Raw genomic sequence first — 96,293 nt, 5'->3', positions numbered from 1 at the left:
GGTGAAAACACCATGGCGTTCTGGTACCACTTCGCAATCCTGTTCGAAGCGCTGTTCATTCTGACGGCCGTCGACGCCGGTACCCGTGCAGGACGCTTCATGCTGCAGGACTTGCTCGGCTCGTTCGTGCCAGCGCTCAAGCGCACCGAATCCTGGACCGCCAACCTGATCGCAACCGCCGGTTGCGTGGCGATGTGGGGTTATCTGCTGTACCAAGGCGTGATCGATCCGCTGGGTGGCATCAACACTTTGTGGCCGCTATTCGGTATCTCCAACCAGATGCTGGCTGGTATCGCGCTGATGCTGGCAACCGTCGTGCTGATCAAAATGAAACGCCAACGCTACGTCTGGGTGACCATGCTGCCAGCAGTGTGGCTGCTGATCTGCACCACCACCGCAGGCTTCATCAAGCTGTTCGACGCCAACCCGGCGATCGGCTTCCTGGCGCTGGCGAAGAAGTACAGCGATGCGTTGGCCAACGGGCAGGTTTTGGCGCCGGCCAAGAGCATCGAACAGATGCAGCATGTGATCTACAACGCCTACACCAATGCGACGCTGACTGTGCTGTTTTTGCTCGTGGTGTTCAGCATCCTGTTCTTTGCACTCAAGGTTGGCATTGCCGCCTGGGGCACCAAAGAACGTACGGATAAAGAAGCACCATTCCAGGCTCTGCCGGATGCTTGATGGAGGAGGGTGCCCATGTTCAATGACCTGAGTCGCCTTGGTAAATACCTCGGTCAGGCCGCACGCTTGATGGTGGGCATGCCCGACTACGACACTTACGTTGAGCATATGCAAACCAAACACCCGGACAAACCGGTGATGAGTTACGAGGTGTTCTTTCGCGAACGTCAGGAGGCTCGTTACGGCAGCAAGGCGGGACCGAAGTGCTGTTGATGCGAAACATTTAAGCGGCATTCTGCTTTAGGAGCCCGGCCTGCCGGCGATAGCGATCTTCGAGACGCTACCGTCGGCAAGCCGGGCTTTTTTTGTTGTTGTACTTTTTAGACTTGCCTCTAGGTATCGCATAGGACTTTAAGCTGACGGTTGCGCAGGGTAATTAATCCACTACAAGGATGTAAGGGGACTTTTCTTTAGCTGGCTCTGTCACATGTACATACATTCAAAACACATATGAGGTTTTACATGTCCAAGCTCGCAGAGTTCCGTCAACTCGAAAAACATCTGGCTAAACAGCTCCAGGCTCTCGAAGCACTGAAAGGTGATGCAGGCCTCCAAAAGGAAATTGATTTCGAAAAGAAGCTGCGTGATTTGCTAGCCAAATACGGCTATAGCCTGAAAGACGTGATCAATCTTCTTGAGCCACAAACTGGTCGTCGCGCATCAGCAACCGCGCCGAAATCCGGCACACGCAAGCCGCGTCAGGTGAAGATCTACAAAAACCCAAACACTGGCGAAGTCGTTGAGACCAAGGGCGGCAACCAGAAGACACTGAGGGAATGGAAAGCTAAATTCGGCTCCGCCACTGTCGAGTCCTGGCTGACCAAGTGAGTTGGGTTTGAGTACAAAAAAGGCCCGCGGAGGGCCTTTTTGTAGCTTATACAGGCTAGTACCTGTGAGGCTTGACCGTATTTTCACGGGCAAGCTCGATGCACTTCAATGCCAAAATAGTTGTCGGGTCGATCAACGCCACTGTATGTTCTTTATCTTGTAGGCTTCGCTATGTTCGAGCACCAGAGGCAGCTCTGTGCATCCCAAGATGAGCACATCAGCGCCCAGTTCACATAAATGCTATTGACGAGCTTCAGCGAGGTCAGTTGGTAAAAGCGGGTGGTGATGAATGGAGTACGCGACTGGAGATACGCTCCTACTGCTCCATCACCAATGAGAACCCTACGATGCGCAGTCTATGGAAAACCCTCGAAGGAGCTTCCCGCGATCTCCATGGCAAAACAGCCAGTTGATTGAAGCTCCAAGGCTCGAAAAGCATTCCTCAAGAACACTTAAAGCCAGCGGGGAGGGAGGGTCATCAACTTCGCCTCGCTGGCCGTCATGGATCACCCGAAGAGGACATTGCGCCGGTGCTATTCCTCGCCAGCAAGGATGCACACTTCCTGACGGGTTACAGCCTGACGCCCGACGGTGGCCAAATCATCGACAGCGCACGCTGATCGTCACGTCCAACCTGCGTGCGTATGCTCCCCCGAAACCACAAGATATGCCTTGGCGTGTCTTGTGGTTATCAAGCGATGTTCGCCGCGGCAAGAGGCTCCCGCGATGCTGCGCGTGCAGCCAGGAAGGCAAGAACGGCCGCCACGCCCAGCACAGCGGCGCTCAACTCGAAGGTCGCTCGATAGCCGCTCAAGTCAAAGACCAGGCCGCCAACGGTTGCGCCAGACGCAATGGCTAGCTGGATGATCGCCACCATTAAGCCGCCTCCCGCTTCAGCAGCGTCTGGCAACGTTCTTGCCAGCCATGTCCACCATCCCACGGGCGCAGCAGTCGCAACCAGTCCCCAGAGGCCAAGCAAGATAGTCGTGGTGGCCGCCGAACTACCGAATGAAACAAGCGCCAGTGCAATCACCGCCATCAAGATCGGGATGACGATGAGGGTTCGATGCAGGCCATTTTTCAAGAACGCTTCAATCAGGAAGGTTCCTGCGAGGCCCGCGATACCCAGGACGAGCAACATCAACGACAGTATGGAAACACTGACGTGCGTGACCGTTTCAAGGAACGGGCGCAAATAGGTAAACAGCATGAACTGGCCCATGAAAAACACGCTGACCGCGACCATGCCTAACGCGACCGGCGTGCTTTTCATTAACTTGAAGACGTTGCCAGTGCCTGAACCGCTTTTCGATTTCATCGGAGGAAGGCTTAACAGCAGCCATACACAAGCGACTATCGCGACTGGGATGACGCACAAGAATGCACCGCGCCAGCCAATCAGGGCGCCGAGAAAACTGCCCAATGGCGCTGCAATAACCGTCGCCAAAGCATTGCCGCCGTTGACGATGGCCATTGCGCGAGTGATCTGGTCATCAGGCACCAGGCGCATGGCGGTTGCTGCCGACAATGACCAGAAGCCACCTATCGCAACACCGATCAGCGCGCGGCCGATCATGAACACCCAGTAGTTCGGCGCGAACGCGACCACTGTTCCGGAAAGGATCATCAACAGCGTCAGTGAAAGGAGCAGCGGTTTGCGGTCGACCCGCGCAGCCACCGATGCGATCAGAAGACTGGTGAACAAGGCGAACAGTCCCGAGACGGAGATTCCCTGACCGGCTTGTCCCTCGGTGACGTGTAGATCTGCGGCAATCGGTGTCAGCAGGCTGACGGGCATGAACTCCGATGCCACCAGCACGAAGGCAGCGAGCGACATGGCGAATACGGCGCCCCATGATTTATGGGGCACTGGGAGGAGGTGATCAGTCATTGGTTGAACCCTGTATTGCGCGAAGCGTCGTAGCCCCGAGAACGAGGCTACGAGAGAAGTGATGCCCGGCCAGGGCACCGATCAGGCTACTTGAGGTTGCTTTTGAAGAACGTGGTCAACTTGGCGAATGGAATGAGGTTGACCCGGTCGTAAAGATCCACGTGTCCGGCATCTGGAATAATGAGCAACTCCTTAGGCTCGGCGGCCCGCTTGTAGGCGTCCTCACTGAACTCGCGTGAGTGCGCCTGGGCGCCGGCAATGAACAGCAGCGGGCGAGGGGAGATAGTCTCGATGTCATTGAACGGATAGAAGTTCATGAACTTCACGTTGCTGGTCAGCGTCGGCATGGTGGTTGTCTGCGCCGATGCGCCGGCCGGAGTGACTTCGCCTCGGTGGGTGCGATAGAAATCGTAGAACTCGTCACCCACGGCATTGCCGGTCAGTTTGAGCGGCGTGCCGCCGGTGTAGCGGATTTCGCCACCCTGGAATTCGGCATTGCGCTGCCCGGTGGCGTCGCGAATGATCTGCTGGCGTTGTTCCGCAGTCACTGCGTGTTTGAGACCGTTACGGTTGGCCGCACCCATGTCGTACATGCTGACGGTGGCGATGGCCTTCATGCGCGGATCAATCTTGGCCGCACTGATAGCGAAGCTGCCACTGCCGCAGATACCGAGGACGCCGATTCGCTCAGGATCGACAATTGGGTGAGTGCCGAGAAAGTCCACGGCGGCACTGAAGTCTTCTGTGTAAATATCGGGCGAGACGGCCTGGCGAGGCGTGCCCTCGCTCTCGCCCCAGAAGGACAAATCCAGGGACAGTGTGACAAATCCTTGTTCGGCCATTTTGGTAGCGTACAAGTTCGCACTCTGCTCTTTCACCGCCCCCATCGGATGCCCGACAATGATGGCGGCGTTCCTGGATTTGGGGGCGAGGTCTTTCGGGGTGAACAGGTTGCCCGCCACCTTCATGCCGTATTGATTTTTGAAGGCGACCTTTTCAACGGTCACTATCTCGCTTTTATAGAAGTTGTCCGCGCCGTTTGACATATCGGCTCCCATTGAAGAAAAAGAGGTAACGAGAAGCCCCAGGGCAAGAAAAATTCCTTTCACCGGATAGTCCTTTCGATTGAGTTGTAGTTTGCTGGAGTGTTTTGACCCAAGTGCTTAATCAGCCAACATGGCGTTGTCGATCACGAAGCGATACTTGACGTCATGGGAGATTCCTCAATGGGTGTGTCGGATGAACATTCTCCGGCTCTGCCCATACTCCCTGTAGTGCATTTCGCTGGATTACTTGCCTGATTCTATGAGTCTCTTTTTTTTTGCAGGACGGTCGTGAACTGGCGAGTTAGAGTTCAGCGAAGAGGTACAAGACGAACATGACGATCAAACACGACACCGCGCCTCAACAGACATCGCCGCAAGAAACGCTTGCGCAGATCATCGGTGCGCAGATCCCGAAACCAGGTGATTACGGAACGCCCATTACGGGCCTCGGCTTCTTCAGGCGCGAACATCCATCGCCGCCTGTCGTCTGCATGGTCGAGCCAAGCATCATCCTCGTCGCCCGGGGTGAGAAACAGCTCTGGGTAGGCGGCGAAGGCTACCCGTATGACACATCGCGATTTCTAATCACCTCATTGGACTTGCCTGCCAATTCAGAAGTGCTGGCGGCAAGCCCGGAACAGCCATGCCTGGGACTGACTTTGAAGCTCGATCTGCGCATGCTGGCTGAGCTGATAGCGCAAAGTGACCTGCCACCAACCCGTGATCGATCAGTTGCGAAGGGGGTAGGAATTGGTTCAGTGACCCCTGCAATGCTGGCGTCATTCGAGCGCTTATTGGCACTGCTCGATGAACCGGAATCCATTCCTGTTCTGGCCCCCTTGATTCAACGCGAGATTCACTACCGTCTCTTGCAGAGTGATCAGGCGAGCCGGCTACGACAAATAACTTCTGTCGATGGCCAAGGTTATCGGATCGCCAAAGCCATCGATTGGCTGAAGTTGAATTACACCTCGGCGCTTCGCATCGATGAACTTGCGGCCCGAGTGCAAATGAGCACTCCGACCTTTCACCACCACTTCCGCCAACTCACCACAATGAGCCCCTTGCAGTACCAGAAATGGCTGCGACTGAACGAGGCGAGGCGATTGATGCTCAATGAACATCAGGACGTATCCAGTGCGGCTTATAAGGTCGGATATGAAAGCCCGTCCCAGTTCAGCCGCGAATATAGCCGTCTGTTTGGCGTACCTCCCAAGCGGGATATTGCGGTATTACGAGGGCAGGGGTAGCTATAGAGTCAAGCCGACGTTGCGTTTGCTCACGCTTTTAAACGCTATCGAAATAAAACGACTAAACAACCATTTAGCATAGTTATAATCTATCGACAATATCCTAGTGATAGCTTCGGTATTTTAATGAGGGCAATCCACATGACCAATAGTGAGCTCGACATTCAAATTCCCGACGCTGAAGCAGTGATCGCCGCATTGGTTCTGGAGCCTCACATGGAAGGCGGTTTCTACCGAAGAACCTTTCAATCTGATCACCACGCTATGGTGGAGATCAATGGCGGTCAACGTCACTTGATGAGTTCAATTTATTACTTGCTGACCAAGGATTCACCGATCGGGCATTTCCACCTGAATCAATCGGACATCGTTCATTACTACCATTTGGGAAACCCGATTCAGTACAGCCTGATTTTTCCAGACGGCACGTTGAAAACTGTGGTGATGGGCAGCGACGTTATCGCCGGACAATCTTTGCAGCTGCATGTACCTGGTGGCGTCTGGAAAGCTTCGCAGCTTATGACGGGTTTAGCGGAATACGGATTGATCAGTGAAGCGGTTTCACCAGGGTTTGATTTTGCAGATATGGAGATGGGCAGTCGGCAGAAGCTCAGAGAGCAGTTTCCCGAGCATTCGGAGCTGATTGGGAAGCTGACGCAAGGATGAGGGGCTTGGGTGAATTGAGGGCTTCAAAATCTGCGTGCAACCGGGCTAATCTTGAAACATGATGTTACGTGTAATGTATATTATGTTAAATGATGTGTCTGGGTGGAACTCTACCAAAGGTTCTTTCAAGCTACCAATCCCCGATCCCTGTTCGAGCCAACTCAATACCCCAGCCCCAGCAAACGACACTCGAACCGTCTGATCATGTATGACCCATCCCGGGAAGCTTCGGCTCAGAGTTCGATGACAGGCACCCAGATCAAAGCATCAGCCGGCTACCGCTGCGGCTATAAATCATCCCTTCGATTCTGCTAACGATCTATATCTACGGCTATCTCCGCATCAAGGCCGGCGCAGCGAACTTCGCCTACGGGGCATCGAAGGACTCTATAGATCTCAGAAATCACCTGCATCGTTGCGTCCTCGATCGTTCCTTCGTTACGGCATAAAACCCAGCCGTGATCTGCAATCGCTCGCTCGAACGCCTTGGTACAAGCGACATGTTCTTCCAGCTTATGGATCACAGTACTGCTCAGCCCACGCCGTCGTGCCGCTGCCCTCGCCCATGAAATTTCAGGGGCGGTGACAACCCCGACATGCAGGTCTGGCACTTGCACGTTTCGATCAATGTTCAACTGTAGAATCTCTGCAAACGGGACTATCCGGCGAAACGCGGCATCAGACGGGTACCAGCGATCGATCAAGATGATGCTGCCTGGTGGCTGTTTAGCCAGCACGTGCCGGGAAATCCAGGTACGGCTATCAGCAAAGCGCTCACAAACCTGCAACTCCAAATCCCGAGTGGGATTTCTGACGAGTTTGTTCACGAGGGTCATTGTTTCACCCCTATAGGGATCGCTTTTTTTCTCGCAAAGTCGGATCACCTTTTTATTGTCTGCCCTTAGTACTTTCGTAACGGCCTCCAACAGTGTGGTTTTGCCGGATCCCTTGGGCCCATCTAGAGAAACAAACAGCGGACGATTCATTCTTCACATAACGATTGATATACGGTTTTTTTTGCCCGATTCGTTCGCTGGAACCGCTTGGCGCGACTACGCGAATCGAGTGGAGGGCCCTTATGAACAGACATTGATGAACACTCTAACCCGGTTTCTGGCTAACGGGCCTCAAAATCCAGGGTTACAGCTGCTTATGAACATCGTCGAAGCTCGACTCCTGTCCTGCAACATGTGCCCATTTACGTGTTTGCGTTAACCCGCGATCTTTATTGCAAGCTCAGCGACGTGTTTACCCTGGAAACGCGCAATATCCAGTTCATTTTGTGACGGTTGCCGTTTACCGTCGGCGCCTGCCAGGGTGGTCGCGCCATAGGGTGTGCCGCCGGTGATCTCGCTCATGTTGGTCAGCCCTGCGCAGGTGTAAGGCACACCCACGATGACCATCCCTTGATGCAGGAGTGTGCTGTGGAACGACGTAATAGTGGTTTCCTGGCCACCGTGCTGGGTGCCAGTCGACGCAAAGACACTGCCGATTTTCCCGACCAGCGCGCCGCTCATCCACAGTCCGCCGGTCTGGTCGAGAAACGTGCGCATCTGTCCTGCCATATTGCCAAAGCGCGTCGGTGTACCAAAGATAATGGCATCATAATTGGCCAGCTCGTCAGGTGTCGCCACCGGTGCCTTCTGGTCAAGTTTGACGCCGATGGCTGCTGCCTGTTCGGCCGGGATGGTTTCAGCGACACGCTTGAGCGTCACGTCGGTGCCGGGTACGGATCGTGCGCCTTCGGCCACTGCGCCAGCCATCGTTTCGAGGTGACCGTACATTGAGTAATAGAGAACCAGTACCTTCGCCATGATTTTTCTCCTGGATTAAGCGCCATTCGATGAATTAGGAAGATCTTGGATTAGCGGATTAACACTAGCAGCTCCGTATGCCGCCTGCTGGCAGACAGAGATGCTTTTATCGCCCCTCCCCCGTCCCAGCGCAGCCTGACAATCAGCTGCTAGTGTTAAAAGTGCGCGGTTTCAATACAAGACTTACTTGCGCACCCTCTCTCGCGTCCACAGGCGGCACACCATGAGATACAACCTGTTTGAGAATCAGAGAAACGAGATCATCCTGCTAGCCCGCATCCTTCTAATGATCCTTTTCATCATTTCCGGCTGGGGCAAGCTGACCCACTTTGGCGGTACCGTTGCTTACCTGAGCTCACTCGGCGCGCCCATGCCCATGGTCGCTGCGGGGGTTGCGGTCGTCATGGAGTTCTTTGTCGCCATAGCGATTGTCGTGGGTTTCTACACCCGCCCACTCGCATTTCTCTACGTCTTGTTCGTACTCGGCACAGCTCTGATCGGGCATCACTTTTGGACTATGGTTGACCCAGAGCGCGCGGCCAACATGACCCAATATTTCAAGAACCTCAGCATCATGGGCGGCTTGCTGCTGCTGGGCATTACAGGTCCTGGCAAGTATTCGGTTGATGGCCGATAGCAGCGCGCGCCTTGCGGCCGACTCGCCAGAACCTGTGGGTCTGCCAGCAGTCGGGCCAAAAGCCAGGCATCTTCCAACCCCTGCCCCGCGCCAGCGCCCTGGTGCGGCAACTTGGCGTGGGCCGCATCGCCGATCAGCCCTATGCGGCCGTGCACGTAGCCCGGCAGCTCTTCGAGTTCGTGCAGAGCTCAAAGGGCCGGATACGTTCAAGTGGCATGGTAGGAGTGGCGTTCACTGGCGCGGTCCTTAACGGGCCGCTAGCGTTCGACAATAGCTTTGGCATGTCGTCGGCCTTCTTGATATTTATTATTCAAATTTTGAACTACTGATAGCCAAACAAGATCAATCAACTATTTAATGTCAATTAGCCTTGATATAACTAATTGATGACACTTAGCCTTTGCGCAACTTTGCACTTTGTTCTTCATAAGCACGACTGAATTCGCGCCCGAACAAGTCCTCGAAATCATCTTCGGCCTCTCTGGAAATGCTCGCATAACGTTCCGTGAACAACTCCCAGCATTGCGCTTGACGTGTACCTGGTAGCAAAGCGCCAATACCCGAAGGCTTACTCAAGCGCGCTTCCAATACCTCCGGCTGAAAACGCTTGAGCAGATGTTTGATCGAGGCTTGTACGCCCGCCATAACGGCCAATTGATGCGCTTTGAGGTCGTCGAAGCTTTCCTTGATGGCCTGGTCGGCCGGCATGAAGGCTTGATTGCCGGCGCGCAGTAACAACAGCAGCGCCTCATCGACATTGGGGGCGAATTTGAGGGGATTGTTCTCCACCGGGCGGATCATGGTCTGGGCCATGCGGAACTCGCCCTTGAGACTGGCACGGGCGCGCAGCACCTCGATCAGCCCCTCCACCATATGGCGGTAGCTACGGCCAATGGCCTCCATCTGAGCGCAGGTTTCGTCTCTATCGATCCGCAACTGGTCGAGCCCGGCGCCCCTGAGAAAGGCTTCCAGCACCTCATTGCTGCTCTCATTTGCGGGCGCTGGGGTCGAAACCGCAGCCAACGGGTCGACTGGGGCTGGTGTGCTGCTGTCCATATTCTCCGCCGCCGCGGGCAATGGTTGCGGCTGTGCTTGCGGGGTGGGCGGCGCTACGGGTGTCGGGCCTATGCCCAGCTCGGCGAAGGGGTCCCAATCTCCCGGAATTTCTGGGGTTTCGCCGGTTCCGCTGGCCTGATGGACGCTGGGAGGCTGTGGCTCCGGCGGGCGGAAATCATGGCGCTCGGCCGGCACGTAGTCGGCCACGGCAGACGGCGGCACCGATGGGGGCGCGAGGAAATCAAACAAATCGGAGGGGATATCCGGGGGCGAACCGCTCGACTGGATCGGCTCTCTGCTGGGGGGCGCCGGGGCCGCGCCGGGAATCGCCTGAGGCGCCTGAGGCGCCTGAGGCGTCATCGGCGTATCGACGAGGCCGGCAAAGGGATCGCTCGTTGCAGGCGCCTCGTTGATGATCTGTGGGGCGTCGTTGATCTGCACCAGGATGTCGTACTCGCCCACGCGCAGTCGTTCGCCGTCCCGTAAGGGTTCGCTGTCGCCGCGGTGTATGTGCACGCCAGCATTCACCAACTGCACACCATTGGTGCTGTTGTCGGTCAGGTAGTAGGTGTCGTCACGCAACTGAATGACGCAATGCTGACCGGATACCAGGCGCTCCGGGTCTGGAAGTATCCAGTCGTTCTCGGGGTTGCGGCCGATTTTCAGCTCACCGCGATCAAGCTCGAACTCCGTGCGTTGGCCGGGCGTAAGTTTGTGATAGTTGGTGATTGTCAAACGCAACGGCATTAGCACTCCTTGTACGATATTGCTCCATAACGGCTCGGGTATGCCAACCTGTGCACCTGAGTATAGTCCCTCTGAAACGGTTCAATGTCGTCAAGGTTTTTGCGGTTGCATCCGCTTTTTTTGAATAAATCCTATAACCAAAGAAACTAAATAAATGACCACCGGTCACCTACCTTGAAACGTCTCGGTGTTCGCCCCATTGGTCGGAGAGTTTCTTGACAAGCATTAAACAGCGCTAAGACTTGAACCTGAATTGTTAGAGATGACGCCAAAGTGGCTCTGGACAGAAGGTTAATCCGCAGGAAACGGATTTAGTCGTACGTTCGCTCTGACTGAGTGCCGATTGTGAGGCCGATATGGAGATCATCTCTGTGGTGGATGTACTGCGATGGTTGGACACGATTTCCCCTGACACCCTCGAGAAGGCCGACTGACGCCCGTACACGAGCCAGAGGAAGCCGTTCATGGCAATCACGCAAAACAGCCGCTTGGTGCAGGTCGACAGTCCCCTCGGCGGCGATATCCTGTTGTTGCAGAACATGGAAGGCAGCGAAGAGCTGGGGCGGTTGTTCCACTACGAGCTGGATCTCACCTCCGAAGACCGGGCGATCAAGTTCGATCAGTTGCTGGGCAAGCCGATGGGCCTGACCCTGGAGCTGCACGACGGCGGCAAACGCTACTTCCACGGCATTGCCTGCAGCTGTCGACAACTGACCGGCCACGGCCAGTTCGCCGGCTACCGCGTCAGCCTGCGGCCCTGGCTCTGGCTGCTCACGCGCACCTCGGACTGCCGGATTTTCCAGAACAACACGGTGCCGGACATCATCAAACAGGTGTTCCGCGACCTCGGTTTCTCCGATGTTGAAGACAGCCTGAGCGGCAGCTACCGCCAGTGGGAATATTGCGTGCAATACCGCGAAACCAGCTTCGATTTCGTCAGCCGGTTGATGGAGCAGGAAGGCATCTATTACTACTTCCGCCATGAGCAGGCGCGTCATGTACTGGTGTTGGCCGACGCCTATGGCGCCCACTCCACGGTGGCAGACTACGACTCGGTGCCCTTCTACCCGCCCGACCAGCAAATGCGCGAGCGCGATCACTTCTACGATTGGCAACTGGCGCGGGAAGTCCAACCCGGTTCGCTGGAGCTGAACGACTACGACTTCCAGCGCCCCCGCACCAACCTTGAGGTGCGCTCCAGTGTGTCGCGCAGTCACAGCAACGGCGACCACCCGCTCTACGACTACCCCGGTGAATACGTACAGAGCAACGATGGCGAGCACTACGCGCGTACCCGCATCGAAGCCATTCACAGCCAGTTCGAGCGCGTGCAGCTGCGCGGCCGCGCCCGCGGCCTGGGCTCCGGCCATTTGTTCAAGCTGACCGGCTACGAGCGCGAGGACCAGAACCGCGAGTACCTGGTGGTCAGCGCGCACTACCACATCCACCAGGAGCCCTACGAAAGTGGCACCCAGGATCTCTCCGAGCAGTTCGTTGGCGAACTCGCTTGCATAGATGCCAGCCAGGCCTTCCGCCCCCTCCCCCTGACCCCGATGCCGATTGTCCGCGGGCCGCAGACCGCCGTGGTGGTCGGCCCCGGTGGCGAGGAGATCTGGACCGACCAATATGGCCGGGTCAAAGTGCATTTCTACTGGGATCGCCATGACCAATCCAACGAGAACAGCTCCTGCTGGATGCGCGTGTCCCAGGCCTGGGCCGGCAAGAACTGGGGCGCGGTGCAGATCCCGCGGATCGGTCAGGAAGTGATCGTCAGCTTCCTCGACGGCGACCCGGATCGGCCGATCATCACTGGCCGCGTCTACAACGCCGAACAGACCGTGCCCTACACACTGCCAGCCAATGCCACCCAGAGCGGAGTGAAAAGTCGCTCGAGCAAGGACGGCTCACCGGCCAACTTCAATGAGATCCGTATGGAGGACAAGACAGGTGCGGAGCAACTGTTTATCCACGCCGAGAAGAACCAGGACATCGAGGTCGAGAACGACGAAACCCACTGGGTCGGCCACGACCGCAGCAAGACCATCGACAACGATGAAACCGTGCACGTCAAACACGACCGCACCGAAAGCGTGGGCAACAACGAGACCATCACCATCGGCGTCAACCGTACCGAAAGCGTCGGCAGCAACGAGACCATCAGCATAGGCAGCAACCGTACGGAAAGCGTCGGCAGCAACGAGACCATCAGCATAGGCAGCAACCGCACGATCAGTGTCGGCGCCAGTGAAACCGCGACCGTGGCCCTGCAGCGCACCCATGCGGTAGGTATCAACGAGACGATCGCCATCGGTGCCGCGCAGGAAGTTGTCATCGGTGCCTTTCAAACGGTGAATGTCGGGGCCTACCAAAACGTCAACGTGGGCCTCTACCAGTCGACCAATGTGGGCGCCAACCGCTCGGTGGACGTCGGAGCCAATCTTTCAACGACGGTAAAAGCAAACGAATCGCGCAAGGTCGGCGCAGGACGCACAACCGATATCGACAAGGACGATGCGCTGACGGTGGGCAAGGATCTTGTCATCAATGCCGGTGACTCAGTGACCATCACGACCGGCAAAGCCAGCATCGTCATGAAGAAGGACGGCACCATCAGCATCCGCGGCAAGGACATCACCATAGACGGCTCCGGCGCGATCAACATCAAGGCCAGCAAGAACGTGGTGATCAAGGGACGCAAGATCCTGCAAAACTAGGAGTGACGCGTATGACGGTTCAATACCCACTACCCAGCCAGGCCCGCATCGATGGCGTGGTCATCGGCGTCCTGCTCGAACTGCCACAGGCCAGCGCGCCCTTGGTGACCTACCCCGGCTGCCCCGAGGAACAGAGCATCGCCGCCCGCAGCACCACCCTGCTCGCCCCTGCAGTGTTGTCGCTGACCGAGGAGTAAGTATGATCTTCTCTTCCGTCCGGTGCGTGATGGAGTTGGGCCGCCGACCCGACGCGGCCCCCGCAAGGGTTGTCGGAAAAACCCGCAGGGCGATCTTCGCCTCCTTCTCAAACGGATTGTGGAGCGTAACTGCCGTAGCGTATCGGCCCGGCACCAATGGCGTGCATGCGCAACACATGCCGGCCTTGCCCCCACAAGCGAAGGTGATAGCGTAACGATAGATTGTGCTTTCTCTCGTGGGAGGGACTTTGAATCACGCAATTGCTCTCAAGACTTTTCCGAAGAAATTTCATTGACACTCGTGACACCTCAGCTAACTTTCATTTACCTATGAGCAAAGGGCCCGCCGGACTTGGCTATCAATATAGTTGCACACCAATGCTTGCCCTCTTTAGTGACGAGAGCAGTTGATCGAGCGTGAGGGTCTCATAAAGCACTTTATTACACAGGGAGAAGTGTTCCATGAGTGACCTAAAAATTGATATCCCCCAACAGGCGCAGGAAGAAGTCCCGCTATCCCCACAAGGGGCATATTCCACTTCATGTCTTTCAACAGCGTCAAAGCAGCCAGCGCCTATCGATTTTCACAGCGCAGTGACAGGCCGTTTACTCGGCATGATCGATGACGGGCAAATACCACTGGTGTCGTGGTCCGAGCAGGAATCCTCCATCGCTCAACCGGCACGCAGCCTCGTCGATCTGCGCAACGATCACGTCGGTCGGGAAGTCTTGTTGATGTTCGAGCAGGCCGACCAACGTCGGCCCATCGTTATGGGGGTGCTACGGGCCAAAGAAAATCGACCACAGGCGTTAGTACCGCTGGAAGTCAGATATGACGGCGGGCGTGTGCTACTGGATGCCGATACGGAACTGGTCCTTCGCTGTGGAAAGTCTCATTTGACTCTACGTCAGGATGGACGGGTGGAGGTATACGGAGAAACCATTGTCACCCGTGCTGCTGGAGCCAACAAAGTACAGGGTGGCTCTGTCCAGTTGAATTGAGGTTCGCCATGAAGAATGGATTCGCTCCGGCCGAGATCTCGTCCTTGCTGAATATTCCTGTCGTAACCGAGCATGCTGACGAGGCTTCGTTTTTGTGGTCCACACGTGAGCAGGCGGCTTTAGCACCGCATTACCACCTCGACCAACTCGCACTGTTGGATGAGCGTGTATTGGCCCATCTTGAAGGCCTACGTGTCGCCGGGGAAACGGGCTTACAGTTGGCCACCCAAGCGTTGGGTGATCTTAATAGCGGCACCCTTTTTGTCGCGGGCTGGCTCGCCTTCGCTCTCCAGAATCGCGAGGCGATGAGCCATACGTTCTCGATCGCGCTCAGCGATCCGGAGCTGAGTGACGCGTTGATCTCAGCGTTATCCTGGCTCGATTGGGACGACCTCGAACCCCTTCTGCAACGACTGGCGGAATCACCACTATCGGCTCATCGCGCCGTCGACCTGGCAGTGCGGGTGGCTCAAGGCATACCGGCACGGCAAACAATCATCGCGGCATTGAATGACCCTGATCCTCAACTGCGTGCCCGAGCCCTGCGTGCGATTGGCGAGCGTGGCCTGACAGAGTGCGAGGGAGCATTGGATAGCGCCACTGCAGATTCGCATGCAGGGTGTCGATTCTGGTCTTACTGGTCGCGTGCGTTGCAAGGGGATTTCCGCGCGGCCGAACTGGCCTTCGAAGTCAGCGAAGCCGCACAGCAAACCGGTCCGGCATTGGAAATCGCCGCGCGTGCAGGATACCCGGACTGGGTGCGCAGCCTCATTCGAGGCTTGGCAGGCAACAGCACAACCTTACGCCAGGCCGTTATTGCCGCCGGTGCATTTGGCGATCCTGCCGTCGTGCCCTGGTTGTTGGAGCTTTGCGGGGATAATGCGTTCTCCTGCGTTGCGGCCGAGGCATTCGCTCTCATCACGGGACTCGATCTGGAGGATCCATCCTTACGTCGCGATCCACTCGACCTGGAGGATGAACACCCGGATGACGCATTCGCATATTGGGTCAGCACTGAAGCACTGCACGACTGGTGGCAAGCCGAACAGGGGCGGTTCACCCCGGGTTCTCGTTATCTAGCCGGGCGACCGATCAGTGAGGCTGCCGCCATCAGGCTCCTGCATGGCGGGACGCAACGCCAGCGACGGGGCGCAGCCATCGAGTTGGCTCGTTTGCGGAAAGGGGCGTCGGTTTTCCCCGTAACCGCCCGTGCCGACCGCCAGCAACGGTGGTTGGCAGCATGAGGTTCACCAAGGTCACCCCGTTCGAGGCCGCTTGGACGATGGGCTTTCAACGTGACGGCTGCGAACTGCTGGTGGTCATCGTCAAGGCCACCTATCGAATGCCAAGCAAACCGGGGCAGCCGGCTCAACTACATGTCGATCAACAGCCGTTGATAGAGGCCGACGAGTTCATTGGCGAGCCAGGAGTCAGCGCCCCATTACGGGAAAGCGATTTCGCGCATTTCAAACCGGCCTGCGATGTATTGGTGATCGGTCAGGCACACGTCCCGGATGGCGGCATCGCCACGCACCTGCACGTCGGCCTGCGAGTCGGCACCCTGATCAAGCATTTCAACGTGGTGGGGGACCGCCACTGGCGCAAAAGCTTGCTCGGCACCGTGAGTGCGAGTGAAGCCCTGCCGTTTACGACAATGCCCGTCGGATATGAACGCGCCTTCGGAGGCATAGACGCTACACGCCTGTCGCGTACCGGCAAGGTTGCAACCTTCCTTGCCAATCCGGCGGGACGGGGTTACTGGCGGCACACGGAGCAAATCGACGGCCAGCCACTGCCAAACACCGAGGACAGTGATCGCCCGGTCACCCGCCACAACGGTAAATATCGCCCCATGGCATTGACGCCAATCGGCCGCTCCTGGGGGCCGCGGCAACGCTATGCCGGAACCTACGATGAGCACTGGTTGAACGAGCAGGCGCCGTTCTGGCCAGACGACTTCGACGAGCGTTACTTCCAAGCTGCGCCAGAGGATCAAATCATCCCTTACCCCCAGGGCGGTGAGGATATGATCTTGAAACACCTGACACATGATGGACTCCGCACCTTCCATTTGCCGCGCCAGACCATGCCGGTCACCTTCATCCCCTACCGAGGCCGAGACATCAACCAGAAGGCGGTCCTCGACACCATCGTCCTGGAGCCGGACAGCGAGCGCTTCACGATGACATGGCGCACCGGGATTGCGCTAAACGGCAGTGTGTTCGAGATAAAGGAAACCATCGTCGGCGAAATGAGCGAAGCCTGGCACCGTACCCAGCGCTTTCCGTATAAGACCTACTACCGCAGCCTGTCTGAGGCGGTAGCGGCCAAGCGAAAGAGGATGGTGCGATGAGGATTCCGATGGCCGTTCGTGCGTCGGGGCTCGTTACCGCGCTTGGCTACAACGCACCCTCCACGTTGGCGGCCTTGCGTGCCGGTATCAGCGGCGTGATGACGAGGGCTTGGGCCGATCGAGAGGGAGGAGAACCCTATCGATGTGCCCGCATCGTCCTGCCACAGCGCTGGACCGGTGTCGAACTGTTGGCCGATCTGGTGGCGCCTGCAATTATCGAGTGCTTGCAGGTCTGCCGCGAGGAAACATTATCGGAAGTTCCGTTGTTGATAGGGACCGCGCATCCATCGCGCCCAGGCCGGCCGGAAATGATCGAGTCGCAACTGCTCGATGCCCTGGCGGAGCGCCTGGATGCTCCTCTGCATCCAGCCTCACGTATTTACCCCGCCGGGCAAGTCGGTTGCGCGCAAGCACTGATCGATGCCCAGACGCTGATAGCGGCAGAACATGCCCGGTATGTATTGATAGCCGGTGTCGATAGCTACATCGACCATGAAACATTGGATGCCTACGAAGTGCATCGACGAGTGCTTTGCACCGGTAACTTCAATGGATTTCTTCCGGGGGAAGCGGGCTCTGCCGTGTTGCTTTCTGCCCCTGTAGCGACCGGAAGCGCGCTGTACGTCATGGGGTATGGCCAAGCGGTTGAGACTGCGCCCATAGATGGTTCCAAACCGTTGCGGGGAGAGGCCATGACCCAGGCGGTGCGCAATGCCTTGGAAATGGCGGGAGTCACCATGTCCGATATTGCGCTTCGACTGAGCGACCTTTCGGGTGAGCACTACAAGTTCAAGGAAGCGATGTTCGTTGCCATGCGGCTGGATCGTAGCGAGCGGAGAAAACCGCTGGATATGTGGCATCCGATCGAATACCTGGGCGAGATCGGTGCAGCCATTCTGCCGTGTCTGCTGAGCTGGGCTGCGCATGCCATGCGCATGAAGTATGCCCCTGGACGTCATGTCCTATGCCATGTGGGCAGCGATACCGGAGAAAGAGCTGCCTTCGTGCTCCAAAGCGGCATTAAGGATAACGACATCGGAAGGGAGGTTACGTTATGAGTGCCAATGTATTCGTCAACGGGCGAGAGCTTTCGGCGGAGAAAGACGATACCCATGTCTTGGGAGCGATGCCGGATGTCTGCCTATCGCCCCCGGCGCCACCAGCCGGTCCTACCCCTATTCCCTACCCCGACTTCGCAAAGGCCAGTAACACTTCTCAGGGAGCGCGGACGGTCAAGGTCAAAGGCGGTCAAGTTGGCCTGAAGAACATTTCCAACTACGCCCGATGTACTGGTGACGAAGCGGCTACACGTTCATATGGGATGAACGTAACTGAGCATTGCCTACAGAGCAAGACGATCGCGCAGGCATGGTCCTTCGACGTCAAGATCGAAGGCAAGAATGCCGTCCGGCTACTGGACCTGACCACAAACAACAACCGCTGAGGCAGCACCATGTCGATATCCGGTGGTCCAAAAGGAGGGACCGTCGCGGACGGCAAAGAGCCGGACTGCAAGGACCTAGAAAAGAAGAACATCGATGCACGTGCTTTTTTCATAGCCAACGGTCCCAAACCAAAAGTAAAAAGAGAAGATCGCCCCAAAAAAAAGAATGGCAACCTAGCCAACAAGACACCTTGGGAATTAGCCGATGGATCTGGCATGACGTATTCAACGGGGTACTACCGTACGGAACCCGACGCCAGCGGAATAACCCAAACCTACTCCAGCAACAAGACGGCTGATAAATACATCAACGGAGCCGGCTTGGGCGGTACCGGCGCGCAGAGGGTCGGCCTCAACGAAACAATCCGCAACAGCCCACCGGACCAACATACCGATGCCAAAAGGAAGGCCGGTACCCTCTGCAACTTCCGCCGTGTCCACCTGGGCGGCGGCTACGGTGGCCATGCCGAATGCAAGATATTCAACGACCTCACCAACCACGTGAAGGGCGCGCTGCGCGACGGCTCGGTGCTGCTCAGCATTGACTGGCGTCCGGAGAACCGCCAGACCGGCGCGACGGAGTACCACGGCACACCTTGCTCCACCTGCTATGACATGCTCTGCGAGGCAGCCAACGAGTGCAATATTGAGATCTGGATCTGCGATCATCAAAACAAACCACAGCCAATGTCGAAGAGCGACTGCAAGAAGCCTGACGGCTACCCAAAACTGGTCAAACTGATCAACGGCCACGCAAAGGGAGGCCGCCTGAAGGCGCCCGGCACCTGAGCGGCAGGCTGAATCTAAAAGGTTGATGAATGAAAATTGCAAACTACCTGCTGACCGCCAAGGTCGACGAGCTACCGATCGACTACAAGTGGAGCGTCAGTATTGGAAACAAATTCCACGGCATGACCGACGACGATAACCCTAAGCTGGGCAAGGCACTCGGCCAAATCAACGAGAAGGCGTCCTACGGCCTAGTCATCGCATGCGTCGAATGGGTAGTCGCGCGCTTGTCCCGGCACCTGGACGTCTCCGACGCTCTGCTGCGCGTGGAGGCCTCTTGGGCGGCGATGATCGATCCTCGCTATGCGCAACTCTCCGCACCCGACGCACCCGATGTCGATGAACGATTCGTGCTGACCGGCCCGCTCTGGTCATCGCTTACGATGATGTGCGACTCTTTCGAAGAAAGCATTCAGACCTCCGACGGCACTGGCCTCTTCGATAGCAGCATCTCCCTAGTCCTGCTCGGGCAACATGTCGTCGGCCGCTCACCGCTATTCAAAACCTGGCTGCCCGACACACTGCAGCGCCTCCAGCAGATATCGCCCAACCGACACCAGCCCCTGCCCAACCAAGCCCCTGTGCTACGCGAAACCTTCGACCCTGCCGGATACGTAGCAGGCAGCGAGGATGCGCTGCGAGATGCTTTTCTTGCGATGTTGGATCCGGATCACAATCCTTACCTGCGACCGGTGGACGAGTTGAAGGCACTGGGTATGACCACCCCTTATCCCGGCAAGCCCTGATGCCCCTACAGCGACCGGGCTGGATCACGCTGGACGACGCAATGCGGCGCAATCTGCGCTTCATCTGGGATGATGCGCGCGTCGACGCTGACTTTCATGCTGACTCCACCGCAGTGCTCGATGCTGCCGAAGATATATCGATTCGCGCCCGCATGGCGCTGGCTATCGGTCTGTATGAATGGGTGGTGTGGCGCTTCGACGGACTGCATAACCACACCGAGCCCGAACAGGTACTTCAGGCCTCGTGGTGCAGCACGGTCGATCCACGCTACTTAAAATATTTCGAGTTTGAGCGCCGCCAGTGGACTGGTCCAATCGACGGTCCGTTGTGGTGCGCGATGACGCACCTAAGCTTTGGATTGAACAATGGATATGCCTATGAAGGTGATCTCTACAGTGCCCTGGGCTTCCTGTATCGGTTGGCTGCCCATGTATTGCCGGAACGCAGCGTGCTCGACCGCTGGATGCAACCTATCCTGATACGATTGGGGCAGCACTACCCAGTACAGACAATTGACCCGTTTGCCGATCTGTTTGACTACCGTATCGGCGAACAACTGGGCCCCCTGATAGGCCGCGATGTCCTGGATCCAGCGCTACCACCAAATATGGCACGTGATCGCCAATTCTTAAGTGAAACTCTGGCTAATGCCGTCGCCACCAAGAATCCATTTCTCGCGACCCCCGAAGACTTGAAAGACCTAGACTTTGAAGGAGAACCCTATCTGTTACCACACTTTTGAAGTATATGCGCCAACGCTACCTTGCCGTCTTGGGAGTGCAGCGAAACCATTCCAATTTCTAAGTGCCCCTTTTCATTGAGCTGACCATAAACCAAGTGAACTAATACTTCAGGTGGGATGGGGTGAAGCTTCCAACAACCACCCTCTCGCCTCGACCTTCACCGACATGAGCGCCGATGAGAAACTGGATAGCAGACAGCTCAGCACGAGGGGTTACCTGATCGGTCACACCAAAAAATCAGGATTGGTCGGATAACGTATTTCCTGCTGCATCGAGTCCAGGCGGTTTGAGAGGGTGTCCCCAGCTTCGCGCGAGGACATCCATGAACCTACCACGCCCTACCCGCTCAACCCTGCTTCTCAGCTTGTGCCTGGTCCTGATGGCGGGAGGACTGGTCTACCAGCACTTCCAGATTACCCAGCTTCGAGGCTCGATCGACGGTGCCGCCGAAAAGACCTCGATCGATGCCATTGTTGCCGCTGACCGAAAACTGACCCAGTAAAGGCTGTTCTGCCGACTGAAAACTGACCCAGGTGTTCAACTACTTCTGCTCACTTTCCGAGCAGGAGAACACAGGGTGATCAGCATGGAAATGTTGGGGAAAATTCGGAGGATGTACTTTCGCGACAAGCTGTCGCTGCACCAGATAATCCAGGCATACCTACGGTATCACCCAGGCAAAAAGCGCTGAACTGATTGCAGCGGTTACTGCGCGGCCTTGCGCGGTGCGAACAGTTCGGTCGTGGCTCAACGATCCTGAAAAGCCAAGCTCAACACCGTGTCCCGATTATGCCGTTGCGAATCTGGAGAAGGCCATTGAGTACATGCAGCGCGCCTTGGCGTTGCAGCGACTGCATGACCACTTCGTCTACCTGGGACGAACAGATCAAGGCGCTGGATAAAGAGCTGGCAAGCCAACTGGCCGACGATGATCTCGGCAGTCGTTTGCTGAGTCTGCCGTGCGTCGGGCCGATCACCGCCAGCCTGCTGGCGGTCGAAATGGGTGATGGTCGACAGTACAAATGCAGCCGCGATTTCGCCGCTTCTGTCGGCCTGGTGCCCAGACAGTACAGCACGGGTGGTCGAGCCAATTTGTTGGGCATCAGCAAGCGCGGCGACAAGAACCTTAGGCGACTGCTGGTCCAGTGCGCCCGGGTCTACATGCAGAGGCTAGAACACCAAAAAGGGGCTCTAGCTAACTGGGTGAGGTCGCTGTTGGTGCGACGACACTCGAACGTGGTGGCCTGTGCCCTGGCTAACAAGCTAGCGGCTCACCATACGCAGTATGAAGCCGGGCCAGACGCTCTGAACGCCTGACCCTGCGGTTGTTGCAGTACCACGAAGCACCTTTCAGGTTTTGCGATAGCTGAACAACAGATGACGTGAACGGCCCACCGGCCTGGCGAAGAACCTGACATAAAAATCGGCTTTAGAAGCCGAGGCATTTTTCAGGATCGTCAGGCGCGACTCTCATCGTGGCGCGGGGCATGCCCCAGATAGACGCCGGATAGATTTAAGCAAGCCGACCACTTCACCCATTGATCAGTATTGCAAAAACGGGGGTGACCATAGATTTTATGTCTCGGCATCGGCTCCGCGTGCCCTGGTCACATCAAAAGAGCCTGTTCCACAGGCGCTTGACCGCATTCGGCTGTTCCGCCTGCTCGTCGGTCGATTGAGGTGCCGAGGGCGGCGGGGAACGCGGCGCAGCGGACGGGCGCGGCGCTTGGCGACTGCGTGTGCGCTGCTCATGCTGGTCCCGGAGTGCGAGTAGTTCGGGGCTGTCCGGACGGGCTTCCAGGCCATGCTTGATATAGGCCCGCGCCAGGTCGTGATTGCCCTTGGCATACGCGCTTTCGCTCATCTCGGCGTAGAGCAGCGCCACCTGGTTCAACCCGGCCAGCGCCTGGGCGTGCCTCGGCGCCAGGCCGAGTATCTGCCGGTAATAGAACACCGCACTGTCATCCTCGGGCTCCAGCAGGTGTTCTTCGGCAATGCGCTGCTCGGCCAGTTGCCGGTAGCCGGCGATCCGCGCCGCGGCTACCCGTTGCAGTCCTTGCCGGGCCTCCGCGCTGGCTTCGTCGAGCTGCAAGGCCTGGTTGAAGAAATACTCGGCATTGTCCTGCGCCGGCTCGACCAGCTGGCCCGCCGCCAGGCGCTGTTCGCCACGTGTCAGCAGCTCGGCGATCTCGATCCGCTGCTGCAGGTACAGGCCGGTGCCGCTGGCAGCGCCGAGCAGCAGCAGGCTGCCGAGTGCCCACAGCGCCAGGCGCCTGTTCGGGCTGCGCCGGCGGGCGGGCTCGGCCTCGGCCTGGGGCGGCGCAGGATCGATCAGGGCCGGCGCGAAGCGGGTAGATTCCAGCTCCACCTCGCTGGGCTCGTCCGGTTCGTCCGGTTCGTCCGGTTGCTCTGGCTGGTCCAGCTCATCGAGTGCCTGCAGCAGCGCCCGGCAGTCGGCGAAGCGCTGGTTGGGGTCCTTCGCCAGCATCCGCTCGAGCACCGCCTTGTACGGGCTGATGTGCGCCGGCAAGCTCGGCGGCGGCATCTGCACGTGGTTCATCACGGTCTGGGTATAGCTGGCGCCGCGGAACGGATTGGTGCCGATGAGCATCTCCAGGAGGATGACGCCCAGACTGTAGATGTCGGTGCGGATATCCAGCGGCTGGCACTGCGCCTGTTCCGGGCTGCTGTAGGCCGGGCTGCCGACCGCGATGCCGAGCCCGGTGAGCTCGCTGTCCATCTCCAGCGCCTTGGCGATGCCGAAATCGGTGATCACCGGCGTGCCGTCGCTGCGGAAGAGGATGTTCGCCGGCTTGATATCGCGGTGGATCAGGCCCTGCTCATGCACCACGGCGAGGCCGGTGGCGATCTGCCGGACGATATCCAGGGCGCGCCTCGGCTCGAACACCTCGCCCTTGTGCCGGGTCAGATCGCCGCCGGCGACGAACTCCATGGCCAGGTAATAGTGGCCATCGGCCAGTCTGTTGATGTCGTGGATGGTGATGATGGTGGGGTGGTGCAACGAGGCGACGATATGTCCCTCGCGGATGAAGCGCTTGCTGAACGCCTCGTCATTGGCACTGAGCAGTACCTTCACCGCCACCTTGCGGTGCAGCGACTCCTGGGTTGCCAGGTAGACTTCGGCCATCCCACCCTTGCCAAGTCGGCTATGCACGCTATAGCCGGGTATCTCGGGTAATCGTTCGTCCATGGAAGAATCCGTGCGCAGCCGCTGATTGGGGGTATCGCCGATACTGTCGGGCCGAATGTCACCCGTCGGATCGGGTCTCTAATTAATAAGAGCGGGGAACTTTTCCGATAGTTCCCGGCTCGCCGTCTGCCGCCGTCCTGGCGTTTCGCGCTGCGCCTGCACGCGGCGCAGCAGCGCCAGGTAGAGGTCGAGCACCCGCGCCAGGGCGCGCTCGTCGAGGGCCAGCTTGCTGGTGCAGAGCAGCGCCAGGGCCACCAGGTTGACCCTACTCGCCGCACACCAGCCTGCCGGAGGGCAACGGCCGAACTGGACTGGCCTCCCGAATTTATCCCGATATGACTGTCGATGGGACTTGGGTGTGCAATCGGTTAATCGATGTCCAATTTCTTCAAACGAGCCAGGCCTTGTTTGATATGGCCAGCGTTTTCACCCATGGTCCACAGTGCACCACGTACATTTCCGCCCACTTCCTGTGTCCCTTGCTCCTCAACCAGCAGTGTCAACTCCATAACGGCCGCCTCAGCCTGCTGGTTTTCGTACAGCCTTTCCAGCACATCCGACAGTGAATAATCGCTTGGCATGGTGTCGATTCCTTTCGAGATACCCCAAGCATAGCAGTGACATTCTCGATCGTAATTTCACCAGCGCCAGGATGCAACGGCGGATGCAGGAAATCGAATTGAGCATCAGCCGACAACGCGAAGATCAGAGCCCGCATTTGAACAGTTTCCTCAAATGAGCGACGGAGTTGTGCTCTAGCCTCCCCAAGGCACTGACGACTGGATTGATTGGAGCAACTTCCTGATTTGGCGACGCAAATTTGAGGTGTATTCTGGAGTTGACTGCTCCAGTTTCTACGGAAAAAAAACGGCGAGTTTCAACCCCTCAATGCGGCAGCCATTTTAGACCAGTACATGGAGAACCCCACACCCATACAATTTGAAGTAGGTAAACGTTATTTCTTCGGGAACCTGGTTCCGTAACAAACAGGGAAGCGCTCCCTGACGGACATTCCTTTGAAAACAGACACCAGCTCAGAGACGTCATGGTCCCAATCTCACCAATGATCGACCAACACGCCGAAGAAGCCGGCTTCCTCGCCGTCCTGCGTGACTATGCCCAGCGCGCGCCGCATTACGATCTGGACGACCTCAGCACCCTCGACAACCGCATCGACGCCCACCTCGACGGCCTTCGAATCGCCGGCACCACCGGCCTGGAAACTCTGCTGACCCAACTCAGCCCACACGCCATCGGCGAGATGTTCGCCAGTGCGGTACTGGCCTTCGAGGCGGGTAACGCGCAGGTGTTGTCACGGCTCAGCGAGCACTTGCGCAGTACCGTGGAAACGGAGCGCGGTTATCTGATGGCCTTGGGTTGGCTCGACTGGGAGTGGGTATCGCCCTGGATCGACCGCATGCTCGCCTCCCCTGATCCCCTGTTCCACCGCCTCGGCCTCGCCGCCTGTGGCATGCACCGCCACGACCCTGCCCCTGCCCTGCTTACCGGACTTTCCCACGCCGACCCAAGCGTCCTGGCACGCGCGGCCCGTACTGCCGGCGAGTTGCGCCGTCGCGACCTGATGCCGGCAATTCGCGCCCACCGTCAACACACGGACACAGCCACGCGCTTCTGGGCCAACTGGGCTACCGCACAGATGGCCGATGAGGAAGCGCTGGAGTCGCTGCGCCAGTTCGCCGAGCAACCGGGCGAGTTCCAGTACCGCGCGCTCTGTGTATTGCTGGCTTGGCAAAAGCGTGAAAACAGCATCGCCTGGATACGCCAATTGATACAGAACCCCGAGCAGCAGCGCATTGGCATCCAGGCCGTTGGGCTGCTGGGCGATCCGGTCAGCGTGCCCTGGCTGATCCAGCAGATGAGCGACCTGCCTCATGCCCGCGTCGCTGGCGAAGCTTTCAGCCTGATCACTGGCGCTGACCTGGCGCTGCTCGATCTGGAATTGCAGGACCTGCCGGATTTCGATGCCGGCCCGAACGACGACCCTGAGGACGCTAATGTCGCCATGGACCCCGATGAGAATCTGCCCTGGCCCGACCCGCAGTTGATCGCAGCCTGGTGGCAGGCCCATGGAGGCGATTTCCAGGCGGGCGTCGGCTATGTGCTGGGGCTGCAGCAGCGCGAAAGCAGTTTTCAGCAAGCGCTTGTCCGGGGCCAGCAACGCCAGCGTATTGCCGCCGCCTACGGCATCGCCCGCTTCCGGCCGACCGAAGTGCTTTTCCCCAACCAGCGCACCGGCCTGGCGGCAAAAGCAGTTGTTGTTCGGGCGATGAGCAGGCGATTGTCTTTCGATCCGCTGTGGTCGCGCTTTGGCTTCCGCAATTTGCTTGATTCCAGCAAGGCTCTATAAGGGGCGGCGGGTGGGCACCCCATTTGGCTCAAGCCTGTTCACTGTCCCTCCCGCAAATGAGCAAGAAGAACCTGCAGAGGATGCAGTATCAAGCGTCCATCTTGTCGCTGGACCTGGCTTCTGCAGGAATAACCATCCGCCACCAAGCGCCCTTCTCCACCATGCCGCGCAACTAAAGGCTGCCAAGACTTGCGGTATATCGTGTTGGCCGTTTCAACCTTTCGGGTCTCATGGCCACAGGTGCCGGACATTCCACAACAGCCACTCGCCAGGACCTGAAGCGTTAACCCCATGCGTTCGAAAACCTGTTGCCACAGACTGATGCTGGTCGGCTCGCTGGTTCTTTCGCCAGCTCCAGCAAACGACACTCGAACCGTCTGATCAGGTAAGACCCACCCCGGGAACCTTCGGCTAGGGTTCGATGACGGGCACCCAGATCAAAGCATCAGCCGGCTACCGCTGCGGCGACAAATCACCCCTTCGATCCTGCTAACGATCTATATCTACGGCTATCTCAACCGCATCAAGGCCGGCGCAGCGAACTTCGCCTACGGGGCATCGAAGGACTCTATAGATCTCAGAAATCACCTGCATCGTTGCGTCTTCGATCGTTCCTTCATTACGGCATAAAACCCAGCCGTGATCTGCAATCGCTCGCTCGAACGCCTTGGTACAAGCGACATGTTCTTCCAGCTTATGGATCACAGTACTGCTCAGCCCACGCCGTCGTGCCGCTGCCCTCGCCCATGAAATATCAGGGGCGGTGACAACCCCGACATGCAGGTCTGGCACTCGCACGTTTCGATCAATGTTTAACTGTAGAATCTCTGCAAACGGGATTATCCGGCGAAACGCGGCATCAGACGGGTACCAGCGATCGATCAAGATGATGCTGCCTGGTGGCTGTTTAGCCAGCACGTGCTGGGAAATCCAGGTACGGCTATCAGCAAAGCGCTCACAAACCTCCAACTCCAAATCCCGGGTGGGACTTCTGACGAGTTTGTTCACGAGGGTCATTGTTTCACCCCTATAGGGATCGCTTTTTTTCTCGCAAAGTCGGATCACCTTTTTGTTGTCTGCCCTCAGTACTTTCGTAACGGCCTCCAACAGTGTGGTTTTGCCGGCTCCCTTGGGCCCATCTAGAGAAACAAACAGCGGACGATTCATTCTTCATATAACGATTGATATACGGTTTTTTTTGCCCGGTTCGTTCGCTGGAACCGCTTGGCGCGACTACGCGAATCGAGTGGAGGGACCTTATGAATAGACATTGATGAACACTCTAACCTGGTTTCTGGCTAACGGGTCTCAAACTTCCCAAGGGCGTTCATGACACGGGAATGAGGTCGCTCACCGGCGAGACTTTTGGCTAACGCAATCGAATACTCTAAGACGCGCATGCCAAGCCTTTGCCATGAAATAGACCGTCAGCCTTTAGCGTTGAACTCAATGTCGAACGTGCCGTCTAGCGCATAGGTGGGGCCAACACTCAGGCCCTGTACGCATCAAGGACATCGCCATGACTGCTACCACCGCACGCTTGAATTACATGCATGACACCCTACTAGGCCCAATCGTGAAAAGCGTTGAATGCAATGTCGTCATTACGCCCATCACGCCGGGCGCTTTTCAGGTGCAGGTGCTATCCCCAGTGCCAGATGACCTATACAAAGCGCATTCCTTGACCATTTCTCTTTCATCAAAAGAACACCTGACCGGCACAGTCGCTCACACGCGCAATTTGGACAACGGCGATCTGGAATTGCAGATCGATGTATGACAATCCCTCTCTAGGGAGTCTGCAATCAGCCCTCGAGTGTGCAATGGTCATTGCATTTGCGGCTGGCTGGCCTGCGACCTGCTGACATAGGCATCAGCAGGTCGAGCAGGTATATCATCGTTCTCCGCGTGTTCCCCCATGACTATGCTGCCCGCCGATTCGAGCTTTCTCCACCTTGTCGGTTGCCACATTGGCGTTTTGTTCGCTTTTACGCCCTGCCTCTTTAACTTTTTGAGGGTCGTCGGAAAAGCCGTGATGCGGTTCCTGTCGCTTGGTCATGTCCAATCTCCTTTAAGAAAAAACAGTCGCCTTCATTCGAACTGCGCCCTGCACCTTCGTCCCCCCTGGCACGACCAACGGACACCCCTAAGCAAACGTCAACAGAACGTTATTTTTTCAAAACACCTCAAAACACCTCGCAACCGCTAATCAGTTAGTCCAGTTTTTTGACACTTCCCCGATACGCGGTCACAACTTTTGCCCTCCGCTGGGTCATAACACGGTAGCTGTCGATGGAATATTGGCATCTACCGAGGTTTTCGCCTGATACGGAGATAAGCTCATGATTTTCAATGTACAAAATTTTGGCGCCAAAGGAGATGGCATCACTGACGACACGGCGGCGATACAAAGTGCAATCAATGCGGCGGCCGCCGCAGGCGGTGGGCAGGTGTATATGCCGACCGGAACTTATATCGTTTCGGGAGGTGAGGAACCCTCCGACGGTTGCCTGATGCTCAAGAGCAACGTCTACCTGTACGGCGACGGCATGGGCGCAACCACCGTCAAGGTGGCTGACGGCTCCGACACCAAGATCACGGGGGTCATCCGCTCCGCCTATGGCGAGGAAACCCACGACTTCGGCGTCAGCAACCTCACCATCGACGGCAACCGTGACAGCACCACGGGCAAGATCGACGGTTGGTTCAACGGCTACATTCCCGGCGAAGCAGGCTACGACTCCAACGTCACCCTCGACAGCGTCGAGATCAAGAATTGCTCCGGGTACGGTTTCGACCCCCACGAGCAGACCGTCAACATGGTCATCAAGAACAGCGTGTCCCACGGCAACGGCCTGGACGGCTTCGTTGCTGACTTCCTCAGCAACAGCACCTTCGAAAACAACATCGCCTACGACAACGACCGCCACGGTTTCAACATCGTCACCAGCACCCACGATTTCACCATGACCAATAACGTCGCCTACGACAACGGCGGCAATGGCATCGTGATCCAGCGCGGCAGCGAGGACATCCCCTCCCCCAGCAACATCACCATCATCGGTGGCGAGGTGTACGGCAACGGCGCCGAAGGGGTGCTGATCAAGCTGTCCAGCGAGGTGATCGTCAGCGACGTCAATATCCACGACAACACCAGCGCCGGGATACGCATCTACGGCAGTAACCATGTCGAGATCATCGACAACACGCTCAACAACAATTCCCTGGGTGGCGCCGTACCGGAGATCATCATCCAGTCCTACAACGACACCCTGGGCGTGTCCGGCATGTACTTCAACGGCAGCGATAACACGATCCAGGGCAACATCATCATCGGCAGCGACCTGTCGACCTACGGCGTCGCCGAACGCAACGAAGACGGCACTGATCGCAACGCCATTATCGGCAACACCATCAGCCATACCAGCAAGGGTGCCACGCTGGTCTATGGTGACGGCAGCTACGTCAGCGACACGGTGCCGATGATCACCGTGCAAGGTACGGCTGGCAACGACACCCTGCTGGGCAGCGCCGCCAGCGAGATTTTCTACGGCGGTGCCGGCAACGACACCATCAATGGCGGGGCCGGTGGCGACATTCTGGTGGGTGGTGCAGGCATCGACAAACTCACCGGCGGCACTGGCGCCGATACGTTCCGTTTCGCCGCTCAGTCCGACAGTTACCGCAACGCCACCGCAAGCTTCGATGACACCATCACCGACTTCGACGTCACCCAGGACAAGATCGACCTCGCCGGCCTCGGTTTCACCGGCCTGGGCAATGGCCATGGCGGCACCCTGCAGGTCAGCTACAGCGCCAGCAGCGACCGCACCTACATCAAGGACTACGATGCCGACGCCAGTGGCAATCGTTTCGAGCTGATCCTCTCGGGTAACCTGACCAGCACCCTGACGGCCAATAACTTCATCTTTAATCGGGTGATCACCGGCACCAGCGGCAACGACTCGCTGTTGGGCAGCGATTCGGCCGACACCCTCCTCGGCCTGGCGGGTAACGACAACCTCAGTGGCGGCGCGGGCGACGACAAGCTCGATGGCGGTGCCGGTATGGACACCCTCACCGGTGGCTTTGGTGCTGACATCTTTGTGTTCTCCAATCGCCTGGACAGTTACCGCAACTACAACACCGGCGGCGCCAACCTTGGCGACCTCATCACCGATTTCGATATCACCGCCGACAAGATCGACCTCTCGGCCATGGGTTTCACCGGCTTGGGGGATGGCAAGAACAACACCGTGTACGTGGTGCTCAACAGTGCCGGCACCAAGACTTACATCAAATCCCTGACCGCCGACGCCAATGGCAACCGCTTCGAGGTGGCACTGGACGGCAACTACCTCGACAAGCTGACCAGCGCCAACTTCGTCTTCGCCACATCGCCAACGGTCAACCATGCGCCGGTGGTGGCAACGGCGTTGCTGGATCAGAACGCGACCGAAAACACCCCGTTCAGCTACGCGGTGCCGGCCACTAGCTTCACCGATCCGGATAATGACAGCCTCAGCTATACCGTGACCCTCGCCGATGGCAGCGCCCTGCCCGCGTGGCTGAGCTTCAATGCCACCAACCTGACCTTCACCGGCACGCCGACCAGCACCGCGTCCGGCAATTACAACGTGCTGGTCAAGGCCATGGACCCGACCGGTGCATCGGTCAGCGACAGCTTCGCCCTGGCAGTGGCCGATGCGCCCGCCAACACCATCACCGGCACCAACAACGCCGAAACCCTCAACGGCACGGCGGGCGCAGACCTGATCCTCGGCCTCGGTGGCAACGACACGATCAAGGCCGGCACTGGCGCCGACACCGTCGACGGCGGCGCCGGACGCGACTCGCTGTACGGCGGCGACGGTGCCGACACCTTCCGCTACACCAACGCACTCGACAGCTACCGCGACTACGACACGGGTGGTATCACGGCCACCGACACGATTTATGACTTCACCGCGGGCGTCGACAAGATCGATGTTTCGGGCCTGGGCTTTCTCGGCTTGGGCGATGGCAGCAATGGCACGCTGTACATAACCCTCAACGCGGCTGGCGACAAGACCTACATCAAGTCCGCCGAAGCGGATGCCGATGGCAATCGTTTTGAAATCGCCCTCAACGGCAACTACCTCAATACCCTTACCGCCAGCGACTTCGTGTTCGGCGAAAGCACCCAGCAGGACATCCTCTACCTGCCCACCCTCGGCCAATCCAATGCGCGCCTGCTGCGCATGACGGAGGACGACAATCAGTCCGGCACCTCGATGCTGGTTAACGACCTGGACCGCTACACCCCCTATGACGTGCGCAGCCAATTCACCGATGCCGATGGCAACGGCATCGACATCGCGGTGGGCGGCAGCACGGTCACCGGCCTGTCGACTCTCAGCGCCGAGGAACTCAAGTTGTGCTGGTGGCTCACCGACACCAACCAACCCGGGGCTGCGCTGTTGCGCGCCGTGACGCTGCTGCGGGACCAGCTCACCGAACTGCAATCCATCGATAACGTCACCATGGGCATCGTTTGGGGCCAGGGCGAGGAAGCCGCCCAGGAGATCGGCCGCGCCACGGACAAAGCAGCGGCAGCAGCGGCCTACAAGGCCGCGACCCTGAAGGTGTTTGATTACCTTCATGCCCAGTTCGGCAACTTCAACGTGTACATGATGGAAACCGGTCACTACGAACAGGACGCGGCGCGTGCCCGTGGTTATTCGGAAGAAAAGATTGCCTCCATCGTCGAGGGGGTTGGCTATGTCCGCGCCGCCCAGGAAGCCATCGCCGCCGAGCGCGCCGACGTCAAGCTGGCGGTGGACTACAGCGACCTCCCCTTGCGCTACGAAGTCGATCCGCTGGCGTATCCGGACGACGTCTGGCACCTGCACGAGGAGTCGGCGGAGATCGTCGGCCAGCGCCTGGCCGACTACATTGCCAATGACCTTGGCTTCCAGGGCAACCCCAACGACAACAACAGCGTGCAGGATATTTTCGACAACGCTCAGAACATGATTTCCGGTACCGACCAGGCGGATACTCTGGTGGGCAGTTCGGGCAACGACACACTGGATGGCCACCTGGGCGCCGACACCATGACCGGTGGCAATGGCAACGACGTCTATGTGGTCGATAACGCGTTCGACCGCGTGGTGGAAACCAACACCTCGACCTCGCAGATTGATACGGTGCAGGCTTCGGTCAGCTGGACCCTGGGCGCCAACCTCGAGAACCTGGTGCTCACCGGCGTGTCGGACATCAACGGCACCGGCAATGAGCGGCACAACTTCATCACCGGCAATGCCGCCAATAACGTGCTCAATGGTGCCGCAGGGGACGACAGCATGAGCGGCGGCGATGGCAACGACACCTACTATGTCGACAACGCCGACGACGCAGTGATCGAGATCAACAGCAATGCGGTGTCTGGAGGGATCGACAGCGTGCATAGCAGCCTGGCGGCCTACACCCTCGGCAACAACGTCGAGCGTCTGTATATCGATAGCACTGGCGCCGCCAATGGCACGGGCAACGCGCTGGACAACACGCTGTTCGCCGGAGCCGGCAACAATGTGCTGGACGGGCGCGATGGCAATGACACGGTGTCTTTTGAACGCGCCCTGTCTGGCGTTACCGTAAACCTCTCGACGTCAGCGCAACAGAACACCGTGAGTTCCGGGCTCGACACCTTGAAATTCCTCGAAAACGTGACGGGAAGCGCCTACGCCGACAGTCTGTCAGGCAACAGCGCCGCGAACGTTCTGAACGGTGGTGCGGGCAACGATACGCTGGTGGGTGGTTCGGGCGATGACCGGTTGATCGGCGGTGCAGGCACCGACAACCTCACTGCTGGCACTGGCGCGGATACCTACGCGTTTGGTGCACTGTCGGACATGGGCGTCGGGGCTTTGCGCGATGTGATCAACGGCTTCAAGAGCACCGAGGGCGATCTTCTGGATTTCACCGGCCTGGACGCCAACCCGCTGACCACCGCTGTCGACGCCTTCACCTTCATCGGCAGCAACGCCTTCGACCCTGCCGACGCCACCGGCCAACTGCGCTTTGCCGATGGCATTCTCTACGGCAGTGTCGATGTCGACGCCACCCCCGAGTTCGAAATCCAACTGGTGGGCGTCCAGGAGCTGCACATCAGCGATTTCACAGTCTTGGGTTAGGCCACAGCAATGGGGACGGGTTTGCTCGCGAAGACTGCGGCACATCAAACATTGATGTTGCCTGATCCACCGCTTTCGCGAGCAAGCCCGCTCCCATTGATAGCTCAACTTATCTCGTTGATGCAGACCACTTTGGGTTGCGTCATGTCCTCGTAGGCAAATCGAACACCTTCTCGCCCCAGACTTCCGTACTTGAAACCACCAAAAGGCATGGCATCAAAACGATAATCGGAAGAATCATTGATCATCACTCCACCGGCTTCAATTTGCCGTGCCAATTTCAAGGCCTTGGAAAGATCACGGGTGAAGAGTCCCGCATGCAAGCTGTATTCTGGCGCGTTGGCCAGAGCAACGGCATCATCCAGATGGTCAAAAGGCTCCAGGATGACCACCGGTGCGAAGACCTCCTGCTGCCAGATCCGACTGTTATGGCTTACACGCTCCAGTACAGTTGGCGCATAGCTTCCCACTTGACGATGGTGTCCGCACAGAAGAAGAGCCCCCTCGGCCAGCGCCTCATTCACCAACTGTTCGGTGCGACGAGCCGCCTGCTCCGTAATCATTGGGCCAACATCCGTTGCTCGCTGATCAGGATCGCCAAGTACCAACGCACGCGTTTGCCTGACAAAACGTTCGCGGAAATCTTCGTAGATTGAACGGTGTACGAGGATGCGCTGCGTGCCGATGCAATTCTGTCCTGCTGCCCAGAAAGCACCTGAAACACAAGACTCTACGGTTGGTTCAAGATCACAATCTTCGAGCACGAGAACCGGTGCATTTCCCCCCAGATCCATGGCCAGCTTCTTCAAGCCTGCACTACGAGCAATGGACTCTCCAGTGGCAAAACCACCTGTGAAAGAGATCATCCGCACTTCGCGCAGCTCCACCAGTGCTTTACCCAGATCGACGCCTCCGGTCGCCGGGGTCACCACGGACGGAGGCAGCCCCGCCGCCACCAGACACTCAACCAGCTTGAGAGCCGACAACGGTGCGAGCTCTGAGGGTTTTAGAATCACAGCATTGCCACCGGCGATGGCCGGGCCCAGTTTATGGGCGACCAGGTTCAGCGGATCGTTGTAGGGGGTGATCGCGACGATAAGCCCCAACGGTTCGCGAGTGAACCAGCCTTGGCGCGATTCTGAGCCTTCATACGCCTCAAACGGGATCACTTCCCCGGCGTTACGACGAGCCTCTTGCGCCGATAGCTTCAGCGTGTTCACACAACGCTTCACTTCCTTCTCTGCTTGTCGCAGCGTCTTTCCGGCCTCAGCAACAATGAGTCTGGCAAACGCTTCAGCCTCAAGTTCCACCCGCCGAGCCGCTTCCTCAAGGACGCGGGCACGAAGGTGACGAGGCATTGCCGCACTCTCACGCACGCCAATTCGCGCACGCTCCAGCAAGCCAGGAACAGCGGTTGCATCGAGGCAAGGCACGCTTCCCACCAGGCGTCCATCGAATGGACTGAACACATCAATCTGTTTGGCATCAACAAGCTGGATACTGGCCATGCTGGATACATTCATGACGACTCTCCTGTTACTTGCCGTGGGTGGTATGGATGGCGATGATGTCTGACAGCAGCGCGAAGGCAGTCTCGATACGTCCTGCTCCAGGGCCGGATACCGTAACAGCACCCAGCAGTGCGGTGTTGAACGACACCGCGTTGGTGGCACCGGAAATACCTGCGAGAGGATGCGAATTCGGCAGCAGTCGAGCCTCCACACTCGCTCGAACCGAGCCGTCAACTTCGCGACTTGCAGAGCCGATCAGCTTCCAACTGGCACCGTTGGCGCTTGCCTGAGCGATGTCTTCTGGACTGATGCTGCTAATCCCCGAGCAAGCCACATCGCTGACGTTCAATCGAGCATTGAGCAGTTCGTTGGCGAGGATCACCACCTTGAGGCGGACGTCAAACCCCTCCACATCGGCAGTCGGGTCGGCCTCGGCATAGCCGAGCTGTTGAGCCTGAGCAACTGCGTCGTTAAACGTCAGGCCGTCCTTCATGCGGGTCAGCACGTAATTGGAAGTCCCGTTCAGGATGCCTTCAAAGCCTTGAACCTCTGCACCTGCCAGCGCCTGTCTTGCCAGACGAATCACCGGCGTACCGCTCATGACCGAACCTTCGTATTCGAAGGCAACAGCATGACGACGGGCCAAATCCTTAAGCTCAGCGCCGTGCAATGCAATGGGCCCCTTGTTGGTGGTCACAACATGGATGCCGCTTTCCAGAGCCCAGCGGCAGAAGGTAGTAGCGGGCTCACCATCGACAGGGTTGGTGAAGGTGGCTTCAGCAATCATGTCAGCACCGGAATGCTTGATGACCGCTTCGTTTAACGCCTCAGCGGTGCCTCCAGGCAGGTGAGCGAACGCCCCCTTCTCGATAGGCAGAGCGACCAACTGCTTTGCATCCAGCCCCTCTTTAGCAACGATGGAACCAAGAAAAATATCAGTCACACCGACGATTTTGATCCCAAAACCCAGCGATGCTTTCCACTCGGCGTTGCGATCTGCAATCAGTTGAGCCAGGCCGCGGTTGACGCCACCAAAGCCCACCAGGGCAATTTTGTATTCAGTCATGAAAGCAGTCCTCTTGAATGTTGTTCGACAGGAACATCGTAAGAGTCGGGCTTTGGCAGTTGAATATGGCAGAGTGCTGTATTTGTTGGTCATTCTGCCCGAACAGAAAACGGCTCAATGGACAGAAATCAAATGAAGAAAGGAGATGTGACCAGGGACAAAAATGCCCCTGGTTTTTTGGTACTCAAAACACTGCAGAAAGGACGAATGAGGTGACGGTGTTTTCCACCCCAGGCATCGCCGAGATTTCCTTCCAGACGAGGTGGACGCGTTCGGGTGAGGCTGCATTGACTCGAAGCATCAGATCAAACTCACCACTCAAGACTTCACACTGAACCACCTCGGGGAGCGAGTGCAGCGCGGCAAGTACCTCTTCCCCACGCATGCGGTCGTAGCGGTAGACAAAGATCACGGCACTGATCAGCGATGAAGGCCGTCGGGAATCACCGAGACGCACCGTATAACCCTGAATGGCGCCGTCTCGCTCAAGACGCTCAATGCGCTGTCGCACAGCATTGCGAGACAAGTTGACCTTGGCGCCCAACTCAACATGGGCGATTCGAGCATTCGCTGTGAGTTCGGCGAGGATGCGCTCATCCAGCGGATCCAGAATGCGCTTCATACGTGCCTCTGCTGCGCCAACAAGAGGGCTTGGCACAGACCCTCCAGATCGCCTTTAGCGAAGTATGGTGGCTGAGCAGAAATGTCGGGAGTCGTTGGCACCTCTCCCCGCCAGACACCTAATTCGGACAATAGGGCCGCAGACTTGGCCGGAGCAATTTGCCCAAAGGTCACCATCGGAGCTCCCAGGCTGCGTCGATGAATTCGGCCAGCCAGCACACCTACAGCGGTATGTGGATCGATTGCAGACCCGGTTTCACGGAACAACTTGACGACTTCGTCGCGAACCTGCGATTCGTCTACCGCATAGGAATCGAACAGCACTCGGGCCCGGAGCCACTGCTGGTTGCCAATGCTTAACTCGCCGCAGTCCTCAAAATGCTCCATCAGCGCCTTCACTGAGCCCCCATCGTGCCCATACAGCTCCCAGATGAACCGTTCCAGGTTGGAGAAAAGAGAGAAATCCATCGCGGGAGATAACGTACGGTTACTCACTCGGGTCGAATAGCGATTGCGATGTATGAACTGGTGAAGTGCATCATTACTGTTCGTAGAAATGATCACCTGATTGATGGGTAATCCCATTTTCTGGGCAAGGTAGCCGGCGTAGATCTCAGCAGAGCTGGCCGCTGGAACGCTGAAGCCTACAGGACGTGTCCCTCCGCCCAGCTGCAAGGCCGCGTGGAAATAAAAAACGATCTGTGCGAGGACACCGACCCAGTTGGTGGAGTTGAAACAGACCGGTATTACCCCCTCTAACGGCCAGTCACGCAGGAGCCGGGAGACCAACGTTTGGCAGTCGTCGAAATTACCGTCTACCGGGAAAAGCTGAACCCGCTCAGGGTCTGCTGCTTGCAGGGCAGAGAGTTGTTCAGCCGGTACCCCATGGCGCGGATACATAATCGCCATGCGAGTGCCCCGGCAGTTAGCGAATGCCTCAAGCGCAGCCAGCCCGGTATCACCATTGGTCGCACCGACAATCAGCGCCTCGCCACCGACCTCCAGGAAATGCTCCACCAGGCGCGATTGCAGTTGTGCAGCGAAATCTTTGGAAGAATGGGTCGGGCCATGAAACAGCTGGAGTATCCACTCGTTATGGCCAATCTGCTCAAGCGGCGTAATAGCGCGATGATTAAAGTTCCGATAGCTGTCGCTGAGCAAGGCACGCAAAGTGCTTTCGTCCATGCAAGAGCCAACGTAGGGTGAGACTACTCGCCAGACCAGCTCATCGAATGGCAGCCACGACCAACTGGTAATCTGCGCCTCAGTGAAGACAGGCAAACTTGCCGGGACATAGAGACCGCCATCTTCGGCAAGCCCCGACAGAACCACACTGCGAAAGTCCGCCCGCACTTCACCGCCGCGTGTGCTTACGTAATACATGGATGACTCCGAATTACAAAGGGCGGTGGGCTTGAGCCACCAGCCATGTAGAAAAAGTCGCGGCATCAGGCGAGAGCACCTCGGCCTGCTCGCGCACTAGATAAAAGGACTCGCTGGCTTCAATTCGGTGACTGAAGGGAGCAATCAGGTGCCCACTCTTGAGCAAGTCTTCCACGACGGAAGACCGCGCCAAGGCAACGCCCTGCCCCAGTTCCGCCATACGGATTGTGGAAATCAGTGTGTCGAATTGAAGACCACGGGAATAATCGACATCGTCTGCACCCACCCGCTTCAACCAGTAACCCCAACCTTCCTCGTATCCCAATACATGTAGCAAAGAATGGTTCATCAAATCGCGAGGCTCACGTATCGGTGAGCTGGCCATGAGCTGTGGCGAGCAAACGGGCAGGAGGATGTCCCACGTTAATCGTTGAGCGTGCAATCCCGACCACTCTCCGCATCCCCAGCGAATCTCCAGGTCATCCTCTCCATCCGGTTCCTTCACCCAAATGTTGCTGATATATCGGATATCGATTTGCGGATACTCTCGACAAAAATCTGCGAGCCGAGGGGCCAACCAATAGTGAAGGAAGGAAAGGCTGCCACGCACCTTCACATGCCTTCGATTGCGCTGGCCAAAAATCTCGTTTGTACCCACTGCAAGACGACTGATCGCGTCTTGAACTACCGGCAGGTACGACTGCCCTTCTTCCGTCAATCCAAGCCCTCGGGGCAGGCGCTTGAATAGCGCCACACCGAGATGACACTCCAACTGACGGATCTGCTGACTGACTGCACCTTGAGTCAGGTGCAGCTCCTCGGCTGCATGGGTGAAGTTCAAATACCGCGCCGATGCTTCGAATGCCCTCAGCCAATTCAGGGGCGGTAGTGATTTTTGACTCATCGGCGCAACCTCATCGGGAATTATCTCTGCTCAATCATTGCCTGAGCTATTCACGCTGCGCCAGCGGAATGATTGACAGCCGCTGTCAATGCCAACCGCTCTTCCCGCTTCTTGCGAGTGATCCAATAAACAAAGTAGCACCACGCGATAAACGGAAGACCGAAGTAAAGCGCCACTCTCTGCTCAGGATCAAAAGCAATACCGACACAGGCCAGCAAGCAACACAACAGCGCACCAATGGGAACCCAAGGGTAGCCGCGCACCCGGAAATGCAGATCTTCAACTCGTCCGCCATTGGCCACGAAATGGCGTCGGAAGGCGATTTGGCTCGCGGCGATGCTCATCCATACGACCACGACTGCAAGACCCGAAATCGACACCAGGGCCAAGTAAACCGTGTCAGGGGCAAGCACACTGCTTAGCAGAGATGCCACAGCACCCGCCATACTTAAAACAATCGCGTTAACCGGTGTGCCCCGGCGCGAAAGCCTGGCGTAGCGCTTGGGCATGTGCCCTTGATCACTCAACGTCCAAAGCATGCGCGAAGCTGCATACAACCCCGAGTTAGCGGCGGAAATCAAGGCGGTGAGAATGACGAAGTTCATAATGTCAGCTGAGTATGGGATGCCAATCAGCTCAAACACCATCACGAACGGACTTTCAATGATTCCCGCCTCCTCGCGGGGCAGCAACGTCGCCAGTACGAAAATCGTACCCACGAAGAACAGCGCCAAACGGACTACTGTCGTGCGGATCGCCTTGGGAACGCTTGTCTGAGGGTCCTGCGCTTCACCGGCGGCAATTCCGATAAGCTCAGTCCCGGAAAATGCGAAGGAGACAGCTAGAAGTGTCATCGCAATGGGTAAGAAACCCGTCGGGAAAAGCCCTTCACGGGTAAAATTTGAGAGCCCGACACCCTGCAAGTGCTGTACTTGGAAGAGACCGAAAATAGCCGCACCACCAATGACAATAAAAGTAATAACGGTCAAAACTTTGATGAGTGAGAGCCAGAACTCGGTTTCTGCAAACAAACGAACAGATGCAACGTTGCTTAAAAAGACCGCCATGGCAAAAAGCGCGCTCCAGATCCAGACCGGTGTATCAGGGAACCACCGAACCATCAGGATACCCGCAGCCGTAAACTCAGAGCCAATAGCGACCGCCCAAGTGAGCCAGTACAACCACGCCACGGTATAGCCCGTGCCTGGGCCCAGGTATCGAGTTGCGTAGCTACTGAAAGATCCGGTTTCCGGCATCTGGACCGCTAACTCACCGAGACAGACCATTACCAGATACACCATCACCGCACCGATGATGTAGGCAATCACTGCGCCGAGCGGCCCTGCCTGATTAACGGTGTAACCGGAAGTAAGGAATAATCCCGTGCCGATAACACCGCCCAACGCCAACATCACAATATGGCGGGTTTGCATTTCTTTCTTGAAGTTTGATTCTGGATCGGGCTGATCATTTTTTACTTGAGTGGTCATCGCTATATTCTCATGAAATGTTCGGACAAAATTCCTTGTCACTGGCTATTAGGCAGCACAATTAAATTGTCGCTAGTTGTTATTGTTTTTACTATTCATGAAGAACTGTCCGACCCTAAAAGCCGGCAGTCTTATCCGAGTTCAGGTTCACACCTCAGTGAAACGCTCGGTGTTATCAGCGTGGTGATGTGCATGATTTTGTTTGCTGCGAACTAACGTGAATGCTTGTTTAAGATCAGCCAGCAAATCGGCCGTCTCTTCAATACCCACGGAGACCCTGACCAAGCCCTCGGAAATTCCAAGTGCTTCGCGTTCCTCCAAGGTGTTTTCCACGTGGCTGGTTGTCCGTGCCGGCCCGTAGATAGTTTCCACCGCGCCTAAGTTACCCGCCCGATGTGCATACTTAAGCAGTGGTAACAAACGAGTCACCGTGTCCATGCCTCCCACCAGCACGAAGCTGATGATTGCGCCGAATCCGCGCATCTGCGAGCGAGCAATGACATGACTTCGATGTTGAGGGAGTCCCGGATAGTTCACAGACTCCACCAGTGGCTCGGTGCATAGATACTCGGCCAGCACTTGCGCGCTCGCCTGTTGCTGACGCATACGCAAAGCCAGAGTCTTGATACCCCGGATGATGAGATAAGCCGAGAAAGGATCCAGCGAGGCCCCATTGATTTCGCGGTAATGGCGAACTTGAGACATCAACTGCTCGGTGCCGCAGACCACACCGCCAAGCACATCGCCATGACCGGATAGAAACTTGGTAGCACTGTGCACGACTACATCAACCCCGAGTGCAAGGGGGTTCTGATTCAAAGGCGTCGCGAACGTATTGTCTGCTATGACCAAAGCCCCAACACGCTTCGCCGCCGCCACGAGACGTCGAATATCCAGGACTTTCAGCGTTGGGTTCGTCGGGGTTTCCAGATAGAGAACATTGCAGCCTTTAGCGATCTCATGCTCAATAGCTTCGGTGTCGAGGGTATCGCAAAGCGTGACCTCGACGCCCATGCGAGGGAGAAACTCTTCAAAGATCTTGTTTGTGCCACCGTAGCTGTCGCGGGTAGAAACCACACGTTGACCACAGGACAGGAAGGTATGCAACACACCACTGATTGCAGCCATCCCGGTACTGAAAGCGACAGCCGATTCTGCGCTTTCAAGCTCGCAGAGTTTGTGTTCCAGGACAGAGACAGTCGGGTTGCTCATGCGGCTGTAAATGAAGCCAGGTTCTTTACCCAACGCCACGTCATACCATTCATCGATATCATGGTAACCGTAGGCGGCGCTGACGACGATGGGAGTCTGGGTAGCGTTGTAGGGATGCTGAACTTGCTCCCCGCCCCAAACCACTCGTGTCCCCATACCAGCACCCTGGCTTTGGTCGGGCTTCATCTTGTCATCCATAAATTTATCTCGCATCGATGAAACACAAAGGTGTTCCGATTGGGCTTGCGATGACTATATGGAAGGCTTGACCGCGTGAAAAATCATGTTATCTGGGGCTAAGGGGCTCTTTTTTTAATGGATGATCGATATGAAAGGGCCGCGACAGCACAGATAACTAACCTCTGTACGCACCTCCCCCATGGGTGATCAAGTGCTGCGAAACAGCAAACGAATCATCAGTGCATCGTCCACGTAGAAAAGGTTGAGGAGGCGCAGGTAGATCTACTCTTGACCCTCCGTAACCACCTTCCAACTGTCATCTGGATCAAAGCGCTTCATCGACTGCGCCAACTTGTCACCACCGGGGCCCAAGTCTTTTTCGAACACCTGTCCTTCATGACTGATCATGAAACTCATCACCCCGGTGTCATCGTATTTCGCCGGCCAGGCGATCAATGCGAAGCCACGGCTCATCTTGTCGCCGATAAGGTAGCTGTAGGCGCCGCCAGGTGCCGAAGGACCTTGGCCATCAAGGATGCGGAAGTAGTAACCATGCCAGTCTTCGCCGGCAATGGTTTTACCGAACAAGGGACCCAACGGGCTGATCTGACCGCTATCGTCGTCGTCCCAATAAAGCCCATCGTGCTTGCCGGCAGTGCTGAAGATTTTCTGCGCATAGCCGAGTGCGCCGTCACCGTCACGATCCACCGACGCATAGTCCATCTGGACGTCATGATAAGTCAGCACTGATTGCAACGCGGCGAGTTCGTTGCGGCCAATTCGACGTGCACGGACTTCGGAGCTACCGGCGTCGATGTCGAAGCGCCAACCGTTCGCGGCTTTTATCATGGGGATAGGCAGTGTCCAGTGGTCACTGCCAACCGACAGGACCGCCTTGCGATCGCTGTTTTTTTCGATGGAGTGTTGCTCGCCGTATTGCTTCAAAAACGCATCCACATCACTGCGCTGCACGCCTTCGCGCGGGATGAAACTGCGCCATTCATTACCCAGCAATTCTGTCAGGCGGGCCTGATCGGCGTGTTCCGTACCCAGTGCTTCGACGAACGCCTGGGCGGCCATTTCTGGCGTTGGAAACACCTGCTGTGCCGCAACCATGCACGACCACGCCAAGCCGGCAGCTAGCGCCAAGACATGAAGGAGCAAGCCGGTGGGTGCCTTCAATCGAGCATTGTTTTTCAACGACGGCCTCCCCTTTGACGCGCTGGTGGATTGGACGGCCGACTGACCTGATGGCCGGCTGATCGCGAGGCACTGGGGCGCTGGGCGGATGCCAGGCTGGCCTGGCCACGACTGGCTTGTGCGGTGGCCTGGGACGGTGAGCGCACGCCGGCGAATGCATTATTGCGGGCACTGCCCGCACTACTCGTACTGGCGGACGGCCGTTTTTGTGCAGCCTGGCGCCCTTGCGAATCGCCCTGCCCGCGCTGATTGACCTGAGCGGTCTGTTTCCTGGGTTGCTGACTCTCCCGAGTGTTTCTGGCAGTGCCCTGGCTTCTGTCAGACGACTTCGGTCTGTCTGTACCTGCTTGCATCCGATTGCTGACCGAGGTTCCGGACTGGGCTGCGCGCGCTCGATCACGGGCTTCGCGGTTGCTGGTGGCAGGTCGTTCGATGCCGTGCTTGTCCATTGAACCGCGGGCTTTTTCACGAGCCTGGGCTCGCTGAGCATCCTCCCCTCGATAAGCCTCACGCTGATTGGCGCCGCCCAGTTGTCGGCCGTACTGTTCGCGGCTCTTGCTGTCTCGATAGGGAACGCCATCGCGATGAGCGGCGTTGTGCTGCCACTTGTTCTGATTATTGGTGATCCGGTTGTTGGTATTGATGTTGTTGTAGCGGTCGACGTCGATGTCGATGTCGTTATTGCCCCAGTCACATTCACCCCACAACGCACCGACAATAGCCACACCGGTACCAAACGCCAACCCAGCCATCAATGCCGAACCGGGGTAATAGGCTGGCGGCGGTGGATAGTAAACGGGAGGCGACGCAGGATAGGGCCAGGTGCCGTAGGTTGTTGTCGGGTTATAACTGGGTACGTACACCACCTGCGGATCGGAGGGCTGAATGATGATGGTGGAGGTGCTGCCGGCTGGAGCCGGAGCTGCCGGTGCTGGTGCTGGTACTGGTGCCGCAACAGCCTGAACCGTCACGTTCTGATATTGGTTGCTCTGCAGGTTGCCTGCTGCTTGCGCCTGATGACACAAGCGTTGCACGCCCCCCATGACATCTTCGGGCTGTGCCAGGAAGGCATCGCCCAGGCGTTGTACCCAGACGGGATCCTGTCCCAGCGTTACCAGCACCTGCGGGAAAGCGACCAGCGCCTGCACGCTCGGATCCCAGGGCTGACTCGCCACTTGTTTGACCGCATCATCACCCTTTGCGTCCGGGTGTGCTTTAGACCAGGTTACCGCCTCGGCGATTTCCCCGGGATACGTGGTGGCCATCAGCACCTGTGCCAGCAGTGGGTCCGGGTAAAGCGCAATGGGAGCCAGCATTTGATCCAGCTGTTCCCGGGTAAACACGGCATCTTTGGCCGCCGCCGTGACGGGCGCTGTATCGGCAGCGTTTGCGGTCGCGCTCGCATCCAGTGGCTGCGCCAGGCAGTAAGGTCCGCTCAAAAACAATACAGCTGACACCGCGTAAAACAATGGAATGCGCATTGCACCCCTATGTGGTCAGGCAGGCTTGAGCGCCTTGATCGTTCCGCCCTTCCCTGCACCGTCGCGCCCGTCAAAGACGATACAGATCTTCATGCAATTACCTTTGTTGTTCAGGTTCAAGGGGTTATCTGGTAGCCCCGTTGCTGCATGCAACTGTTGTAGGCCGAAGCAGTTGCCGCCGGTTCTGCCCGGCGATCCTGACGACGATCCTGACGTTGCCGAGATCCACCTACAACTGCACCTGCCACAGCAGCATCCTTGGCCTTGTTCTGTCGATATTCCTGTTTAACATCGTCGTCTACCTTGTCATAAACCTCGTCATGCTGACGACCACGCGCTCCGGCAACCGCCGCACCTGCTACTGCGCCAGAAGCGGCACCACGGACACGTCCACCTGATTCAGGCGTTGTGCTGGCGCTTGCTGTGTTCCCGGCTTGAGCCTGGCATGAGCTGATGTCCTGCTGAATGATTTCGGGGGACTGCCCTTTGAGCGGGGTTACGGTCTCGGCTGAAGCGCAAAGGCAAAATGCCGAGACAATCGTAGCCAGACAGGGGGAAATGGACCTCTTCATAAAGCCTCCACTGCTATCAGTGTGCTTTGGATCTTTGAGTCTAGCTCAGCGTCTGGCGACTAACCCTGGAACAATGTTCTTAGGGTGCAAGCTCTCATTCCGTTTGTACTTCTACTTCCTCGAACTCGAACGGGTGCGGCAAGTTTTAAGCACTGACTTACACTGCGATACACCCAATGCGAACAAATGACTGTTCAACGGATCAATAGATCCCACAGCAATCCGGGTATCAGGTAATGAATCAACCCAACATGAAAACGCTCACCCGTCTGCTCGCTGCCAGCGTTTGCGCGGCGACGGGCACCTGTGCCAATGCTTCGCCAGTCTTCCAGACCAGCTTCGACTGCGCCACGGCAAAGGCACCCGTCGAAAAGCTTATTTGTCGCGACCCACCACTGATGCAGATGGATATCGAACTGACGCGCCTTTATCGCCTGGCGCTCACGGATGATCATTCAGTGCCGCGTCCAGACAAAGTCATGATCGACCAGCAGTTCTGGATCGACGCTCGCAATCAGTGTGCCTCCGAGCCTGCGCCCAAGGCGTGCGCGATCCGAAGCTATGCCGAGCGCGCGCACCAGCTACGTCAAGGCTCGGCAATTGTGAGAACCAAGGATCCAGACAGACTCACCGAAGGCCCCCTGGCTTTTCGTTGCGCAGGGTTAAACGCGTTGATGGCCGCCACCTTCTTTAACACCCAGCCTGGTGTCGTGTACCTGAAATGGGCGAACAGCTCGATTACCCTGAACCAAGTGCAGAGTGATTCGGGAACCCAATACATTGGCAAGGATTACCAGGGGAATTACCGCTTCTGGCAAGACGGCAACGTGGTGCTTTTCCAGAAGCCAGGCTCAGGGGAAATGAGTTGTACGGCCGAGCCTGTCAGCTGAGACCGTCTCTCACGTACTCGGCGATTTATGCCACGGATAGCCTTTGGCACTGAGGTCAAAGGCGTATTTGAACAAGCGCTTCATGTACTCGCCATCGAATTTATGGAGGCGAGAAATGCGGAAGTCGGAGCCGATGTACGCCAGATTGAAGTCCGCCCCATCCTGCTGGGCAATTCGGTAAATCCGATCCAGATCGCTGATCCCCTGATTCTGGATCAATGCGCTGATGGCTCGACCGCCGATGTTCAAGGTTCGGCGCTTCGTTCCGGACCATTGCAGTTCCAGTTTGCCGTTGCGAATCACATAGAAATGCCGTTCACGCCGCAAACGCGCCCCGGGCACTTGGTTCAGCGCCATCACGGTGCCGGGTGGGTAAAGGAACACCTGCGTAAGGACACCCCCGTCCACGTGCATTTCCTGAAACGGGTGGCCGTTAACGTCCACATCAATCATGACGGGTGAGACGGCACCGGGAATACTCATCGACGCGACCATGATATTGCGAAACAGCTCGAGCGCTCCCGGTGCCTGGCTGGAAGCAATAGCCCCCATGTTCCAGGTGACCGGGCGCCCTGAATCAAGGTCGGTTGTGCCGATCATCAGGAGCCGTCCTTTGGCGTATTCCGCCGCGATCGCCGCAAGAGTCTCGGCAGTGACGTGCTGTGCAATGAGCCGCGCCAGTGGCTTGCTGTGCGCCATACCATCGCTGGTAAGACGGGTCAGCATATTGCGCGCATGGAAAATGTCTTTTGGACCGACCGCATTGCAGATACGCACAATGACATCGTCGTACTGGGGCCCCAGGTAGGCAAACGGGGCGACCAGGGCGCCAGCGCTAATGCCGGTGACCACTTTGAACACCGGTCGAGTCCCATGCTGGGTCCATCCCGCAATGATGCCCCCGGCAAATGTGCCGGCGTCGCCGCCGCCCGAAACGGCCAGCAGATTTGCCCGCGGCAGGATGTCGTTCGGTAACCCTGCGCTGGCGAGCGCCTCAGCCTCTCGAAGATTGGCCAGGCTCACATCCCGAATGAACGGCGTCAGGTCCTGTTCCAGCCAGTAGCGAGCATCTGGAATGTCCGGGATCAGCGCTCTTTCCGTTAACGTGGGCGGCACCGCGTCACGGCGTTGCAGGCACGCTTGACGCAACATGTTCAGGGTTGAGGCGCTAGGTCTGAGCTGGAATGGTTTCAACACGCCTCCTCCGGCCCCTGCAATTGACAGAGTCCGTCACGCACACTCGACACACCGATGACCAGTCTCAATGGCGGGTGGCCTGAACATCTTTCATGCTAGCGCAAGCTCAGGCTGTCATAACGTTGGCGGGACGTCCGGTCTGTCTTGCGGCTGATCCTCCCCCCCCCCATAGACGATCAATAGAAAATGCCAGCAATCACCGCAGCTTCAGCGGGTCGACCAGTTCAGCGGCGATGGCCATGCCCACCAGGTCCGGCAAGGTATTGGCCTGCATGCGCTTCATCACCCGCGAACGATACAGGTCGACGGTTTTCGCACTGACGCCCAGTTGCTCGGCGATCTCACGGGTGGTGTAACCCCGGACCAGCGGCAGCAAGACATCGCGCTCCCGTGGGGTCAGTGTCAGCAAGCGCGCCTGCAAGGCTTCGTGCCCCTGATTGCCCGAGCGGTTTGCCGCACAGTTGCTGAGCGCCTGTTGCACGCTGTCCAGCAGCAATTGCTCGTTGTAGGGCTTCTCGATGAAGTCATGGGCGCCCGCCTTGAAAGCGCGAACCACGATCGGCACATCCGCGTGCCCGCTGACGAAAATGATCGGCAGGTTCAGCTCACGTGCGCGCATTTCTTCCTGCACGTTCAAACCGCCCATGCCGGGCATGCGAACATCGAGCAGCACGCAGGCATCCAGACTGGCATCACAGGCATTGAGAAACTCCACGCCACTGGTAAACGGCAAGGCTTTGAGCCCTACCGACTCCAACAACCAGACGGTTGAATCGAGCATGCCTTGGTCATCGTCGACCACATACACCACGTGCTCCGTCACACCTGCCATTACGTTATTCCTGTTGTTGTTTTGTTGGGCCGGCCAGCGGCAAACGGCAGCACATCAGCAGCCCGACAGGTTGGCGTCGGGCCTGTAATTCGCCACCGAAACCTTCGATGATGCTGCGGCTCATGGACAAGCCAAGCCCCAGTCCATCGGCCTTGCTGGTATAGAACGGGGTAAATATCTGCTCCAGTTCGGGCTCGCTGACGCCTGGCCCCTGGTCTTGCACACTGATTTCCACGGTTGCACCACCGCCCTGCCCCGCAGCCATCACGATCAGCGAGGGTTGCCCCGGATGTTGTTCGCGGTTGGCATCGATGGCATTTCGCAGGAGATTAAGCAGGACCTGCTCCAGCAGCACTCGGTCGGCATAAATCGGCGGCAGATTATCCGGTAGGCGATCCTCGATTGTCACTTGGCAATTGCTCGCCTCCCAGGCACATAAACGCACGGCCTCGCGGGCGACCTCGGTGAAATTCAAGGCCTGCATGCGGCGTTGCCCCTTGCGCAGAAACGCCCGCAAACGTCTGATCACTTCTGAAGCATGAGTGGCATGATGGGTAATGCGCTCCAGCCCTTGCGCCACTTTGGCGGCGGCCTGGGAATTGGAATCCAGCGTCTGTAAATAGCGCTGGCTGGCATTGGCGTAATTGACTACCGCAGCCAATGGCTGGTTGATTTCGTGAGCGATGCCCGAGGCCAATTCACCCAGGGTGACCAACCGCGCGGTGTGCGCCAGTTCGTCCTGATGGCGGCGCTGTTGCACTTCACGCAGTTCACGCTCGGTCATGTCCCGCGCCACCAATGAGTAATAGCGCTCGCCGCCGGCCGAACGGTGCGCCAGCAGCACCAGCGATACCGGCACCGAAGTGCCGCCTGCCGGTGGTTGCAATCGCGCATCGGTGCTCCAGACACCGTCGCGCTCGGCGCTGCTCCAGCCATCACGCTGCAGACGTGCCAGGTCGCCGCTGGCGAACAACGTTGCCAGGGCTGGCATCGGTTGTTGCTCGTCGATCCCCAGGATGCGCCGCGCCGCTGGGTTGAGGTAAGTGACTTGCCCCTCGGGGTCGATGAACAACACAGGATCGGTGTTGACCTCGACGACTTCCGCCAGGCGTCGCTTGTTCTCCTCGGCATGCACCCGGGCGGTAATGTCCCGGGACACGTTGACCACTTCCACCACCGCCCCGGTATAGGTTTCACGAATCGCCCGGCTGGCGGTTTCAAACCACAGGTAATGCCCATCCCGATGGCGAATCCGATACGTCATCGTGTGATAACCATCCTGCTCCAGGGCATCCCGCGCGCGCTGCACCAGGCTGGCCAGGTCCTGACCATGAAACAAGCCTTGGGCCATTTGCCCGCGCAACTCCTCCGGCCAGTAGCCGAGCAATGTCCAGGACGCCGGCGAGGCATCGAGAAAGCGCCCGTCCGGTGTGTGTCGGGAAATCAGGTCGGTGGTGTTTTCAATGATCAGCCGGTACAGCCGACGTGCCGTGGCCGCTTCACGCTCGGCCAGCACTTGTGCCGTGGCATCGCGACACCGGGCGAGTACACGGTTGTCCTGGGGATCGGGGATAAACGTCCAGATCAGGATCTGCGCTTCGAATTGGGCTTCGACCCCTTCGATGGCGCGTTGCTGGTCCAGGCAGGCGCGTACCAGCACCCGGTGATTGACCGGTAAAAAAACCAGCACATCGGTCAGCGGCTTTTCGGCCAGCAACGCCAGCAGCGCCGCGTTGAACTCCAGCGGCCGGCCCTGCGCATCGAGCAACAGACTCGGTTGCGGGTCGTGCCCCAACAGCGGTGAGCCGCGCAGCATGCCGTTGACGCTGCTCAGCAACGTCGTCAGCAAGTCCTGCACCCAACCCAGCCAATCAAGACTCACGCCCTCGCACACTTCCACCAGCAACAAACCCGCCTGCCCCGGTTGCAACGCCAGATCAAACACCTGGCCGTGGCTGATAGCGGCCCGGCGCAGTCGGCCGGCCAGCCAACAATCGATTTGACGTACTTGAGCCAGATCCAGCCGCCCCGCTTCGGCCAGCCGATCAAACAACCGCTGATCGCTAGCCAGCGAAGGGTCGCCCAGCCCCGGTGGAAAATGCTGGGCGGCGCCCTCGTGGCTGTAAATCCGCGCAGTGGGTTGCCAACTCAGATAAACCGCCCGGCGCACCTCGGGGCAATCCTGCAGCGCACGGCACAACGCATCGGCCCGGGTGGCCAGAGACACACCCTCGCGCTGCAGGCGCAACCAGCTGTGCAATCGAACGGGAGTCAGGGTCATCACAGGTCCGCTTCGTTGGGGAGGCCAAGGATATACCGGCTTTGCGGTGTCACTGTATTCATTTAGTCCAGCAAGAATCAAATATAGTACATATCCTATATGACGTAGGTTGTACTTCCATATCGGTAGCTGAATGTTATATAAATCAGGCCGGACATAAAAGGCGACCTCAGCGGCTACGCTGCAAGGTCACCTATAGAGCTAACAATCAGCCACCGAGTACCCGTACATGTCGATCTATGAACAAGGGCTAGGCCCTGCGGCTGTCAACCATATTGCCTTGTCTCCGCTCAGCTTCATCGAGCGCACCGCCAGCGTTTACCCACACTATCCCGCCGTCATCCATGGCTCGATCCGCCGCACCTGGGCGCAGACCTACACCCGCTGCCGTCGCCTGGCCTCGGCGCTGGCCGGTCGCGGCATCGGCAAGAACGACACCGTGGCGGTGATGTTGCCCAACATTCCCGAAATGCTCGAAGTGCATTTCGGCGTGCCGATGATTGGCGCGGTGCTCAACCCGCTCAACGTGCGTCTGGATGCCGAAGCCATTGCCTTCATGCTGCAGCATGGCGAAGCCAAGGTGCTGATTACCGACCGTGAGTTCCATGATGTGATTCACGCGGCGATCGGCATGCTGGATCACCCGCCATTGGTCATCGACGTTAATGATCCGGAATACGGCGAAGGCCAGGCGGTCAGCGATCTGGACTATGAAGCGCTATTGGCCGAAGGCGACCCGGCCTTCGCCTGGCAGTGGCCCGATGATGAATGGCAAGCCATCTCGCTGAATTACACCTCCGGCACCACCGGCAACCCCAAAGGCGTGGTTTACCACCATCGCGGTGCTTACCTGAACTCCTTGGGCAACCAGATGACCTGGGCCATGGGTAACCATCCGGTGTACCTCTGGACCTTGCCGATGTTCCATTGCAACGGTTGGTGCTACCCGTGGATCATCACCGCCATGGCCGGTGTGCATGTGTTTCTTCGCCGCGTCGATCCACAGAAAATCCTCACGCTGATCCGCGAGCATCAGGTCACCCATCTGTGCGCTGCGCCGATCGTGCTCAATGCCTTGGTCAACATGCCGGAATCGGCGAAAGCGGCGATCGATCATCCGGTCAACGCGATGGTCGCCGGCGCCGCACCGCCGGCCAAAGTGATCGGTGCCGTGGAACAAATGGGCATCAAGGTCACTCACGTCTATGGCCTGACCGAAACCTATGGCCCGGTGACGCTCTGCGCCTGGCATGCCGAATGGGATGAGTTGCCGCTCGACGAAAGAGCGCAAATCAAATCCCGTCAGGGCGTGCGCTACCCGACGCTCGAAGGTGTGATGGTTGGCGATTCGAAGACGCTGGAGCCGACCCCGCGAGACGGTCAGACCATCGGTGAGATCTTCATGCGCGGTAACACCGTGATGAAGGGCTACCTGAAGAACCCGACCGCCACAGCCGAAGCGTTCGACGGCGGCTGGTTCCACACCGGCGACCTGGCGGTGTGTCATCCGAACGGTTATGTCGAGATCAAGGACCGACTCAAGGACATCATCATTTCCGGCGGTGAGAACATTTCCACCATCGAACTTGAAGGTGTGCTCTATCGCCATCCCGCCGTCATGGAAGCGGCCGTCGTCGCCCGTCCCGATGAGAAGTGGGGTGAAACGCCCTGCGCCTTTATCACATTGAAGGCTGATCACCAGGACGTTCGCGAGGCCGACATTATCAGTTTCTGCCGCGAACACCTGGCCGGTTTCAAAGTCCCGCGCACCGTGATTTTCACCCTGCTGCCGAAGACTTCAACCGGCAAGATCCAGAAGTACGTTCTGCGCGACAGGGCCAAAGCGCTCTAACCGAATCGACGTTGTACCCACCAGGCGGCAGGTGTTTTACCTGCCGCTTCGGGCTCGTGCAGCCTGAATTTGGCCCTGTCCCTGACCTACACACTGATAACAAAAACAATGTGGAGCCACCCATGATCGACATCCATTCAACCGATACCCAACGCTGTGAACGCATTCGGTCCAACCCCAAATTCCTTCAATTGGTGAGCAGCCGTTCGCGCCTGGCCTGGTCGCTGAGTGCTGCCGTGCTGGGTACTTACTACGCGTTCATGCTGGTAGTGGCGTTTGCCCCGCAGTGGCTGCACGCGCCGATCGCCGAGCGTCGGATGTTGACCCTGGGCATGCCGGTTGGCGCGGCGATCATCATTTTTTCCTGGCTACTGACCGGTTGGTACGTCTACAGCGCCAACACGCGTTTCGATGCATTGGGCGCCGCCATTCTCGAGGAGAGCAAGTGATGACTCTGCTGCGTAAAATTCTCCTCGCCGCTGCCGGGCTCTTGCCGGCTTCCGTTGTGCTGGCTGCACCCGCGCTGGGTGCAGTGGAAAAACAGCCGCTCAACCTGCATGCGATCGGCATGTTCTTCGTCTTCGTACTGGGCACATTGGCCATCACTTGGTGGGCCGCGCGGCAAACCAGATCCACTTCGGACTTCTACACCGCGGGCGGTGGAATCACCGGGTTTCAGAATGGCCTGGCCATTGCCGGCGACTACATGTCCGCCGCTACGCTGCTGGGGCTTTCCAGCCTGGTGTTTGCCAAGGGCTACGACGGCTTCATCTATACCATCGGCTTCTTCGTCGGTTGGCCGATCATCACTTTCCTGATGGCCGAGCGCCTGCGCAACCTGGGGCGCTACACCTTTGCCGACATCGTGTCCTATCGCCTGGACCAGAACAAAGTGCGGATCTTCGCCGCCTTCGGTTCGCTGACGGTGGTGTGTTGCTACCTGATAGTGCAGATGGTCGGTGCGGGTCAGTTGATCAAGTTGCTGTTTGGCCTCGACTACCCGGTAGCCGTGGTGATCGTCGGCGCGCTGATGCTGGTGTATGTGATTTTCGGCGGCATGATCGCCACCACCTGGGTGCAGATCATCAAGGCCGTGCTGCTGCTTGCCGGCGGCACGACCCTGGCATTCATGGCCATGTCGCAGTTCGGCTTCAGCTACGAAACCCTCGCGGACAAAGCCGTCCAGGCGCACGCCAGTGGCTGGAACATCATGGGCCCCGGCTCAATGCTCTCCGACCCGATCAACACCGCTTCGATGTCACTGGGCCTGGTGTTCGGGATTGCCGGCCTGCCGCACATTCTGATGCGTTTCTTCACCGTGCCTAACGCCAAGGAAGCGCGCAAATCGGTGTTCTACGCCACCGGTTTCATCGGTTTCTTCTTCCTGGTGGTATGCACCCTGGGCTTCGCCGCGATGGTGATCATCGGCACCGACCCGCAGTACTACGTCAATGGCGAAGTCGGCGGTACCTTGATTGGTGGCGGCAACATGGTCGCCATGCACCTGGCCAAAGCGGTTGGTGGCAATCTGTTCTTCGGCTTCCTCTCGGCCGTGGCCTTCGCCACCATCCTTGCGGTGGTCTCCGGGCTGGCCCTGGCCGGTGCTTCGGCGATTTCCCACGACCTCTACGCCACGGTGTTCAAGAAGGGCAAAGCCAGCGAAAAACAGGAAATGCGCGTGACCCGCATGGCCACCGTAGGCCTTGGCATCATCGCGATTCTGCTGGGCATTCTGTTCGAGAAGATGAACGTCGCGTTCCTCGTGGGTCTGACCTTCGGCATCGCTGCGTCGACCAACTTCCCGGTGCTGATCATGGCCATGTACTGGAAAGGCTTGACCACCAAAGGCGCAATCATCGGCGGTTTCGCCGGGCTGATCTGCGCGCTGGTCCTGGTGATCCTCTCGCCTGCGGTCTGGGTCACCGTGCTCGGCCATGCACAGGCGATCTTCCCGTACGACCACCCGGCGCTGTTCTCCATGCCACTGGCATTCTTGGTGATCGTCGTCGTATCCAAACTCGACCGCAGCGTACGGGCCGACAAGGAACGTGACGCTTACGCCGACCAGTTCGTTCGTGCCCAGACCGGCCTCGGTGCCGCCAGCGCTTGCGCTCATTGATTGAAAGGGCACGGCCTGCTCAAGCGGCGCCGTGTCCATCGCACACCCTTTTGAGGTTCACGTTATGCCCGAATTCAACGCCCCGCTGCGCGACATGCGCTTTGTATTGCATGAAGTGTTCGATGCCCCGGCCTTGTGGGCACGCCTGCCGGCCTTAGCCGACAGTGTCGACGCCGCCACCGCCGACGCCATTCTTGAGGAGGCGGCCAAAGTCACCTCGCACCTGATTGCGCCATTGAATCGCAGTGGCGACGAGGAAGGCGCCCGGTGGACCGACGGCCAAGTCAGCACGCCGATCGGTTTCAAACAGGCTTATGCCACCTACATCGAAGGCGGCTGGGTGGGCCTGTCCGGCAACGCCGATTTTGGCGGCATGGGCATGCCGAAGATGCTCGCCGTGCAGTTCGAAGAAATGCTTTACGGCGCCAACGCAAGCTTCGCGCTGTATTCGGCGTTGAGTTCCGGTGCCTGCCTGGCGCTGGATGCCCACGCCAGTGACACCCTGAAAAACCTCTACCTGCCGCCGATGTACGAAGGCCGCTGGGCCGGTTCCATGTGCCTGACTGAAGCCCACGCCGGTACCGATCTGGGGATTATCCGCACCCGCGCCGAACCCCGGGCCGACGGCAGCTTCAGCATCACCGGCAGCAAGATCTTCATCACCGGTGGTGACCAGGATCTGACCGAAAACATTGTGCATCTGGTGCTGGCCAAACTGCCGGACGCACCTGCGGGGCCCAAAGGCATCTCGCTGTTTGTCGTCCCCAAAGTACTGGTCAATGCTGACGGTTCCCTCGGCGATGCCAACGCAGTGAGTTGCGGTTCGATCGAACACAAGATGGGCATCAAGGCCTCGGCCACCTGCGTGATGAACTTCGACGGCGCCAGCGGCTGGCTGGTCGGCGAAGCCAACAAAGGCCTGGCGGCGATGTTCACCATGATGAACTACGAGCGCTTGTCCATCGGCATTCAGGGCATTGGCTGCGCCGAAGCGTCCTATCAGAGCGCCGTCGCCTATGCACGTGAACGTGTTCAGAGTCGCGCGCCGACCGGTGCTATTGCTCCGGACAAAGTGGCTGACCCGATCATCGTCCACCCTGATGTGCGCCGCATGCTGCTGAGCATGAAAGCCATGACCGAGGGCGGCCGTGCGTTCGCCAGTTATGTCGGGCAGCAACTGGACCTGGCGAAGTTTTCCGATGACGCCAAGGAACGGGACAGCGCGCAAACCCTGGTGGCGCTGCTCACACCGGTGGCCAAGGCGTTCTTCACCGACACCGGCCTGGAAAGCTGCATCAACGGCCAGCAAGTGTTCGGCGGCCATGGCTACATCCGCGAGTGGGGCCAGGAACAATTGGTCCGTGACGTGCGCATCGCGCAGATCTACGAAGGCACCAACGGCATTCAGGCCCTGGACTTGCTTGGACGCAAAGTGCTCGCCGATAAGGGCTCCGCGCTGCGCCAGTTCACCGGCGAGATCCGCCATTTCGCCCGTCAGCCCGACGCGCCCTACTCCGCTCAACTGTTCGATGCCGTGCAGCGTCTGGAAGACCTGAGCGACTGGCTGCAGGACCAGGCGACCACCAATCGCAACGAAGTCGGCGCTGCTTCGGTGGAGTATTTGCACCTGTTCGGTTACGTCGCCTATGCCTGGCTTTGGGCGCGCATGGCACAGGTTGCCAAGCAAAAGCTGCACGAAGATGCAGGGTTTTATGGTGCGAAGATCGCCACCGCCGACTTCTACATCCACCGCTTGCTGCCGCGCATTTTGAGCCTGGAGCAATCCATCCGCGCGGGCAGTGCCTCCTTGTTTGGCCTGAGCGCCGAACAGTTCTAACGATTGAACCCACGCGGCGCCACGCTCCTCTCTTTTTGGCGTTCGCGTTTTTTATTGATAAGCCCTCGCCCACCTGGCGAGGGCCGCGGGACCTGTCTTTCCATAATAAAAACAAAGGGGCTTCACCATGGACCGCAATACCCGCATCCTCGCTACCCGATTATTGCTGGCCGGCGGCGTCATCAGCCTCTCGGCCCCCGCCGCTGCTGACTTTGTCAAAGACAGCAAGGCCAGCCTGGAGCTGCGCAACTTTTATTTCAACCGAGATTATCGTCAGACCAACGCTCCCCAATCCAAGCAAGAGGAATGGGCGCAAGGTTTCCTGCTGCGCTATGAATCGGGATTCACCGACGGTTTGATCGGCGTGGGTTTCGATGCCATTGGCCTGCTCGGCGTCAAGCTCGACTCCAGCCCTGATCGCGCAGGCTCCGGCCTGCTAAAACGCCATCGCGACACGAGCAAAGGTGCGCAGGACGAGTACGGAGAACTGGGCCTGACCGCCAAAGTGCGGGCCTCGAAAAGCACACTGAAACTCGGCACGCTGCTGCCGAAACTGCCGACGGTACTGGCCAACGATTCACGGTTGTTGCCACAAACCTTCGAGGGCGGTCAGCTGACGTCGCTGGAACTCGAAGGCCTGACCGTGGATGCCGGACGACTGACGCAAGTCAATCAGCGTGACTCCTCGGACTACGAGGACATGGGCATCACCCGCACCGGCGCCAAGGGCATCACCACACGTCATCTCGATAGCGACAGCTTCGATTTCGCCAGCCTGAACTACAAATGGACCAGCAACCTCGCCACCGGTTACAGCTATGGTCACCTCGACAACTTCTACAGCCAGCACCTGATCAACCTGACCTACGTGCTGCCGGTCACAACCGGCCAGTCGCTGAAGACGGATCTGCGCTTCGCCCGCTCCACGGACGACGGTGGCAGTAATGTCGATAACAATGCCATCGGCGCGATGTTCACCTACAGCCTCGGCGGGCATGCGTTGGGCCTGGGTTATCAAGGCATGAGCGGCGACACCGGCTACGCCTACGTCAACGGCACCGATGCGTTCCTGGTGAACTTCGTGCAGATCGGCGACTTCGCCAGCAAAGACGAAAAGTCCTGGCAGGCGCGCTACGACTACAACTTTGCAGCCATTGGCGTTCCCGGGCTGACCTTCATGACCCGCTACCTCACCGGCGACAATATCGACCTGGGCGGCAACCGCCCGCAAGGCAAGGAATGGGAACGTGATACCGACATCGGCTATGTCGTGCAGAGCGGGCCATTAAAGAATGTCGGGGTGAAATGGCGTAACGCGACAGTTCGCTCGACCAATTTTGGCAGCGACCTGGATGAAAACCGCCTGATCGTCAGCTACACCTTGCCGATCTGGTAACTCAGTTCTGGTTGCACAAGGGGGGACTCACTTGACGGCGCAGTCTCCTTTTTTCTGCTGGATTTGTGCTGTGATGGCGGGCCTCTTCGCGAGCAAGCCCGCTCCCACATTTAACCGCATTCTCATGGGAGACTCGGTCAAGTGTGGGAGCGGGCTTGCTCGCGAAGGCGGCCTCAAAAACACCAATGATGATTGTAGGTTAAGATGCCTGCAAACCAGGCTCGCCGCGAGACGCCCCGCATGACTGATACCACCCCACGCCTGATCAAGAAGTACCCCAATCGCCGACTGTATGACACCCACACCAGCAGTCATCTGACGCTGGCGGACATACGCCAGTTGGTGGTCGATAAAATTGCCTTTCAGGTGGTCGATGCCAAGAGCGGCGAGGATCTGACGCGCAGCATCTTGCTGCAAGTGATTCTGGAAGCCGAAAGCGGCGGTGAGCCGATCTTCACCAGCGAGATGCTGATGGGGATTATCCAGTTCTACGGCCCTTATCAGGGCGTACTCGGCAGTTACCTGGACAAGAGCATTCAGACCGTAATCGACATCCAGTCCCAGACGGGTGCGCAATCCTCCGAGGCCTGGAGCACGTTCATGCATCAGCAGGCGCCAGTGATGCAGGATTTGATGCGGCAATATGTCGACCAGTCGAAGGCGCTGTACCTGAACACCCAGAACCTGTTCGGCATGTTTGGCGGCAAGCCCGGTGCCGATGGCGGAACGAAAAAAAATGGCGATGGGGAATAAACCCGTCGCCATTGGTATTGCTGGTCTTACGTGACTTACTTGTTACCGCTGTTAGGCTTGGCGCTAGCTTCCGGGGCAGCTTTAGTGCCCGCGGCAGTCGCTGCGTCAAAACCACTCTGAGCCACATCGGCAGCCTGTTTTACGGCTTTCTGTGCGCTTTCGAACACAGTACCGGCATTCGCCAGGCCCGACTTGAACGCGGCCACAACAGGCTCGGAGCCGGCCGGTGCATTCTTGCTGATCGTTTCAACGAACTCATGCAACTGCTGGGTGCCCGCTTCGACCTGACTCGAGGTCAATTTGGCGATGTCCGATTGAGTACCGACGATCAGTGCTTGAACCTGACGATTGAATTCGGCCAGGCGTTCGGTTTGCGCGCTCGGCTGGGTGAAAGAAGCCTGCAGCTCGGCGAAACCTTGTGGATCACGGACGGCCAGCAGCTTGCGAACACCTTCGAACTGCTCTTCGGTGGAGTCGCGCAGTGCCTTGAACTGCAACTGGCTGAGCTGTTCAACGCTGGCGAACACTTTGCCGCTGATTTGCTGCAAAAGGTCGAGGTTGGCTTTCTGAGCGGTTTGCAGTTTTTCCGAATTGAAAAAAGACATGCTTGAATCTCCTGGTACTGGAAGGCCCTGATGGGCCTGAGGACGCGATAGCGATCCGGCCAGTCATCGCGTTAGCCTTGATATTGCAGTGCACAAAACTATTTGGCAACGCCTATTTTTGTGCGGTGCAAAATAAACGTTGCTAACGCCCTCCTTATTCGCTGTAGACTCCTGCTCATCGAACGGCCAGCCTAGCCCTCTCTAACTAAAGGGTTCAGATGCGCAGGTTCCCACGCATAGCAGCAGGAGATCACCATGGGTCAGGAAGTAAATATTGCGCTGCAAGATGAAGAGCGCAGCGACCCCGCCGGCTTGTTCGAACACCTTAATCATCTGCAACGCCTCAATACCCACAACGTCCTCGACGCCGTGCAGAAGCGCCAGGCAAAAACTTTCGCGCCTTTTAGCCTTGGGCAACTCAGACAGCCGACACCGGCTGACTGGCAGGAATACTTCACTGACCTTGGCCAGCGCAGCGTGCTGTTCTGGGACACCTTGCGTCAGCGCGGCGACAACACCCTGGCCCACGAACGCGCCGGGTATCCGCTGCTGCTCAAGTTCAATCATGAAACGCTGGTCGCGGGTGAAGACCTGCCTCGTGCGGTCAACTATTCGTTGTTGCAAATCCTCGGCGGCCCGGGGCAACAAATCGACAGTAAAAAACAGCCCGTGATCATCATTGACCCCCGCGGCGGTCATGGCTCGGGGATCGGCGGTTTCAAACAGGACTCGGTCATCGGCGAAAGCCTGAGAGCCGGCCATCCCACCTACTTCATCGCCTTCAGTCACTCACCACGCCCAGGGCAAACCCTTGCCGATATCACAGACGCCCAGGCACGGTTCATCGAGGTCGTCAGCGCTCGGCATCCGGACAGCGCCAAACCTGTCGTCATTGGTAACTGCCAAGCGGGCTGGGCGTTAATGGGCCTGGCGGCCACTCGGCCGGAGTTGCCGGGGCTGATCATCGTCAACGGTGCGCCGTTGTCGTACTGGGCCGGCGTCAATGGCCGCAATCCGATGCGTTACACCGGCGGTTTGCTGGGCGGTGGCTGGATGGCGCGCCTGGGGAGCGACCTCGGTAATGACCGCTTCGACGGCACCTGGCTGGTGAGCAATTTCGAAAACCTGGACCCGGCCAATACCTATTGGGGCAAGTACTACCACCTGTTCAGTGAAGTCGACAGCGAGGCCGCACGCTTTCTGGATTTCGAACGCTGGTGGGGCAGCCCGACCCTGCTCAATAGCGAAGAAATCGAGATGATTGTCGACGACCTGTTCATCGGTAATCAGCTGTCCGGCGGCCTGGGGCGCAAAAGCAGCGGGCTCGACCTCAAATTGATCGAAGTGCCGGTGGTGGTGTTCTGTTCCTATGGCGACAACATCACCTCCCCGCAGCAGGCACTGGACTGGATCACCGACGTCTATCCCAGCGATCTCGCGTTGCAAAATGCCGGACGCACCATCGTTTACCTGCGACATGCAAGCATCGGTCACCTGGGCATCTTCGTGTCCGGTGAAGTGGCGCGGCGTGAGCACCGCGAGTTGCTGGGTGCAGTCGATGCGATCAATGCGCTGCCGGCCGGGTTGTACGAAATGCTGATCGACGACCTGCCGGAGCACTCGGCGACGCCGTATACCGTGCGTTTCGAGCCCCGGCATATCGCCGACATTCATGGCCAAGTGACGCCGCCCCGTGATGACGATCGCGAATTCGCGCTGGTGCAGCGCGCATCCGCCATCAACAACAGCGTGTACGACGAGTTCATACGCCCATGGTTGCGCCTGCTGATCAACGAACCGAGCGCCGAAATGCTGCGCCGCGCGCACCCTTTCCATCAGCAGCAAGTGGCCTGGAGCAGTTTGAACCCGGCACTGTGGTGGCTGACTGGCAGTGCCGCCCAAGTGAGCAAGGATCGTCATCCCGCCAGTCAGAACAACCCGTTACTGGTCTGGCAGGAACTGTTTTCCAACCAGATGCAGGACGCCTTGAACGGCTATCGGGACCTGCGTGATGCGGCTCACGAAATGTGTTTCTACGGCGTGTATGGCGTACTCAATAGCTTCGCCGGCAATGCACCCGGGCGAAATCTGCAGGAACACGCCGAGCAGCACGACCAGGTTCTGATCGAGCGTCTGCAGGATGCTCTGCCTCTTGGCGGTCTGATGGAAGCCTTGATACGGATCCTGTTCCTGCTGGGCCGCGACAGCGACGAACCGGGCAAGGAAAGCGTCGAGAAATTGATCCTGCAACTGCAGGTGCTGCTCCAGGACTACAGTGCCAAGCCACTTGATTTGCGCGAAACCCTGCGCCTGCAAAAACTGCTGGTCGCCACCCACCCGCAAGAAAGCCTGCACAGCCTGCCCTTGATGCTGGTTGAGGCCCAAGAGCGCCAACAAGTGCTGGCGGCCGTCGCCAATTTGCTGCCGCAACTGCTGACCAGCGGCGCAAACAACCCATGCTGGTGTGAGCTGCACACGCTACTCGACGTTCCGCTGCCAGGTTTCAGCCTGACCCAGCCACCCGGTGCAGCCGATGCCATCGAAGTGAAAGTCTTGGTGATAACACCAGAGCCGATCAAGCCACCCATCCCGGTGGCCATCCCTGAGCCGATCAAGCAGAAAATCCCCGCAGTGACCCCAGACCCCATCGCCAAGGTGGCAAGTCCGGTGCGCCAACCTGCCAAGGGCAAGAAAGCCGTAAAAAAACCTCCGATGAAATAACGTTGAACGCTGACGGAAGGCCGTGTCAAACCAGCACGGCTTCCTCGATTGCCAACGATTCATCGGCCCGATACTGACCGGGTGTCATGCCAAACCAGCGGCTACAGGCTTTGTTAAAGCTGCTGTGATCATGAAAACCAAGGAGATACGCGACATGCTTCATGTTGAAGTGAGAATGGCGCAGGTAGAAGTCGGCCAATTGCCGGCGCACAGCGTTCTGCACGTCCTTGAATTGCGTCCCTTCCTTTTCCAGCGCGCGTTGCAGCGTGCGTTTGCTAACGTTCAATGCCGCCGCGATCGACTCCATATCGCATTGCCCCTGGCCCTGACTCAAGCGCTCGGTAATCAGCGCGCGAATCCTGCCGACTACGCAAAAACCAAACAGCAGATCCAGTTGCGCCTCGGCAAAACTGTCATGCAGCACCGCCAGCGCTTCGTTGGCCATGCTCAACGGACGCAGCAGCTCCTGCCCATCAAACAAAATGCTGTCGTAAGCCGCGTCGAAACGCAGGTCGCAGCCAAACAACCGTCGATGCTCGGAGGTGTCTTCAGGTTCGGGATAGGTGAACTCCACACTCAAGGGTTGCGGAGAATTACCGCCCGCCAGCTTACGGCAGAAGCCCAGCAACGAAGCCAGCGCTGCATCGGTGTATTGCCGAGGTTTGACCGAACCTTTTTGGTGATGATCGAGGCCGGAAAGTCGGTAACTCTGCGGCTCCGATGTAAAGAAAAGGCTGAATCCGGTGCCAATCAACGGACTGAAACGGACCAGGCGCTCAAGGGCTTTTTTCAGATTCAGGCTGGACATCATGGTGTAGCCGACGATCTGAAAGCTACCAGGGTGGAAACTTCCATAGGCCTTCAAGCCGATGTCCGAATCGCCCGAGGCCTGAGCGGCCAGATCCCATAATCGATAAATCGCCCTTCGCTCGCAAAACGCTCCTGGTTTGTTCGCAAGCTTCATGTCTAGTCCAGCCTCCCGACACAGACTGGCAATATCCAGTCCTTGAGCCGAGAGCGTATTTACCAGCACGCTGGCATAGCCTGAACTCATTCTATACATGGCGTCCTCAATGACCTGTGGAACCGAACATCCTGTCCGGAGCCATAACTGATCTGCGATAAATCAAAGACTAACGGGTTTTTCAGTTGCCAATATTGATCCCAGTATAGGTAACCAGCGTTTTTCGCCACCCGTCATTAACCGGGGCATGGCACCGTTGGACACCAGAGCGTCACCTCTCAACACTTCCGCACACCCGGCCAATACCGAACAATCCCCCCATCTTGCAACGCAAAACAAAGAAAGGAAGGGATTGTATGAAGTCGCTTGGTCGTATTGCGTTGGTCACGGGTGGTATGGGTGGGATTGGCACTGCGATAAGCCAACGCCTGTACAAGGAAGGATTCAAGGTCATCGTCGGCTGCAGCTCGGATTCCGCCCGCAAGAACGAATGGATAGCCACCCAACTGGCGGCGGGTTATCAGTTCGAATGCATCTTCGGCGACATCACCGATTGGGAATCGACCCGCAAGGCCTTCGAGATGGCACGAGAGCAATTCGGCCCGATCGATGTGCTGGTCAATAACGCCGGCATCACTCGGGATGCCTCCTTTCGCAAACTCACTCCAGAAGACTGGAACGCGGTGATCGGGACCAACCTCAGCGGCCTGTTCAACACCACCAAACAGGTGATTGAAGGCATGTTGGCCAAGGGCTGGGGAAGGGTCATCAACATTTCGTCGATCAACGGTCAGCGCGGCCAGTTCGGCCAGACCAATTACAGCGCGGCCAAAGCCGGTATCCATGGCTTCACCATGGCACTGGCCCGGGAAGTCTCGGGCAAGGGCGTGACCGTCAATACCGTATCGCCCGGCTACATCCAGACCAGCATGACCGCGGCCATCCGCCCGGACATTCTCGAGACCATGATCGCAGCCACACCGGTCGGTCGCCTTGGTCAACCCGAAGAAATCGCTTCGATCGTCGCCTGGCTGGCGTCCGATGAATCGGCCTACAGCACCGGTGCCGACTTCTCGGTCAACGGCGGCATGAACATGCAGTAAGCCTGTCAGGGCATGGATGCCCTGCTCCCGCTCGACAGAATCCTAATGAGGTCATGCATGAACGAAGTCGTAATCGTTGCCGCTACTCGCACCGCCATTGGCAGTTTTCAAGGTTCACTGTCCGCCATTCCAGCTACCGAATTGGGCGCGGCGGTGATTCGTCGCCTGCTCGAACAGACCGGGATCGACGCTGCGCAGATTGATGAGGTCATCCTCGGCCAAGTGCTGACTGCAGGCTCCGGGCAAAACCCGGCACGCCAGACCGCGATCAAGGCCGGCCTGCCCCATACCACCCCTGCCCTGACCCTGAATAAAGTCTGCGGTTCAGGCCTCAAGGCGGTCCAGCTCGCGGTCCAGGCGATCCGTTGCGGCGACGCCGAATTGGTGATTGCCGGCGGTCAGGAAAACATGAGCCTGGCGCCCTATGTTCTGCCCAAGGCGCGCACCGGTTTGCGCCTGGGTCATGCGCAACTGCAAGACAGCGTGATTCAGGATGGTTTGTGGGATGCCTTCAACGACTACCACATGGGCATCACTGCCGAGAATCTGGCGAATCAATACAGCATCAGTCGCGAAGATCAGGACGCCTTCGCCGCGATCTCGCAACAGAAAGCCTCCGCGGCCATCGAGGCGGGTTACTTCAAGGGTGAAATCACCCCGATCCTGATTCCCCAGCGCAAGGGCGAGCCGCTGGTCTTCGACACCGATGAACAGCCGCGTCCGGACAGCACGCTCCAGGCACTGGGCAACCTCAAACCCGCGTTCCAGAAAAACGGCAGCGTGACCGCGGGCAACTCGTCGACCCTCAATGACGGCGCCGCCGTGCTGATGCTGGCCAGCGCCGCCAAGGCCCTGGCTCTGGGCTTGCCGGTACTTGCGCGCATCAAGGCGTATGCCAGCGCGGGCGTGGACCCGTCGATCATGGGCATCGGCCCGGTGCCCGCTACCCGTCTGGTATTGACGAAAGCCGGCTGGAGCCTGGACGACCTGGACCTGATCGAAGCCAACGAAGCGTTCGCCGCGCAGTCACTGGCCGTCGGCAAGGAACTGGGCTGGGACATGAACAAGGTCAATGTCAACGGTGGCGCCATTGCCCTTGGTCATCCGATCGGCGCATCAGGCGCGCGGATTCTGGTGTCGCTGGTACATGAACTGATCCGTCGCGATGGCAAAAAAGGTCTGGCCACCTTGTGCATCGGTGGCGGCCAGGGCGTCAGCCTGGTCATCGAGCGTTAGAAACACAGGCTGAGTTGTCAGACGCGGCGCCGACGTCCGGCGCCGCGTTTTTTTCCGTCCGGTTTATTCATGTGGGCAAGGAGTTCCATGGACAACGCGCATACCTTAAACACACTCTGGTCGGGCCAGGTTCCGTTCGTTGCTTCCTTTGCAGTGCAACAATTAAGGCTTTGGGTCAGCACCAATCCCTGGTTTACCGGGCAGGACTACAACGCTTGGTTTGAGCTGCCACGCGAAACCCTGGACAGCCTCCAATCAGACTATCAGCAACAATGGTGTGAACTCGGCCAGCGTCTGTTGACCGGTCAGCCCTTCAGCTTCGAAGATCGGCGTTTCGCCAGCGGCAACTGGAGCCAACCGCTGTTCGGTTCCCTCGCGGCGTTTTATCTGCTCAATGCCGGCTTTCTGCTGAAGCTGCTCGATCAGCTGCCGATCGACGGCAAGAAACCGCGTCAACGCTTGCTCTATCTGGCGGAGCAAGCCATCGCCGCCGGCGCGCCGAGCAATTTTCTGGCGAGTAACCCCGATGCGCTGCAACGGGTCGTTGACACCCAGGGAAGCAGCCTGCTCACAGGCCTGATGCACCTGGCCAGCGACCTGCAGGAAGGCAAGATGCGCCAGTGCGACGCCGGCGCGTTCAAAGTGGGTGTCGACCTGGCAAACACCCCCGGCGAAGTGGTCTTCGAGAACGAACTCTTCCAGCTCATCCAGTACTATCCGCAAAGTGAAACCCAGTACCGGCGCCCGGTATTTATCGTTCCGCCATCAATCAACAAGTACTACATCCTTGACCTGCGTCCCGACAATTCGATGGTTCGTCACCTGCTGCTGCAAGGCCACCCGGTATACCTGATGTCGTGGCGCAACTTCGACCAGGAACATGCCGGCACCACCTGGGATGACCTGATTGAAACCGGGATTATCAAAGGCCTGCAGCTGACCCGCGAAATCAGCGGCGAGCAACGGCCCAACTGCGTGGGTTTCTGCATTGGTGGCACGTTGTTGAGCTCGGCGCTGGCCGTGTTGGCGGCTCGTGGCGACAAAGAGATCGCCAGCGTGAGCCTGCTGACCACCTTCCTCGACTACCTCGATACCGGCCCCATCGACATCTTCGTCGACGAGCAACTGGTGGCTTATCGCGAGCGCACCATCGGCGGCCTCAATGGCCCCATCGGCCTGTTCAAGGGCGAGGACATGGGCAATACATTCTCATTGCTGCGCCCCAATGATTTGTGGTGGAACTACAACGTCGACAAATACCTCAAGGGGCAGAAATCGATACCCCTTGACCTGCTGTTCTGGAACAACGACAGCACCAACCTGCCCGGGCCGATGTACTGCTGGTACCTGCGCCATACCTACCTGCAGAACGATCTGAAATCCGGCGAGCTGGATTGCTGCGGGGTCAAGCTGGACCTGCGCGCCATCGATGCCCCGGCGTACATCCTCGCCACCCATGACGACCACATCGTGCCATGGAAAAGCGCGTACGCCAGCACCGAACTACTGTCTGGAACCAAGCGTTTCGTACTCGGCGCCTCAGGGCATATCGCGGGGGTGATCAACCCACCGGCCAAGGAAAAACGCCATTACTGGACCAACAATCGCGTCACCAAGAACCCTGAAACCTGGTTCAAGAATGCCGAGCAGCATCCGGGTAGCTGGTGGAACGACTGGTTCGTCTGGCTGGCCGAACACGCAGGGGAACGCCAGCCTTCAGTGCTGAGCACCGGGAACGCGCAATACCCGGCACTTGAGTCGGCGCCGGGGCGTTATGTGATGCAATGAGAGGAACCAGTCCGGGCAGCCAGGCTTCGGGTTGGACGCTTCAGAACGCCCGTTTACTGCTTTGTCCGCCCCGGAATGGCGATACGACTGGTCGTTTTGACTTCACGCAATGCAAGACTTGACTGGATAGAGGCGATACCGAGTTGTCGCCTCAATACGCTCTCGACAAAATCGCTGTAGCTATCAAGATCCTGAGCCAACACTTGCAAAAGGTAATCGGCATCCCCGGTTATCTTGTGACAAGACAAGACCTCCGGGAGCTGCATGATGACGGCTTCAAAGGCCTCGGGGGTGTGGTCAGTGTGCGTGGCAAAGCGGATATGCACGAACGCCATGATGTCCAGCCCCAGCTTGCGCCGGTCCAGGTTTGCCTGGTAATCCTTGATCACTCCCTCCTCTTCCAGTCTCTTGCGCCGCCTCCAGCATGGAGTAAGGCTTAGCGAGAGGCGCTCACTCAACTCCGCGTTGGAAATGCTGGCGTCCTCCTGCAACAAAGCCAGGATGGAAAGGTCGGTATCGTCAAGCATTGCCCGATGGGTATTTTTTTTCTGCATGGTGCCATCCACGGGAAAATAATCCCGATTACGCTAGCAGAGCGAGAACAAAAAGCAAAGAAAGTGCATCCGTACCAGAACAAACTATTGGCACTGGACCACCACGACGGATGCGTATAAATGCTTACAGTTTTCAGCGATTCCCATCGCTTGCACCATGGGACCGAATTGAAGGACGGCGTTCTCAAACCTTCTTTCGAACAGCCAAGCCGAGCGGATACCGTTCGCGACCGAGTCCAGCATGTTGGGCTCGGCGATATCATCGTCCCGCGAACGTTTGACCGGGCGTGCTACGTCAATGCACACAGTGAGCGCTATGTTTCCTTTCTGGAAACCGCGTGGTCCGAATGGACGGCAACCGGTCGGGAGCATGACGCCCTTCCCCTGGTCTGGCCGGTGCGCGACTTGTCCAATGAACACGTCCCCGCGTTCATTGATGGCAAGCTCGGTTTCTTTGCCATGGATGCCGGCTCGCCGATCACCGCGACCACTTGGGAAGCCGTCAAAACCAGCGCAGACATTGCACTCACTGGACTGTCGTTGATCAACGAAGGCCACAACAGCGCCTTTGCCCTGTGTCGTCCACCCGGACACCACGCTGCTCGTGAATACATGGGAGGCTACTGCTACCTCAATAACGCGGCCATTGCCGCGCAACATGCACTGACTCAAGGCGCTAAACGTGTCGCGGTGCTGGACGTTGACTTCCATCATGGCAACGGGACGCAGAACATTTTCTACGATCGCAACGATGTGATGTTTGCTTCCCTGCATGGAGACCCCTCGGTTTCCTATCCTTATTACTCGGGTTTCAGTACCGAGTCTGGAGCAGGTGCCGGTGACGGTTATAACCTGAACTACCCGTTGCCGAAAAATACCACCTGGCATAGTTATCAAAACGCCCTGATCCACGCCTGCAAAAAACTTCGTAACTTCTCGCCTGAACTCTTAGTGATTTCCCTGGGCGTCGATACGTTCAAGGACGATCCGATCAGCCACTTTCTTCTGGAAAGCCAGGACTTCCTTGGCATGGGTGAAATCATCGCCACTGTCGGCGCACCGACGCTCTTCGTCATGGAAGGCGGATACATGGTCGATGAAATCGGCATCAATGCGGTCAATGTACTTCATGGGTATGAGAGCAAACAATTCTAAGTTTCGGTGACCGAGACAACCTTCCTTGACTTACAACTAAGAGATAAACACATATGACTCTATTCATAGACGTTGATCACGCCGCCACGCTTTTTGGCAAGATTGGTATCGGTCAGGCCATCACGCAAATGGCCAACTACATCAAGGCTGATTATTGCCGCTGGGCTGTCTTTGATAAATCCCCACGCACCGCCAATCACTCCATTTGCGGGGTGATCGAACTGATGCCGACTGACGACGGCAAACAGTATTCATTCAAATACGTAAACGGCCACCCAGGAAATGCTGGCAACAACTTGCTGACAGTCATGGCCTTTGGTGTATTGGCGAACGTCGATAGCGGATACCCCGCCGTTCTCAGCGAACTCACCCTGACCACCGCGGTTCGCACAGCGGCAACGTCCGCCCTGGTAGCCCAGTCCCTGGCACGCAAGGGTTCGACACGCATGGCCATTATCGGAAATGGCGCCCAGAGCGAATTCCAGGCCATTGCCTTTTATGAAATGCTCGGGATCAACGAGGTGCGGATATTTGATATCGACAGCGCTGCTTCATTGAAATTGAAACAAAACCTTGAAAGCTATACCGGCATCAATGTCACCATAGCCGCCTCGGTGCATGAAGCCGTCAAAGGCGTTGATATCATCACCACGGTCACGGCGGACAAGGCCTACGCGACAATCTTGACGCCCGACATGATCGAGCCCGGCATGCATATCAACGCGGTTGGCGGTGACTGCCCCGGGAAAACCGAACTTCATGCCGATATCCTGCGCAACGCCCGGATCATTGTCGAGTTTGAACCGCAGACGCGCATTGAAGGCGACATTCAGCAACTGGACGCAGACCATCCTGTCATCGAATATTTCCGCATCGTTCGGGATAACGAACCAGGCCGGGAAAATGACACGCAAGTCACGGTGTTCGACTCGGTGGGATTTGCACTTGAAGACTTTTCTTCACTTCGTTATTTGCATGACCAGGCTAGAAAATACGCGATCGGTGAGAAAATCCATCTTGTACCCACGCCTGCCAATATCAAGAACCTGTATCAATTGATTGAGGAAAAGTCTGATCTTTCATCGGCATCGCCCCCGCAACGACAGCAGCTAGCAACAAGCTAAGACACGCGATAGCTCGTTATCAAGTCAGGTGACGAGCCACGAACACTTTACTGATTAACCGATACTGCAAACGTTTGAGTCACCATCCTGATGTACGGCGAACTTACAACAATAAAACACACACACTATTTCTCTGCCAAAACTCAAAAAACATAAAATCAAGAGGTTTTGTGATGAAATCAGACACGCATGAAATAACTGAACAACCCGCATTGCAGCGCACGCTCAGCAATCGCCACATTCAACTAATGGCCATGGGCGGCGCTATTGGTACGGGGCTGTTCATGGGCTCCGGCAAGATCATCGCCCTGTCCGGCACTTCGATCATACTTATCTACATGATCATCGGTCTTTTTGTTTACTTCGTCATGCGTGCCATGGGAGAGCTGCTTTTATCTAACCTGAACTTCAAAAGTTTTGCTGACTTTGCCGGGGCCTACCTTGGCCCTCGTGCAGCCTTCTTTCTCGGATGGTCATACTGGTTGAGCTGGAGCGTGGCCGTTGTGGGAGATGCAGTGGTCGTTGGGGGTTTCTTTCAATACTGGTTCCCTGATGTACCGGCCTGGATCCCCGCCATCGGCATGATGCTGACGCTATTTGCCTTGAATGTGCTCACCGTCAAACTGTTCGGCGAGGTTGAATTCTGGTTCGCGATCATCAAGATAATCGCCGTCGTCGCGCTGATCTCCGTCAGTGTGCTGATGATCGCCAGCTCCTTCGTCTCCCCCACGGGAGTCACGGCTTCCCTGACGCACCTACTGGACCAGCAGGCCGCCTTTCCCAACGGCCTGTTCGGTTTCTTCGCAGGCTTTCAGATGGCGATCTTTTCGTTCGCGGGCACAGAATTAATCGGCACCGCGGCCGCCGAAACCAAGTCGCCCGAAAAAACGTTGCCCAAAGCCATCAATTCCATACCGCTCCGGATCATCCTTTTTTATGTTCTGTCCCTGGTCTGCATCATCGCGGTGACCTCATGGCAGCAGGTATCGCCTAACAAAAGTCCTTTTGTCGAACTGTTCCTGATCGCGGGTTTTCCAGCGGCGGCCGGCATTGTGAACTTTGTGGTGCTGACCTCTGCGGCGTCATCCGCCAACAGCGGCGTCTTCTCGTCCAGCCGCATGTTGTTCGGCCTGGCTGATCTGGGCAGCGCGCCCGGTATCTTCAGACGGCTATCGAAAAACAGTGTTCCGCTCATCAGCCTGGCCTTCACGACCTTTCTGATGCTGCTGGGGGTGCTGCTGCTGTTTATCATCCCTGAAGTCATGACCGCCTTTACCATCGTGTCGACGGTGTCGGCCATCCTGGTGATCTTTACCTGGTCGACCATCCTGGCTTCCTACATCGCTTATCGCAAAGCAAGACCCGATCTTCATGCGCAATCTCGGTACAAAATGCCTGGAGGCGTACCGATGGCATGGCTCTCCCTCGCATTTCTCGCATTTGTGCTGTGCCTGCTTGCCCTTCGGCCAGACACCCGCCTAGCACTGTGCGTGATGCCTGCATGGTTCATTTGGTTGGCAATCGCCTACCAACTCTCACATTTCAGGAGCAGGAACCAGGCCAGCCATGCGGCAGGGTCACTTCTCAAAGAATGATCCATTGCCCACCAAAACCTTCACGCAAAAAAAAGTCCCGTGACCGAATGAGTCACGGGACAAAAAATTTGGTTGGTTGCGGCCAACCAAAGGAGCATTTTTAAAAGCGGTTACAGGCATTCCTGCGCGGCACGTTCGAAACTCGAAGGCATGAAGTTCGACGCCAGCAAGTGGCGCTCATACAAAAACACCTTGCCGCCATTCGGGGCCTTGTAGGCTTCGAGAACGTTGTCTGCCGCGACTTTGCTCGGCACCACGATCCGGTAGCTGCGCTGGGTTTGCGAGACCGTCGGGTTCAGTGCGCTGCCCTGCAACTTCGGCACTACGCAGTCGGCGTACTCGGCAGGCGTTTTTTTCGTCTGGAAAGTCAGCGTCGGGGCGTTCGGCGCGGAAGCGCAACCGGCCAGCAGCAAGGAGGCGAAAGCCATGACAGGAACAAATAAAGGGCGCATTGGTGAAGTCCTGAAAATAAAAAGTCGGGGTCGTTGAGCGTCTCGATGGAGGCGATTTTCCGACTTTGCCCGACAAAGCAGAACTTGCGTTTCTTGATTGTCACTATTACTTGAACCGATAGTTGCACCGCGCTATCGCTGGTCAGGTCAGCTGCTGGTGGTTTCAGGAAGCTTGGCGATCACCTTGATCTCGAACTGAAAACCATACAGCCACGTTACCCCGACAGCAGTTAATGTCGGGTGCGGTGCATTACCCCAGAACTCCGGCACAACCCTCCAGATCGTCTCGAACTTCTCTTGCGGATCGACGATGAAGACCGTTATGTCAATCACGTCGTCGAAGGTGCAACCGGCAGATCCCAGGATCGCGTTCAGATTGTTGAACGCGAGCCGAACCTGAGTCTCCAGGTCGGGCTCGGGTGAGCCGTCTTCGGTGCTACCGACTTGCCCCGATACGAATAAAAAGCCATTGGACCGGATAGCCGGCGAATAGCGATTGCGCTCATAAAGCGCTTGGCGTCCGGGCGGAAAAACAACATCACGCTTGCTCATAAAGTGCCTCCAGCAACGGGTCAAAGACGACCCGCAATTAATGATGAAGAGACTTTAAGGACTTGTGCATGCCCGATAAACGAGCAACTGTAGCCATCACTGTTTGTAAAACCCAAACAATCCAATAGATATCCGGGGCAGAAATGGACCGTTTCGATGCGATGCTGGCATTTGCTCGGGTGGTGGAAACGGGCAGCTTCACCAAGGCAGCCGAAACACTGCATATGAGCAAGACGAGCGTGACGCAACTGGTGCAGCAGTTGGAGGCCCGGTTACGCGTCAAATTACTCAACCGCACGACGCGCAAGGTCAACGTAACCGCCGATGGCGCCGTCTATTACGAGCGTGTGGTAAGGCTGCTAGCCGACATGGACGATGCCGAGACCAGCCTGTCCAGCGCCTCGGCCCTGCCCAGGGGCCGGCTGCGAGTGGATGTGCCCAGCCCGTTGGCCAGCATGATTCTGGTACCGGCGTTGCCTGCGTTTCATGCTCGATACCCTGACATCCAGATCGACATGGGCGTCAGCGATCGCATCGTGGACATGATCGGTGAGAATGTAGATTGCGTTGTGCGCGGCGGCGAATTAACCGATCAGTCTCTGATGGCCCGGCGGGTAGGCGAACTCCAGTTGGGCGTTTATGCGGCGCCGAGCTACCTGGAACGCGTGGGTACGCCGTCGCATCCGCAAGAGCTGGAAGATTCGCATCATCGTGTCGTCGGTTTCCTGTGGGCACGCACAGGCAAAGCTGTGCCTTATGCCATGCGCAGCAAGAGTGAGAGTGTCCATATCAAGGGTCGCTATGTGTTGGCGGTCGACGATGGCAATGCCTACATCGCGGCCGGGCTGGCCGGCCTCGGCGTTCTTTGGCTGCCAGACTACATGTCCAAAACCTACGAAGCGCGCGACGAGTTGGTCCGTTTGTTCGAAGATTGGCGCCTTGATCCGATGCCGATCTACGTGGCCTTTGCGCCGAACCGGCATATCAGCTTCAAGTTGCGCGTATTCATTGATTGGGTCGCTGAGCTGATGGCACAGCATGCGCCTGTCATGATTCGTGAGGCGTCGGGAAGCTGACCTGGATAAAACCAAGCCCCGCCATAAGCGGGGCTTGATGTATTTCACACGGCATCAGGGTTTACGCCCGCCGCCGGGAGTTTGCCCTCCTCCTTTTTTGTCTGCGTCAGACATTTTCTCTCTGTCTTCGACCAAGTTGCCTTGGCGCCCTGCGCCCTGTCCACTGCCGGGACGATTGGTATCGCTGGATTGACGTCCCCCTGAGGCCTGTCCACCTTTTTTGCCGGCGTCGGAGGTGCGTTGCGGATCGTTCATCATCCCGCCGCCCGACTCCCCGCCTTTTTTGCCAGCTTCGGAGGCTTTTTGAGGGTCGTTGGCAAAATTGCCAGGGTTCTTGTTACCGGTGTTAGCCATTTTCGTTCTCCTCATTGTTTCTCGCGAACCTTTCTAGGCTCGTCTTATTCCGAGGTTTTCCTGGATTAAAAGTTTGAACTGATGCGGCATTCTTGCGACCAACGGATTAGGGTTATTAGTTCCGGAAAACTCCTGCCGCGGCGACTAATGGGGGTGAGTCAAACGAGTATAAAAATGGGCTTTGCTTATACAAATTCATGAAAGAAAAGAGCGGTGAGGTCTGGCATCATTCAAGCAGTTGCGCTGAATCATCAGCTCTCTAATTTATCCTGTATGGAGGTACGTCGATGACAGAGCACATCGTCCACTTTCATTGCCAGATTGATCAGGGCACGATGGAACGCTTCAGGGACTGCTGCCTCGACGCCATCGACCAGGGCGCCTCCTCCTTGCTGCTGAATCTCTCCACCAGCGGTGGCAGCACCAATTTTGGCTTCGCCCTCTATACCTTCCTCAAATCCCTGCCAGTGCCGCTGTGCGCGATTAATGCCGGCAACATCGAGTCGATGGGCATCATCATGTACCTGGCCGCCGGCCGACGTATCACCGCGCCCCATTCGCGGTTTCTGATTCACCCAATGAATTGGTACTTCCCCCAAAGCTCGGTCGACCATCAACGCCTGCGCGAATACCTCTTGAGCCTGGATAACGACCTCGCGCGTTACGTGCAAATCTTTGCCCTGGAAACTGCCCACGCAGAGACCAAACTGGATATTTTTCATTGCCTTTCAGCGGAAGAGAAAGTCATTGCGGCGCATGAATCCCTGGCCTACGGAATCGCCCACGAAATGCATCAGATGGTGTTTGCCGATAACGTCAAACACTGGAAAATCAGTGGCGGCTGACGCATGTTCGAGACGGCCCTGAGTTTTTCGCTACCGATGAGTCAGGTGCCAGAAACGGGGTGAATCTCCAAGGTCATTCCGTCACTCAACGTGAGTTTCAAATCCTTGATAGTGCCGGCCACACGGTCCTTGAAAACCGGCTCGCCCTCGGGATCAAGTTCATCGTAGATAAAGCGGTTGCCCTCGAGCCAGCCGATGGCTGTTTGCAGTGCTGGCGTGAGGTAATACTTGCCGTCCAGAAAAAAACCGGCAAACGGTTCTACCCTTTCCCGATTCTCGACTTCATAGCGCACGCCGGGAGTCATTCCTGTGGATTCATCAATCATGATGTGTACCTCGTCAGGGTGTCGGATCTTGGCGCCCTGCCTGATTCAAGGCGTCGACAAAGCGGGCTCGACGGGACGTCTGTGCATCAGACCTCCCGTCTTGCCCTGATACCTGTCAAGAAGTTCCCAGCCCACGCGACAGATCGGCCGGGGTTTCGGACGCGGTCTTGCGCATCTCGCCCGTTTCTCCAGCGATTGCCTCGTGGGGCTCCGTGGTTTCCATCACCTTTTCGCGCACCGCCTCATAGCCCTCCCGTGCTTGCTGTTTGACCTTGCCGGTGAGGCTTGCGCTGGTCCTGCCCAGATAACGGCGTTCCGTCGCGGTGGTCGGTAGCGCCGCGCCCAGCAATGCGCCCACCGCCATACCGACCGCGGCCATCATCAATGGTTGCTCCTTGAGCAGATGACTGAACTGGTCGCCCATTTCATGAGTCCTGCGCGTCAGGCGATCAGTGGTGTCATGGACGGTGTGACTGAGCTGATCGGTCTTCGCATGCAGGCTGTCGCCCAGATGCGCGGCCTTGCCCTTGACCGCCTGATAGCTGTCCTTGAGCGAATCGGTGGTGTCGTGCAGACGCTGTCGCGCGCTGTCCAGCCCCTCAGAGAGCCCTTCACCCAAGTCATCGGCCCAGTCGACATCCGGCTCGACGCGATATTCCCGGGGCGTTGGCGGGCGATTCTGGCTCATCATCAACCACATCAGCCCGACCGAGGTCAGCACCGCGGGCACGGGATTGTTGCGCACACTGGTGCCCAGATTGGTCAGAAAGGTCGAGCCGTTGCTTTGCATCATCAGCAGCGCCTGATCGAACATCTGGCCAGGGGTGAACTTGCTTTCCAGCGCGTCGACGATATGCCCGATGTTCTCCCGTTGCGCATCGATTTCACGCTCGATGGTTTCCGGGCTCTTGGCCGCTTCGGTTTCGAATTCACGGTTCATGACACTTTCCTCCGCAGGGCTTCCTGGTCTTTGTTCAACGCGTCCAGGGTGCGATCAGGCTTGAAGTGGGAAGGCTCGAATTGTTTCTTGCCTGCCTGCAGCATCACGAAGCCGATGACCATCACCACGACGCCGACAATCAGCGCGGCCAGCCAGGGCGCCATCACCAGGCTCAAGGCATAGACCACAGCCATCAGCAGGATGATGAACCCGGCGAGCAGCACAATGGCGCCACCGGCGACCCCGGCAATCCCTGCTTTCAATGTCGTCAGGCTGGCCTGCAATTCCACTTTGGCCAACGCCAGCTCCTTGGTGAATAACGCCGGTACTTCCCGAGTTAGCTGCCGCAATAAACCGACCACGGAAACGTCATGATCAACCGTCGTGACAGACGGTGTGACGGGTGGTGTGCGTTGCAGTTCTGGATCTTCTCTGTTCATCACCGTTCTCCTGAGAAGGGGCTGGACCCCGGCATTGAGGAACTGTCGCCACGATGGTCGGGCGCGCTCGGCGAGGACGGCGTGATGCTGGAGGCCAATCCGGGCGACAGCTCGCCTCCGGGCGGCATCGACGTTTCATAAAGTCCTTGCGAGCCATCGCCGGTGAACGTGGCTGTGCTGCTCTGGGCAGCGAACTCACGGTCGGTTGTTGTCGGCAGGGTCGCCGTGCCCGCTTTCAGGAACCGCGACAAACCAAACCCCACCGCGATGCTGCCGACAATGAACAACCCCGGATTGTCGCGCGCCAGGTCAGCGCCATCGTGCAGAAGCTCTTCGGCACTTTTGCTGCGCAGTTTTCCCGCCAGGCTGCTCATGCTGTCGGCCATGTCTGCCAGGTAATCGGACATCCCAAACGTATCGTTCGTCCTGATCTCGGAAACGACTGACTGGGCGCCTCTGGCCAAAGCTTCAATCTGATCCGCTGCGGTATCGCGGTATTGGCCGAACTGCTCATCGGCCTGATGCCGCGCACCGCCTATCGCTTCGGTAACCTCCTCCTTTAAATGCTGAAAGTTTTGTTCGGAGCCTGCGGGATCCCGAGGGGCATCCGGTTGTCCGGTTCTGCTGTCTGGAATAGTCATGTCATCCCTCGCCTTCGTAATGAACACGTCAGGAAGTGGCCGCGGGGTGTCCGCGGTGGTGCTTCATTGCAGATGACGAGGGTGTCTGGCGGGGAGTTCCAAGCAGATGATGAAGTGATGAAAAGCGGCACCGAAGGTACTCGCGAGAGCGGAACCTGTGGGAGCGAGCCTGCTCGCGATAGCACAGTGACAGGCAACGAAGATGTCGACTGACATGACGCTATCGCGAGCAGGCTCGCTCCCACAGGGTTGCGTTTTATTCAGTGGATGCATCCCCTAACAAAAATCTGCTAAGTTGTACGATGACAGACGAGATACCTGTCTCGCGTCTGTCATCCCTATAACAACAAGGAAAAATACCCATGAAAAAAACGAAATTGCTTATCGGCTTTTTGTGCCTCTTCAGCGGCTATGTGATGGCAGCCCCTTCATCGGGCGAGAAGGATGTCGCCGTGGCGGTAGACCATCTGACTCAAGCCATGTTGACCAAGAACATTCCCCAACTGAATGCGCTCACCGCTGAAAACCTCACCTACGGCCATTCCAGCGGGAAAATCCAGGACAAGAAAGCGTTCATCGCCGACATCGAAACCGGCAAAAGCGCTTTCAAGACACTGGAAATGCAGGGGCAGACCATTACGCTCTCGGGTGATGTGGCGTTGGTCCGTCATCATTTTTCGGCACAAGCCATCAAGGGTGAAGAGATCGTTCCGACGGAAATCGAGAACTTCCAGATCTGGCAAAAACAGAAAGGCAAATGGCTACTGGTAGGACGACAAGCGTTCCGCTTCTGATTTCTGACAATCAGTTAAGCGTTGGCGATCTTGAGGCCCATTCGCGAGCAGGCTCGCTCCCACATTTGACCGCGTTCTCAAGGTGGATACGGTTCAGTGTGGGAGTGAGCCTGCTCGCGATGACGTCAGATGAAACACCGCTAAACAGCAGTCTTGAACCCCTCCTCCCGCTGCAACGCCCGAGCCTGAATCACATTCAGTATTGCGCAACCTTCGCGCATCAGCAGATGCACCGCACGGGTAACACGGGTCAGGTCGCAGTCGGAAATGCCGTTGAGGTTAAGGCTGGACAAGGTGTCGGTCAGATCGCGAACCACGGTGAAGCGGTGCATGGCGCAAGCGGCCATGTCGCTGAGTTCTTTATGGGTGTTGATGAAGAGCACCGGGTTATCGGCGTCGTAGGTGTCGATGGGGAGGTAACGGGGCATGACTTGGTCGGACATGGTGTAACTCCAGGTAAAGCTACCACCGTTCGCGGCCAAGCGAATAAAGGTGGCGGCTGTGTGCGGGTTGGCCGACCAGACACCTGAAAGATCCGGCACACCCGAAGGTGTCCCGCGCACAGCTGCCATAAGACATGTCCAGACATAAAACGGTCTGAACAATGACGCTGTTGCATTTCAGGTTATCGACCGGCCAAGGTCGTTCGCGGTGTTTTCCGCGAGCCCGAACTATAGGGGTCGATACCGAAACGCGGCAACAGGGTACGTTGTAGGAAACGTCTTGGAAAGTTGTGCGCCACAAAGTTGATCGTTCTTACGATCGCGTGGGAACGATCGGCACTCAATCATCCTCATGCAATTTGATGCCACGTTTATGCAGCAGGTAGGGCACCAGCAACACCAACAGCGTCAGCACCAGGACCGAAGCCGCAATGGGTTGTGTCACAAACACCATCCAGTCGCCCTGGCTGATGGACAAAGCGTTGCGCAGTTGTTTTTCCGCCATCGGCCCCAGCAGCATGCCGACGATCACCGGGGCGACGGGGAAATCGAAACGCCGCATCAACACCCCGGCCCAGCCGATGCCCAGCATCAGAAACAGGTCGAATGATGAGTGGCGCATGCCGTACACGCCGATGGTGGCGAACACCAGAATGCCGGCGTTCAGGTACGGTCGCGGAATCTGCAAGAGTTTGACCCACAGGCCCACCAACGGCAGGTTCAACACCAGCAGGATGACGTTGCCGATGTACAGCGAGGCCACCAGCGTCCAGACCAGCTCGCCCGAGGTCTGGAACAGCAGCGGCCCCGGTTGCAGGTTGTAGTTCTGGAACGCGGCCAACAGAATCGCCGCCGTCGCGGAGGTCGGTATGCCCAGGGTCAGAAGCGGAACCAGCGAACCGGTGGCGCTGGCGTTGTTCGCCGCCTCGGGGCCGGCGACACCTTCGATGGCGCCCTCGCCTTTGCTGGCGGCGAACTCTTTCGGGTATTTGCTGAGTTTGCGTTCGGTCGAATAAGACAGGAACGTCGGAATTTCCGCGCCACCGGCCGGAATCGAGCCGAATGGAAAGCCAATCAAGGTGCCCCGTAGCCACGCGGGAATCGAGCGTTTCCAGTCGGCGCGGGTCATCCACAACGAGGTCATGCGGTGTCGGCTGCCCATTTCTTCCTTTTGGTAGAGCACGCTGTACAAGGCCTCACCGACGGCAAACAAGCCGACCGCCACCAGCACCACTTCGATGCCATCGACCAGTTCGGGCACCGCCAATGTGTAGCGGGCTATGCCTGAGGTCGAGTCCAGGCCGATCAAGCCGATGGTCAATCCGATGCCCAATGAGGCAAAGCCGCGCAACATCGATGCACCGAGCACCGCCGACACCGTGGTGAAGGCCAGCACCAGAATCGCAAAATACTCCGCCGGCCCGAACTTCAGTGCCAGCGTCGCAACGAGGGGAGCGAACAGGGTCAGCAAGATCGTCGCGATGGTGCCGGCCACAAATGAACCGATAGCAGCCGTCGCCAAGGCCGGGCCTGCCCGCCCGTTGCGGGCCATGAGGTTGCCTTCCAGGGCCGTGACCATCGAGGACGACTCCCCCGGGGTGTTGAGCAGAATCGAGGTGGTGGAGCCGCCAAACTGAGCGCCGTAATAGATACCGGCAAACATGATCAGCGCGCCGGTAGGATCGACCTTGGCGGTGATCGGCAGCAACAAGGCGACGGTCAGCGCCGGGCCGATCCCCGGCAAAACACCGATCGCGGTACCCAGCAGACAGCCGATAAAACCCCACATCAGATTGATCGGCGCCAACGCGGCACCGAAGCCGGTTGCCAGACTCGAGAGAATGTCCACCTTTTCGACCTCCTTCGGCCCGGATCAGATCCAGGCGTTGATCAAGGGCGGAAGGGAAACCCCTAGCCCGGCAGTGAAAAGCCAGTAAATCGGCAGCGTCAGGGCGATGCCGATGGCCAGGTCCCGCAGCGGGCTGCGACTGCCAAAACCCCGTGCAGAACAGGCAAACAGCAGTGCGGCCGCCAATACGAAGCCGATGTAGGTAATGAGCAAGGCAACGCCCACAAGCCCCGCCGTGACCCAGGTTGCGCCGAGTTTGCCGCCGGGCTGAGCCTGGGTGGTCTCATGGTCGTCGGGAAGGTTGCGAAAACCACCGGTGAGCGCCTGATAGCACATCAACAGACCGACGACGCCCAGAAACGCCGCGACGGCGTAGGGATAGACGTACGCCGCCATGATGACGAAGCCCATTTCGGCAGGAAACCGCGAGGCGCCGAACGCCAATACCGCGCTGATGGCGACGACAGCTAAGCCAATTGCCAGTTGGGCCGGCATGACTCTCCAGCGCCCGGCCATCTCAAAGCAGCCCGACCTTGACCAGCATCGCGCGCAGGCGCCCATGTTCTTCTTCGACGAATTTGCCGAAGTCATCCCCGGTCAGAATGCTCGGTGACCATGCATTGGTTTTTACGTTTTCTTGCCAGACGTTGCTTTTGGTGGCGGTCAGGACGGCTTCGGTCAGTTCTTTGCGCTGGTCAGGTGTCAGGCCCGCTGCACCGTAAACGCCACGCCAGTTGCCGATCGTCACGTCATAGCCACTTTCTTTGAGGGTCGGTGCATCGATGCCTTCAACGCGGCTGGGTGCGCCGATGGCGAGTAAGCGGAACTGCTTGGACTGGATGTATTTGGCAAGCTCGGCGTAGCCGCCGGTGATCACCGTGATGTGGCCGCCCAGCACCGCGGCGACGACTTCGCCACCACCTGCGAAGGCAACGTAATTCACCTTATTGACGGGGACGTCCATTTTGCTCGCCAGTTCGGCGATGCCAATGTGGTCGATCGAACCCTTGGAGCCACCGCCCCATTTGATATTGGACGGGTTGGCTTTGAAGTCTTTGAGCAAGTCGTCCAGGGTTTTGTACGGGGAGTCGTCCCGCACGGCAATCACGTTGTATTCGGTAAACAACCGGGCGATCGGTGTCACGTCCTTCAAAGTGATTTGCGGTTTGTTCTGCTCGATGGCCGCGACCATGATCGCGCCGACCACAATCAGGGCATTGGCGTCGCCCTTGGTGCCGTTGGCAAATTGCGCCAACCCCAGGGTGCCACCGGCGCCGCCCTTGTTCTCAAAGGTGACGGCCTTTGCCGTTTTGGCCTCGACCATGGCTTTGCCCAGGACGCGTGCGGTCTGGTCATAACCACCACCGACGGAGCCCGGGGCCATGAACTTGACGGTGTCCAGCGCAAACACCGGTGATGCGAGCGCGGCGGCGGTAACTAAAACGGCGAGGTTGCTGCTGAATCGACGGGCCAATGCAAACATGAGTCGTCTCCGGATAGCTGTTCTTGTTGTTTTCGATCAGGGAAGAGCCCCTGTTCGTTGAACATGCGTCTGGAATAAGCGTAGGTCATAGTTGTGTTTGTTGGCGTGCTTTCAATGGGCTGTCTGCCCCTAATGCATGACAACTGCAGAACCTGTGGCGAGGGGGCAGCCCCAATGCCGGTAAGTTAAGGTGCGCAAACTTGTGGGAGCGAGCCTGCTCGCGATGGCGGACTCACATTCAACATTTCTATCAGCTGATACACCGCTATCGCGAGCAGGCTCGCTCCCACAGGGATTGCGCCTGTCCCTGTGTTCTACCAAATGGCGGAAGGCAGCCGGAGTCGAACCTGCCCGGGAACGGATGCCGTCCCCAACCGGGTTTGAAGCCCGGCCGCGCCACCGGGCGCGATTGCCTTCCTTGAACTCAGTCTTCTGTTTGTTGGGCCAGTGCATTGTCGAGCCGGATATGGCGCCGGTCGCCAAAGCGTCGGGTCAGGCCGATCCGGTCGAAGTACTCAAGAATCTGAATGCTGCGTTTGCGCCCCAGGCCTACGGCATCGCGAAACGCGATGACCTGAATCACCGGGTCATCGCTGGCCAGTTGCACCAGCATAGCCGCCAATCGGCACACCAGCGTCTCGGTATAAAACAAGTCGCGAACCACTTGATGCACCAGCCCCAGCCGCGCCATCTTGCGCAGCAGCAGGCGTACGACCGCCTCTTGATAGCCTGTCGCTTTAGCCAGATCACGCACCCACGGTGGATCGAAACCCGCCTGTTCGAACAGCGGCTGTAATTGTTGCCACAGGGTTTCGTCATCCTCGCTCAAACGCACTTGGTGATCGGGCAAATGCAGCCAGGGGCCACTGGCAACGATCGCACCGCTGGCCAGTAATTCATCGAGCAGGCTGATAAAGGTCGGCCGGTCCAGCGCGGTGCCGGCGAAGCGACGCAGGCGATCCCTGTCCGGTCCCATTTGATCCGGTTCGAGTTGATGAAAGCGGGCGAGGTGTTCCAGCAGCGGCGCCTTCAGGGCTTCCCAGCGCACCGCGCTGAACAGCAACGGCCCCTGCCGCGTATCGATCAAGCGCACGTCGTCGGGCAGCTCCCAAGTTTCGCGCGGGCGATTGAACTGACGCTCCAGACGTTGCGGGTCGAGCCCTGTGTCGCTGTTGGCCAGCAGCGTCGGCAGTGCTTCTTCCAGGCTGTTCGTGGTGGACAGCGCTTGTAGCTGCGCCAATCGTTCGGGACTGCGACGGTGTCGGGCCGGGGCGAACGGGTCGAGCACCCGTCCACCACCGAGGGTCCGTTGCGCGCTTTGATCGCGCAGGATCAAACGGTCGCCCTTCACCGCCAGCACCGGCGCGTTCACCAGCAGTTGCGCAAACATCTGCTCACCCGGCGCCAGGCTGCTGCCCTCCAGCAACGCCACTCGCCCGGTCACGTCTTGAGTGCCGAGATGCACGTGCACTGGCTGAAAGTGCTCGAAGCTTCGCGCCTCGCTGACCAACAAGGTCATCTCGATATCCAGACGCTGGGTCGGCGCATGCAGCCATTCGGCCAACAGCCAGTGGCCCCGGTGAATCTGCTCCAGGGCCAAACGGTCGGCACTCAGGTTCAGCGCGACTCGCTGCCCGGCCGTTGCGCTGTCAGCCGCCTGATTCTGCGCATGCAGGCCTCGCACCCGTACCGGTTTGCCCAGCGGACTCAACATCAGCGTATCGCCCACGACCACCTGGCCGGACAACGCCGTACCGGTCACCACAATACCGGCACCGGCCACGCTGAAAGCCCGATCAATCGCCAGGCGGAAACCGCCGCTGGCGCTGCGTTGAAGCACCTCATGTTGCGCATCCAGCAAGGCCTTACGCAGTGCCTCGACGCCTTCGCCGGTCACACTCGACAGCGCGATTTGCGGCGCATCGGCATAAGGGCCGGGTGCGAGCAATGCTTCGATCTGTTCACGGACGGCTTGCACACGAGCAGGATCGACCCGGTCGCATTTGGTGATCGCAATAAGTGCCCGAGGGATGCCCAGCAACTCGACAATCGCCAAATGTTCGCGGGTCTGAGGCATCACACCGTCATCAGCCGCCACCACCAACAACACCAGATCAATGCCCTGAGCCCCGGCCAGCATGTTGTGGGTGAAGCGTTCATGGCCCGGCACGTCGATAAAACCGGTCAGGGCGCCGCCCGGTTCCAGTGCCGCGTAGATGTAGCCGAGGTCGATGGTCATGCCGCGTTCACGTTCTTCCCGACGACGGTCACCGGCCTGGCCGGTCAATGCCTGGAGCAAGGAGGTCTTGCCGTGATCAATGTGCCCCGCCGTGCCGACAATCACCCGTGCGCGCCCTCCTCCTGCAGTTGATCGAATTGCGCCAGCTGATCGAGTTGCGCCAGCCACGCGGCTTCGTCGTCCAGTTGGCGCAGGTCCAGCCAAAGTGCATCGCCGTCGATGCGACCGAGCACGGGAATCGGCAGCCAGCGAAACGCGGCCTCCAGCCCCAGCAATCGCCGCCCGCGCAGACGTTTGGAAACGTTCGGCCGCAGGCATAACGCGGCACTGGGCAGTCGCGCCACCGGTTGGCTGCCGCTGCCGATCATGCCCAGCGCCGGCTCCGCGCTGACGCTCCAGCCGTCACCCAACACTCGTGCCAGAGACGGTTGCAAGCGCTCGGCCTGGGCGAAGATGTCGGCCTGGGGTCGGGTCAGCAGGCGCAGACTCGGCAGGCGCTCGGCCAGTCGATCAGGATCGCGGTACAGCGCCAATACGGCTTCGAGGGCGGCGAGGGTCAGTTTGTCGACCCGCAGCGCGCGCTTGAGCGGGTTCTTCTTGATCTTCGCGATCAGGTCTTTACGGCCGACTATCAGCCCGGCCTGGGGACCGCCGAGCAGTTTGTCGCCACTGAAAGTAACGATGTCCGCGCCATCAAGCAGCGCCTGGCGCACCGTCGGTTCGGCGGGCAAGCCCCAGCGAGTCAGGTCCAGCAGGCTGCCGCTGCCCAGGTCTTCGAGCAGCGGCAGCCCGTGACGGTGAGCCAGTTCCGCCAACTCCGCCGTCGGCACCCGGGCGGTGAAACCTTCAATGGAGTAATTGCTCGCATGTACACGCATCACCAGGCCACTGCGCGGACCGATGGCGGCCTCGTAATCGCGGGCATGGGTGCGGTTGGTGGTGCCCACTTCGTGCAGCCGCACCCCGGCGCGGACCATGATGTCGGGAATGCGAAACGCACCGCCGATTTCGATCAGTTCACCACGGGAAATGATGCCTTCCTTGCGAGCGCCCAGGCTGTTGAGCGTCAGCAACACGGCGGCGGCATTATTGTTGACCACGGTCACCGCTTCGGCGCCGGTCAGCTCGCGGATCAACCCTTCGATCAAATCATCGCGATCGCCGCGCTTGCCGCTGTGCAGGTCGAATTCCAGATTGAGCGGATAGCGGGCGGCGAGCTGAACGGCTTCGATAGCCGACTCCGGCAACAACGCGCGGCCGAGGTTGGTGTGCAGCACCGTGCCGGTGAGGTTGAATACCCGCCGGACCTGGCTGCGATGCTGGATCGCCAGACGCTCACCCGCCCTGCCCGCCAATACGTCGGGGGCGATTTCAACGGCATTGAGTTCACCCTTGAGCACCGGTTCGCGCAAGTCATCAAGCAGTTGCCGCAGGCCGGCCAGCAGCGCATCACGCCCATAACGCTCGGCCAATGCCTGGCAGGCGGGATGGCGCAGCAAGCTGTCGATGGAGGGCAGCCGCAAGGCGTGGCTGGCGGAGGTTGCAGACATCAGAGGCTCCCGGAAGCGATTGACCGTCGCGTCTGAGTGTAGCCGCTGGGCTCATTGCTCAAAGGGATAAGCTCAGTCGTCTCTCCCTCGCTCCGGTCCTGCTCCGTGGGCCTCTCGATGGAGGTGCACCGTAAAAGCGAGGCGGCCTACCGGCCTGTCCCTGTAGGAGCCGTCGAGCGAAGCGAGGCTGCGATCTTTTGATCTTGCCGTGGCTTTGGCTTTTGATCTGCCTACCCCTTCGCGCGCAAGCCTGCTCCCACAGCAACGGCAACATCAAAAGATCGCAGCCTCGCTTCGCTCGACAGCTCCTACAGGGTAATGCGTGTAAAGTGAATCTTTGTAACCCCAAAGATGTGTATATACCTATGCTCCCGGTGCCAACATCAAATTGGGCGATAGGCGCTGGTAGCCTTCCTCCTCCAGGCGCATGTCCAGCATCAGGCTGGACAGGTCCGCCGAGAGTGCTTCGGCTTCGGCGTCGTTTTCCAGGTAGATCAGCTTCAGGTAGCTGTTACAGCCGGGGCAGACTTCCGCCCGCAACGGCGCCTGATTGGCAGCATGACGGTCATCCTCGAAACTGATGTATTGAAGCCCCTTGCTCTGTTCGCAATACACGCACTTGACCCGCACCGCGTGCCATTCGCAGGCACACAACGAGCACACCAGATAACGCAAACCGTTGTATTTGCCGCGATGACGAATCACCCCGGCCATCGCCGGCGAACCGCAGGCCGGGCATTGGCTGAGGCTGTCGCCGCGCTTGAGTTCAAGGTTGGGTGAACTCAGCAGCCAATGGCTCCAGGCCGCTTGCAGCGCTGCACCGAGGAACGGCACCAGCTCTGCCGGCAGCATTGAATACTGGCCGCTGACCAAGGCAATCGCCCAGGCTTTGAGCAGCCCTGGGTTGGCACTGCGCAACGTCGCCACGGCGTTTTCTACCGCTGGTTGTGGCGGTGGCTGATAGCGTTGCAACAAGGCTTCGAGAAAGGGTAGCCAAACATTTTCACGCACCAGACTGTCGGCGGCGAACGGTGGCAAGCCATGTTCCACGCACACCCGAAGACGTTCGGGATCGGGCATGGCGGCCATGGGCGGATCGTCCATCAGGTTCTGCTGAACGTGGCACAGTCCGGCAACCAAACGCAGGTAATCCGCCAATGGATGCCCATCGGCCAGGCGTTCCAGGCGCAGCGCGCGCAAGGTGAACAGGTTGTTCGGTGGCAGGTACAGAAACGGCGGTGAACTCGCCGCCGCTTCTATCTGCCCAGGCTCGAGGATCGTGGCCAAGGGGTCATCCTTTTTTGCTGATCGGTCGCTCGGGCGTCTCGTCTTGGGTCACTTCCCGGTACCAGAGCTCATGGTGTTTTCTCGCCCAGGCGCGGCTGACCCTGCCACGCACCATGGCGTGGACCGAGCCGCGAATCCAGATACCGGCATAAACGTGAACGATGATGCTCAGCACCAGGATGAACCCCGCCAGTGCATGCAGCAGCATCGCCCAGCGAATGCTGGTGATACCGAAGTACGCGCTGAACCAGGCACGCCAGATCACCAACCCGCTGAACAGCAGCACCAGCATGCAAATCAGCAACACCCAAAACAGTAGCTTCTGCCCCGGGTTGTATTTGCCGATCGGAGGCACGCCCTCCTCCTCGTTTCGAATGACCGTCCCGACGCGCCTGAGCCACAACCGATCGTTGGCGCTGAAGTAATTCGCCCGCCCGAAACTGAACACCAGGCCGAGGAACAGCACAAACATCGCCACGCCCATATACGGGTGCAAAATGCGCGTCCACGAACCGCCGCCAAACAGGTTGCTGAGCCAGAACAACCCCGGATGGAACAAGGCCAGCCCCGACAGCGCGGCCATGAAAAACACAATTGCCACCAGCCAGTGGTTGGTGCGCTGGTTGGAGGTGTAGCGCAGGATCGGTTTGTCGTTCATGGCCTGTCCTCCCCGCCGGGTTTCGTCGGATCAAAGGTGTGCACCGATGGATCGAATTCATGCACCGCCGGGTCGATGATGACTGGATGTTCGTCTTCCTCGACCAACTGCGGCCCAACGCGCACGTAATGGAAGAACCCGGCCAGCACCGCCGCGCCCATGGCCAGCAACGCCAGGGGTTTGCTCAGGCCTTTCCACAGGTCCACCAGCGGACTGATCGCCGGGTGATCCGGCAACCCGGCATACAACCTGGGCGTGTCGGCATGGTGCAGCACATACATAACGTGGGTGCCGCCGACGCCTGCGGGGTCATACAAACCGGCGTTTTCGAAACCGCGACTCTTGAGGTCGACGATACGTTCGGCGGCGTGTTCTTTCATGTCTTCCTTGCTGCCGAAAACGATGGCGCCGGTCGGGCAGGTTTTCACACAGGCCGGCTCCAGCCCCACCGCCACCCGGTCCGAGCACAGCGTGCATTTATAAGCCTTGTGGTCCTTTTGCGAGATGCGCGGAATGTTGAACGGGCACCCGGTGATGCAATACCCGCAGCCGATGCAATGGTCCTGATCGAAATCGACGATGCCGTTGGCGTGCTTGATGATCGCGCCGGGGCTCGGGCACGCCGCCAGGCAGCCGGGCTCGGCGCAGTGCATGCAGCCGTCCTTGCGGATCAACCATTCGAGGTTGCCGGCGTCGGTCTCATGCTCGGTGAAGCGCATCAAGGTCCAGGTGTCTGCGCTGAGGTCTTGAGGGTTGTCGTAAGTGCCGAGGTTGTGACCGACATCGTCGCGCAGCTCGTTCCATTCCGAACAGGCGACCTGGCAGGCCTTGCAGCCGATGCACTTGGTGGTGTCGATCAGCTTGGCCACTTCCTCTTGCGTGCGCACCGAGGGTGGCATGGTGGTGGTGGCCGAACGGGCGATGATGTCTTGGCTGGCCATTTAGACTTTCTCCACGTTGACCAGGAATGACTTGGATTCCGGGGTCTGTGTGTTGCCATCGCCGAGGAACGGCACCAGGGTGTTGGTCAGGTAACCGTGACGGGTGGCGCCGGTGAAGCCCCAGTGCAACGGGATACCGATCTGATGCACCACCTGGTTGTTGACCTGTAGCGGACGAATCCGCTTGGTCACCACCGCCACCGCTTCGATATGCCCGCGCTTGGAACTGACCCGCACCCTGTCACCGGCAGCAATGCCCTTCTCCTTGGCCAGCACCTCGCCGATTTCGACAAACTGCTCAGGTTGGGTCACGGCATTGATCGGGCAATGCTTGGTCCAGAAGTGGAAGTGTTCGGTCAGCCGGTAGCTGGTCGCCGCATAAGGGAAGTCCTTGGCCTGCCCGAGGGTGTCCCAGACTGAATCGAAGATCCGCCCGGCCGGGTTGCTGGTCGCCTGCTTGTTGTTGGGGTGCATCGGGTTGATGCCAATGGGCGTCTCGAACGGCTCATAGTGTTCGGGGAACGGCCCTTCGTTCATCTTGTCGAGGGCGAAGAAACGCGCCACGCCTTCGGGGTTCATGATGAACGGGTTCATCCCGGCTTCCGGCGGCACATCGGCCTTGTAGTCAGGCACGTCGGTGCCGGTCCAGACCTTGCCGTTCCACCACACCAGCCGCTTGTTCGGGTCCCATGGTTTGCCTTGAGGGTCGCAAGAGGCGCGGTTGTAGAGAATCCGTCGGTTCATCGGCCAGGCCCAGGCCCAGCCCAGGTTCTGCTTCATGCCGAAAGGATCGCTGTTGTCACGCCGGGCCATGTTGTTGCCCTGCTCGGTCCAGCTGCCGCAGAAGATCCAGCACCCGGACGCCGTGCTGCCATCGTCCTTGAGTTGGCCGAAGCCGGACAGCTGCTGACCGGCCTTGACCACCGCGCCCGAGGCGTCAGTGACATCGGCGATGGCGTAGCCGTTGAATTCCCGGGCCAGCTCTTCCGGCGTCGGGTCATCCGGTACCTTGTAGGGCCAGTCGAGCTTGAGGATCGGCTCGGCCCAGGCACCGCCGTTGGCCTGGTAACGCTTGCGCAGGCGCAAGAACAGCTCGGCCATGATCTTCACGTCCGTGCGCGCCTGCCCCGGGCCATCAGCACCCTTCCAGTGCCATTGCAGCCAGCGACCGCTGTTGACCAGCGAACCGTTTTCTTCGGCGAAACAGGTGGTGGGTAGACGGATGACTTCGGTCTGGATCTCGGCCGTTTGCACATCGTTGTAAGGCCCGGCGTTGCGCCAGAACTCCGAAGTTTCGGTGGCCAGTGGGTCCATCACCACCAGCCACTTGAGTTTGGCCAGCGCCTTCATCACCCGGTTCTTGTCCGGCAAGGCGGCGATCGGGTTGAAGCCCTGGCACATGTAGCCATTGACCTCGCCCTTGCCCATCATGTCGAACATTTTCAGGATGTCGTAGCCGGGAATATCCAGCTTGGGCAGCCAGTCGTAGCCCCAGTTATTCTCGGCGGTGGCATTGGCGCCGTACCAGGCTTTCATCAGGCTGACGTGAAACTTGCCGTAGTTCTGCCAGTAGGACATCTGCCCGGGACGCAACGGCTTGAGTGCGCGCTTGGCGATATAGGTGTTGTAATCCTGTTCGGCTTCGGCCGGCAGGGTCAGGTAACCGGGCAGCAGGTTGGACAGCAAGCCCAGGTCGGTCAGGCCCTGGATGTTGGAGTGCCCGCGCAGGGCGTTGACGCCCCCGCCCGGCATGCCGACGTTGCCCAGCAGCAGTTGCACCATGGCCGCGCTGCGGATCATCTGCGAGCCGGTCGAATGCTGGGTCCAGCCTAGCGCGTAGAGAATCGTCATGGTTTTGCCCGGTTGCGAGCAGGTGGCGATCTCCTCCCAGATTTTCTTCATCGCGTCCACGGGCATGCCGCAGACCTGACTGGCCAGCTCCAGGGTGTAGCGGCTGTAATGCTGCTTCATTAATTGGTAGACGCAGCGTGGGTCTTGCAAGGTCGGGTCGACTTTGGCGAAACCGTCCTCGCCGATTTCATAGCCCCAGCCGGACTTGTCGGTGTAGGTGCGCTTGCTTGCGTCGTAACCGCTGAACAACCCGTCTTCGAAGCCGTAGTTGGCCTTGACGATGAACGACACGTCCGTATAGGCGCGTACGTATTCGTGCTGGATCTTGTCTTCGGTCAGCAGGTAATTGATCAGCCCGCCCATGAAGGCGATGTCGGTGCCGGTGCGGATCGGTGCGTAATAGTCGGCCACCGAGGCGGTGCGGGTGAAACGCGGGTCGACCACAATCAGCCGCGCCTTGTTGTGGGCTTTGGCTTCGGTCACCCATTTGAAACCGCAAGGGTGCGCTTCCGCGGCGTTGCCACCCATCACCAGAACCAGATTCGCGTTGGCGATATCGGTCCAGTGGTTGGTCATGGCACCACGGCCATACGTCGGGGCAAGACTTGCCACCGTCGGGCCATGTCAGACACGTGCCTGGTTATCAAACCCCAGCATGCCGAGACTGCGAATTACCTTGTGGGTGATGTACCCCGCTTCGTTGGACGATGCCGACGCCGCGAGGAAACCGGTGCTCAGCCAGCGGTTCACCGTTTGCCCTTGAGCGTTCTTCTCGATGAAGTTGGCGTCGCGGTCGGCCTTCATCAGGTCGGCGATGCGATCCAGCGCTTCATCCCAGGAGATTCGCGTCCACTCCGTGGTGCCGGGCTTGCGCACCTGCGGGTACTGGAGACGGCTGGGGCTGTGAATGAAATCGAGCAGGCCTGCGCCTTTGGGGCAGAGGGTGCCGCGATTGACGGGGTGGTCGGCATCGCCTTCGATGTGGATGATGCTCTGGGCGACATTCTTCGCGTTGTCGCCCTGGCTGTACATGATCAAGCCGCAACCGACCGAGCAGTACGGGCAGGTGTTGCGGGTTTCATGGGTATGGGCGAGCTTGAAATGACGCACTTGTTCGGCGAAAGCCGGCGTCGGGGCCATGCCCAGCGCGCCGAGGCTTGAGCCCGCAAGGCCGAGACCAGCGACCTTGAAGAACTGACGACGGTTGAGGTCCATCGTGCACTCCTGATCAGGTGGAAACCCGGTGCGTTGGCCGGGTTTTTCTGGACGATCACGGTGACGGTAACCTATCTACCGCCACTTAGAACTTTAGACAATGTTGCCGTGCGCCGTCTGAAAACCGACCGTCGGCGGCTTGCCGGTCATGCTCTGTTGCGCAATTCGCCAGCGATCAAGGTTGGCGCTTATCATGGCCGCCGGATTAACCCCCTGCCTTTTATGAGACTGAGCATGACTTTCGATTTTGATCAGGTGTTCGACCGCCATGGCACCGGCAGTACCAAATGGAGCCGCTACCCGGCCGACGTGTTGCCGATGTGGGTCGCCGACATGGACTTTGCCGCGCCACCAGCGATCATTCAGGCGCTGCAAAAACGCCTGGAACACCCGATGCTCGGTTACAGCGTGGCTCAGGATGACTTGCGTGACGCCATCGTCGCCGACCTCTGGAACAAGTACGCCTGGCGTGTGCAACCTCAAGAGCTGATATTCCTGCCGGGTATCGAGTCGGGTTTCAACATGGCCCTGCATGCGCTGGTTCAGCCGCAGCAGAACGTGGTCGTGCAGACGCCAAACTACCCGCCGCTGCGCCATGCACCGGGCCACTGGCAGTTGAACAAGGTCGAGCTGGACTTCGACGCGTTGGCCGATGGTACGTACGCGACGCCACTCGAAGCCTTGCGCCAGGCGCTGCAAGGGGGCGGCGCGCTGTTGCTGAGCAACCCGCATAACCCGCTGGGCAAGGTCTTCCCGCGCGAGGAACTGCAAGCGGTCGCCGACATTTGCCTGGAGCAGGACGCCTGGATCATCTCCGACGAGATCCATTCCGAACTGTGCTTCGACGGGCGCGTACACATTCCGACCGCCTCGCTCAGCCCGCAGATCGCCAAGCACACCATCACCCTGATGTCGGCGAGCAAGGCCTACAACATCGCCGGTTTGAAGACGGCGTTCATGATCATTCAAGACGCGGCGCTGCGCCATCGGGTCAACAGCGCCCGTTGCGGCATGGTCGACAGCGTCAACCCGCTGGGCCTGGAAGCCACCCGCGTCGCCTACAGCGAAGGCGGTCCGTGGCTGGCTGAACTCATGGCCTACCTGCAAAGCAATCGGGATTATCTGGTGGAGGCGGTTCGCACGCGGTTGCCGGGTGTGACCATGAACATTCCTCAGGGCACTTACCTGGCGTGGTTCGACTGCACGGCGCTGGGGCTGGATAACCCGCAGCAATTCTTCCTCGAACAGGCCAAGGTCGGGCTGAGCGCAGGGCTGGATTTCGGCGATAACGCCCGGCAGTTCGTGCGCTTGAACTTCGGCTGCCCGCGGGCGCTGCTGGAGGAAGGAATCGCGCGGATGGAGCGTAGTTTGCGTAACCGCTGACTCTTTCACGAACTCAAGAACAACAAGGATCAAATGTGGGAGCGGGCTTGCTCGCGAAGGCGGAGTGTCAGGCGACATCCCTCTTGACTGTAAGGCAGTCTTCGCGAGCAAGCCCGCTCCCACAAGGGATTTGTGTGCTTTTGTGGATTGCGGAAATCCAACCGAACTCAAGACAAAAGACCGGGGTCAACCCTCAACGAGCGCTTGTGGCGCTTGAGTCTTTTGCCTTGAACAGAGGAGATTTCCCGATGACTGACTATCCAAAACCACCCTTCCCCAAACAAAGCCAGCCAGTCCCCGGGGTTCAAACGAAAATGGACCCTTACCCGGATTGTGGCGAGCAGAGCTACAAAGGTTCGGGTCGGCTGGAGGGCAAGATCGCCCTGATCACCGGGGCCGACAGTGGCATCGGCCGTGCGGTGGCGATTGCATTCGCCCGGGAAGGCGCGGATGTGGTGGTTGCCTACTTGAATGAAACTGAAGACGCGCAGGAAACCGCGCGCTGGGTCGAACAGGCCGGTCGTCAATGCCTGCTGCTGCCCGGTGATGTGGCGCAGAAAGCGCACTGCCAGGCGCTGATCGACAAAACGGTCGAGCGCTTTGGCCGGATCGACATTCTGGTCAACAACGCCGCGTTTCAGATGACCCACGAAAACATCGAGGACATCCCGGACGAAGAATGGGTGATGACCTTCGATGTGAACGTCACGGCCATGTTCAGGCTCTGTCAGGCCGCGCTCAAGCACATGAAGCCCGGCAGTTCGATCATCAACACCAGCTCGATCAACTCCGACATGCCCAAGCCGACATTGCTGGCCTACGCGACCACCAAGGGCGCGATTGCCAACTTCACCGGCGGCCTGGCGCAGATGCTCGGCCCGAAAAACATTCGGGTAAACAGCGTGGCACCGGGGCCGATCTGGACGCCGCTGATTGTCTCGACCATGCCCGATGAAGAAGTGCAAAACTTCGGATCGCAAACCCCGCTCGGCCGTCCCGGTCAACCGGTGGAAGTCGCGCCGATTTATGTGCTGCTGGCCTCGGATGAAGCCAGCTACATCACCGGGCAACGGTATGGCGTCACGGGTGGCAAGCCGATGCTTTGATGCTGCTGGCCTGGCCTGCGTTCGGCCCCTGTAGGAGCTGCCGAAGGCTGCGATCTTTTGATTTTGATGTCAGCGAAAGCAAGATCAAAAGATCGCAGCCTTCGGCAGCTCCTACGGGGATCGCGGTGAATCAGGGCTCTTGAGCAATCACCGAAATCTTGCCGTTGCGCTCGATGATGGCGAATTTGATCTGCTCAAGGGTTTCAATACCCTGGCTCGAACGCGCGGCCTCCATGACATCCGCTTCGACCAGTCGCGCATGACGCAGGCGTTTGTGCAGGATCTTGCCGTTCTCGACGATGATCGTCGGCCCACCATCGATCAGCCGCTGCACCCATTGCGAGCGCTGTTTGAGCAATGAAAGCCCGACGTCAATGGCAATCAGCGTAACGATCACCAGCATCGAATTGGTCAGGGAAAAATCATTGCCCAACAGCGCCTGTTGCGTCGCCTCGCCGATGATCATCAGCAGCACGAAATCAAACGTCGTCAGTTCGGCCAGCGAGCGCCGACCGGCGATCTTGAACAGCACCATCAACGCCAGGTACATCACGGCCGCGCGCAATACCGAATCCATAAGTCACCTAAGGGAAAATGAATTGATCCACCTTGACGGGGGCGGCACCGGGCGAGGCGATACGGCTGCGAAACAGTCCCAGCCCATCCCCGCGCAACGTCAGGTAAAGGCTGGCCTGCCCTTGCGCGTCGGTTTGCACCCACAGTTTCATGCCCTGCTCGCCACTGAGTGCACGCACAGGTTCCGGTTGCAGGGTTTCGATGTCGAAGCCTTCCAGCAGTTCTCCAGTCAGCTCCAGTTCAACCGTGGCATCCGGCTGGCCGATCACGCTGAGCTTCATCGGATTGGTCGAGCCATGACGGTGGAACATCTCGTACTCCACCCGTACCTTGCCATCGCTGCCATGAACGTCCCGGGAGCTGAGCGGGCCGCGTGAAAACAAACCGAGCAAGGCCAGCACCACCAGCAGCACCAACACATACCAGCCCCAGCGCTCGAATCGCCAGACCTTGACCTGATACGCCATGTCTTCGCGCACCGGAAAATCGCGGCTGTGGTATTCGGTGCGGCGGGATTCGTCGTTCATTGATTTACCTGATCTTGTTCACCGGCTAGCGCACGTTTATGAAAAAACGACACCCGCTTCAAGGCATGTTCTGCGGCCAGTAACTGAACCTTGCTGCGGGATCCGAAAAACCGGTGCTGGTGAGTGAATACGCGCTTCCCTTGCTCAGTCTGGTACGCCCAGGCGAAACAGATGGTGCCGGCCGGAATCCCGTCGACATCCTCCGGCCCCAGGATGCCGGTGGTGGCCACGGCAACATTGGCGGGACTGTCGAGCAAGGCCCCCAAGGCCATTTCGCGAGCCACTTCGCAACTGGTCAGGTTGAAGGTTTTGATCGTAAGGGGACTGACGTTGAGCAACCGTTGTTTCGCTTCGGGGGAATAAACCACGTAGCCGCTCTCGATCAGATCCCCGCTGCCCGGCACTTCGGCCAGCAAGGTCACAATCTTTCCGGCAGTACAGGACTCGGCCGTTGTCAGACGCAACTTGTGTTGCCGCAAATATTCGACGACGGTTTGGCTGACGCTCATGACCAGGCATCCAGCAAGAGGAACTGCTCGGTTGACCTTCGACGCTTGCAAACATTCCCTCGGGCAGACCGCCCATGACGCCCCTGATAAAAAATGAACCCCCGGCGATGGATGCACCTCAATACTTCTAGGGGCCCCTATGCCGGGCCGCTCGCTATCTGGAGGTCGTCATGTCCGCACCTTTCGTCAGGCTGTTCACTCAGCCCAATTTCGTCTGGACAGATATTCGTAAGGAAGAGGAAGCGCATCCGCGCCATTACCTCGCTCATTTGCTGTTGCTCGCCCTGATCCCCGCCGTGTGCCTGTTTATCGGGACCACCTACGTCGGCTGGAGCCTGGCCGAGAACGAAACGGTCAAGCTCAGTACCACCAGCGCCCTGCAACTCTGCGGGCTGCTGTACCTGAGCATTATTGCCGGCGTGGTGCTGATGGGGCTGTTCATCCGCTGGATGTCGCGCACCTTCGACTCACGCCCCAACGTCAATCAGTGCATCGGTTTTGCCGCCTACACCGTCACCCCGTTCTTCCTCGCAGGTATCGCCGGGCTCTACCCGAGCCGCTGGCTGGCGATCACCGTCCTGGGGGCCGCCTCCCTCTATTCGACGTTTCTGCTGTTCGTCGGTTTGCCGATCTTCATGCACGAGCGCAAAGAGGAAGGCTTGCTGAATGCGGCGAGCGTATGGGGCGTCGGGCTATTGGTGCTGGTGACTATCCTGGTGGAGATGATTCTGCTCTGGTTCAACTATCTGGGGCCTGAGTACGTGCGCGTGACCGGCGTGTGACTCTCCTGATTCCGCCATCCGCCGGCGGTCGGCGGCACACCTCCGAGAACCGGGCATGAGCTTCATTGTATGGGTGGCGGTGTTGGGTGCGGTGCTGCTGACCCTGGCACTGACCTCGTCCTATCTGCGCTGGATGCCGGTGACCACGTCGGCGGTGTGCCTGGCGCTGGGCGTGGCAATCGGTCCGGCGGGCCTGGGCTGGCTGAAGCTGGACATCAAGGACGCGGCGGTCTGGATGGAGCACCTGACTGAGGTCGCGGTGCTCTTTTCGCTGTTTGTCTGCGGACTCAAATTGCGCCTGCCGCTCAAGGATCGCCAATGGCGAATAGCGTTTGGCCTGGCGGGACCGGTGATGATCCTGACCATCATTGGCGTGGGCCTGTTGCTGCATTACGGCTTCGCCGTGGCCTGGGGGCCGTCGCTGCTGATCGGGGCGATTCTGGCCCCCACCGATCCGGTACTGGCCTCGCTGGTGCAGGTCAACGACGCC

The 96,293-nt window shown here is 58.4% G+C and carries 84 protein-coding genes, 1 tRNA gene and 8 pseudogenes (1 of these 93 running past the window's edge); 43 read left to right on the top strand and 50 right to left on the bottom strand.

What is annotated here, in order from left to right; genetic code table 11:
• The 3 genes from BK662_RS25935 to BK662_RS25925 all read left to right on the top strand — a co-directional run.
• On the top strand, nucleotides 1-684 hold a 684-nt coding region (locus BK662_RS25935; protein WP_311196292.1), incomplete at its 5' end, for a carbon starvation CstA family protein.
• A gap of 15 nt (nucleotides 685-699) precedes the next feature.
• Complete coding sequence (locus tag BK662_RS25930; protein WP_007900300.1) at nucleotides 700-897, top strand: YbdD/YjiX family protein; 198 nt, start codon at nucleotides 700-702, stop codon at nucleotides 895-897.
• Between the two features lie 249 nt (nucleotides 898-1,146).
• Complete coding sequence (locus BK662_RS25925) at nucleotides 1,147-1,512, top strand: histone-like nucleoid-structuring protein, MvaT/MvaU family (RefSeq protein ID WP_123359370.1); 366 nt, start codon at nucleotides 1,147-1,149, stop codon at nucleotides 1,510-1,512.
• A gap of 55 nt (nucleotides 1,513-1,567) precedes the next feature.
• On the opposite strand, the pseudogene BK662_RS35370 reads toward BK662_RS25925, so the two are convergent.
• Nucleotides 1,568-1,752: pseudogene (locus BK662_RS35370) on the bottom strand (cysteate racemase); the annotation flags it as partial.
• 2 nt (nucleotides 1,753-1,754) lie between these two features.
• On the opposite strand from BK662_RS35370, the pseudogene BK662_RS35375 reads away from it, so the two are divergent.
• A pseudogene (locus BK662_RS35375) lies at nucleotides 1,755-1,925 on the top strand (LysR family transcriptional regulator); the annotation flags it as partial.
• 278 nt (nucleotides 1,926-2,203) lie between these two features.
• Here BK662_RS35375 and BK662_RS25905 read toward each other — a convergent pair.
• Both BK662_RS25905 and BK662_RS25900 read right to left on the bottom strand, forming a co-directional pair.
• Nucleotides 2,204-3,403: an MFS transporter gene (locus tag BK662_RS25905; RefSeq protein ID WP_123359371.1), complete on the bottom strand. Its 1,200-nt coding sequence runs from the start codon at nucleotides 3,401-3,403 to the stop codon at nucleotides 2,204-2,206.
• Nucleotides 3,404-3,489: 86 nt separating this feature from the next.
• Nucleotides 3,490-4,449: an alpha/beta hydrolase gene (locus BK662_RS25900; protein WP_375539010.1), complete on the bottom strand. Its 960-nt coding sequence runs from the start codon at nucleotides 4,447-4,449 to the stop codon at nucleotides 3,490-3,492.
• Nucleotides 4,450-4,781: 332 nt separating this feature from the next.
• On the opposite strand from BK662_RS25900, the gene BK662_RS25895 reads away from it, so the two are divergent.
• The gene (locus BK662_RS25895; protein WP_123359373.1) at nucleotides 4,782-5,699 is read left to right on the top strand and encodes an AraC family transcriptional regulator; all 918 of its coding nucleotides are present in this window, start codon (nucleotides 4,782-4,784) and stop codon (nucleotides 5,697-5,699) included.
• 141 nt (nucleotides 5,700-5,840) lie between these two features.
• Entirely contained in the window at nucleotides 5,841-6,365 is a 525-nt protein-coding gene (locus BK662_RS25890) for a cupin domain-containing protein (protein WP_123359374.1), read from the top strand.
• A 311-nt stretch (nucleotides 6,366-6,676) separates the two neighbouring features.
• Here BK662_RS25890 and BK662_RS25885 read toward each other — a convergent pair whose 3' ends face one another.
• Complete coding sequence (locus BK662_RS25885) at nucleotides 6,677-7,351, bottom strand: dTMP kinase (RefSeq protein ID WP_123359375.1); 675 nt, start codon at nucleotides 7,349-7,351, stop codon at nucleotides 6,677-6,679.
• Nucleotides 7,352-7,576: 225 nt separating this feature from the next.
• Complete coding sequence (gene wrbA, locus BK662_RS25880; RefSeq protein ID WP_123359376.1) at nucleotides 7,577-8,179, bottom strand: NAD(P)H:quinone oxidoreductase; 603 nt, start codon at nucleotides 8,177-8,179, stop codon at nucleotides 7,577-7,579.
• A gap of 223 nt (nucleotides 8,180-8,402) precedes the next feature.
• On the opposite strand from wrbA, the gene BK662_RS25875 reads away from it, so the two are divergent.
• The gene (locus BK662_RS25875; protein WP_123359377.1) at nucleotides 8,403-8,816 is read left to right on the top strand and encodes a DoxX family protein; all 414 of its coding nucleotides are present in this window, start codon (nucleotides 8,403-8,405) and stop codon (nucleotides 8,814-8,816) included.
• A gap of 11 nt (nucleotides 8,817-8,827) precedes the next feature.
• On the opposite strand, the pseudogene BK662_RS25870 reads toward BK662_RS25875, so the two are convergent.
• Together BK662_RS25870 and tagH are read right to left on the bottom strand one after the other, a co-directional pair.
• Nucleotides 8,828-9,004, bottom strand: a pseudogene (locus BK662_RS25870) (FAD-dependent monooxygenase); the annotation flags it as partial.
• A 205-nt stretch (nucleotides 9,005-9,209) separates the two neighbouring features.
• Complete coding sequence (gene tagH, locus BK662_RS25860; RefSeq protein ID WP_123359379.1) at nucleotides 9,210-10,619, bottom strand: type VI secretion system-associated FHA domain protein TagH; 1,410 nt, start codon at nucleotides 10,617-10,619, stop codon at nucleotides 9,210-9,212.
• A 464-nt stretch (nucleotides 10,620-11,083) separates the two neighbouring features.
• On the opposite strand from tagH, the gene BK662_RS25855 reads away from it, so the two are divergent.
• From BK662_RS25855 to BK662_RS25800, 12 genes and pseudogenes are all read left to right on the top strand, one after another.
• Nucleotides 11,084-13,333, top strand: a complete 2,250-nt coding sequence (locus BK662_RS25855) for a type VI secretion system Vgr family protein (RefSeq protein ID WP_123359380.1) — start codon at nucleotides 11,084-11,086, stop codon at nucleotides 13,331-13,333.
• Between the two features lie 11 nt (nucleotides 13,334-13,344).
• Nucleotides 13,345-13,503: pseudogene (locus BK662_RS25850) on the top strand (DUF6484 domain-containing protein); the annotation flags it as partial.
• 489 nt (nucleotides 13,504-13,992) lie between these two features.
• A complete protein-coding gene (locus BK662_RS25840; protein WP_123359383.1) occupies nucleotides 13,993-14,532 on the top strand; it encodes a DUF6484 domain-containing protein in 540 nt (179 codons plus the stop codon).
• A gap of 8 nt (nucleotides 14,533-14,540) precedes the next feature.
• A complete protein-coding gene (locus BK662_RS25835; RefSeq protein ID WP_123359384.1) occupies nucleotides 14,541-15,776 on the top strand; it encodes a TIGR02270 family protein in 1,236 nt (411 codons plus the stop codon).
• Nucleotides 15,773-16,885 (top strand): DUF2169 family type VI secretion system accessory protein, encoded by a 1,113-nt coding sequence (locus BK662_RS25830; RefSeq protein WP_123359385.1) that lies wholly within the window; start codon nucleotides 15,773-15,775, stop codon nucleotides 16,883-16,885. The genes BK662_RS25835 and BK662_RS25830 overlap by 4 nt, the downstream gene beginning before the upstream one ends.
• An 8-nt stretch (nucleotides 16,886-16,893) precedes the next feature.
• Nucleotides 16,894-17,943, top strand: a complete 1,050-nt coding sequence (locus BK662_RS25825; RefSeq protein ID WP_123359922.1) for a hypothetical protein — start codon at nucleotides 16,894-16,896, stop codon at nucleotides 17,941-17,943.
• Nucleotides 17,940-18,329, top strand: a complete 390-nt coding sequence (locus BK662_RS25820) for a PAAR-like domain-containing protein (protein WP_123359386.1) — start codon at nucleotides 17,940-17,942, stop codon at nucleotides 18,327-18,329. Before BK662_RS25825 ends, BK662_RS25820 begins: the two co-directional genes overlap by 4 nt.
• Nucleotides 18,330-18,338: 9 nt before the next feature.
• Nucleotides 18,339-19,118: a hypothetical protein gene (locus tag BK662_RS25815; RefSeq protein ID WP_148057940.1), complete on the top strand. Its 780-nt coding sequence runs from the start codon at nucleotides 18,339-18,341 to the stop codon at nucleotides 19,116-19,118.
• A 29-nt stretch (nucleotides 19,119-19,147) separates the two neighbouring features.
• Entirely contained in the window at nucleotides 19,148-19,864 is a 717-nt protein-coding gene (locus BK662_RS25810; RefSeq protein ID WP_123359388.1) for a hypothetical protein, read from the top strand.
• 41 nt (nucleotides 19,865-19,905) lie between these two features.
• Nucleotides 19,906-20,607 (top strand): hypothetical protein, encoded by a 702-nt coding sequence (locus BK662_RS25805; RefSeq protein ID WP_123359389.1) that lies wholly within the window; start codon nucleotides 19,906-19,908, stop codon nucleotides 20,605-20,607.
• A gap of 323 nt (nucleotides 20,608-20,930) precedes the next feature.
• A complete protein-coding gene (locus tag BK662_RS34850; RefSeq protein ID WP_185047164.1) occupies nucleotides 20,931-21,110 on the top strand; it encodes a hypothetical protein in 180 nt (59 codons plus the stop codon).
• A 340-nt stretch (nucleotides 21,111-21,450) separates the two neighbouring features.
• Nucleotides 21,451-21,925, top strand: a pseudogene (locus BK662_RS25800) (transposase); the annotation flags it as partial.
• Nucleotides 21,926-22,220: 295 nt separating this feature from the next.
• Here BK662_RS25800 and BK662_RS25795 read toward each other — a convergent pair.
• The 3 genes and pseudogenes from BK662_RS25795 to BK662_RS25790 form a co-directional block, all read right to left on the bottom strand.
• Entirely contained in the window at nucleotides 22,221-23,819 is a 1,599-nt protein-coding gene (locus tag BK662_RS25795; protein ID WP_123359390.1) for a serine/threonine-protein kinase, read from the bottom strand.
• Nucleotides 23,820-23,960: 141 nt separating this feature from the next.
• Nucleotides 23,961-24,095: pseudogene (locus BK662_RS35940) on the bottom strand (hypothetical protein); the annotation flags it as partial.
• 92 nt (nucleotides 24,096-24,187) lie between these two features.
• On the bottom strand, nucleotides 24,188-24,400 hold the full coding sequence (locus tag BK662_RS25790; RefSeq protein WP_123359391.1) for a hypothetical protein: 213 nt from the start codon (nucleotides 24,398-24,400) through the stop codon (nucleotides 24,188-24,190).
• Between the two features lie 464 nt (nucleotides 24,401-24,864).
• Here BK662_RS25790 and BK662_RS25780 point away from each other — a divergent pair.
• A pseudogene (locus BK662_RS25780) lies at nucleotides 24,865-26,110 on the top strand (TIGR02270 family protein).
• A 115-nt stretch (nucleotides 26,111-26,225) separates the two neighbouring features.
• Here the strand turns inward: BK662_RS25780 and BK662_RS25775 are convergent.
• Both BK662_RS25775 and BK662_RS25770 read right to left on the bottom strand, forming a co-directional pair.
• Nucleotides 26,226-26,534 (bottom strand): annotated as a pseudogene (locus tag BK662_RS25775) (hypothetical protein); the annotation flags it as partial.
• A gap of 142 nt (nucleotides 26,535-26,676) precedes the next feature.
• A complete protein-coding gene (locus BK662_RS25770) occupies nucleotides 26,677-27,354 on the bottom strand; it encodes a dTMP kinase (protein WP_123359392.1) in 678 nt (225 codons plus the stop codon).
• 352 nt (nucleotides 27,355-27,706) lie between these two features.
• On the opposite strand from BK662_RS25770, the gene BK662_RS25765 reads away from it, so the two are divergent.
• On the top strand, nucleotides 27,707-27,967 hold the full coding sequence (locus BK662_RS25765; RefSeq protein ID WP_123359393.1) for a hypothetical protein: 261 nt from the start codon (nucleotides 27,707-27,709) through the stop codon (nucleotides 27,965-27,967).
• 114 nt (nucleotides 27,968-28,081) lie between these two features.
• Here BK662_RS25765 and BK662_RS25760 read toward each other — a convergent pair whose 3' ends face one another.
• On the bottom strand, nucleotides 28,082-28,246 hold the full coding sequence (locus tag BK662_RS25760; protein WP_123359394.1) for a general stress protein: 165 nt from the start codon (nucleotides 28,244-28,246) through the stop codon (nucleotides 28,082-28,084).
• Between the two features lie 283 nt (nucleotides 28,247-28,529).
• On the opposite strand from BK662_RS25760, the gene BK662_RS25755 reads away from it, so the two are divergent.
• A complete protein-coding gene (locus BK662_RS25755; RefSeq protein WP_123359395.1) occupies nucleotides 28,530-33,362 on the top strand; it encodes a M10 family metallopeptidase C-terminal domain-containing protein in 4,833 nt (1,610 codons plus the stop codon).
• A 104-nt stretch (nucleotides 33,363-33,466) separates the two neighbouring features.
• Here BK662_RS25755 and BK662_RS25750 read toward each other — a convergent pair whose 3' ends face one another.
• From BK662_RS25750 to BK662_RS25700, 10 genes are all read right to left on the bottom strand, one after another.
• The gene (locus tag BK662_RS25750; protein ID WP_123359396.1) at nucleotides 33,467-34,885 is read right to left on the bottom strand and encodes an aldehyde dehydrogenase family protein; all 1,419 of its coding nucleotides are present in this window, start codon (nucleotides 34,883-34,885) and stop codon (nucleotides 33,467-33,469) included.
• 13 nt (nucleotides 34,886-34,898) lie between these two features.
• On the bottom strand, nucleotides 34,899-35,939 hold the full coding sequence (locus BK662_RS25745) for a homoserine dehydrogenase (RefSeq protein ID WP_123359397.1): 1,041 nt from the start codon (nucleotides 35,937-35,939) through the stop codon (nucleotides 34,899-34,901).
• 184 nt (nucleotides 35,940-36,123) lie between these two features.
• Nucleotides 36,124-36,561 carry an Lrp/AsnC family transcriptional regulator gene (locus BK662_RS25740; RefSeq protein ID WP_123359398.1) on the bottom strand — a complete coding sequence of 146 codons (438 nt, stop codon included), beginning with the start codon at nucleotides 36,559-36,561 and terminating at the stop codon, nucleotides 36,124-36,126.
• Nucleotides 36,558-37,943, bottom strand: a complete 1,386-nt coding sequence (gene thrC / locus BK662_RS25735; RefSeq protein WP_123359399.1) for a threonine synthase — start codon at nucleotides 37,941-37,943, stop codon at nucleotides 36,558-36,560. The genes BK662_RS25740 and thrC overlap by 4 nt, the downstream gene beginning before the upstream one ends.
• Nucleotides 37,944-37,956: 13 nt before the next feature.
• The gene (locus BK662_RS25730) at nucleotides 37,957-38,847 is read right to left on the bottom strand and encodes a LysR substrate-binding domain-containing protein (protein WP_123359400.1); all 891 of its coding nucleotides are present in this window, start codon (nucleotides 38,845-38,847) and stop codon (nucleotides 37,957-37,959) included.
• Nucleotides 38,848-38,897: 50 nt separating this feature from the next.
• The gene (locus BK662_RS25725; RefSeq protein ID WP_123359401.1) at nucleotides 38,898-40,337 is read right to left on the bottom strand and encodes an amino acid permease; all 1,440 of its coding nucleotides are present in this window, start codon (nucleotides 40,335-40,337) and stop codon (nucleotides 38,898-38,900) included.
• A gap of 147 nt (nucleotides 40,338-40,484) precedes the next feature.
• Entirely contained in the window at nucleotides 40,485-41,747 is a 1,263-nt protein-coding gene (locus tag BK662_RS25720) for a cystathionine gamma-synthase family protein (RefSeq protein ID WP_123359402.1), read from the bottom strand.
• 264 nt (nucleotides 41,748-42,011) lie between these two features.
• Nucleotides 42,012-42,845 (bottom strand): DUF2950 domain-containing protein, encoded by an 834-nt coding sequence (locus BK662_RS25715; protein WP_123359403.1) that lies wholly within the window; start codon nucleotides 42,843-42,845, stop codon nucleotides 42,012-42,014.
• An 80-nt stretch (nucleotides 42,846-42,925) separates the two neighbouring features.
• The gene (locus BK662_RS25710; RefSeq protein ID WP_123359404.1) at nucleotides 42,926-44,410 is read right to left on the bottom strand and encodes a DUF3300 domain-containing protein; all 1,485 of its coding nucleotides are present in this window, start codon (nucleotides 44,408-44,410) and stop codon (nucleotides 42,926-42,928) included.
• Between the two features lie 116 nt (nucleotides 44,411-44,526).
• A complete protein-coding gene (locus BK662_RS25700; RefSeq protein WP_123359405.1) occupies nucleotides 44,527-44,982 on the bottom strand; it encodes a YMGG-like glycine zipper-containing protein in 456 nt (151 codons plus the stop codon).
• Nucleotides 44,983-45,218: 236 nt separating this feature from the next.
• Between BK662_RS25700 and BK662_RS25695 the strand changes: the two genes are divergently transcribed.
• Nucleotides 45,219-45,872, top strand: coding sequence for an MliC family protein (locus tag BK662_RS25695; protein WP_123359406.1), 654 nt, complete (start codon nucleotides 45,219-45,221; stop codon nucleotides 45,870-45,872).
• Nucleotides 45,873-45,881: 9 nt separating this feature from the next.
• Here BK662_RS25695 and BK662_RS25690 read toward each other — a convergent pair whose 3' ends face one another.
• The 3 genes from BK662_RS25690 to BK662_RS25680 form a co-directional block, all read right to left on the bottom strand.
• Nucleotides 45,882-47,066 (bottom strand): patatin-like phospholipase family protein, encoded by a 1,185-nt coding sequence (locus BK662_RS25690; protein ID WP_185047166.1) that lies wholly within the window; start codon nucleotides 47,064-47,066, stop codon nucleotides 45,882-45,884.
• Between the two features lie 199 nt (nucleotides 47,067-47,265).
• Nucleotides 47,266-47,901, bottom strand: a complete 636-nt coding sequence (locus tag BK662_RS25685; RefSeq protein ID WP_123359408.1) for a response regulator transcription factor — start codon at nucleotides 47,899-47,901, stop codon at nucleotides 47,266-47,268.
• Between the two features lie 4 nt (nucleotides 47,902-47,905).
• Nucleotides 47,906-50,182 (bottom strand): PAS domain-containing sensor histidine kinase, encoded by a 2,277-nt coding sequence (locus BK662_RS25680; protein ID WP_123359409.1) that lies wholly within the window; start codon nucleotides 50,180-50,182, stop codon nucleotides 47,906-47,908.
• 229 nt (nucleotides 50,183-50,411) lie between these two features.
• On the opposite strand from BK662_RS25680, the gene BK662_RS25675 reads away from it, so the two are divergent.
• The 6 genes from BK662_RS25675 (at nucleotide 50,412) to phaR (ending at nucleotide 58,139) form a co-directional block, all read left to right on the top strand.
• Complete coding sequence (locus BK662_RS25675) at nucleotides 50,412-52,034, top strand: acyl-CoA synthetase (protein ID WP_123359410.1); 1,623 nt, start codon at nucleotides 50,412-50,414, stop codon at nucleotides 52,032-52,034.
• A 122-nt stretch (nucleotides 52,035-52,156) separates the two neighbouring features.
• Nucleotides 52,157-52,483, top strand: a complete 327-nt coding sequence (locus BK662_RS25670; RefSeq protein ID WP_123359411.1) for a DUF485 domain-containing protein — start codon at nucleotides 52,157-52,159, stop codon at nucleotides 52,481-52,483.
• Complete coding sequence (locus tag BK662_RS25665) at nucleotides 52,483-54,153, top strand: cation acetate symporter (RefSeq protein ID WP_123359412.1); 1,671 nt, start codon at nucleotides 52,483-52,485, stop codon at nucleotides 54,151-54,153. Before BK662_RS25670 ends, BK662_RS25665 begins: the two co-directional genes overlap by 1 nt.
• A gap of 64 nt (nucleotides 54,154-54,217) precedes the next feature.
• On the top strand, nucleotides 54,218-55,990 hold the full coding sequence (locus BK662_RS25660; protein WP_123359413.1) for an acyl-CoA dehydrogenase C-terminal domain-containing protein: 1,773 nt from the start codon (nucleotides 54,218-54,220) through the stop codon (nucleotides 55,988-55,990).
• A gap of 127 nt (nucleotides 55,991-56,117) precedes the next feature.
• On the top strand, nucleotides 56,118-57,386 hold the full coding sequence (locus tag BK662_RS25655; RefSeq protein WP_123359414.1) for an OprD family porin: 1,269 nt from the start codon (nucleotides 56,118-56,120) through the stop codon (nucleotides 57,384-57,386).
• A 204-nt stretch (nucleotides 57,387-57,590) separates the two neighbouring features.
• On the top strand, nucleotides 57,591-58,139 hold the full coding sequence (gene phaR / locus BK662_RS25650; protein WP_123359415.1) for a polyhydroxyalkanoate synthesis repressor PhaR: 549 nt from the start codon (nucleotides 57,591-57,593) through the stop codon (nucleotides 58,137-58,139).
• Nucleotides 58,140-58,174: 35 nt separating this feature from the next.
• On the opposite strand, the gene phaP is transcribed toward phaR, so the two are convergent.
• Nucleotides 58,175-58,744: a TIGR01841 family phasin gene (gene phaP / locus BK662_RS25645; protein ID WP_123359416.1), complete on the bottom strand. Its 570-nt coding sequence runs from the start codon at nucleotides 58,742-58,744 to the stop codon at nucleotides 58,175-58,177.
• 255 nt (nucleotides 58,745-58,999) lie between these two features.
• Between phaP and BK662_RS25640 the strand changes: the two genes are divergently transcribed.
• Nucleotides 59,000-61,465 carry a DUF3141 domain-containing protein gene (locus BK662_RS25640; RefSeq protein ID WP_123359417.1) on the top strand — a complete coding sequence of 822 codons (2,466 nt, stop codon included), beginning with the start codon at nucleotides 59,000-59,002 and terminating at the stop codon, nucleotides 61,463-61,465.
• A gap of 25 nt (nucleotides 61,466-61,490) precedes the next feature.
• On the opposite strand, the gene BK662_RS25635 is transcribed toward BK662_RS25640, so the two are convergent.
• Nucleotides 61,491-62,528 (bottom strand): AraC family transcriptional regulator, encoded by a 1,038-nt coding sequence (locus tag BK662_RS25635; protein WP_123359418.1) that lies wholly within the window; start codon nucleotides 62,526-62,528, stop codon nucleotides 61,491-61,493.
• 257 nt (nucleotides 62,529-62,785) lie between these two features.
• On the opposite strand from BK662_RS25635, the gene phbB reads away from it, so the two are divergent.
• From phbB to phaC, 3 genes are all read left to right on the top strand, one after another.
• Nucleotides 62,786-63,532 carry an acetoacetyl-CoA reductase gene (phbB, locus tag BK662_RS25630; protein ID WP_123359419.1) on the top strand — a complete coding sequence of 249 codons (747 nt, stop codon included), beginning with the start codon at nucleotides 62,786-62,788 and terminating at the stop codon, nucleotides 63,530-63,532.
• Between the two features lie 57 nt (nucleotides 63,533-63,589).
• Nucleotides 63,590-64,768 carry an acetyl-CoA C-acetyltransferase gene (locus tag BK662_RS25625; RefSeq protein WP_123359420.1) on the top strand — a complete coding sequence of 393 codons (1,179 nt, stop codon included), beginning with the start codon at nucleotides 63,590-63,592 and terminating at the stop codon, nucleotides 64,766-64,768.
• An 87-nt stretch (nucleotides 64,769-64,855) separates the two neighbouring features.
• Nucleotides 64,856-66,556: a class I poly(R)-hydroxyalkanoic acid synthase gene (gene phaC, locus BK662_RS25620; protein WP_123359421.1), complete on the top strand. Its 1,701-nt coding sequence runs from the start codon at nucleotides 64,856-64,858 to the stop codon at nucleotides 66,554-66,556.
• Nucleotides 66,557-66,609: 53 nt separating this feature from the next.
• On the opposite strand, the gene BK662_RS25615 is transcribed toward phaC, so the two are convergent.
• Nucleotides 66,610-67,110 carry an Lrp/AsnC family transcriptional regulator gene (locus BK662_RS25615; RefSeq protein ID WP_008013211.1) on the bottom strand — a complete coding sequence of 167 codons (501 nt, stop codon included), beginning with the start codon at nucleotides 67,108-67,110 and terminating at the stop codon, nucleotides 66,610-66,612.
• Nucleotides 67,111-67,230: 120 nt separating this feature from the next.
• Between BK662_RS25615 and BK662_RS25610 the strand changes: the two genes are divergently transcribed.
• The 3 genes from BK662_RS25610 to BK662_RS25600 all read left to right on the top strand — a co-directional run bounded on the left by BK662_RS25610 (nucleotide 67,231) and on the right by BK662_RS25600 (nucleotide 70,984).
• Complete coding sequence (locus tag BK662_RS25610; RefSeq protein ID WP_123359422.1) at nucleotides 67,231-68,265, top strand: histone deacetylase family protein; 1,035 nt, start codon at nucleotides 67,231-67,233, stop codon at nucleotides 68,263-68,265.
• 53 nt (nucleotides 68,266-68,318) lie between these two features.
• Nucleotides 68,319-69,389 (top strand): ornithine cyclodeaminase, encoded by a 1,071-nt coding sequence (ocd, locus tag BK662_RS25605; RefSeq protein ID WP_123359423.1) that lies wholly within the window; start codon nucleotides 68,319-68,321, stop codon nucleotides 69,387-69,389.
• A gap of 173 nt (nucleotides 69,390-69,562) precedes the next feature.
• Nucleotides 69,563-70,984, top strand: a complete 1,422-nt coding sequence (locus tag BK662_RS25600) for an amino acid permease (protein WP_123359424.1) — start codon at nucleotides 69,563-69,565, stop codon at nucleotides 70,982-70,984.
• Nucleotides 70,985-71,094: 110 nt separating this feature from the next.
• Here BK662_RS25600 and BK662_RS25595 read toward each other — a convergent pair whose 3' ends face one another.
• Both BK662_RS25595 and BK662_RS25590 read right to left on the bottom strand, forming a co-directional pair.
• The gene (locus BK662_RS25595; RefSeq protein WP_123359425.1) at nucleotides 71,095-71,436 is read right to left on the bottom strand and encodes a YajG family lipoprotein; all 342 of its coding nucleotides are present in this window, start codon (nucleotides 71,434-71,436) and stop codon (nucleotides 71,095-71,097) included.
• A 147-nt stretch (nucleotides 71,437-71,583) separates the two neighbouring features.
• Nucleotides 71,584-71,988: a RidA family protein gene (locus tag BK662_RS25590; protein WP_123359426.1), complete on the bottom strand. Its 405-nt coding sequence runs from the start codon at nucleotides 71,986-71,988 to the stop codon at nucleotides 71,584-71,586.
• Nucleotides 71,989-72,131: 143 nt separating this feature from the next.
• On the opposite strand from BK662_RS25590, the gene BK662_RS25585 reads away from it, so the two are divergent.
• The gene (locus tag BK662_RS25585; RefSeq protein ID WP_123359427.1) at nucleotides 72,132-73,064 is read left to right on the top strand and encodes a LysR family transcriptional regulator; all 933 of its coding nucleotides are present in this window, start codon (nucleotides 72,132-72,134) and stop codon (nucleotides 73,062-73,064) included.
• A gap of 54 nt (nucleotides 73,065-73,118) precedes the next feature.
• On the opposite strand, the gene BK662_RS25580 is transcribed toward BK662_RS25585, so the two are convergent.
• Nucleotides 73,119-73,418 (bottom strand): con-10 family general stress protein, encoded by a 300-nt coding sequence (locus BK662_RS25580; protein ID WP_123359428.1) that lies wholly within the window; start codon nucleotides 73,416-73,418, stop codon nucleotides 73,119-73,121.
• Between the two features lie 287 nt (nucleotides 73,419-73,705).
• On the opposite strand from BK662_RS25580, the gene BK662_RS25575 reads away from it, so the two are divergent.
• Nucleotides 73,706-74,263: an ATP-dependent Clp protease proteolytic subunit gene (locus tag BK662_RS25575; RefSeq protein ID WP_123359429.1), complete on the top strand. Its 558-nt coding sequence runs from the start codon at nucleotides 73,706-73,708 to the stop codon at nucleotides 74,261-74,263.
• Between the two features lie 41 nt (nucleotides 74,264-74,304).
• Here BK662_RS25575 and BK662_RS25570 read toward each other — a convergent pair whose 3' ends face one another.
• The 4 genes from BK662_RS25570 to BK662_RS25555 all read right to left on the bottom strand — a co-directional run bounded on the left by BK662_RS25570 (nucleotide 74,305) and on the right by BK662_RS25555 (nucleotide 76,610).
• Entirely contained in the window at nucleotides 74,305-74,589 is a 285-nt protein-coding gene (locus BK662_RS25570) for a hypothetical protein (RefSeq protein WP_123359430.1), read from the bottom strand.
• 115 nt (nucleotides 74,590-74,704) lie between these two features.
• Nucleotides 74,705-75,529 carry a DUF3618 domain-containing protein gene (locus BK662_RS25565; RefSeq protein ID WP_123359431.1) on the bottom strand — a complete coding sequence of 275 codons (825 nt, stop codon included), beginning with the start codon at nucleotides 75,527-75,529 and terminating at the stop codon, nucleotides 74,705-74,707.
• Nucleotides 75,526-75,969, bottom strand: coding sequence for a phage holin family protein (locus BK662_RS25560; RefSeq protein ID WP_185047167.1), 444 nt, complete (start codon nucleotides 75,967-75,969; stop codon nucleotides 75,526-75,528). Before BK662_RS25560 ends, BK662_RS25565 begins: the two co-directional genes overlap by 4 nt.
• Entirely contained in the window at nucleotides 75,969-76,610 is a 642-nt protein-coding gene (locus BK662_RS25555) for a hypothetical protein (protein WP_123359432.1), read from the bottom strand. Before BK662_RS25555 ends, BK662_RS25560 begins: the two co-directional genes overlap by 1 nt.
• A gap of 362 nt (nucleotides 76,611-76,972) precedes the next feature.
• On the opposite strand from BK662_RS25555, the gene BK662_RS25545 reads away from it, so the two are divergent.
• Nucleotides 76,973-77,404 (top strand): nuclear transport factor 2 family protein, encoded by a 432-nt coding sequence (locus BK662_RS25545; RefSeq protein WP_123359433.1) that lies wholly within the window; start codon nucleotides 76,973-76,975, stop codon nucleotides 77,402-77,404.
• A 140-nt stretch (nucleotides 77,405-77,544) separates the two neighbouring features.
• On the opposite strand, the gene BK662_RS25540 is transcribed toward BK662_RS25545, so the two are convergent.
• The 11 genes from BK662_RS25540 to fdnG form a co-directional block, all read right to left on the bottom strand.
• Nucleotides 77,545-77,847, bottom strand: a complete 303-nt coding sequence (locus BK662_RS25540; protein WP_123359434.1) for a hypothetical protein — start codon at nucleotides 77,845-77,847, stop codon at nucleotides 77,545-77,547.
• Between the two features lie 340 nt (nucleotides 77,848-78,187).
• Complete coding sequence (locus BK662_RS25535; protein WP_123359435.1) at nucleotides 78,188-79,696, bottom strand: tripartite tricarboxylate transporter permease; 1,509 nt, start codon at nucleotides 79,694-79,696, stop codon at nucleotides 78,188-78,190.
• 24 nt (nucleotides 79,697-79,720) lie between these two features.
• Nucleotides 79,721-80,212 carry a tripartite tricarboxylate transporter TctB family protein gene (locus tag BK662_RS25530; RefSeq protein ID WP_123359436.1) on the bottom strand — a complete coding sequence of 164 codons (492 nt, stop codon included), beginning with the start codon at nucleotides 80,210-80,212 and terminating at the stop codon, nucleotides 79,721-79,723.
• Between the two features lies 1 nt (nucleotide 80,213).
• Nucleotides 80,214-81,179 carry a tripartite tricarboxylate transporter substrate binding protein gene (locus tag BK662_RS25525; protein ID WP_123359437.1) on the bottom strand — a complete coding sequence of 322 codons (966 nt, stop codon included), beginning with the start codon at nucleotides 81,177-81,179 and terminating at the stop codon, nucleotides 80,214-80,216.
• A gap of 322 nt (nucleotides 81,180-81,501) precedes the next feature.
• Nucleotides 81,502-81,597, bottom strand: a tRNA-Sec gene (locus BK662_RS25520).
• A gap of 6 nt (nucleotides 81,598-81,603) precedes the next feature.
• Nucleotides 81,604-83,523 (bottom strand): selenocysteine-specific translation elongation factor, encoded by a 1,920-nt coding sequence (gene selB / locus BK662_RS25515; RefSeq protein ID WP_123359438.1) that lies wholly within the window; start codon nucleotides 83,521-83,523, stop codon nucleotides 81,604-81,606.
• Nucleotides 83,520-84,968, bottom strand: coding sequence for an L-seryl-tRNA(Sec) selenium transferase (selA, locus tag BK662_RS25510; protein ID WP_123359439.1), 1,449 nt, complete (start codon nucleotides 84,966-84,968; stop codon nucleotides 83,520-83,522). Before selA ends, selB begins: the two co-directional genes overlap by 4 nt.
• Nucleotides 84,969-85,331: 363 nt before the next feature.
• Entirely contained in the window at nucleotides 85,332-86,255 is a 924-nt protein-coding gene (gene fdhE, locus BK662_RS25505) for a formate dehydrogenase accessory protein FdhE (RefSeq protein WP_123359440.1), read from the bottom strand.
• 4 nt (nucleotides 86,256-86,259) lie between these two features.
• The gene (locus BK662_RS25500) at nucleotides 86,260-86,913 is read right to left on the bottom strand and encodes a formate dehydrogenase subunit gamma (protein WP_123359441.1); all 654 of its coding nucleotides are present in this window, start codon (nucleotides 86,911-86,913) and stop codon (nucleotides 86,260-86,262) included.
• On the bottom strand, nucleotides 86,910-87,854 hold the full coding sequence (gene fdxH / locus BK662_RS25495) for a formate dehydrogenase subunit beta (protein ID WP_123359442.1): 945 nt from the start codon (nucleotides 87,852-87,854) through the stop codon (nucleotides 86,910-86,912). Before fdxH ends, BK662_RS25500 begins: the two co-directional genes overlap by 4 nt.
• Nucleotides 87,855-90,920: a formate dehydrogenase-N subunit alpha gene (gene fdnG / locus BK662_RS25490; protein WP_148057941.1), complete on the bottom strand. Its 3,066-nt coding sequence runs from the start codon at nucleotides 90,918-90,920 to the stop codon at nucleotides 87,855-87,857. It lies immediately after the preceding gene.
• A gap of 234 nt (nucleotides 90,921-91,154) precedes the next feature.
• Here fdnG and BK662_RS25480 point away from each other — a divergent pair, with 234 nt between their 5' ends.
• Together BK662_RS25480 and BK662_RS25475 are read left to right on the top strand one after the other, a co-directional pair.
• Nucleotides 91,155-92,303: a MalY/PatB family protein gene (locus tag BK662_RS25480; protein ID WP_123359445.1), complete on the top strand. Its 1,149-nt coding sequence runs from the start codon at nucleotides 91,155-91,157 to the stop codon at nucleotides 92,301-92,303.
• Nucleotides 92,304-92,551: 248 nt separating this feature from the next.
• Complete coding sequence (locus BK662_RS25475) at nucleotides 92,552-93,409, top strand: SDR family oxidoreductase (protein WP_123359446.1); 858 nt, start codon at nucleotides 92,552-92,554, stop codon at nucleotides 93,407-93,409.
• A 130-nt stretch (nucleotides 93,410-93,539) separates the two neighbouring features.
• Here BK662_RS25475 and BK662_RS25470 read toward each other — a convergent pair whose 3' ends face one another.
• From BK662_RS25470 to BK662_RS25460, 3 genes are read right to left on the bottom strand one after another with little or no spacing between them, the layout of a single operon-like run.
• Nucleotides 93,540-93,986 (bottom strand): DUF421 domain-containing protein, encoded by a 447-nt coding sequence (locus tag BK662_RS25470; protein ID WP_123359447.1) that lies wholly within the window; start codon nucleotides 93,984-93,986, stop codon nucleotides 93,540-93,542.
• A gap of 7 nt (nucleotides 93,987-93,993) precedes the next feature.
• Nucleotides 93,994-94,512, bottom strand: a complete 519-nt coding sequence (locus BK662_RS25465; RefSeq protein WP_123359448.1) for a hypothetical protein — start codon at nucleotides 94,510-94,512, stop codon at nucleotides 93,994-93,996.
• Complete coding sequence (locus BK662_RS25460; protein WP_123359449.1) at nucleotides 94,509-95,021, bottom strand: CinA family protein; 513 nt, start codon at nucleotides 95,019-95,021, stop codon at nucleotides 94,509-94,511. Before BK662_RS25460 ends, BK662_RS25465 begins: the two co-directional genes overlap by 4 nt.
• 170 nt (nucleotides 95,022-95,191) lie before the next feature.
• On the opposite strand from BK662_RS25460, the gene BK662_RS25455 reads away from it, so the two are divergent.
• Nucleotides 95,192-95,803 carry a Yip1 family protein gene (locus tag BK662_RS25455; RefSeq protein ID WP_123359450.1) on the top strand — a complete coding sequence of 204 codons (612 nt, stop codon included), beginning with the start codon at nucleotides 95,192-95,194 and terminating at the stop codon, nucleotides 95,801-95,803.
• A 55-nt stretch (nucleotides 95,804-95,858) separates the two neighbouring features.
• A protein-coding gene (locus tag BK662_RS25450) for a cation:proton antiporter (protein ID WP_123359451.1) crosses the window boundary here: on the top strand, nucleotides 95,859-96,293 show its start. It continues 912 nt past the right edge of the window; 435 of the gene's 1,347 nt are visible here — the first part of the coding sequence; it begins with the start codon at nucleotides 95,859-95,861; its stop codon lies off the right edge, out of view.

This window comes from Pseudomonas frederiksbergensis, from assembly GCF_003732275.1.
GTDB classification, from domain to species: Bacteria; Pseudomonadota; Gammaproteobacteria; order Pseudomonadales; family Pseudomonadaceae; genus Aquipseudomonas; species Aquipseudomonas frederiksbergensis_H.
The sequence above is the reverse complement of the archived record's forward strand: the minus strand, read 5'-3'. Positions and strand labels throughout refer to the sequence as shown.

Excerpts from the sequence above, each read along its gene's own strand:
- BK662_RS25545 (WP_123359433.1), top strand. The coding sequence starts at position 76,973 with ATGAAAAAAACGAAATTGCTTATCGGCTTTTTGTGCCTCTTCAGCGGC.
- BK662_RS25625 (WP_123359420.1), top strand. The coding sequence starts at position 63,590 with ATGAACGAAGTCGTAATCGTTGCCGCTACTCGCACCGCCATTGGCAGT.
- BK662_RS25830 (WP_123359385.1), top strand. The coding sequence starts at position 15,773 with ATGAGGTTCACCAAGGTCACCCCGTTCGAGGCCGCTTGGACGATGGGC.
- BK662_RS25595 (WP_123359425.1), bottom strand. The coding sequence starts at position 71,436 with ATGCGCCCTTTATTTGTTCCTGTCATGGCTTTCGCCTCCTTGCTGCTG.
- BK662_RS25540 (WP_123359434.1), bottom strand. The coding sequence starts at position 77,847 with ATGTCCGACCAAGTCATGCCCCGTTACCTCCCCATCGACACCTACGAC.
- BK662_RS25760 (WP_123359394.1), bottom strand. The coding sequence starts at position 28,246 with ATGACCAAGCGACAGGAACCGCATCACGGCTTTTCCGACGACCCTCAA.
- thrC (WP_123359399.1), bottom strand. The coding sequence starts at position 37,943 with ATGTATTACGTAAGCACACGCGGCGGTGAAGTGCGGGCGGACTTTCGC.
- BK662_RS25525 (WP_123359437.1), bottom strand. The coding sequence starts at position 81,179 with ATGTTTGCATTGGCCCGTCGATTCAGCAGCAACCTCGCCGTTTTAGTT.
- tagH (WP_123359379.1), bottom strand. The coding sequence starts at position 10,619 with ATGCCGTTGCGTTTGACAATCACCAACTATCACAAACTTACGCCCGGC.
- BK662_RS25925 (WP_123359370.1), top strand. The coding sequence starts at position 1,147 with ATGTCCAAGCTCGCAGAGTTCCGTCAACTCGAAAAACATCTGGCTAAA.
- BK662_RS25695 (WP_123359406.1), top strand. The coding sequence starts at position 45,219 with ATGAATCAACCCAACATGAAAACGCTCACCCGTCTGCTCGCTGCCAGC.
- BK662_RS25930 (WP_007900300.1), top strand. The coding sequence starts at position 700 with ATGTTCAATGACCTGAGTCGCCTTGGTAAATACCTCGGTCAGGCCGCA.
- BK662_RS25820 (WP_123359386.1), top strand. The coding sequence starts at position 17,940 with ATGAGTGCCAATGTATTCGTCAACGGGCGAGAGCTTTCGGCGGAGAAA.
- BK662_RS25685 (WP_123359408.1), bottom strand. The coding sequence starts at position 47,901 with ATGGCAGGTGTGACGGAGCACGTGGTGTATGTGGTCGACGATGACCAA.
- BK662_RS25470 (WP_123359447.1), bottom strand. The coding sequence starts at position 93,986 with ATGGATTCGGTATTGCGCGCGGCCGTGATGTACCTGGCGTTGATGGTG.
- BK662_RS25570 (WP_123359430.1), bottom strand. The coding sequence starts at position 74,589 with ATGATTGATGAATCCACAGGAATGACTCCCGGCGTGCGCTATGAAGTC.
- ocd (WP_123359423.1), top strand. The coding sequence starts at position 68,319 with ATGACTCTATTCATAGACGTTGATCACGCCGCCACGCTTTTTGGCAAG.
- BK662_RS25480 (WP_123359445.1), top strand. The coding sequence starts at position 91,155 with ATGACTTTCGATTTTGATCAGGTGTTCGACCGCCATGGCACCGGCAGT.
- BK662_RS25680 (WP_123359409.1), bottom strand. The coding sequence starts at position 50,182 with ATGACCCTGACTCCCGTTCGATTGCACAGCTGGTTGCGCCTGCAGCGC.
- BK662_RS25530 (WP_123359436.1), bottom strand. The coding sequence starts at position 80,212 with ATGGCCGGGCGCTGGAGAGTCATGCCGGCCCAACTGGCAATTGGCTTA.
- BK662_RS25835 (WP_123359384.1), top strand. The coding sequence starts at position 14,541 with ATGAAGAATGGATTCGCTCCGGCCGAGATCTCGTCCTTGCTGAATATT.
- BK662_RS25715 (WP_123359403.1), bottom strand. The coding sequence starts at position 42,845 with ATGGTTGCGGCACAGCAGGTGTTTCCAACGCCAGAAATGGCCGCCCAG.
- BK662_RS25565 (WP_123359431.1), bottom strand. The coding sequence starts at position 75,529 with ATGAACCGTGAATTCGAAACCGAAGCGGCCAAGAGCCCGGAAACCATC.
- BK662_RS25890 (WP_123359374.1), top strand. The coding sequence starts at position 5,841 with ATGACCAATAGTGAGCTCGACATTCAAATTCCCGACGCTGAAGCAGTG.
- BK662_RS25810 (WP_123359388.1), top strand. The coding sequence starts at position 19,148 with ATGAAAATTGCAAACTACCTGCTGACCGCCAAGGTCGACGAGCTACCG.
- BK662_RS25615 (WP_008013211.1), bottom strand. The coding sequence starts at position 67,110 with ATGCAGAAAAAAAATACCCATCGGGCAATGCTTGACGATACCGACCTT.
- phaP (WP_123359416.1), bottom strand. The coding sequence starts at position 58,744 with ATGTCTTTTTTCAATTCGGAAAAACTGCAAACCGCTCAGAAAGCCAAC.
- BK662_RS25875 (WP_123359377.1), top strand. The coding sequence starts at position 8,403 with ATGAGATACAACCTGTTTGAGAATCAGAGAAACGAGATCATCCTGCTA.
- phaC (WP_123359421.1), top strand. The coding sequence starts at position 64,856 with ATGGACAACGCGCATACCTTAAACACACTCTGGTCGGGCCAGGTTCCG.
- BK662_RS25665 (WP_123359412.1), top strand. The coding sequence starts at position 52,483 with ATGACTCTGCTGCGTAAAATTCTCCTCGCCGCTGCCGGGCTCTTGCCG.
- BK662_RS25855 (WP_123359380.1), top strand. The coding sequence starts at position 11,084 with ATGGCAATCACGCAAAACAGCCGCTTGGTGCAGGTCGACAGTCCCCTC.
- BK662_RS25745 (WP_123359397.1), bottom strand. The coding sequence starts at position 35,939 with ATGACTGAATACAAAATTGCCCTGGTGGGCTTTGGTGGCGTCAACCGC.
- BK662_RS25795 (WP_123359390.1), bottom strand. The coding sequence starts at position 23,819 with ATGGACGAACGATTACCCGAGATACCCGGCTATAGCGTGCATAGCCGA.
- BK662_RS25475 (WP_123359446.1), top strand. The coding sequence starts at position 92,552 with ATGACTGACTATCCAAAACCACCCTTCCCCAAACAAAGCCAGCCAGTC.
- BK662_RS25895 (WP_123359373.1), top strand. The coding sequence starts at position 4,782 with ATGACGATCAAACACGACACCGCGCCTCAACAGACATCGCCGCAAGAA.
- phaR (WP_123359415.1), top strand. The coding sequence starts at position 57,591 with ATGCCTGCAAACCAGGCTCGCCGCGAGACGCCCCGCATGACTGATACC.
- BK662_RS25660 (WP_123359413.1), top strand. The coding sequence starts at position 54,218 with ATGCCCGAATTCAACGCCCCGCTGCGCGACATGCGCTTTGTATTGCAT.
- BK662_RS25640 (WP_123359417.1), top strand. The coding sequence starts at position 59,000 with ATGGGTCAGGAAGTAAATATTGCGCTGCAAGATGAAGAGCGCAGCGAC.
- BK662_RS25840 (WP_123359383.1), top strand. The coding sequence starts at position 13,993 with ATGAGTGACCTAAAAATTGATATCCCCCAACAGGCGCAGGAAGAAGTC.
- BK662_RS25730 (WP_123359400.1), bottom strand. The coding sequence starts at position 38,847 with ATGAGTCAAAAATCACTACCGCCCCTGAATTGGCTGAGGGCATTCGAA.
- fdxH (WP_123359442.1), bottom strand. The coding sequence starts at position 87,854 with ATGGCCAGCCAAGACATCATCGCCCGTTCGGCCACCACCACCATGCCA.
- BK662_RS25590 (WP_123359426.1), bottom strand. The coding sequence starts at position 71,988 with ATGAGCAAGCGTGATGTTGTTTTTCCGCCCGGACGCCAAGCGCTTTAT.
- BK662_RS25655 (WP_123359414.1), top strand. The coding sequence starts at position 56,118 with ATGGACCGCAATACCCGCATCCTCGCTACCCGATTATTGCTGGCCGGC.
- BK662_RS25585 (WP_123359427.1), top strand. The coding sequence starts at position 72,132 with ATGGACCGTTTCGATGCGATGCTGGCATTTGCTCGGGTGGTGGAAACG.
- wrbA (WP_123359376.1), bottom strand. The coding sequence starts at position 8,179 with ATGGCGAAGGTACTGGTTCTCTATTACTCAATGTACGGTCACCTCGAA.
- BK662_RS25610 (WP_123359422.1), top strand. The coding sequence starts at position 67,231 with ATGCTTACAGTTTTCAGCGATTCCCATCGCTTGCACCATGGGACCGAA.
- BK662_RS25825 (WP_123359922.1), top strand. The coding sequence starts at position 16,894 with ATGGCCGTTCGTGCGTCGGGGCTCGTTACCGCGCTTGGCTACAACGCA.
- BK662_RS25500 (WP_123359441.1), bottom strand. The coding sequence starts at position 86,913 with ATGAACGACAAACCGATCCTGCGCTACACCTCCAACCAGCGCACCAAC.
- BK662_RS25885 (WP_123359375.1), bottom strand. The coding sequence starts at position 7,351 with ATGAATCGTCCGCTGTTTGTTTCTCTAGATGGGCCCAAGGGATCCGGC.
- BK662_RS25460 (WP_123359449.1), bottom strand. The coding sequence starts at position 95,021 with ATGAGCGTCAGCCAAACCGTCGTCGAATATTTGCGGCAACACAAGTTG.
- BK662_RS25455 (WP_123359450.1), top strand. The coding sequence starts at position 95,192 with ATGTCCGCACCTTTCGTCAGGCTGTTCACTCAGCCCAATTTCGTCTGG.
- BK662_RS25740 (WP_123359398.1), bottom strand. The coding sequence starts at position 36,561 with ATGAAGCGCATTCTGGATCCGCTGGATGAGCGCATCCTCGCCGAACTC.
- BK662_RS25710 (WP_123359404.1), bottom strand. The coding sequence starts at position 44,410 with ATGCGCATTCCATTGTTTTACGCGGTGTCAGCTGTATTGTTTTTGAGC.
- BK662_RS25560 (WP_185047167.1), bottom strand. The coding sequence starts at position 75,969 with ATGAACAGAGAAGATCCAGAACTGCAACGCACACCACCCGTCACACCG.
- BK662_RS25675 (WP_123359410.1), top strand. The coding sequence starts at position 50,412 with ATGTCGATCTATGAACAAGGGCTAGGCCCTGCGGCTGTCAACCATATT.
- selA (WP_123359439.1), bottom strand. The coding sequence starts at position 84,968 with ATGTCTGCAACCTCCGCCAGCCACGCCTTGCGGCTGCCCTCCATCGAC.
- BK662_RS25770 (WP_123359392.1), bottom strand. The coding sequence starts at position 27,354 with ATGAATCGTCCGCTGTTTGTTTCTCTAGATGGGCCCAAGGGAGCCGGC.
- BK662_RS25750 (WP_123359396.1), bottom strand. The coding sequence starts at position 34,885 with ATGAATGTATCCAGCATGGCCAGTATCCAGCTTGTTGATGCCAAACAG.
- BK662_RS25670 (WP_123359411.1), top strand. The coding sequence starts at position 52,157 with ATGATCGACATCCATTCAACCGATACCCAACGCTGTGAACGCATTCGG.
- BK662_RS25805 (WP_123359389.1), top strand. The coding sequence starts at position 19,906 with ATGCGGCGCAATCTGCGCTTCATCTGGGATGATGCGCGCGTCGACGCT.
- BK662_RS25790 (WP_123359391.1), bottom strand. The coding sequence starts at position 24,400 with ATGCCAAGCGATTATTCACTGTCGGATGTGCTGGAAAGGCTGTACGAA.
- phbB (WP_123359419.1), top strand. The coding sequence starts at position 62,786 with ATGAAGTCGCTTGGTCGTATTGCGTTGGTCACGGGTGGTATGGGTGGG.
- BK662_RS25725 (WP_123359401.1), bottom strand. The coding sequence starts at position 40,337 with ATGACCACTCAAGTAAAAAATGATCAGCCCGATCCAGAATCAAACTTC.
- BK662_RS25700 (WP_123359405.1), bottom strand. The coding sequence starts at position 44,982 with ATGAAGAGGTCCATTTCCCCCTGTCTGGCTACGATTGTCTCGGCATTT.
- BK662_RS25555 (WP_123359432.1), bottom strand. The coding sequence starts at position 76,610 with ATGACTATTCCAGACAGCAGAACCGGACAACCGGATGCCCCTCGGGAT.
- BK662_RS25815 (WP_148057940.1), top strand. The coding sequence starts at position 18,339 with ATGTCGATATCCGGTGGTCCAAAAGGAGGGACCGTCGCGGACGGCAAA.
- BK662_RS25900 (WP_375539010.1), bottom strand. The coding sequence starts at position 4,449 with ATGTCAAACGGCGCGGACAACTTCTATAAAAGCGAGATAGTGACCGTT.
- BK662_RS25580 (WP_123359428.1), bottom strand. The coding sequence starts at position 73,418 with ATGGCTAACACCGGTAACAAGAACCCTGGCAATTTTGCCAACGACCCT.
- BK662_RS25600 (WP_123359424.1), top strand. The coding sequence starts at position 69,563 with ATGAAATCAGACACGCATGAAATAACTGAACAACCCGCATTGCAGCGC.
- BK662_RS25575 (WP_123359429.1), top strand. The coding sequence starts at position 73,706 with ATGACAGAGCACATCGTCCACTTTCATTGCCAGATTGATCAGGGCACG.
- BK662_RS25905 (WP_123359371.1), bottom strand. The coding sequence starts at position 3,403 with ATGACTGATCACCTCCTCCCAGTGCCCCATAAATCATGGGGCGCCGTA.
- BK662_RS25635 (WP_123359418.1), bottom strand. The coding sequence starts at position 62,528 with ATGTATAGAATGAGTTCAGGCTATGCCAGCGTGCTGGTAAATACGCTC.
- BK662_RS25765 (WP_123359393.1), top strand. The coding sequence starts at position 27,707 with ATGACTGCTACCACCGCACGCTTGAATTACATGCATGACACCCTACTA.
- BK662_RS25465 (WP_123359448.1), bottom strand. The coding sequence starts at position 94,512 with ATGAACGACGAATCCCGCCGCACCGAATACCACAGCCGCGATTTTCCG.
- BK662_RS25755 (WP_123359395.1), top strand. The coding sequence starts at position 28,530 with ATGATTTTCAATGTACAAAATTTTGGCGCCAAAGGAGATGGCATCACT.
- BK662_RS25720 (WP_123359402.1), bottom strand. The coding sequence starts at position 41,747 with ATGGATGACAAGATGAAGCCCGACCAAAGCCAGGGTGCTGGTATGGGG.
- BK662_RS34850 (WP_185047164.1), top strand. The coding sequence starts at position 20,931 with ATGAACCTACCACGCCCTACCCGCTCAACCCTGCTTCTCAGCTTGTGC.